Raw genomic sequence first — 115,343 nt, forward strand, 5'->3', positions numbered from 1 at the left:
TACATCACGGAATATTACAGCAAGGTCAGGCCACATCAATATAACGGTGGTTTGACGCCAAATGAGTCAGAACGGTTATTCTGGAATGACTCTAAAACTGTGGCCAATTTTACTTGACCACTACACTTCGACCTCTTCGTCAGTCGCGGCTAAAGAGATAATGTCAACGCTGGGATGGCGTTTTTTAAAGTTCTGGATCAGAGGCGGTAACAGGGAGGTGAAGACTGAGGGGAAGCTGGCAATGCTGACTTTACCCATATGATAGCCTTTGGAGGCATCCACCAGGTTTTGGATGGACTCCAGTTCAGCAATCATCTTTCTGGCTTTGTCGATAATCTGCATACCAATCGCAGTCGTTGTGGTTTTTCTGCGATCACGGATAAAAATTTTCACGCCTAATGCATCTTCTACCTGGCTGATAGCCTGACTCGCGCCAGATTGGGTGAGACCGACTTTATTCGCTGCGCGAGAAACATTTTCGGCATCTGCAACAGCGATGAGCAATTTCCAATGCATTAAGTTCATCATAGTCGGTCGTCTTTCCTCACATTCGCTGTTGGCGTTATTTTAACGATGATGGCAGGTAGACAGAGTCACATCCCTTATCTGCGATATTTATTGTAACCATATGATAAGAAACGCCAACGGCTTTTGTGCATGACCGCTCTGCTAAATGAAGAGCGGTCATGGTCACGTCGCGATCTTTATTGATGTAGACATACCCAGTGTGTCTGTAAACCTTATCGGAAATGTCTCAGGTAAGCACCGATCAGGCAGTTGTATCTTGCGGCGCTGCTTTCGAATCCTGACGTTTGGACCAGTACCCGGCCAGGATCGAGCCGGAAATGTTGTGCCAGATGGAGAAGATCGTGCCGGGCACTGCGGCTGCCGGGGTAAAGAACTTCATCGCCAGTGCCGTAGCCAGGCCTGAGTTTTGCAGTCCCACTTCCAGCGCAATGGTCCGGCAGACTTTTTCTTCAAACTTCAGCAGACGGCAGGCGACATACCCGCAGAGCAGGCCCAACCCGTTATGCAGCATCACAGCCAGAGCGACCAGCGGCCCGATGCGGCTGAGGTTGTCGGCATTGAGCGCAACCACGATGGCAATAATCAGCACAATGGCTGCCATGGAGATCAGTGGCAGCAGGGGCTGGATTTTATCGATTTGTTTACGTGCCAGGGTATTGATCACCAACCCGAGAATGACCGGGGCGAAGACGATTTTAACCAGGCTGATCAACATGGCGCCGGTTGGGACATCGACACTTTGTCCGATGAGCAATGAAACCAGCAGTGGCGTCAGCACCACGCCGAGCAGGGTTGAAATGGCGGTCATGGAGATTGAGAGTGCGACATCGCCTTTGGCAAGAAATGCCATCACGTTGGATGCGGTGCCACCGGCCACACTGCCGACCAGCACCATGCCCACCGTCAGTTCAGTGCTCAAGCCCATGATGGAACTGATCAGCAAAGCGGCTAGCGGCATGATCCCAAACTGGAGGAGCACGCCAACACCAACAGCGACCTTATGCTTGAGTACATTGGAGAAGTCTTTGGGTGACAGTGTCACACCCATGGCCAGCATGATCACCGTTAGTAGGGGCACGATCTGGCTTTTGAGATCGACGAACAAAGCGGGCTGCAAAAAAGCACAAAGTGAAAAGGCAATAGCCCACAGCGGAAATAGCTGCGTGATGCGTTCTATCATGGTTCATCCTTGAATATTGAATTTTAAATGACTATTCCATAAATAAAATCAAAAGCATAGCAACCTATTGCAATAAGCGATGATGTCCTGGAAAGGGCTGATGACGGCGCATAGCACGCCGCATCAGCCGGTGAAGCAGACTAATTTCACTGTTTCTGAATGCCTCGCAGACATGAAGTGTGGTTACAAGGCGTGTTTGACCGTCAGACGTCGTCTTCATCCGAAGGGACGCGCCGAGCGGGATAATTTGAATGACGCCCAATGCCGCCCTGCGTTTGAGTACAGATAATCATGAAAAAATAAGCCAACAGAATGTTGGCTTATGGTTTGGTTTGGAGCAGCGACTGTGTTAGGCGTGTCTATAAGTTGATGTGAAACAGGCATTGTCTCCTGGTTTAATAAGAGAAGTGAGGCTGCTTGGGCGCCATTTTCCAGTAACTTCCCAGCTGATAATCCGATTCGAAATCACTGAAGTTCAAAAAGCCTGACTGCGGGGCGAACGTCAGTTCGCCAAAATAGATTTTTCCGTCCAGGTTATAGAGGTCGACCCGGACATAATCAAAATCAGCGGCCAGCTTTTTGACGACATCCAACATTTCCTCATAGTTATCCAGATGTTCAATGGGTAAGAAATAATTGGCACATTCCCCCGCACTGAATGGGAGCACTTCCAGATCTTCATTATAAAAAGTGCGGCTATGGTTTTTATGTCGGTCGTAATCGACGGAAAAAATCACTTTGCACTCGCCGTCACTATTGAATACATGAAATTTAAAATCATCTGGGCTTTTCCCGTCCGCATTTTTCAGCATTTTTTCAATGAGGACCCTGGGTTTGATATCCGAATACCAATTCTCCAGTGTGTCTGTCCCAAAATCGTTATTCAGTGCTTGTCTGATTTTGCTGACGACGGCGTTTAAATCGGGGTGGTCTTTCTGTTGTACGATGCAAGCGCTTCCGGAGTCATGGGTTGGTTTTACGACATAATCTTCATGCAGAGATTCCAGGACTTCTTTATTGATATCTTCTCCCTCATACAAGAGCGGCACCAGGTACTGGCTGCCGACCTTTTCAGTGACATAGTCTCTGACCGCCAGCTTGTCAGAGCAAATCGGAAACAGGGGATTCTTGTCGTATAGCTTTCTGAGTTGGAGCTTTTCGTTATAACTTCTGGGATTTTTGAATGAAGGAAAATAACCTACGTGGTATCTGAATCTTAACCAGATATGTAGTTTCTGCGGCAGCATTTTGAATATGGCCAGAATAAAGTTTCGTATCATAAATCACCTCGAACAGATATTGTTGATCGTTGAAAAAGCGAAGGAGGCAGAAAGTCCCAGCGTCGCTTGATTTAACCGTTAGATATGAGTGGCTGAATATCTGGTTGAATACTGGTGACGGTGCCCGTCTTTTGTCGGGAGAACGGATCGGACGTCGTCTGATAGACATGTTGGTAGCAGTAGTTTGTTGCGGCGACAAAGCCATCGACCGTACCACAGTCAAATCGTTGCCCTTTAAACTTGTACGCCAGGACACAACCGTTTTGAGCTTGTGTTAACAGGGCGTCGGTGATCTGGATCTCGCCATTCTTGCCGGGGGCGGTTTGCTCCAGGATATTGAAAATATCAGGGGTCAGAATATAGCGGCCGATAATCGCCATATTGCTGGGGGCCGTACCGGGCTCCGGTTTCTCGATCATATTATCGATGCGGAACAAGTCCTGTTGGATTCTCTGGCCAGTGACGATGCCATATTTATGGGCCTCGTCATCCGGGACCTCCTCAATGGCGACTATTGAACAGCGGAACTGCTGATACAGCTCAACCATCTGAGCGAGCACGCTATCGTGTGGGCTCACACAGAGATCGTCTGCCAGAATGACCGCAAAAGGTTCGTTGCCGATCAGCTCTCGCCCGGTGAGAATGGCATGGCCCAGCCCTTTCATTTCACGCTGGCGAATAAAGGTGTAATTTGCCTGATCGATAAGCCGCCGGGTTTCCGTCAGCAAGGTTTCTTTGGATGAACCATGAAGATGATGTTCAATCTCATAGCTTTGATCAAAATGATCCATGATGGCGTGTTTGCCGCGCCCGGTCACGATACAGATATCTTCAATATTGGCGGCGATTGCTTCATTCACGCCGTACTCAATGAGCGGCTTATTTACAATGGGCATCATTTCTTTGGGGATTGACTTCGTTGCAGGCAAAAAGCGTGTACCGTAACCCGCTGCAGGAAATAAACATTTTTTAATCATATCTTGCTCCGTTCAATATCGCTGAAACTACTTTCGGAAATAGATTTGGTGTTGCTCTTGCGTGTTGAATAAAGCCGAAGCATCAGCTTCCATAAGGTGTTCGAATCGTGACTGAAAGATCCTCGTATTCCTGTAAATCATTAAGTGCCGCGTAATAGTGCGAGTAATTCCGCTGTTTTTTGCTGCATGAGGTGGACATCAGCTTTGGACTCCACATTGAGCCTGACCACAGGTTCGGTATTGGAGAGCCGGAGGTTAAAGCGCCAGTTTGAAAACGACAGGCTGATCCCATCGGTAAAATCAGTTTCAATCGCCTGACTCTGGTAGGTATCCAGAACATGTTGAATGGTGGCCTCGGGCTGCGCGAGCTGGCAGTTGATTTCACCGGATGCCGGGTAGGCATCGATTCGGGCGTCCACCATTGCCGACAGTGTTTTGCCTGTTGTACAGAGCAACTCTGCAACGAGCAGCCAGGGGATCATGCCGCTGTCACAGTAGGCAAAATGGCGGAAGTAGTGGTGCGCGCTCATTTCTCCTCCGTAGACGGCGTCCTCAAGGCGCATACGCTCTTTGATAAAAGCGTGACCGGTTTTAGACTGGACGGGCCGTCCGCCATGTGTGTTGACGATGTCGATGGTGTTCCAGGTCAGTCGTGGATCATGGATGATCTTCGCCCCCGGCTGTTTCTTCACAAAGGCTTCGCTCAGTAGTCCGACAATGTAATAGCCTTCGATAAACCGGCCGTTTTCATCGAAGAGGAAACAGCGGTCAAAATCACCGTCCCAGGCGATGCCCATATGAGCTTCGTGTGCTCTGACAGCTTCGGCAGTACACGCGCGGCATTCCGGCAGCAACGGGTTGGGCACGCCATTGGGAAAGTTGCCGTCGGCTTCGTGGTGGATTTTGATAAATTCCACCGGCACCTGATCGGCCTTGAACTGTGCTTCGATGGCATCGATCACATGACCGGCCGCCCCGTTGCCGGCATTCACCACCAGTTTCAGGGGGGTGAGTTGCCGTGTGTCGATATAGCTGAGGATATGCGAGATATAATCCGGCAGAAGGTGATGCCGACGATAGGTGCCGCGCCGACGGACCGGGGAAAAGCGGTTTTCTTGAGCCAGGTGCTGGATTTCACGCAAGCCGGAATCCCCCGAAATGGGTTGGCTGCCCGCCCGAACCAGCTTCATCCCGTTATAGTCTTTGGGATTATGGCTGGCGGTTATTTCGATCCCGCCATCGACATTCAGGAAGAAGGTCGCAAAGTAGACTTCTTCGGTGCCGGTTACACCGAGGTCGAGCACATCGGCACCGGCATCCATCAGCCCATCGGCCAGAGCCTGTTTCAGTGCTTCCGAAGAGAGGCGAATATCCGCCCCGATCACGACGGTTTTCGGCTGTAGATATTCACCATACGCGCGGCCAATGCGATAAGCGATGTCCGGATTGAGCTCTTCGCCCAGCTTTCCCCGGATATCATAGGCTTTAAAACAGTGGAGTGTCTCAGGCATAGTTAACTCCGGCCATATCGGTCTTCAAAGCGAATGATGTCATCTTCTCCCAGATAGGGCCCGGATTGGATTTCAATCAGCTCCAGCGGGATTTTCCCCGGGTTTTCCAGTGCATGGACCACGCCGAGCGGGATATAAGAAGACTGGTTCTCAGTGAGGAGGATTTCTTGATCACCGATGGTGACTTTGGCGGTTCCGGACACCACCACCCAGTGCTCGGCCCGGTGATGATGCATCTGGAGCGAGAGTTTGGCACCGGGTTTGACGGTGATGTGTTTCACCTGATACCGGCCACCATGATCGATGGAATCATAATTCCCCCATGGGCGATACACTTCGCGGTGGTATTCAAACTCGGCCCGGCCACGGGTTTTCAACTGCTCAACCACGGTTTTGACATCCTGAACTTTGTCCTTGCGGGCAATCAGGATGGCGTCTTTGGTATCCACCACCACCATATTGTCCAGCCCGATGGTGGCGATCAAGCGGTGTTGACTGTAAACCAGAGAGTTCTGGCTCTCATGCAGGAGCGCATCCCCAATGACAGCATTGCCGTTTTTGTCCTTGGGATGAATATCCCAAAGTGATGACCAGCTGCCGATATCACTCCAGCCGGCATCCAGCGGAAAGACGACAGTGTCGGTCGTGTGTTCCATCACCGCGTAATCAATGGATTCATCCGGGCACTGACTGAAGATCTCGTCCTGAATCCGGATAAAGTCGAGGTCTTCCCGGCTATTCTGAAAGGCTGCCTGGCAGACCTCGTAGATGGCCGGACGGTGCTGTGCTAATTCTTCCAGATAGCGGCTGGCACGAAACATAAACATGCCGCTGTTCCAGAGGTAACCGCCGGTATTGAGATAATCCTGAGCGGTCGCTTGATCCGGCTTTTCGACAAACTGCGAGACGCTATAACCCTCGTCGAGCGGTTTGCCTTGCTGGATGTAGCCGTAGCCGGTATGCGGGCAGGTGGGAACGATGCCGAAGGTGACCAATTTGCCACTGCTGGCCGCAGGGATTGCAGCGGTCAGAACCTGCTGGAAGGCCTGGGGATCCTGAATGTCATGGTCCGCGGCCAAAACCAGCAGTAAGGGGTCGTTGTGCTCAGCCTGAGCGGCCATCGCAGCCAGGGCAATGGCCGGCGCGGTATTGCGGCTGACGGGCTCGAGAATGATTTGCCCGAGCTGCCCGTATTCAAGCAGCTGTTCAGCGACCAGAAATCGGTTGGCTTCATTACATAGGGTGATCGGTGCGTCGGTGTCCATGTCGGCCAGCCGAGCGATGGTCGCCTGAAGCATGGTTTTTTCCTCGGTCAGCGAAAGAAACTGCTTCGGGTAGCGTGCGCGGGAAAGTGGCCATAGGCGGGTACCGGAGCCGCCTGCAAGAATAACGGGTATCAACATCGTATGACTCCTGCAAAACGCGTATCTTTGCTTGGGCTGAAACAGCAGCGGAAGATACGGCAAGTTAATGTCTGACCAATTGATGATTTTCTGTAAACCATTGGTAGGTTTGGTGCAGCCCTTCTTCCAACGGTGTTGAAGCCGTCCAGCCCAGTTGTTGAAGGCGGGAAATATCCAAGAGTTTGCGTGGCGTCCCGTCCGGTTTGGAAGAATCGAATTTCAGTTCTCCCTGAAAATCAGAAACGCGGGCGATGGTTTCAGCAAGTTGCCGGATGGTGCAGTCTTTGCCGGTACCGATATTGATATGAGATTGCATCGGCGCGGTGAACTGGCGATACCGGCACTGATCGAGCTGCATGATGTGAATACAGGCCGATGCCATATCGTCAACGTATAAGAACTCGCGCATCGGGGTGCCGGTTCCCCAAATGGTGATTTCGGACGCATTCGCTTGTTTGGCCTCGTAAAATCGGCGGATCATGGCCGGGATCACATGACTGTGTTCCGGATGGAAATTGTCGTGCGGACCATACAGATTGGTTGGCATGACACTGCGGTAGTCAACACCGTATTGCCGCGTATAGGACTCGCACAACTTTAACCCGGCAATTTTGGCAATGGCATACGGCTCATTAGTCGGTTCGAGCGGCCCGGTGAGGAGCGCGTGCTCCTGCATCGGCTGCTGCGACAACCTGGGGTAAATGCAGGACGACCCGAGAAACAGCAGTTGGCTGACCCCGTTCTCCCAGGCGGCGTGAATCACATTGGCTTCGATCATCAGGTTTTGATAGATGAACTCTGCGGGTTGGACATGGTTGGCGTGGATCCCGCCGACTTTTGCGGCCGCCAGAAAGACGGCATCGATTGAATGCTGTCGGAAAAAGCGTTGGGTGGCACTTTGGTTGGTCAAATCCAGCTCCGTGGAGTTACGGGTGATAATCTCCTGATAACCTTGGGCCCGAAGCTGGCGGACAATGGCTGAGCCGACCATTCCCTGATGGCCTGCGACAAATATTTTGCTGTGTTTACTCAACGTCATAATTCTGAACCGATGGGTTGAAATGAACGTGGAAAGTGAAACAGGCGTCCGTGTCGCCTGCAGCTCGAAGATCGCTACTTTTCAACGGGGATCGTGACGGTATGACCATGCTGTTTCAGCAGGGCATGGCGTTTTGCCTGATCCAAATCATTGGCAATCATTTCGGCACACATTTGCTGAACCGAAATTTCCGGGGTCCAGCCCAGACGTTTTTTGGCTTTGTTCGGATCCCCTAACAGGGTTTCTACTTCAGCCGGACGGAAATAGCGGGGCTCGACTTTGACAATGACATCGCCCACTTTGAGGGCCGGTGCTTTGTCGCCTTTGACCGCCATGACAATCCCGGTTTCGTGGACGCCTTGGCCTTCAAATGCCAGCTCGATCCCTAACTCAGCAGCAGACAGGCGGATAAAATCACGGACTGAAATCTGGTTTCCGGTCGCAATCACGAAATCTTCAGCGGTTTCCTGTTGCAGCATCATCCACTGCATCCGGACATAGTCTTTCGCATGTCCCCAGTCGCGTAGGGCATTCATATTGCCGAGATACAGGCAGCGCTCCAGGCCCTGGGCAATATTGGCCAGTCCGCGGGTGATCTTCCGGGTCACAAAGGTTTCTCCCCGGCGAGGCGATTCATGGTTAAACAGGATCCCGTTGCAGGCATACATGCCGTACGCTTCGCGGTAATTGACGGTGATCCAGTACGCATAGAGCTTGGCAACCGCGTAAGGGGAGCGGGGATAAAACGGGGTTGTTTCTTTCTGCGGGGTTTCCTGGACAAGGCCATACAGCTCTGACGTGGATGCCTGATAGAAACGGGTCTTTTTCTCGAGCCCGAGAAAGCGAATGGCTTCCAGTAAGCGCAGGGTGCCGAGCGCATCCACGTTGGCGGTATATTCCGGTGATTCAAAAGAAACGGCGACGTGCGATTGGGCCCCCAGGTTATAGACTTCATCCGGCTGCACTTCTTTGATAATGCGTGTCAGGTTCGACGGATCCGTCAGATCGCCATAGTGCAGGAAGAACTGAGGATCGCCTTCATGCCTGTCCTGGTAGATATGATCAACCCGCTCGGTATTGAACAGTGATGAGCGGCGTTTGATCCCATGAACTTCATAGCCTTTGTCGAGTAAAAATTCGGCTAAATAGGAACCATCCTGACCGGTGATCCCGGAAATTAAAGCGACTTTTTTAGACATATTATTCCCTTAAGCTCAGCTAAATTGAAATTTAGAACGAAGGTCGGTAATAAATTGGTCGATAATCGAGTGCTTATTGAGGTATTTCTCCGCGTATTGGCGTGCAATGATGTTGTGTGTTGACAGATCTCGAGACAGTAAAATCTCTAACTGACCGATAAAGGCCGAAGGGTTTTCCGGCTCGGCCAGGGTATAGATCCCCGGATGTTGCTGCTCAATCCTGCCGAGTTCGGTCTGAGGCTCTGCGGTGATCAGCGCGTGACCGCCGGCGGCAAGGATATTGGTTAGTTTGGAAGGCAGGACCGCGTCTGCCGCCCCGCGTTTTTGAACTACCAGATGGACATCGGCCATGGCCATGATTTTGGGAACGTCTTCCCATGGCTGAAGGGGCTTGAACACGACATTCGTCAGTTGCTTCTCCCGAGCCGAATGTTCAAGGGTGTCGCGGTAAGCGCCATTCCCGATAATGACGAATTTGACGTGAGGGTCGGTGGCGAAATACTGGGCGGCATCCAGGACAATCTCCAGTCCTTGTTTGGCGCCGATATTGCCGGAGTACAGCACAATTTTATCGCTGGCTGAAAACCCCCAGTCCTGTCTGAGTTGCTTGCCGCACACATCCGGTGTGACAAATTCGGTATCCGCCCAATTGGGGAAAAAGAACAATTGCTCTTCCTGAACCCCTTTGCTTTTCGCATTCTCCAGCATGCTGTAGGAGATAGACGACACCGCATCGAATTGTTGCAGCAGCCAGGACTCCACGCGGCGGGCAATGCGTTTCAACCGACCTTCCCCCACCATGCCTAAGCCGAACATCGCATCCACTTCAAAGTCCTGGATATGCATGACCGACTTGGCCCCTGTCAGCCGACAGAACAAGAGGGTGAACGGCGCGCAAAACAGCGTCGGCTGTACCAGAAAAATCACATCCGGTTTCTGGGGCCATAACCGGCACAGGGTCACCGCCGAGGACACTGAAAAAGAAGCCAAATGCAGTAATCGCTTCAGGGTGGTGACTTTGGCCGGAATATACAGCGGGCAGCGGTAGACGGTCACGCCCTGATCATCTCGTTTGATGGACCACCAGTTCTTGAAATGCTGATGAATCGTCCATTCGGGATAATAAGGCGGTGCCGTCACGACCTTGGTTTGAATGCCGCGCCGGGCCAGTTCCGGACAAAGCTCCCCGTTGTATTTGCCGATACCGGTCAGCTCGGGAGCGTGGTTGAGGCTGTATAAAATAAAGTTCATTTGAGCTTTCATCCCGTAAATTGCTCTAAACGCGCCAGACGTTCATCGTTCATTGCTGGCCTCCGAATTGCGCACGTTGCTTGATCGCTCTGGCGGGATTCCCGGCATAGACTTGCCAGGCGGTCGCTGTTTTTGTGAGGACGGATCTGGCGCCGATGACTGCGCCTTCGCCCACATGGACACCGGGCCCGATAAAAGCATCCGCACATACCCAGGCATTGGTACTGATGGTGATGGGGGCGAGCACCAGCGGGTGGATCGGGTCATTGTAGTCGTGGGTACTGGCGCAGAGGTGCGAGCCCTGGCTGACGATCGCATCCTTCCCGATTTTGATTGCCCCCTGGTTGTACACATTGACCCTTGGACCCAGCGTGGCACCGCTGGCCATTTCCAGATTGGCCGGCAGCCAAATCTGGGTTGAGGGGTAAATTCTGGCCTGGCTCCCGATCGTCGCGCCGAAAAGGCGCAGCAGTTGACGACGAAAGCCAAACAGCGGAATGGGGCTCCAACGAAAGAGGGTGTAATACACCATGGCCCAGCAGACTCTGGCGAATTTGTTTTGCCAGCCGTAACAGGGTGCATGTAAATGAGTTTTCGGGATCATGATCAGTTACCTGCTGTGATTCAATGAATGCGCATCCCGGACCTCAAGGAGGACAGCTTCCAGATCTTGTGCCGCTGCGTTGAGTGAGAAGTGACGGGCATAGCACTTCAACGCGCGTTTGCCCATGCTGATCTTGTCGTAAGGCGAGAGTTCGAACCATTGGCTGAGCAGGGACTGCACGCCGGAGACCGTATCCGGTGCCACATAGCCGGCCTGGTAGTCGTCGACTTCATGCCAGATGTTGACTTTGTTGGTGGTTAACACCGGGGTGCCGGTCGACAGGGCTTCGGCGATCACCAGGCCGAAATTTTCCTGGTGTGAGGGCAGGATAAACACCTCGGAAGCATAGTAAGCCCCCCATTTTTTGAGGCCCTGGAGCATCCCGGTCCAGACGATGTGCTTTGCGATCCCGAGTTGGTGACTGAGCGCCTCCAGCTCATCTTTTAATCCGACTTGATCCGGCCCGGCAATGACCAGCATGAAGTCTTCGGGCAGCGGGGCAAGGTTCCCCAGCGCCTTGAGCATCAGATCGATGCCTTTCTTCTGATGAATCCGGCCCAGGTACAGCGCAATTCGTTTGCCCTGAAGTTGGGGGGCATGGCTGAAAAACGCTTCTTTTGCCGCAGCAATATCGATATTCGGCTGCGGCGTCCCGTATGCCACAACACGCTCGGCAGGTGAATAAGGGAGAAAGGAGGCTTTCGCGAGTTCTTTCTCTTCCTGCGAGGTGAACAGCACCGCATTGCTGTTGTTCACAGTGAAGCTTTCAAAGAGTTTCCAGTAGATTTTTTTCTTCAGGGCTTTCAGTTGATCCACTTGGTTAAACCAGGGATCAAGCATGCCGTGGGTAAAGAGCACGTAGGGGATATTGTGTTTACGGCACGCTTTTGCGGTCGCATAGGAGTGGTATTGCCAAATTCCATGCGTAATCACCACATCAAACTCTGATACGTGGTGATCCAGCCAGTCGGAGAATTCTTGGCTGAACCGGAATTTTCCGAGCACGCCCCGAAAGCAGGTCAGCGGATAAGCAAACCCGCGGAGCTTGCTGTCATCCGGGTCATTCAGGGACAGCACCTCGATGTGATGTCCCTTTTCGACCAGGAGTTTGGAACTATGGGTCAGGCCATGGATCGGGCCGCCGCTGGCGGGGTCTACTGAGCTGATCACCCTCAAGATTTTTAATCTAGCCATGATTGTATTTCTCCTGTGGTAGGGCACTGCCCGCTAAATAAGCTGAGAATAAAATGCCGTATGCCAGAACCGTCCCCTGCATGGTCATGGCACCATTCAACACAATGGGGCCAATGAACCCAAATGTGATGATCGGGAGGTAGTTATTCACTTTAAAAGCCTGCCATGACAGCTTAAAAAGCCAGTAGACGGTGATGATTCTCAGGAAGATATATAAGCTGCCCAGCAGGTAGCCTAATTCAAGGACAATTCTTGACCATTCATCTTCTGCGAGCATGAAGCCCATCCCTTGCTGGCTGGGCCCTCTTAAAATGACAGATGCGGCATTGGTGCCACTGCCGATGCCATAGCCCCAAAATGGTGTCTCCGTAAAATAGCCCGCAAATGCATACAAGCTGGACAGGGCCCGCGAAACGGGAGAACCCTCTGATTCAACCGCCGACAGGTTTCTTTCCAATAACGTCTGATAGGTGTCGGTGTAGGAGAACACCAAAGCGGAAAGCACTAGGATACACAGGAAGGTGAAGAGTTTTGATGTCGTATACCGGTTGGGATGTATCATACACAGGATGCCCAGAAACAAAGCGGTACAAAACGCATAGGCATAGATTGATCGGGAGCCTGTGGTAAAGAACATGAAGGAAAAACAGAGAATAAATACGCCCATAAAGAGCTGATATTTCCAGTGCGGCTTTTCGAACCGAATTTCACCAAAGTAGTAGGCGAGTGAAAAGGCGAACAGGCTGGCGATAAACAGGACGTGTCCCATGGTGAATGTAAAGACGCCGTAGGGGCGGACAATTCCTTCTGCAATCGTAAATATAAAACCGTCACTTTCGATCCCTTTATTGATATAGGCGGTAGGTGGTGAAGTGAACTGCATGAACACCAAGGCGGAGATAGGGATCGCAAGCCACAGGGAGCATTTGGCCATCTTGATGAAGTCTTGTTTATCTAATACCGCAGCGCCAACGAAGATCAGCGGGAAATAGAACAGATAATTGCGGAACCCGTAAAGATAAACCACCGTGTTGTCTGGATTCAGGCTCGAAAACAGACCGATATGGATAATAAAGATGGTGGCAATCACGAGGTATAAATAGAAGCAATATCCCCGGTGGCACAGCTTGGCCTGAATCGCGTAAAAATAAATCAGCAGCACAAAAGGGTCTTTGATGAAAAAGATGAATGAGCTGAGTGATGGAAAAAACCATTTCCTCAGAATCCCTTCCAGCAGCATCAGCACATAGACGGTGAAGAAAAGCGTCTTGATGATACGGGCTGCTTCTTGTTGGTTATTGACACGAAATACCATTGTGCTCGATCCCTAATGAATTTCGGATACTCGCCGCGTATTGCTGCCAGCTATATTTCCTTGCGGTTTCGATTGCGGCGCACTTCATGGCGCTTAACTGGTCTCGGTCTTGATCCAGTACGGTCAGTTTTTCTGCGATTGCATCTGAGTTACGAACTGGAACGATATAGCCGTTGCCGCCATGCACAATAAGATCGGAGGCGCCACACTGGTCACTCACAATCACGGCGGTACCTTGAGAGAGCGCTTCGAGGACAACCAGTCCAAACGCTTCCGTCAGAGAGGGCAGCACTAACACGTCGGCGGATTTTAGCAGTTGAATAATTTGGCTATTCGGGGCGGATTTATACCATTGGTATTGCTTCAAATGGCCGGCAAGCGCTTTGTTCCTGCCGAGGCTATAGTCTTGGCCGACAATGGTAATATCGAGATTTTGGTGACCACCGGCTTTTATGAAGGCATCAAATAAATACGAAATCCCTTTTTGTTGCGACAGTGAGCCAACATACATGACTTTCAGCGGCGGCCGATGATGGGCCATGCTCACGCTGGGTAGCGGTGAGCCTGAGGCCTGCAGTGAACCTGAGGCCTGTGGCGAGCCCGATACATGCGGTGAAACTGATATCTGTGGTGAACCATAAGGGATCACTGAGATCGTTTTATTGATTTTATGTTTGATTAAGTCGTTCTTGACGATGGAACTGGCAACAATGACATGATCGGCCAGATGAAGCTCTTCTTCGTGCCGCTCAATGGTGGCTGGTTGGATCACCGGAATACTGGTTTGCCAGGCTGGGTTGAGCTCTTTCTCTTCGGCCATCACTCGCGCCACATGGGGGGTATAGCCACAAGCCGCTTCATAATAAAGCCGGATATGCCCCAACTTTCGGGCACGTTTGAATGTCGTTAAGCATTTTCCGTCGAAGCCATAGACGCTGCTGAGTTGCTCGCCGGGTTGGGCTTCAATGTAATTCGCAACATGTGAATCGATGTAATGGTATAGCTTATCAACGCTGAGCCGGCCGCTCGCATTGTGCACGAGTTTCGTGAAGTTCATGCGTTGTGCGGCGATCCGGGCCAGATTGAAGTACGGGTACGTCATGACTTTTTGTTTGGGGATCCCCGGGAAGCTGCGACGTTTGAGTTGCTCAACCACGAAACGAGGCAGAATCTTGCTCTGCAAGCCGTCATGATAAGCAAGAGACGTGTGAAAGGAGTGCAGTGCGTCTGCATCACTCATGGCCTTTACCAGCATTCTGATCGCATTGTTGCCGACGGGGTGTAAGACTAAAAACATGATGCTTCCTCACTTCACTAAGTCTTGACGCACATCGTGTTGCGACGCGCTTGAAAACAGATAGGCAAAATATTCTGCGGCAACACAACGGGCGCGCCTTGATTGTAAATACTTGCTTACCTCGGCTTTCTGTCTGCTTTGCTTACCCTCACAAACCTGGCGCATGGCCGCTGCGAGCGCGTCTGCATCCGGGGCGACAATTCGGCCATGGCCACTCAGGGCTTCCGGCAAGCCCCCTTGCGCAGTGGCGATCACTTCGCACCCTGAGGCCAGGCCTTCCAACGCCACAATGCCGAAGGGTTCGTTCCATCGCGACGGCACAACCAGGCAGGCATTTTGTCTCAGTTGCTCTGCGACCTCCGGTAAAGCCCGTGCGCCAAAAAACGTGACACGGTCGTTCAGGTTGTGTTGATTGACCAGCGATGTCAGATTATCCCGCTCGCATCCGTCGCCGATGATTGCCAGTGAAGCATCAGGATAGGTCTGGTGGACTTTTGCAAAAGCCGAGATCAGTAAGTCGACGCCTTTATCCGGAACAAGTCGGCCACAAAAGATAAATGTTCTTGGGTTTGGCTTGTGTTGGGGGGGAAAGAAGAGATCGTCCCGATAGCCATTTAAGATAACTTTTTGCCTGCCCCCGACTTCTCGGGCGACAAATTTGCTGACACTGATGTTATTCATCGGACGGCATAATAATCTTTTGATCATGCCTTTGATGGAATGGCTCAATCCTTGGTTGTAGATATACACCCCATGGTGGCTGATGACGGCGCGTTTTCCGGCCAGGTAGGCGGCAAGGATATTTTCAATCGTGACGCCAACAAAAAAGATCGTTTCTGAGGCTTTAAATGCTCGGACCTTTTCCGTGAAACTCAGCCCTCTTCGGACGCTGTATGGCTGAGTTGTTGGTTGGTGGCCTTCGTCCTGTGTGTCTGTAATGATATCAACGGCGATACCTTGCTCTGACCAGTACATCGCCATATCTTCGGCATATCGTTCCATGCCGCCAATTCGGGGGCTGTAAACCTCAGATACAATCGTAATTCTCATATCTAACCTTATCGTGCTGATATTCACAAAGGGTCGTTGATCCGAATTCATCGCTGTGCGGGTTGCGAGGTTCGGGCTCTTTAATGCCGTGTTATTGCCGTGATTTCACCGTGATTCCGGTGAACATTTCTTTTTTCAGATCCATCAGCGCTGTAATCAGTAACGTCAGCGGAATACCAAATTGAAAAGCCAGTGCGCCGCTTAAGGTTGAAAGGTCGAAGGCGAGCGGGGCAAGCAAGCACCAGAAAGGAAAAGTAATTAACTGAACATACGAATATTTATTTAAGCCTCTGTTGGCCAGCAACGTCCAAAAGCAATAGCAGGCGGCGTTGAAGGTGACATAGATACATGAGATAAGCAGTTCGTATTTGTAGCTTGCGTAGTTGTCACCGACCAACAGCAGTAACAGGTCCGGGTAAGTGGCCGACAACAGGACTAACATCATGCCGATCAGAAACACCAGTCCGGTCCATAACATCAGATCACGAATCAGCCTCTGATGGCTGACCTGGCAAAAGCGGGGCACGGCGTAGGCGGTAATGAAGGCCGTCACCGGTAAAAACAGTTGTCCGATCCGGGTGAGGGCGCCAAATGCTGCGGTATCGGAATAATCACCGTAGTAGGCGATGACAAAAAGAACCGCTTGCGCTTGTAATACCATAAAAATATCCAGAGACAGTTGCCGGTGGGCAATGCTCTTCACTTCCTGGATATCTCCCTGGGTGACCGGTGCCGCTGCATGCTGCGGCATAATTTGAGCAACGACTTTTCGAATCGGAACAATACGCAGCCCCGCGACCAAAACCCCGACCAGGATCGACAAACTCACATTCAAGAACCCGGTAAACTTGAGCACCAGAATACTGAGCAGGCGAAATAGAGACAGTGCGCCATCAATCAGCTGAACTTTATGGGCGTTGTTATCGAAAAATATGATTTGCTCATGTAACTTGGATTGAAAATCAAAAATATAGTAAGTGACGAGAAACAGGGCCATGATGAGAATCGTCAGGCTGTCGGCACCATTTTCAACAAGCAGCCAGGATGAAAAAACCAGAATCACCGGAAGTAATATCATGGCGATTTTTCTTCTGACGATTAATGACGCTTTCAGGGCTATCTCAGCTTTTTGTTTGTCCGGCCAGACGCGTCCTAAAATCGCGTTCAGGCCTAAGTTGACGCCGCCTTTGGTCAAGACCATGACGGCACCGGTCATCATCGTCATCACGGTATAGATGGCGTAATCATCGACCATCAACCAGTGAGCCAACAGGAGACCGGTAATTGCCGCGGTCGCCTGTGTCACAATGGACGCACTCAAAAACTTCAGTAACCCTTTCAAAGTCGTACAACCTTCTCTGTTTGGCCGGTGTTAGACGTTAGGTGTTGGGTGCTAGGTGTCAGCTGTGCTGCTGTTCGGAAGCGGCGAATTTGTCGTAATAATCGTCATACTCCGTGTGCTGCCGATCGACCTGGTTCAGCACGACGCCACGGACAGGGATATTGTGTTTGGTTATCTTGGCGATGGCGGCTTGGACCTGCTTGAGCTTGGTTCCTGCTTTCACGACCATGACAGCGCTTCCGGTTTGTTGACCAATGATCAGGGCATCACTGACCACCAGAACCGGAGGGGTATCAATCACAATACGGTCATACTTCGTTTCCAGGCTGGCCAGCAGTGCCGTGAACTGCTCAGAGCCAAGCAATTCCTGAGGGCTCCGTGTCGCCCCGCCGGCCGTTAGAATATCGATACCTGACTCGTCGTCATGATAGAGGCATGCCTCAAGGGGGACGCCCATGGCCAGGGTATTGATGAGCCCCGGATGGTCTTTGGACAGTCCGAAATTGGTTCCGATGGCAGGCTTGCGCAGATCACAGTCGATCAGCAGGACTTTTTCCATGGTACCCATCGCGACAGCCAGGTTGATTGAGGTGGTCGTTTTTCCTTCTTCAGGAATGGATGACGTCACGGCAATTCGCTTCCCGGACTGATTAAGCAACTGGAGCCGCAGGGACGTCCGAATCGTCCGGACGGACTCCGTAAAGGCCTGCTGCTCGGCATCAAAGAACAGGTGTGCATCCAGGCCGTTTTTCCGGTATTTCCTGGACTTGATGCGTGGCAGTGCGCCTAAAGCCTGAAGATTGAGTTTGTCTTCAATCTCATCGGGTTTTTCGATGGTGCTGCGAAACGATTCAAGCATCATTGCCAGAATCATCGTCAGGACCATCATGGTCATTGCGGCGATTGCCACCGTTTTCGCTTTTTGCGGTGTGGCGGGTTGTAGCGGCGGTAGCGCATAGTCGGAGAACCGCGCATTGGTGGCTTTAAAGTTGCTGGTGGCGTCAGTTTCTTTCTGGCGGTTGAGGAATAAGTTGTATAGCTGGCGGTTGCTCTCCACATCTCGCTTCAGCGCGTCATATTTTGCTTCCTGGATGATGAGCTGCTGATATTCATCTTTTTTATCGTTTAATGCCTGATTCAGGCTGGCTTCTTGTTGCAGCGCGGCCTGCCGTTCTTTATCCAGACCTTTGGCCAGTTGCGTCAGGAGTTTTTTTGCATGCTGCTGAATCGTCGTTAACTGCGCCTGCGCCTGAATCATTTTGTCGTGCTTGGGACCATAGCGTTTTGAAAGCTCGGAAACCCGTTTCTCCGCATCAATTTCGGCCAGGCGAATATCACGCAATTGTGGGTTGTTGGAGATTTCAGAGACAGATGACAGGCTGGTCACATCGGCACTTTTGTTTTTGTTGAGCAGATATGACAGCGATTCGGCGGCAATTCGACGATCCCGGGCAGCCGACAGTTGATTGGTCAGATCGGTTAATTCAACCGATGCCAGCCCGTTGATACCGCTGAAATCAATCAACCCTTCTTGTTGCATAAAGTTGGAGAGCCGGGCTTCCGATTCAACCAATTGTTGCTTCAGTTCATTCAGGCGCTCGCGCAGCCAGTCAGAGGTCTGAGAGGTAATGGATAGCCGTGATTCCAGGTTTGACTGGATATAGCTGTTGCCGACTTCATTGGCGATGTGCGCGGCCAGGATCGGATCTTCAGACTCGAAACTAATATTCACCAGCTGAGTATTCCGGATGGGCGCGATTGTGAGTTTGTCCTTAAAGGTTGCCAATATTTTGCGTTTCAGCGTTTCTTTCGGGGCCGGTGTTGTTGTGGTCTGGGCTTCCGGATGCGTCGTTTGGATGAATGGCACCGATGGCAGCCAAGCCTTGAGGGGTGTGAGGAACCCTTTGTCTTTGCCTTGGCCGTTAAACTCCGGCAAAGAAGCCAGATCCAGCTTGTCGATGACGTGTTCGGCAATTTGGTTGGATTTCAGGATCTCAAATTGGGTGAGATAGTATTCCTTTTTACTGGTATCAATGCCGACGATTTCCTCGATCGAGACCGCTTTTTGCTGTTGGGCCTCAATGAGAAGCACGGCAGTTGCGCGGTACACGGGCGTGGTCGATTGAACCAGGAAAAAGGCCACGACAGCCGTGAGTGTTGTCAGGAGCAAGATGACCAACCTGTATTTCTTTAAGGTCGACAGATAGCTTCCGAAGCCAACATTTTCTTCTTTGTCCCGAAGGTGGTTTACCGTTGTGTCCATCATATGTGACTCGCTTAGTTTGCACACTCAAACTGAAGAAGGAGACTGATCCTTAAAAGAAACTCTGATCGATGACGATAATATCGCCCGGTTCAACACTGTGTTTCAGGCTGACTTTTTTCCGTTGGGTACCGTTATTGGCAGGGTTGATATTAATCGCATTCCGTGAAGCGCGATCGGTAAACCCACCGGCCAACGCAATGGCTTTATCGACGGTAAGTCCGGGTTTGTATTCGTATCCCCCGGGGCGTTTGACTTCACCATTCACATATATCTGGCGGTAGGAAACGATGTTGATCCGTACTTTCGGCGAAACTAAATAATCGCCTTTCAACCCTTGATAGATTTCATTTTTCAGCTGCTCCGGGGTTTTTCCTTTGGCCGAGATTTGGCCGAGATATGGGTAATCAAAGGTCCCGCTGGAGCTTAACAGGAGTTCATCAACGGAGAGATCTGCTTCGCCGTAGACTTGGATTTGGATTTTATCACCCGGGCCAAGCTGATAAATATCTTCAAAGCTTGCAGAGTACACCGGAAATACGATGAGTAAGCTGAGTAAAATAGCGTTGATGAGCGTCATGTTACACCTCGCTAATATGACCTGAGCGGTTTCGATTAAAGGCTCAAGGTCGCTGTGAGAGACCAAATTTGTTTGTTGGAATCAATGCCAGGCTGGGAGGATGTTCTGTCTGAATAGTCCCAGCCGAGGGTGAACGAAAGCCAGCGGCGCATGTCGTAGCTGGCAGAAATTTGCCAGGTCCGGGTGGTATCGTCTCGATTGACACCGGTATAGCTTTCGTCCGAGTGGGTATAGGTGAGGTCGGTATAAAACCGCTCCCGCCAGAAATGTTGCCAGCCGAAGGTGTAGGCGGTCTCTTTCACATAATCACCGGCCTGATCCGGGTCTTTGGCTTGTTGAAGTGCGCTCAGGCTCAGTGTTGAGTACTGTCTGGGAGACCAGGAGAGCTTGACATCCCAGCTGTTGCCGCGAAAATCGCTACGGTTCCCGTCCCGAAAACGCTTGTCCTGGAGACCGAACTTGGCGATGCCGGATGTTTTGCCGGTGATGTCCCATTCAGCGCCCACGTAATAATAGGTGACATCGTTATCTAAACTGGGTTGCTGTGGTGCAATGGTTTGATACCGGCGATCTTCTCGCCGGATATCCACAAACAATCGGGTACTGGATGCCATCCGGTAGTAGAAGGCGGCGCCATAGTGGTTTTCATCGTAATCCCTGAACTGAGTCACCTCACGGAAATTTTCATATGAACGATCGTAGTAGCCCACGGAGCCGACAATCTGCCCTTTGGCACCTTCAGAGCCGTAAGCATAATTGGCATGAAGATAGTGCGCGCTATATTCTATCGGTTCATCAAATCCGTCGGTCGTGCTGCTGATCCCTTCTGAAATTCCCGTTCCGCGCGCTTCATGCAGGCGATCGAATTCATAGGCAAGATAGAGGCGATTTCGTTGGTTGATATTCAATTCACTGATGAAATCCAACTGATGGTCTAAGTAATTGTCTTCTGAACTACTAAAATAGTTGCCGTTGGTGAGAATGTAATCGGCATAGTAATAATTGTCGCCATGCGTGGCTTTGACGAAAATGGATGGCTCTAATTCGAAGAGCATGGACGAGATTTTATTGTCACTTTCGTTTTCATTGGTAATGTTGTCATCATGCTGAATCGAAGTCGCAATCACCGGCGTAATTTCAATGCCTGACTCTGTCACATACGCAGCCGGCGATATTACAGCCATCGCCAGAGGAGAAATAACTAACAGGGTCAGGGGGAAATAATTCATTGTTTTATCGCGCCGTATGTCTTAGTAAGCCATTTTGTCTGAGAACATTCTGACGGTGGTCATGCAGATGATTTTAAGATCCATCGAGAGTGACCAGCGTTGAATGTATGCGAGATCATATTCCACTCTTTTTTCCATTTTCGAAATTGTATCCGTTTCACCCCGGTAACCATTAATTTGTGCCCAGCCCGTGATCCCGGGTTTCACTTTGTGGCGTAACATGTAGCGTTCGACAATTGTCCGATATTCCTCGTTATGGGCAACGGCGTGAGGGCGGGGGCCCACAATTGACATCGTTCCTTGTAGAACATTGATAAATTGAGGTAATTCATCGAGTGATGTCCGGCGTAGAAATGCCCCGAAGCGAGTCACGCGAAAGTCATTTTTGGTCGCTTGTTTAATGACTTCGCCATTGTCTGTAGTGCTCATGGAGCGAAACTTCCAGACTTTGATTTTCTTCCCATCCAGACCGTATCGGTCTTGTTTGAATAAAACCGGGCCGGGTGAGGATAATTTTACGCCGATAGCAATGGCAATCAGTACCGGGGAACACAGAATGAGAAACAGGGTTGCCAGAATAATGTCTTCGATGCGTTTTGCCCATGCCGTCAGGCCATTAAATGGGGTGTCAAACACACTCAGGATCTGGATGCCACCCACATGTCCCCAACGGGAATATAACAGGTTGTAATTAAAGAAGTCGGGAATTAAATAGGTGTTCGCTGTGGTATCTGAAAAATTCTCTAAAAATTTTGTGATTCGGCCTCTCGCATGAAGCGGCATCGCGATATAAATATGTTTGAGTTCACCTTGTCGGGCTTTTTCTAAAGCGTCAAGCACCGAGCCGCATATAGGGGCATTGAGCTTATCTGGAATCCGGTAGCAGTCTCGCTCATCATAAAATCCCTCTAAAATGATGCCTGAATCCGCGCGTGTGTTCAGCTCTTCAGCCAAAGCAATGCCGTTTTCCGTCACGCCAATAATGGCGGCTTTCTGAGTACAGTAACCCCGCCGATACAGCAGGCGAATCAATTGCAGTAGGGCAAAGCGCCAGACGATGAGCGCACAGGGGGTGAACACGAACCAGCTGCCGATCACGACGCGTGAAAAATCGTTGCTGGTCTTGGAGAAGTAACCTGCGGTCATCAGTATGAATACGGTCAGAACCCAGGGCAGCAAGGTTGCCGTTGCATGTTCGCGAAACGTACTGGTTCTCCATGATCGGTAGAGATGGCAACTCTCCGCAGATAATAAAAAGCCGATCATGCCCAATGCGCCGGGAATATAATAGTTGTTGCTAATTTCCGGAGTATATAGGACGAGTGATAAATAGAGCACCAGGGCAACAATGGATACATCAACCAGTCGGTATAGAAGCCCAAAATCAGGAACATTATGTCGAATTAATTCTCTGTGTTTCATTATTGGATGCCTTATGAATACAACTTAATTGTCAAGGGCATGGTTTTATTTATCATCATTTGATGAATCGTGAGAGTCTTGGATATTCGTGCTCAGGCATGCTACCGCCATTGGGTTACAGCTCCCACTTTGCTCAATAAACCGGATATGCGAATTCTCTATTCGGATTAAATCGAATAGGGTTGTTTTTAATTCCGCTCTTATTTTTTAATGCAGTTGTTTTAATTTCTGCATTGAATTTATCTTCAGAGCGATCTTGTAATTCGTGATGCGTTCTTGCTATTGATATTATTCTTTAAAGTTAGACTAAAGTCTCATATCCGGAGTATGAAAAAAGTATGAATTTGAATACACTGCTTGAAAAATTATTCTGGATGTATCGTAAGTGCGAAAATGAAACATGATCCTCAACAGCATCTGACATTTTCGAGGTAAGGGGTTCTTGGCTGATTATCCTTTTGAGGCAGGGAGGCTTGATGTTCACTGTGATAATCATCAAGTTGAGCCGAGATGTGCGGCGAAAACCAATTTTCACCGCACATGACTGCTTTCACGCCTTTACAAATGACGTCGAATGGGTCGTCAAGATTGAACAATCCGTAGACATTTGGCCATTGCACCAGTTCTTCAATGTCTATAGGAGTGTTGGCGCTGAATAAAGCCAAAGCGGCCGTGCCAAATCTCAGCTGATTCTGCAGCAAACTCTGCGTTTCCGCGCTGAGGTTTGTCAGATCAATCAGAATTAAAGTATCTCTCTGATATTCCAGTTGTTCTGGAAGTTGTTTGAGGTCAAGGCGCGTTAAATTGATTTTTAACTTAGGCGGAATGCAGAGTCCGAGGGCACGGGCATGCGTTCTGTGATTAGAGAGCAGAATCAGTTGCTTGATTGTCGTAGACATACGTTTGCCCTTCCGTGGCCGACACTATGAAATCAGTTGTTAACCTCTGTATTAATAAGATAGTTCAACTTCAGTGCTGTGGAGAAATTTATTCAATTCGCAGGCGATCCATCACTTCAGTGGTATGCTCCTTTATCCAGTTTGCAAGTTGTGTCGTCAGGGCGGTTGGTCAGCCGCTGCTGTGAAAGTGGGTAGCGAAAATAAAGCTTTAGGAAAAAAGATGAAATACTCGTTACGACAGTTGATCCAATCCGTCCCGGAGCTTATGGAAACCGCGCAGGCATGCCGGGACCTTGGTTTGCCAAACTTTTATATCGCCGGTGGGGCCATTACCCAGCTCATTTGGAATCGCCTATCAGGTCGGCCACTGCTTGAGCAGGTGAAGGATTTCGATATTGTCTATTTTGATCGCGAACAGCACCGTTCTGAAGCGTGGTACGAAGATGAAATCAGCACGCGTATGAGCCATACCGTCGAAATTGATGTGAAAAATCAGGCGATTGTTCACCTGTGGTATCCACAGAAATTTGGCTGCGACATTCCAGCTTACGAGCGCGTTGAGCAAGGGATCGATTCCTGGCTTTCTGCTTTCGCCATTGGGTTTACGCTCAATACTGGTGGCTCTGTCACCATCTATGCGCCCTATGGCCTTGAAGATGCGTTCCAGATGAACGTCAAGCCCAATAAAATCGCGATGACCGAAGCCAATTACCGGAAAATGACTCAGAGTTTTAAAAACCGCTGGCCTTCAATTTCAGTGGCACCCTGGGATGAAGCGCCGTTTCAGGGGGGGTCATAATGTTTCACCATAGTTTCTTAATAAACCGTGGATAAACAGACATCGCCAGGTGCCATTTCCGGCACCTGGCTGTGGGTCATGAATCGTATTCCCGTGAATCGACATGTCGATCGTGGAGGATGCCGTAAAGTATTCGACGAACTCGCACAGCATCCCATGAGCTTTGAGAACATCGACGCTTTTAGGTAATTCAGAAAGCGACGGATAAACACCTTTGAAACTAATTGGCCTGCCGACTAAATTTAGGTTTTCGGATGGCGATGGCAATCAGGATGAGAATCAACAGGATATTCACGCCACCGAATATTGCTTCATTCATCAGGGCTGCTTCGAACCCCTGTTCGTCCTTGCCGAGCAGCTCGACGGAGCTTTGAATTGCCGGATAGACGAAGAAAAAGGTGTTGAGCAGGATCCCCACGAAACCGACGAGTTTGAGTTGGACCCAGCGTGCGCGAGGGATACCGCTCAGTAACACGCCGGTAAGTCCAGTGATACACATGGCGATAATCGTCAGATAAGTGGTGCTTTGAAGCACCCATTGGCGGTTCAGTGCGAGTGCCATCTGATTGGAATCCGGTACCAGCTCCCCGAGAAAGATATAGGTTGCAATACTGCCGAGAAAAATACACAGGCTGACGAGGTGAATGGTTTTGAGGATCGATCGCAACATAAGTTCTCCGTAACGTATTAAGTGGTTAGTGCGCTAACCTTTGGGGTAAAAAATTATCGCATGTTCATCAGGATTCTTTTTAAGAATACCTTCAGTAGTTCCGCTTCTTCTGATTCAAATCCCTTCAACGCTTTCTGATTAACCGAAATGGCTAAGTCGGGCAGTTCCAGCATCAGTGCTCGTGCAGAATCCGTTAAATAGATTTTGATCATCCTTTGATCAGCTGCGTCTCGCTCCTTGGTAATCAGGCCTTTATCGTGTAAACGCTTGATCACTCCGGACATGGTTGGCTTATCGAAAAAAAGTGATTTGCCGATATCACTAATCACCTGGCCGTCTTGCTCGGTTAAACGTGCTAGCACGGACCATTGAGCCGGAGTCAGGTTGTATGGGCGGAGTAAATTTTCGAGAGCATATTTCATCTCTCCGGCGGCTTTGTTCAGCAGAAAGCCAATGCTTGCGTCTAGTTTCATGCTTAAAGGTTAGCGCGCTAATTATATCGAGACAACTGATGTAGTTGTTTATGTGATAGAAGTCACCGAAAAATCATCGGGTTGCTAGGAACGGACTCTGTAGCAAACGGCAGGTTGGCACCAGATGTGATGCTACCAAGAATTCAATCCTCTGTGTGTCTCGGAATCCCGATGCTCACTGTCAGCTGTAATGGCTGTGGCTGGTTGAACTGCAAGGTATAGTGATTTTGCCGACAGATGTTGTCGATGATCGACAGCCCGAGTCCGAAGCGCTCGCTACTGGTTCTTGAGGCATCGATCTGAAACAGCGGCCGGGTGATTTTCGAGAGCTGCTCGTCACTGATTGGCTGAGTCAGCTGATTCGTGATGTCTAATTGGTACTGTTGGGAAACCCGTCGCCATCGGATATCGACGACACTGGCGTCTGGGCTGTAGAAAAGGGCGTTGTCGAGTAAGTTGCTCAGAATGGTTTCTAAGCTGAAGCGATCCGCCAGGAAAAACTCATGGGTTTCACATTCGAGGTGCAACCGCCGGGTAATATCGGGATATTTGAACGTTAAATCAAGCTGCGTCTGATCCAGTAAATCGTCAATCGAAAGCGGCTCCAGGTCGACGTTCAATGCCAGTGATGATGTTCGTTGTAACAGCAGTAAATTTTCAACAATGGTCTTCATGCGCTTCGCAATGGTCAGGATGTCGTGCTGGTAGGTTTTGCTGATGCGCTCATCATCCGGATAACGGATATACACCTCACTTAAGGCGATCATCTCCGCCAGCGGCGTTTTGAGCTCGTGGGCAATATCACCGGTGATGCGTTTTTCGTTCTGGATCAACTCGCGATTACTGCGAATGAAGGCATTGAGTTCGCGCCGGATCGGTTCAATTTCTTCGACCCGCGTTTCCGGCTCAGGCAAGGTATCGACGGTCTTCTCGTTGTGTTCCAGATAGCGGAAGCTTTTCAGATCCTGATTCAGTTGCTCAAGGGGCTTGAGGCCACTGTGGATCAACACGATGGTGATATATCGCATCAGGGCCATGGCAAACAGGAAGCAACCAATCAGGAGTCCGTCCACGATCCACAGCAGTCGGTTGAGTCCTTGTGCCGACTCATAAATCGTCAGCGACACCGGGATCAGCTCGCCTTGTTCACTCCTTGGCACAAAGGTGGACAAGGAAGCGCGGCCCAGCTCGCCATTGGGCAGGGTGACTTCAACGACCTTGTCGGTCCCCAACGGTAGTTTGGGGCGAATTAAGTCGCCATCGGGGTAGGGATCCAGTGTTGCTGAACGCTTGATGGCCCGATTGTGCTGCCAGAACTGGAAAAAATGCGGATCTTCATTGCTTTGATATTCCGGCATAAATTGCTCGTCAAAATCAAAGACCACTTGGTGATCTTTAATGATGGCCTGGGATTTCAGATAGTTAGCTTTGTTCAGCATCGACTGTTCGAACTGCTTTTCGACCCAGTCATCGAGCCCCAGATCGACCGAGAGAAATACGATGAATAAGATGGTGCCGAAAACGAGCGAGACAGAATTGACCAGATTGCGCTGAATGGAAGCAAACGGACTGCCTTTGAGCAGCAGGGTGAAGGGGAGCTTGGCGGGTATGGCCTGTTCGCCGGCATTATTGTCTTTGGGCCACATAACCAAACCCCCGTTTGTTTTTTACCGGTAAGATGCCGTTAAAAGCGCGGACTTTTCGACGAATTGCTGAGATGTGCGCCTCAATCGTATTCTTTGATAAAAAGTCGAAGTTGCCGACTACGGCTTCGCTGATCTGCTCAACGTTGACGACCCGATTGGGGGCGCTGAACAGGCATTGCAAGATCCTGAACTCATTCGGGGTCAGCTCAATCTCCCGGGCCCGGTAGGAGAAGGTTTTTTCAGCGACATTGAGGCAGAATTCTCCCACTCTCAGGCACTGGTCGATATGCTCCAAATGACCCCGCCGCATGATGGTCAGCACCCGGGCGTGCAGTTCTTCAAACGAGAAGGGCTTGGTCAGATAATCATCGGCCCCTTGCAGCAACCCTTCCACCCGATCCTGGGTTTCGGTTTTGGCGGATAAAATCAGGACACGGGTTTGCTTCTTTTGCTGTCGCAGCGCGTTGAGGATTTCCATGCCGCTGACATTGGGCAGCATCAAATCAAGAATAATGACGTCATAGTGATTGTTCAGCGCCATGCTTAGCCCGTGCGAGCCATCGCCGGTATCGTCGGTGGTAAATCCCAAATGATTCAGCCCGACCACCAGGCTGCGACGCAGGGGTTCGGAGTCTTCGATAATCAGTAGTTTCATGGCCTCACCCTCTCAAATGTACGCAATGTAAAGCATACGCCAGTTCGTGTTGAACGTTGATGGGTTTGGCCGGGTCAGGAGAGGCGGCGCTTCGACCTCGCGCAATGACGCGTGAGTCAAAAGCGGGCCTCCCTAGGCCCGGCATGGCAACAGCCCATTCACTTATGGCTGATACCAGCCTTTCTCATAAGCCAAACTGCCGAAGTTGGCGTAGGCGTGTGCTTCTTTGGTCAGCCGGGCATCCGTTTGGGTCGGAACCAGGTTTTCACCGTCCAGCAGGAAGGTTTGCGGCGTTTTATGCGGCTGGAAAACGATCGCTTTCCCGGCTTTTAAATAGGCGAAGTTTTTATCATATTGCAACATTGCCCGCGGCTGATCGGCCTTCAGTGGCTGGGTAAAGTCATTGCCCAGCATCGGATGCTCGCCGGAAGCGCCGATGAAAGAGAGCAGCGTCGGTCCTAAATCGATCTGGCTGGCCAGGCGGTTTTCGACCTGATGGGGGACATCCTGGCCAAAAATGACGGCCGGGATGCGAAAATGCCGGACCGGTACCAGGCTTGAGCCATGGACCCGGGAGTCATGGTCGGCAACCACCACGAACACCGTATCTTTCCAGTAATTGGACTGTTTGGCTTTGCGGATAAACTGCCCCAGCGCGTAGTCTGAGTATTTCGCGGCGTTGTTACGCGTCTGCTTCGGACTGTCATAAGGCGTGATTTTGCCATCCGGGTATTCGAACGGAGAGTGGTTCGACGACGTAAAGACTAAGCTAAAGAATGGCTTGCCTTTTTCTTGCAACTGGGTGAACTCCTTATCAGCCTGATCGTACAGGTCTTCATCGGAAGCCCCCCAGGACCCGGTGAAGTCGACTTTGTCAAAGTCAGCCCCTTCGACGATGTCCTGAAACCCATTGCCCAAGAAGAAGCTTTTCATGTTATCGAAATGGCTTTCGCCACCGTACACGAATTGGGTGTGATAGCCTTGCTGGGCAAGAAATCCGGCCAGGGTAAAGAAGTTTTGCTGAGATTTCCCGAGCTTAACCACCGAGCGTGCGGCGGTCGGCGTGAAACCGGTGACCACGGCCTCGATCCCCCGAACAGAACGGGTGCCGGTCGCGTACATCCGGGTAAAGTTCCACCCTTCATCCATCAGCTGATCAAGATTCGGCGTAAGCGGCAGGCCACCCAGTTTTCCGACGTAACGTGCCCCCAGGCTTTCTTGTAAAAGGATAACCAGGTTCTTCTTGCGCTCCGGAAAAGGACTGATATGCATCGTTTTCGTCGGCGCGAGTGGGTCGCCATAGTGAGCCTGCGAATCTTGCAGGGTCCGGCGAACCTCACCCAGCAGGGTTTGCGTGTCCATCGGACCGTAGTAGTCAGCGCTCGACATTTCGTTCTTCAATTGCTTGTAGGCGAATGCGACGGAGTAGGCTGAGTTCAGGCTTAAATCATTCAGTAAGTGGTCATTGGAAAATGCAACCAAGGCCGGGTTGATCGGCCGGTGGCCCAGGGTTCCGCGAGCGCCGAGCACCAACAGGCAAACCAGCAGCAATTGCAGGGTGATCTGCGACCAGAATGTCCCTTTGACCGCCAGGCGCCACAGCCGGTTATAGGCCAGTACCAGGGCTTTGCCGACCAGCACCAAGACGAGCAGCGTGGTGATCATTTCCAGCTTATAGCCGCCGAACAGCATCGAAAACACTTCTTTGGGATAGATTAAGTAATCAATAAACAGTCGGTTAGGGCGTAGGTCGTACTCAAGGATAAATGTGGGGGTGATAAGCTCGAAGAACAGCAGCAGCAAACTGCCGGCGACGAGATAGATCTTCAGTGGCAACCGCAGCAAACGGGTTTGATGCAGCAGGGTTGCGATGATCACCATCAGCAGCGCCGGGGCAAACAAATAGCCCAGGGCTGAGAGATCAATCCGCAAACCTCCGAGAAAGATCTGCTCGTAATCATTGACGGTAAAAACGCGCTCACTCTGCCAAATTGACAGCATGAAACGCGACAGGCTGAGGATAAATAAATCAATCAGTACAAAGCTGAGCAGAGGAACCAGCGGTCCCAATTTGATTTTTACGCGTTGGCTGGTTGGTACGGCGATTACCTGATCCACAGTACAACTCCCCACACCAGGCAAAGGCCGATGAAACTGAACATCACTAACGCAGATCCGATATTTTTGGCGATGCCGGACAGAGGGTGATATTCCAGACTGATGCGATCGACCACCGTTTCAATGGCGGTATTGACCATTTCGGCGAACAGAACAAACAGCATGGAGAGCAGCAGTAACAAGGTATGCAGTGCGGGCAGATCGAGCCAGAAGGCGAACACGGTCAGCGGCAGGAAAAGCAGCAGTTCTTGCTGAAATGCGGTTTCGTGGGTACACAGCCACTTAATACCGTTATAACTATGGACAAAAGTGTACAGGACACGACGAACGCCAGTCCGTTTGACGAGAATTTCTTGTTGCATGTTTCGGGTACTCTGTGGTCAGCGCATTAATAAATGGAGAAAAAAATTGGCGCATCATACCATCAAAAAAATGCTTTGATAGTTCAATCAGATCAAGGGTGACTGAGAAAACTTAAGATTCGCTTAAGAAACCCTGAGCGTTTACTGAGAAGGCCCGTCCGCAGGGCCGGAGGGTCTTGGAATTGTGGGAAATATTGGCAGGCGCGTGTCATGTGTGCTCCGACCTGCCGTGCGGTTCTTGGAAGATAATCGCTCAGCTTCCGCCAGAGTGAAGGTGCCAATACCAAGGTGCTAATACCAAGGTGCCAATACGAAGAGCACTGCGAAGGCCACTTGAGGTGGCCGGTTATACCAGGAAATCCTTTGGCAGGATGTTTTGCTCGACCAGAGCGTTGAGACGCTCGGCACATTTGCGCTGCAAGTGATCTCTGAGCAACCGCATTGCCGGGGTGATCGACTGCCGACTCGGGCAGATCAACCACAGTTCGGTGGTCCGGGATCTGTATGTCGGCATAACACTCACCACACGCCCGGACAGCAAATCATCCGCCATATCGAGGCAGGATTTCACGGCAATGCCTTTTCCTGCGACACACCAACGCCGCACCAAATCGCCGTCATTCGACATCCGATCGCCGCTCATTTTGATTTTGAATTGTTGATCGTCGCGGGTAAATGTCCAGGTATCGTGGGGAATATCCTGCAGTTGATAGAACAGGCCGTTATGCGACACCAGATCCTGGGGATGCTCCGGTTGACCCCGTTGCGCCAGATAAGCCGGCGTGGCGCACAGCAGGGTCGGGACATGGCAGATTTTAAACCCATACAGACCGGCATCGCTCGGCGAGCCGTATCGCAGTGCCATATCGACGGAATCGCGGTAGAAATCAATATTGCTGTCGCTGATATTCACCCGCAGGCTCAGTCCCGGGTGATCTGCCATAAACTCATCGACCCAGGGGAGCAGGCAGTTGCGGCCCAGGTCCGACGAAACGGCAATGCGCAGTTCGCCTTCAATCGCCCCCTGATCGGCACGGATGTTTTGCCGCGCCTGCTCCAGCATCAGCAACGCCTGCTCACATTGTGGGAGATACTTTTCTCCGGCGGTCGATAATCTGAGCTGTCGCGTGGTCCGCACAAATAGCTCGCCCCCCAGGGACTGCTCGACTCGTTTGACTGCGGCACTGGCGGTTGCGATCCGCATCCCCAAGCTGTGCGCTGCGGCGGTAATACTGCGAAACTCGGCCACTTTGAGCACGACTTTCAGGTCTTCAATCATCATATTTTCAAAAAATTATTGATAATGTTTCATGGATTAGGCTGTTTATCGCAGTGTAATAAAAAGCCACACTGGCTGCCAGTTCAACGTCCCTGAGGGGCGTCGCCTCACTGGAGAGACTGGAGAAAATATCATGAAAGCAATTGGATACAGAAAAGCACGCCCGATCACCGACAACGATGCCCTGGTCGATATTGAGCTCCCTCAGCCGATTGCCAGCGGCCGGGATCTGCTGGTGAAAGTGAAGGCCGTGGCGGTCAATCCGGTGGATTACAAAATCCGCCAGAACGTCTCGCCAACGGCAGGGGAGTACAAGGTGATTGGCTGGGATGCCGTGGGTGAAGTGGTTGCGACGGGTGAGGACGTCACCCTGTTTCAACCGGGCGATCAGGTGTATTACGCCGGCGATCTGACTCGCTCCGGCAGCAATGCAGAATATCAGCTGGTGGATGAGCGGGTTGTCGGCCATAAACCGAACAGTCTTTCTGATGCCGAAGCGGCGGCATTGCCGTTGACGACGATCACGGCCTGGGAGTTGTTGTTTGATCACTTCAATCTGCCGCAACGTTCGCCGGAGGCTGAAGCTGCAACGGATGACGTGATTCTGGTGGTTGGTGCCGCAGGTGGTGTGGGCTCGATTCTGATCCAGCTGGCTAAAACCCTGACCGGTGCGACGGTGATTGCGACGGCTTCGCGCGATGCATCCCGGGATTGGGTGAAAAGCCTTGGGGCCGATCAGGTGGTGGATCATACCCAGCCCCTTAAGCCGCAAATTGATGCGCTGATTGCGGCAGGGAAGGTCGGTCCGGTGACGCACATTGCCAGCCTCAATGCCACCCAGCAGTATTTTGACAGCTACGCTGATTTGCTGGTGCCGTTCGGCAAAATTGCCATGATTGATGATCCGGACGCACTCAACGTGATGAAACTGAAATCCAAGAGTTTGTCGCTGCATATCGAGTTCATGTTTGCCCGTGCCATGCATCAGGCGGCGGATCTGGACGCTCAACATCAACTGCTGGAGCGCGTCGCGGCGCTGGTAGATCAGGGGTATATCCGGACCACCGCCGGGAAACATCTCGGTGTGATTAATGCCGAGAATTTGAAAGCAGCACATGCCGAACTGGAGTCCGGTCGTGCCGTTGGAAAGATAGTTCTGGAAGGCTTTTGACTGGCCTGACGAACAGCGACAACTTAACGGCTCGATATTGTCGTCTGTCATGATGCTTTCAGAGTCGGATGGCGGTATCTGTGACACCATGGTTTAGGAACAGCCCGGCGGGCTGTTTCTTGCTCGGGCATCGCGGTCCGTCATACGATACCTCACGTTCAATTCAGGGTGACAGATGACGGAGGTGAGGGTGGTGTGAAAATAACCATCCCTGCAAAATAGTGCGATTAAATTCGACTTTCCTGTACCTTTAAACCATTCATTTCTTGCCATTCAGTGTGTAAATGCATTCAGTGGCTTATTCTTTCTGCTTTCTCTAAATCCATCAGGAATTGGTTCGTCACTGCGAAGGATGTTGGCGTACTGACACCCATGTAGGTTACCCTTTGTACACTTCCAAAAAATCAACCCCATTATTGATGATTTTGTCTATTTGTAAATTTTATGACAGATCAGTTAGTAAGAATCATGCAATTTTCACTTGGTTACACACCTCTCTTTTTTGTGAAACATTTCTGAAATAACAAGCGTTTGAATGTTAAATCCCTTGTCTTTCAATGGTTTTATGTGGCACGGCATTACCATTTTTGGAACGTTAGTTTTCATTTTGCGCTAGTGAGGTGGCTTGGTCTTATCCGGATAATGCGCTACCTGTAACAAATTGTTTCTTTTTGTAACCGTGATGTTTGGGGTGGTAACAGAGATTTGCAAGGGTGCAAATACTGCGACGACCTGTTCATGAATGGCAACAGACAGGATGATTTGTTCCAAGCTCAACAACAAAAATACGTATTAAAACCAATCGCAATGTCCTAAAAGTGCCAACTTTTATGTGGGAATATTGCAAAACAATCGAGAAAGTAAATGGAAGCCTCAAGATATAAGAACATCTTGTCGAGGGTGGGGTTGTTTAGTGCAATTTTAATGCTCTCCGGGTGTGAATCTGCGCTGCTGGATCCCAAGGGGATTATCGGTGTTCAGGAGAAAGAGCTGATCATTACAGCTTTGCTTCTGATGCTGATTGTCGTGATCCCGGTGATCCTGATGACAATCTACTTCGCTTACAAATACCGCTCTGATAATACCCAGGAAGAATATGCGCCTGAATGGGCTCATTCGACCAAGATTGAAGTGGTGGTCTGGACAGTTCCAATCATCATTATTGCCATTCTGGGCGTGATCACCTGGCGTTCAACGCACGCACTGGAGCCGTCGAAGCCGCTGGTGAGTGACGTGAAGCCGGTGGAAATCCAGGTGGTGTCTCTGGACTGGAAATGGCTGTTCATCTATCCGGAGCAAAACATTGCGACCGTGAATTATGTTGCCTTCCCGAAAGATGTGCCGGTGAACTTCAAGATCACCTCGGACAACATCATGAACTCCTTCTTTATTCCCCGTTTAGGCAGCCAGATCTACGCCATGCCGGGCATGGTGACGCGCCTGCACCTGATGGCGAACCACGCCGGTGAGTACAAAGGCATTGCAGCCAGCTACAGCGGCGAAGGTTTCTCGCACATGAAGTTCAAGGCCGTGGCTCTGGACGATCGCGCCAGCTTCAACCAGTGGGTTGAGCAGGTGAAGGCCGCGCCGCAGCAGCTGCATGATTTCAGCGATTATGAAGCCCTGGCGGAGCCGAGCATTGATGTTCCGGTGACGTTCTACTCGAAAGTACCGCACACCCTGTTCTCTGATGTTGTGATGCAGTTCGAAGGCGGAATGCACTCAGAAAAGTCGGAAGAAGGTCACATGGGCAATGGCCATATGAGCAACAACCATCCGAGCAACAACCATTCAGGTCACCACGCGATGGAACAAGCTCAGATGGACAAGGCTGAACACGAAGGTTAATGAGATTATGTTTGGAAGACTAACACTAGAGTCCATTCCTTATCATGAGCCCATCATTATGGTGACGCTTGGGGTGATTGCGCTGGTCGGTCTCGCGGTTGTCGCGATGATCACCCGTGCTGGGAAATGGCAATACCTCTGGAATGAGTGGTTTACTTCGGTCGATCACAAGAAAATTGGTTTTATGTACATCGCTGTGGCGATGATTATGTTGCTGCGTGGCTTTGCCGATGCGGTGATGATGCGAAGCCAGCAGCTGTTTTCTGCTGCGGGTGAAGCCGGTTACCTGCCGCCGCATCACTACGATCAGATCTTCACCGCCCACGGCGTGATTATGATCTTCTTCGTAGCCATGCCGCTGATCATCGGCCTGATGAACATCATCGTCCCGCTGCAAATCGGTGCGCGCGACGTGGCGTTCCCGTTCCTGAACAACCTGAGCTTCTGGCTGTTTGTGGTCGGTGTGATCCTGACCAACATGTCACTGGCGGTAGGTGAGTTCGGTCGTACCGGTTGGCTGGCATACCCGCCGCTGTCCGGGATTGACGCCAGTCCGGGCGTCGGGGTCGACTACTGGATCTGGGCACTGCAGATCTCCGGGGTAGGGACCACGCTGTCGGGTGTGAACTTCTTCACCACCATTCTGCGCATGCGTACCCCGTCGATGCCACTGATGAAGATGCCGGTCTTTACCTGGGCGTCGCTGTGCTCGAACATCCTGATCATTATCTCGTTCCCGATCCTGACCGTGACCATCGCGCTCCTAACGCTGGACCGTTACGTTGGTACCCACTTCTTCACTAATGACATGGGTGGCAACATGATGATGTATGTCAACCTGATTTGGGCTTGGGGTCACCCGGAAGTATACATTCTGGTGCTGCCGGTCTTCGGTGTGTTCTCAGAAGTAACGGCCACGTTCGCGCGCAAGAAGCTGTTCGGTTACACCTCGCTGGTTTGGGCAACGATTGTGATCACCGTGCTGGCCTTCGTCGTTTGGCTGCACCACTTCTTCACCATGGGCGGCGGCGCGAATGTGAACGCCTTCTTTGGCATTGCCACCATGATTATCTCGATCCCGACCGGGGTGAAGATCTTCAACTGGCTGTTCACCATGTACAAAGGCCGCATTACGTTCACCACGCCAATGCTGTGGACCATCGGCTTTTTGATCTCCTTCACGATTGGCGGGATGACCGGCGTTCTGATGGCGGTTCCGGGTGCGGACTTCGTACTGCATAACTCAGTGTTCCTGATTGCGCACTTCCATAACGTCATCATCGGTGGTGTGGTCTTCGGCTGTTTTGCCGGTATGGCTTACTGGTTCCCGAAAATGACCGGTTTCACCCTGAACGAAGCCTGGGGTAAGCGTGCCTTCTGGTGCTGGATCATCGGTTTCATTCTGGCCTTCGTCCCGCTGTACGCGCTGGGCTTCATGGGCATGACCCGTCGTCTGAGCCAGGATATCAACCCTGAGTTCTTCCCGCTGCTGGCCGTTGCGGCTTGTGGTACGGCGATTATTGCTGCAGGTGTGTTGTGTCAGTTCATTCAGATCTTCGTGAGTATCCGTGACCGTCACCAGAATGCTGACCTGAGCGGTGACCCGTGGGATGGCCGTACGCTGGAGTGGGCGACTTCTTCTCCACCGGCGTTCTACAACTTTGCGGTGCTGCCGAAAGGCGATGAGCTGGATGCATTCTGGTATCAGAAAGAGCGCGGCGAGCACAACAAAGATCAGGAAGCGGAATATCAGCCAATTCATATGCCGAAGAACACCCCAACCGGGATGTATGTTTCCGCATGGTCTCTGGTGTTTGGTTTCGCGATGATCTGGTACATCTGGTGGCTGGCGGCGATCGGCTTTGTCGGCATGATCGTGACCTGTATCCGCCACAGCTTCAACGAAGACGTGGACTACTACGTGACCGTTGAAGAAATCAAAGCGATTGAAGCGGAACGTCAAGCCAAGCTGAAACAAGCGAAAGGGCAAGTGACGTCCGGCAATGAAGATAACGATGATGATCTGGAGGTGACCTATGCAAACTAATGCGATTTCGCATGATCATGGTCATGATCACCACGACACAGCAGGCAACAAGCTGTTTGGCTTCTGGATTTACCTGATGAGTGACTGCATCTTGTTTGCAAGCCTGTTTGCAACTTATGCAGTCCTGGTTAACGGCACGGCCGGTGGCCCAAGCGGGAAAGACATTTTCGAGCTGCCGTTCGTCTTCACGGAAACCATGATGCTGCTGTTCAGTAGTATCACCTTCGGCTTCGGCATCATTGCCATGAAACGCAAAGATATTGCCGGTCTGAAACGCTGGATGGGGATCACCTTCCTGCTGGGCCTGGGCTTTATCATCATGGAAGTGTATGAGTTCCATCACCTGATTGAAGAAGGGTACGGCCCGGATCGCAGCGCGTTCCTGTCTGCTTTCTTCGCGCTGGTCGGGACTCACGGCCTGCACGTGACCTTCGGTCTGATCTGGCTGGCCGTGTGCTACTGGCAGCTCAATACCAAAGGCCTGAACGAGATGATGGAAACCCGTTTCCACTGTCTGAGCCTGTTCTGGCACTTCCTGGATATCGTCTGGATCTGTGTTTTCACCATCGTATATCTGCTGGGGGGCATGTAATGAGCCAACAACACGCTGATTCTGGGGTACAGGACTACGTCAAAGGCTTTATCGCCTCGCTGATCCTGACCATTATCCCGTTCTACTTCGTGGCGACGCAGAGCCTGCCGGATACCATCACTTACGTGCTGATGTTTGGTTGTGCCATTGTGCAGTTGCTGGTGCACCTGGTGTACTTCCTGCACATGGAGATCCGCACGGAAGACGGCCAGTGGAATATGATTTCCCTGGTGTTTACCGCGCTGGTGGTGTTTATCGTGATTGCCGGTTCCATCTGGATTATGTGGAACCTCAACGTCAACATGATGATGTAGGGCGTCATGATTAAAAGCTACATTTCCATTACCAAGCCGGGCATCATCATCGGCAACCTGATTTCTGTGGCGGCGGGGTTCTTCCTCGCCGCCAAGACAGAAGCGGCGGATATCGCATTGCTGGCGTTCACCTTGCTGGGTGTGGCCTGTGTGATTGCTTCCGGCTGCGTGGTGAACAATATCTTTGATCGTGATATCGACAGCAAAATGGACCGGACCCGGAATCGGATCCTGGTTCAGGATGGGTTGAATATCGATCATGTGTTTATCTACGCAGTCGCGCTGCTGCTGGTGGGAACCGCGGTGCTCTATCGCATCGCCAACCCGCTTTCAGCGGTGGTGGTGTTGCTGGGCTACGTGTTTTACGTGTTCTTCTACACCATGTGGTACAAGCGCACCTCGGTCTACGGCACCTTGGTCGGTAGCGTTTCCGGCGCGGTGCCGCCGCTGGTCGGTTACCTGGCGGTGACCAACTACATCAGTTTAGATGCCGTGTTGCTGTTTGCGCTGTTCTGCCTGTGGCAGATGCCGCATTCTTATGCCATCGCCATGTTCCGCATGCAGGATTACCGCGACGCGGGCATTCCGGTGTTGCCGGTGGTCGAAGGCATTGAGAAAGCGCGCAAGCACATGCAAGCCTACGTGGTGGCCTTCAGTGCGGTTGCGTTGGGCTTGTTCCTGCTGGGCAATGGCGGTTATGAATACCTGGCGGTGGCCTCGGCAGTCTGCCTGATGTGGACCCGGGTGACCTTCCGCAAAGTGACCGACGACAACTATGTCGACTGGTCCAAAGCGGTGTTCAAAACTTCGCTGCTGGTGGTGATGGGAATTAGCACGGTGTTGGGCGTTGAGCTGATCCCGCTGACGATCTAACCCCATATTTGACTTTACTTGGCTGAATCTAAGGCATCCTTCGGGATGCCTTTTTATGATCGTTGCTGTTCAGGCTGGTTGTTGTGTTGCTTACACCATCAACTGATATAGAAATGAAGTAGAAGGTGACATCATCTTCCCTTCGCTTAACGTCCGGCTCTGGTTGACGGGAAGGAAGTGCAACCTGATTGAAGTTAAGTATCTGAACACTATTGTCGAGCAAAGCCACTGGAAAGTGAAAGGTAAGATGCATCATGGCCTGGGATGGAAATCTGATGAAGGCGCCAAAGCCACCCTCACTGGCATAGAGCTGCGGTCGATGATTCAAAATTTTATCTGTGTGGGATGAATTCTACGTGCTGGCAGCCTAATCGTGTCTGGAAATCCATATTCATGTACTTCTGCATAACTTTGCGACAAAACCATATTTTGCACGCTTGCCATTCGGATTATCATCTTCTTATTCGGAGCGATTCAGGTTTTTTTTCAATCCCAGCTTGCTGGGCAAACAGTAAAAGCCTCAACGCTACACACCACGTTGAGGCTATAGTTTATATGCAAATTTGGTTGGTTTGATTGCAATAATTAGATGATTAGAAAGTAATAGTCACCGTCACCGTTGCAACGTTAGATACAGTGCCATTTTGGTCTTTCACTTTATAGGTGAATGAGTTATCAGCTTTATGGAATGCTCTGTATCGGAAAGTACCGTTGCCGTTGTTAGTTATCTCACCATAAAAAGAGTTGGGTGGGGTAACTACGACAATAGAACTTGGATCCAGTGGTACGGCACCTGCTTCATCATTTTCAATGACATTTATCGTAAATTCCCTGCTGACGGAACCTGACGCTTTATCATCGACGGCTTTCGGAGCTACCGTTGGTGCTGCTATTTTGCCTCCGTTCAGGAATGGTTGAACTGGCGGTAGGTTCTTCGCTGCACGGCCTCTGGCACCAACTGCTGGAAGGCGAGTCCAGTCTTCTATTGCTCGGCCTGTACCATCGTCTTGTACAGTAAATTCATCCCCAATAGCACCACCTGGGACCAGTAACTGTGGGCGGTCAAAGGGAGCTTTTTCCCAGCGAACACGCTCATCTGTCAATGACATCAGGAAAGCAACTAGATCCGCTTTTTCATTTTCATTCAGGTTTAGCTCGGTAATATCGGGATCCAGATTAGAGGTTGTACTGTTACCAGCAAAACCCGTGGAATCATTGGAGTGATCGCCTGAACGGTTGCCGCCACGGTTATAGAAGTTAACCACCTGCCAAAGCGATGACATACCACCGTTATGCATATATGGGCCTGTTAGTTCTACATTACGCAGCCCTGGTACTTTAAAGGAGCCGAATGTTGCATCCCGTTCCCCCGCTAACACAGGTTCACCTGGACGTGCTTCGAAGGTGCTTGGATCGACCTGGAAGCTGTCTGGTACATTCTTGCCATCTGCCATATGTTTGGCTTGCATCGTAAATGAGAGGGGGTTACCCCAAGGGTCCAGCCCACCAAGCCCGAGATCTTCTTTGGTTGGACGTACACCGATATTGTAGAAACCGTTATCATACAGGGCTTCTAGTCCATCACCCATCAGCATCCGCTCTACCAGGCCTTCTTCTTGTGCCTCTCCAATTAAATGAGTGGCAGCTTTGGAAAACCCAGGACCGTTGTGGCAGTTGGCACATTTACCTTTACCAAGGAAAATACCCATTCCGCGAAGTTCGGACGCATTGAGGGCTGTAGTATCACCATCCATATAACGGTCGAACGGCGAATCATCGGAGATTAATGTACTTTCGTACATTTGGATAGCCAGGCCCCAGAATAGGGTAAAGTTATTTTCCATCTGGGTATATCCATCAACCATCTGTGGGGCTTTCCAGTATTCATCGTTAAAGGCATCCATTATCAGCTTATTGTAGTCAGTTATCAGACCTTTTCCGGGATAAGCGCTTAATGAACCGAGTACACTGTCTGTTGGATCAACCTCTTGTAGCTGTAATGGTCTGAGGCGGAGCAATTTTTTCGCTGTTTCTTTAAATGTTTTGTCCCTACATGACATTTCAAATGAACTGCTAACTGGCCCAACGGCCTGAGAAGCCGCGCTTGAGTTGACGAGGGAAACTTTTTTCGGAACAAGTGAAGCGCTGAATTTATCGTAGCGGAGAACGTGGGCATCTTTATTACGCAAACCAAAAGGATCTACACCATTGAAGACGTTATTGGCCCGTCCATCCCAGAAATTTCGGAAGTTGAAAATCGCATTAATGACCGTTGGCGTATTACGTGGCTCGACTTTTCGTGTCGCAATGTGAGTCACGTTGAATATGTCCATGTCCGTGGTACAATTTTCTCTACCGTCACCGAATTCATGAGGATAGTTGTTTCCTGACAGGTCAATAAAGGTCGAGGCAAATACCCCTTGAGATGAGGCGACATCATCACTGTCGAACAGAACATTGGAGTGCCTGTCATCAGGGTTTTCGTACTTCCTGAAGGGAAAGTCCTCAACTTTTAACGTATAATTTGGCCCACCGGCACCACCCGATAGAGTCGGGTTAAATATTTCTTGCAGTGTAACGTCGGTATTGTTTAAACCTGGACTTAACTGATTTTTTACCCTGCTGTCTGCCCCTGCGCTGAAGTGACAACTACCGCAACTTTGTCCTTGGCTACCGACTTGCATGTCCCAGAAGAGGGCTTTACCAAGCTTAATTGCAGCCTTTTTATCCTTAATAAACTCCTCAATTCCTGGAACCGGGGCAGGTTTAACTCCCTTCAAGGAACTAATTGGTGAAGTCGGTACAGCCGGTACGGCTTCCGCAAAAACTAGGCCGCCAGAAAGCCCGAGGCACCCTACGGCTATCAGAACGCCTATGTGATGGCGTTTTAATGTTATTTTATTATTCATTATTCCCCCTATCATCCATTCGCTATGATGAAACTATTTCTTTATATACGAGAAACAGTTTCATGACTTTCAGAATGGCAGTTATTAATTGTCTTGATTATTAAACTTGTGAATTATAAGGTTTGTTTTTTATTTATTTAATAAGAAAGTGGTATGGAGCAACATATAGGTTATTATTGAAAATGATAAAATTATTTAATAAGAAGAAAGTGAAGCAATGCCACTGAAGTGAGACTCGTAAAAATAACTTGTGTATCAATTGATTAACTCGAATGGTTGTGAGGGGTGATTTTGCTCTTATCATAAATTCTTTGTTTTCACGCTCACTTTTTTATTTTCAAGGTATCGTGTTTATGAAAGTGTTTTTTTTTTGATTTTATTTGATGGAAATAGTAATTCATCTAAATCAGATGACTATTTTAGACACAAGCTTGATTTAAAACTCATGTGTCATGAAGGTGGGCGTTGTTGAACAATTCAGCTATGGGAACGCTTAAGTCCGCTGGCTTTGTTACTGCACTGGCCGCGTATGGTGGTTATCGCGTTTTCAACACATGGCGCTGGCAACTTGTGAATCAACCGTATTAAACACTTGAAGGCATAGAAATCAAATGGATATCCCGCAAGAGAACTTTTTGTATCCATGATTTTTTATCTTACGAATGGAAGATAAAGTTCTCAATCATCTCAAAAATTTATTGGGGATGTGGAAGCATATACAGCAGAAGTAACTAAGAACCACTTCCCCAAATAGCATTCACGATGAAATGAGTTTTAACATTCCACCCGTTCTATGCACCACAACAAACATAACAGGTTATCCGCTGCTGTCCTTTTGCCATGCTTCGCTAAAAGGAGCAGAAATGAGAAAATGTATCGCTAATTAGCATTAACAGACTGTGAATGATCTTGAGCACTAACGCAAAATGGAGCAAATGTAAGTTAGAACAAACAATGTGCAAGTAGCGATATCCTTGATAGAAGTGTCATTGATGAGCTGAATCAAATGACGATGTCTGCCGATGCTGCCAGCCACTGTTGGTGATGCCAGAAGTGCGGTGTCTTTCAGGCTACCGGTGAAGGATTTAAGTCAAGCAGCACAAATGCATTGGCGGATTTCCGGGCAACGCCGGGAGAAAAAGTCATCCATATCGGATGCCTTTGGGGGGATGTGATCATGCGATTGAGTCACTCAGGCGAAGCCAGCGTTGAACGCAACAAGCGGCCATTTGCTTAGTAGGCTGTTTCCGTGTTGGTTGTTTTCATGGTTTGATAGCGGGTGATGGCAATAATTGTTAGGCTGGCTGCGATAAAGCCGGGCACCACACCGAACAGGTCGAAAATGCCGCCCTGGTTCTGGTTCCAAATTAGGGCCTGTACGGCCAGGCGAGCAATCTGTAACACCATTTTATCGGCAGCCTGTGGGCGGTTAGGCGGATTCACTACAAACGGTGAGGTAATCATTGATGGCTGCGTTCATACCTCGCTCTATGCACTCAATCATCAGAACATGACCAATCGACACTTCTTTGATGCCCTTGATTTTAAGGAAGTGAGGCAGGTTTTGAAGATCCAGATCGTGCCCGGCATTGACATCCAAGCCTAGTGTCCGGAATTAGTTGAACACATCACAAAGCGTAGAAACACTGTGGCTCTGCTTGAGTTTCTCGACTAGCGAGAATTGTTCAGCGAGTCGGACATCAAGAGAGCTGTAGCCTTTTTTAATATTTCATTATGTTCTTCGAGGCGAGCCAGTTTCTTCTTTAACTCACGGATCTCGATTTGTTCTGGCGTCATCGGGGAAGCTTTAGGTGAAACGCCTTGTCGCTCTTCTTTGAGTTGGCGAACCCACTTATCCATGGTGGATGTACCGACATTCATTGCCTTGGCTGCTTCAACTACCGAGTAGCCCTGATCGAGAACCAACTGCGCGGCTTCAAGTTTAAACTCGGGGCCAAATGTTCTTCTGCTACGTTTTGTCATTGTGTCACCTGTTAACTTCCGAGGTGATGATATCACCTCTAATCAGGTGGCCAAATTAACTATGCCGCTACAGAAGCGTGCATGACCATCCGGCAGGTATGCAATTGGTCTTTCATCTCAACAATACGTGGAGAGACGTTGATGTTGCTCTACAAGCAAAAAAGCTCGGCATTGCTCTGGAACAGCTGTCAAAATCGGCAATGCGTGAACTTGGGTATAATGGTTTCGTTTTAGGGTTCTGCGGTTATTCCGAGGATGAAATGGGTGATGCGCTGAATACTTTGCTAAGCGAACTTGTCAGGGGACAAAGCGGTGTTCATCGCCTCGATGCTGGTAGGGAGGGGAATTAACTCGGTGTTGGGTGTCGCGCTGATTTCGCGGAAGTCCTGAATCCATATTGGAGTTTAAGTGTCTGAATTAAAAGGTATTTATCGAGATTCTTTTTTGAGCGTTACTGTTCAGACTGGCTGTTGTGTTGGTGGCTATTCAGTGGACGTTATGGATAAAAGTGAGTTAGACATTCAGCTCGACGTTGTCCACTTCGGAATAGTGGGGCTTAGTCAAAATGTAGCATTCGACTTTGAGGTTAGAATTCATGGCCTATTTATATTTGGTGTTTGCAAGTGTTCCAAGTAAAGATAGAAATGTCGAGAAAAGCTAATGTGGACATATTAGCGTTACTGTGTAATACAACAATATGACCACAATAAAGTTGAATTCTAGACCTTAAGTTCTAAGGGGTGATGATGCAAAGAGTGCCCGCTGAAGATAGAATGCAAATCAATCACAGCTACTGATATGTATTGATGAAACGTTCTGCGCTCGCGAAGAGGATATCACACTGTTTTTTCTTTTTCGCATATTCGGTCGTGCCTTCCTCCAAAGAATCAAGAACTTCTTTAGCTATATGGTATTCCCCGACCATCTTTTCAAATTTTTCTTCGAAATCGCTTTTTCGCATTTTTTTGCTAACTTTTTTAACTGGTTTACGCATAGTTTCCTCTTTCCATCAAAGGTCTAATAGTTTTTTTTGTTCACGCTCTAGCAGAATATCTTCGATTTTTCGTCTTATTTGATGAATATTATTAGGCTTCTCATCTTTAACATCTTGAACATCATTACTACCTTTACGCGGCCTACCTCTGAGTGCTTTATTTTTCAAGGTTTAACTTCCATTTCTGATTGAATATTAAACGTCCCTAAACTTAAGCCTTGCGAGTCATTAATTTCGCCAGTGTTGGTCAACTCACAAAATGAAAAATTCAAGTCAAAGAAACCTGTGTTCACTCTGGATAAGATATGGCGCTTTAATACATCGCTATTTAGCTGAAGTATGCTGGCAGACCAAGTGGTCTTGATAAAATGAAGATGGTAATTTACGATGAACAAATAGTTTTTGTCCTTTTGATATTTCCGGATCGCGAACGATGTCATACCAATATAACTTGCTATTGGTTCTTCGATTTATATTAATATTCACTAAACATTGGACTAGAAAAGTCTCGCCATAACTAGGCAATAAACGAAACCTCCCTAAATATCGATTAAGCTAAAGAAACGTTCGCAGCTTGTGGGCCTTTACCACCCTGCTCGACATTAAAAGTTACTTTTTGGCCTTCAGCCAACGTTTTAAAACCGTCTGTAGTGATAGCTCTGAAGTGAACAAAAACATCAGCGCTACCATTATCTGGAGTGATAAATCCAAAGCCTTTTGTTTCGTTAAACCATTTTACTGAACCAGTCGTCTTGTTCGACATATATACCTCGATACATTAATAAATAAAAGCTACTAAATCGGGAATAAAGAAAAAGGTATCACAGGATAAATATGACGAATTGAATCGAAAGAAAACTGAGAAGATCTTGAACTAAATATTTCATTAATAGCTCAGCTTTTTGAGCTGCAGCCACTATACACGTTATATACATAATAGATAGTTATTTCTGTCTTATTTTTAATTTCCATTAAAAACAAACACTTAAAGCTGGTCGTTTTTAAGCCACCTAAAGCAGCCTAACTCAATAAATGCATCATTTCTGCTCCCTTAACGTAGCAAAACTAGCGTCATGGGCAATCGATTTTATTTGTCACACCGAGAATTAAAAAAGCAGAATAGTCCTCTGAAAGCCTGAAGCTTGTCCCTCTAATGATTAGAAAAAGTAGCTCTATTCTCATGCAGTAAACGGTGATGGGTCTGTTGCTCTAACCAAATTTGGAGGTAAAAGTGAGTTAGACCAAACAATGTGTAAGACGCGTTTTTCTTGACAGAAGTGCTATTTTTTGACGACATTCGATGATGATGTCTGCTGATGCTGGAAACAACATGTTGGTGATAACTAAAGTGAGGTGTCGTTCTGGCTATCGGTAAGTTATTTCAGTGAAGTGTCACAAGTGCGTTGAACATTGGGCTACAGGCGGGAGAAAAAGGCATCCATATCGGATGCATTTGGGAAAAGTGATGTGATCATGCGATTGAGTCACTCAGGCGAAGCCAGCGTTGGACACTAAAAGTGGCCACTTGCTTAGTCGGCTGTCTCAGGTTTTGTCGTTTTCATTGCCTGACTGGGTGTTGGCGTTCACGCAATCAAAGATCGCTAAAGAAGTGCATGGCTGAGCACGCAATTTCCCCCACGGCTGCCACAATGAAGGAAGCGAACCGGAATGGTTTTGGCAGCAGGAGGGGGAATGAACCGACGAAATTTTCTGGCGTGCTGGTCGCTGGCAATGTGGCCGGCTGTCTGGTTGCCCTCAGCCTGGGGCAGGGGGGCGCTGGCCCGGACACCTTCGCAGACTGAAGGGCCGTATTATCCTGTGGTTGCGATTCCGTTCCGGGAATCCCTGATCCTGGATCAGGAAGCGGTGGACGGCACCCCGATGTGGCTCAGTGGCCGGGTGCTGGATATGAGTGGTCATCCGGTGACGGATTGCCGGGTCGAAATTTGGCAGTGTGACGGCGCCGGGATTTATCATCATCCCCGCCAACCCGGCCGTGCACAGGTCGATCGCCATTTTGCCGGTTTTGGTGCAATGCTGACCGACAGCCAGGGCCATTACCGATTTCATACCCTTTATCCGGTGCCTTATACCGGGCGGCCACCGCATATTCACGTCAAAATCTGGCAGGGCGGGCGCGAGTTATTAACCACCCAGCTCTATTTGCAGGGCCAGACCGGCAACGAGTGGTGGGCCCGCAACCGCGAAGCGCTGCAAATTGACCCGCTGCCGCATTCTGATGGTCTGGCGGCGAATTTTGATTTTGTGGTGTGATTTTGTGATGTATTAGCCGGTTCTGAATACAAAAAACCGGTGCGAGTGCACCGGTTGGCTGGGAAGATGTGGGTCACTGATAATCTTCAATCGGTGTTCTATCGATCGCAATTGGCGCTTCAGTGTGTTGATTACTCCGCCGAACTGTCAATCCGGATCATCACCGCATCCGGGCGCCAGTATTCAAATTCACAGTCCATCAAGGCGCCGTCCTGTTTATAGTTGACCCGGCAGATTTTCAGCACCGATTGGCCTTCGGCCAGGTTCAAGGCTTTGGCGACATGGCTCGGGGCTGCGGTTGGGATCACATCAAAGCGGGAGCGTTGGGTGTGGTAACCATATTTTTCAGCGAACAGGCCGGTGAGTGACAGCGTCAGGTTTTCCTCCAGGATCCCCGGGAACAGGTTGGTCATCAGGCAGTTTTCAACAAACAGTACCGCCCGGCCATCAATGTAGCGCAAGCGCTCAATGATGTGGATGGGGGTAAGCTGACGAATATTCAGCGCGGCGGCATATTCTCCGGCAGCCATTTCGGTCCGGGTGTTGAGCAAACGGGTTTCGGCGATCCGGTGTTGTTCACGGATCATCTGGTGAAAGTGGCTGCGCGAGAGCGGGTTGTAGCAAATCCGCTGCGGGGAAACAAACCAGCCACGGCGCTCCTCCCGATAAATCAGGCCTTCGGTCTCCAGCGCAACCAGCGCGTCCTTAATCGTGATCCGTGTGGTGTCAAACAGCGTGCTCAGCTCGCGCTCGGAAGGTAGTTTCTGCCCGCCGTTCATCATTCCGGATTGGATCTGCTGACGAATGCTGGTCTTGATTTTTCCGAGTTGGGTTGGCGTTTTGGTTGGTGTATTCGTTTGTATAGCCATCACTGAACTAGTCCAAAAACTGTTGATGTGAAAAATGTACGACATCTTTATCACAGAAAAATGACAGTAAAAGTGAGGGATTTCTATGGGTTTTGAAACATGAATGACAAATAAGTGCCTTGAATTTGTCATAATCCTGCACCGAAATCGTCACACTTCATCCATAGGATAAAAAGTGAACTTACTGACCTAGTCCAGAAAGGATGGAGACGATGAATACTTTGTTAACCCGCACGCTAGTCCTCAAAACCACGCTGCTTGCCACCACACTTTCAGCCACCGTTTATGCAAGTGACGCAGACCTGGAATCGCTGGTTGAAGCCGCGAAAAAAGAAGGGGCCGTTTACAGTGTCGGGATGCCGGACAGCTGGGCCAACTGGAAAGATACCTGGGCCGATTTGAAAGTCAATTATGGGCTGCAGCACCAGGATACTGACATGAGCTCGGCGCAGGAAATTGCCAAGTTTGAAGCGGAGAAGAAAAATGCCACCGCGGATATCGGCGATGTCGGTTTTGCCTTTGCCCGTGTTGCGGTGAAAAAAGGTGTGACCCAGCCTTATAAACCAAGCACTTGGGAAGAGATCCCGAACTGGGCGAAAGATAAAGACGGCCACTGGGCCCTGGCGTATACCGGGACGATTTCTTTTATCTCTAACAACAACCTGGTGAAAAACCCGCCGAAATCCTGGGATGATTTGCTCCAAGGCGATTACAAAGTTAGCGTCGGGGATGTAGGCGTCGCGGCTCAGGCCAACAATGCCGTACTGGCGGCGGCGTTTGCGCAGGGCGGAGATGAGTCAAACCTGAAACCCGCGATTCAGTTCTTCTCCAAGTTAGCCAAGCAGGGACGTTTGTCGTTCACTGATCCGGGGCTGGCGAACCTGGAGAAAGGGGAAGTGGAAGTTGCGATTCTGTGGGACTTCAATGCTCTGAGTTATCGTGATCAGATTGACCGCGACCGCTTCACCGTCAGCATTCCGCAAGACGGCTCGGTGATTTCCGGTTACACCACCATTATTAACAAGTTTGCCAAGAACCCAAATGCCGCCAAGCTGGCCCGTGAATATATCTTCAGTGATCAGGGGCAAATCAACCTGGCAGAAGGTTATGCCCGCCCGATCCGCAGTTCTATCACCCTGCCGAAATCAATTCAGGACAAGCTGTTGCCGAACTCGCAATACACCAATGTTCATCCTGTAACGGATTTTAAAGCCTGGGAAAAATCGGCCCGTAAACTGCCGCGTCAATGGCAGGAAAACGTTCTGATCCACCAGCAGTAAGAGGTCTACATGAGCAAGAAGGTGATTCTTGTTGTGCTCGATGGACTCAATTACCAGGTCGCCCATGATTGCATGGGCTACCTGCATGGATTGATTGAGCAGCAACGCGCAACACTCTACAAACTCCAGTGTGAGCTGCCGTCGATGTCACGTCCGTTGTATGAGTGCATCCTCACCGGTGTGCCGCCGGTGGTCAGTGGTATCGTCAATAACCAGATTGTCCGCCGCTCGCACCATGAATCGATTTTCAGCCTGGCCAAGGGGCAGGGCAAAGTGACCGCCGCTGCGGCCTATCACTGGGTCAGCGAGCTGTACAACCGCGCGCCTTATGCCGCAGTGCGGGACCGGTTTACCCACGATGAAACGCTCAATATTCAGCACGGTCGCTTTTATCACTGGGATCAATACCCGGATGAAGCGCTGTTTCTGGACGCGGAAGATCTGCGTCGCCGCTATCAGCCGGACTTTCTGCTGATCCACCCGATGAATATTGATGATGCCGGGCACCAGTTTGGACTCGATTCCCGCCAGTACCGCAACTGCGCGCGTGGCGCTGATATTCATCTGTCCCATTATATCGAGTCCTGGCTGGCCGATGGCTACCAGATCATGGTTACCAGTGATCATGGCATGAACAACGATTTGTCTCACGGCGGCACGCTGGCGGAAGAGCGCGAGGTGCCCCTGTTTGTGATTGGCGAGGGATTCAGCCATCAGCGCGGCGCGATCCGGCAGACCGAGATCTGCGGTACAGCCTGCCAGTTGCTCGGCCTTGAACACGACAAACCTTACGCCCAGGAAATTCTAACCCCATGAGTAGTTCAGTGATGATCCCGGACAAAGCGGGGTCTCCAGCGCAGCGTGGCCGATTTACCGGCCTGAGAAAGCTCAAACCAGCCGTGTGGCTGGTGCCGTTTGCGCTGTTTTTCTATCTGTTCCAGCTGGCCCCGATGGTATGGGTGCTGACGAACAGCTTTATTTACGAGGGTGAGTTTTCCTTTGAGAACTACCTGGAAATTTTAGACTCCAGCTTCATGCTGCAAGGGTTCAGCAATAGCCTGTGGCTGGCCTGCTGGTCGAGCGTTTTCGGGCTGGCGATTGCCACCCTGCTGGTGTCCTCGTTGCGTCGTGTAGATTCTAAGCTGCGCGACGGGGTGATTGCGTTTACCAATATGAGCAGCAACTTCTCCGGTGTGCCGCTGGCTTTCGCCTTTATCATCATCCTGGGCGTCAACGGCGCCATCACCCTGCTGCTCAAACAGTATGGTCTGATTGAAGACTTCAATCTTTACGGCAAGTGGGGGCTGTTGGTGATTTATATCTATTTCCAGATCCCGCTGGCGGTGCTGTTGCTGTATCCGGCCTTTGATGCACTCAGTGACGACTGGCAAGCCGCCGCGGCACTGCTGGGTGCCAACACCCGGCAATACTGGCAGAAGATTGCGTTGCCGGTGTTATCGCCGGCGCTGCTCGGGACTCTGATCATCCTGATCGCCAATGCCATGGGCGCTTATGCCAGCGTCTACGCCCTGACGTCGGGCAACTACAACGTGATCACCGTGCGCATCGCCAGCCTGGTCTCGGGGGATCTGTTCCTGGAGCCGAACTTGGCGGCCGCGATTTCGGTGCTGCTGATCACCCTGCTGGCCCTGATCACCTTCATTAACCAGTGGCTGATTGCCCGCAGTTACGCGGCGAGGGGAACCCATGCAAAACGCTAATGTCACTTTTCACAAAACCGTGGTGTACACCATTGCCGGACTCATGCTGATCCCGTTGATTGCGACGCTGGTGTATTCCCTGTCCTCAAGCTGGGGCGCGACGATTCTGCCGGACGGCTTTACGCTGGACTGGTACGGCAAACTCCTGACCGATGCCCGCTTTCTGGCAGCCTTCGGCCGTTCGCTGTTTATCTGTATTGCTGCGCTGGTGCTCAGTGTGGTGCTGATCATCCCGGCCATTTTCGTGGTGTTCTACTACTTTCCCAAGCTCGATAAGCTGATGAACATCCTGATCCTGTTGCCGTTTGCAGTGCCGCCGGTGGTCTCTTCCGTCGGCTTGCTGCAAATCTATGCCGACAGCAGCGTGCCGCTGGTGGGCACACCGTGGATTTTGATTGGCACTTATTTCACCATCGCACTGCCGTTTATGTACCGGGCGATTGCCAACAGCTTCGAGGCGATCAACCTGCATGACTTAATGGATGCGGCGCATCTGCTCGGTGCCAGCACCGCGAAAGCGTTCCTGCTGATTATTGTGCCGAACCTGAAAAAAGGGCTGATGGCATCGCTGTTCCTGTCGTTTTCATTCCTGCTCGGCGAGTTTGTATTTGCCAATATTCTGGTCGGCACCCGGTTTGAGACGCTGCAGATTTATCTTTACAACATGCGTCAGACCAGCGGGCATTTTACGTCTGCGTTAGTGATGACTTACTTCCTGTTTATATTTTTCCTGACCTGGCTGGCGAGCCGTTTTAGCCGAGGGGCAAATTCATGAGTTACGTAACCGTCAATCAACTGACCAAGCGATTTGGTGACAACACCGTGTTTGAAGACATTGGGTTTCAAATTGAGCAAGGGGAGTTTGTCACCTTGCTGGGTCCGAGCGGCTGCGGCAAATCGACGTTGCTGCGCAGCCTGGCCGGACTCAACCCGGTCGATGGCGGCGAAATTTGGGTCGACGGCGTGAATATTACCCACCAGGTGCCGCAACAGCGGGAAATCGGCATGGTGTTTCAGTCCTATGCGCTGTTCCCCAATATGACAGTGGCAGAGAACATCGCGTTCGGCCTGAAGATGAAAAAGCTCCCGGCCGCGACGATCGCCAAGGAAGTGGCCAAGGTGATCGCGCTGGTCGAGCTGAAAGGCAAAGAGAAACATTATCCGCATGAGCTTTCCGGTGGTCAGCGCCAGCGTGTGGCACTGGCCCGGGCACTGGTGGTTAAGCCGCGAATTTTGCTGCTCGACGAGCCGCTGTCGGCGCTGGATGCCAAAATACGGAAACACCTGCGCCAGCAGATCCGGGATATTCAGCAAGAGCTGAACCTGACGACGGTGTTCGTCACCCATGATCAGGAAGAGGCCATGATTATGTCTGATCGCATTTTCCTGATGAATCAGGGCGAAATCGTCCAGCAGGGCTCGCCGGAAGCGATTTATACCCATCCGGCCAATGAGTTTGTCGCCGGGTTTATGGGCCATTACAATCTGGTCGATGCCGACAAAGCCCGCCAGCTGTTTGCGATTGAAACCGACTGGAAAGTGGCGATCCGCCCGGAGTCAATTTATGTCAAAGAAGCCGGACGCCAGTATGGTTCACATATTTCGGCGCCGCAGCAAGGTACGATTAAGCACCATCAGCTGCTGGGTAATGTGATCCGCTACGGGGTTGAAGTCAGTGGCTGCGAACTGACCGTCGATTTGCTCAATCGCTCCTCGGAGCGGCTGATGGCCCCCGGCAGCCAGCTGGAGCTGCTGTTTAACCTCAATGAAATTCAACCTGTGAGAGCCTGAAATGTCCAAACCGCTGTATGTTTTTGATATGGACGATACCCTGTTTGATGCAGACTGCGCCATGCTGTGGAATGCGTTTCTGGTCGAGGAGGGGATTGTCACGACTCCCGGTTTTCTGGAGCAGGATCGGCAACTGATGGTGCGCTATGCCAAGGGTGACATGAAGATGGAAGATTATCTGACGTTTTCCATGGCGCCTCTGGCGGGGATGCCGAAAGCACAGCTGACCGCGCTGGTGGATCGCTGTGTTGACCAGCATATCCTGCCGAAACTGTTTCCTCAGGCTGAAGCGTTGATCCGCCAACTCAAGCAGGATGGGGTGACGATGGTGATCATTTCCGCTTCGGTGGCATTTCTGGTTGAAGCGATCGCACGGCGGATCGGCATTGAGCACGCCATCGGGATCAATCTGGTCGAGACAGAAGACAGCTATACCGCTGCCATTGAGGGCACACCGAGCTATCGCGAAGGCAAAGTGACGTGCCTGGAGCAGTGGTTACTGGCTCAGCCTGAGGGGTATTCGGAAGTCCATTTCTACACCGATTCCATCAATGATTTGCCGTTGTGCCTGCATGCAGACTATGCCTACCTCGTGAATCCGTGTGCGCAGTTGGTGCAGCACGCAGACCGGGAAAACTGGCAGGTACTGAACTGGGGGTAATGCCTGCTCAGCAGACCAAGCACATCTCGTAAACACCGTCCTTGAGGCGGTGTTTGTCTATCTGTGCACAGCAACACGTGTTTCGTGAGCGCCCGAGCAGGAAAAAAAAATGGCGCCTGACTTTTAACCGCAGACAAACCAGGCGTTGGCGGCGGCGGTGATATAGGCCATCGGGTGGTGCCATTCCATCGGCTCCAGCGCCGGGGCGGTGCGAATGTCCCCTTTCAGTTTGGTCGTCGCAGCGACTTTCACCAGGCCGTTATTCACGCTGTGGACCGTTCCCCGGTAGGTATACCCGACGTTTTCTCCTGCCGGTCGGTTATACAGGCACACCAAGGAGCCGACATTGGTGTAGATATACTGGCTCTCTTCGTTCCAGAATTCGGTTGCGATGGGCTCTTTTTCAGGCTGGAGCAACTGGCCGGTGGTGGGGGCCGGAAGTAGCTGGCGGTGCTGAGAATAGGGTTGATAGCCGAGCACCTTCGCCGCCTGATACCATTCGTTCGGATCCGCTTCCGTGTTTTCAATCACTTTCAGGGTCACGAAAGGCCCGTCCAGGCACAAGTCGGCCCATAACTCGGTGCTGGAAATTCGGGCGTAAAAGATCGGCTGTTCATTAGCCGTGTCCGGATAATTCACACACCAACTGCCGGTATCCTGATGAATGATCTTGCCCTTGTTGACATCACAAACTCGTTTGGCCAACTCATTAAATTCGGCCATGTCCTGCTGGGCTGCCGCCGGGCTGCTGGCGCAATAGCGGTAGGTAAAGGAAAACGCGCTCTTGGGATAGAACAGTCCCTTGTCCACTTCAGCGCCGTTGCTGCGGGTGTCATTCATGCGAATAAAGCTCTCTGCCGAACCCCGGAAACTATATTCGCTGCCACCGGAGAAAAAGGAAGATGTGCTGCTGCAACCCGCAACCAGTAAGGGCAGGAGCGAGATGAGTGACAAGCGGTTAGGGCAGATTTTCATAGACAAGGAGACCTGTGAAGCACGCAAGCGAATACCATTAAGTATATAAGACTCAGCGGCTTAAAAGCGCAACTATCATTGGGGATGCTTCTCAACAATGAAACGCCGAAGTCCTGAAAAGCGTCAAGGTTGTCCCGGTTGGGGACGCGCTGAGTCGGCAGGCTGGCAAGGCGGGGCCTGTAGTCAGCAGGGAAGAGAAGTACTGTGAGCTAACCATGAAAAACGCCCTGCAGTTGCAGGGCGTGAATTGAACGGGCCGAATCAGGCAAAAGGGGAACAGGGTGACGACAGCAATTTATGCCTTGGTCAATGCCTGGTTCAGCCACTGATCAAACTGGCTTTTCGGCAGTGCGCCGTTGATGGTGTCGACCATCTGGCCGTTTTTGAACACCATAATGGTCGGGATACTGCGGATGCGGTACTGTGCCGCCAGCGCTTGCTGGGTTTCGGTATCGATTTTAACGAAGCGGACGTCGCCGTTTCGCTCGGCTGCAACATCTTCAAAAATCGGCGCAAAACCGACACATGGGTTACACCAAGGAGCCCAGAAATCAACCACAACCGGTTTGTCGCCCTGGATCAGGGACAAGAAGTTATCGATGGTGCCTTCAACCGGTTTGCCATCCAGCAATTTGTCTTTACAGGCGCCGCACGTGGCTGCGTCATTGATGCGCTCGGCAGGAATTCGGTTCATTGCCTGGCAGTGTGGGCAACGGGTAGTCAGTGTACTCATAATTGCGTTCCATTTAGCGGGATTGGCAATAATGTAACGACTACCCCAAGATTAGAAAAGCCGGAAAAATAGATTGATGCGATAGAAGCTTTCTATCAGGCTAGCGCGCAGTCCGGAGCAGTGCGCCAGCCTAACGGACAAAGACGGCTCTGTTAGTGTAATAACCCCAGTTCTTTTGCTTCCTCAATGGTTAAGCCGCTTTCACGGATATCACGCAGCATTTCGATTCGGCGTCTGGCTTCAGCTTGTTGGCGCTTGCTGCGCGCAACGTTTGTCGCGGTTTCATCTTTGAAATCCCATTTAGAGGCGACATCTGCAATTTCGTTATGGTCGATAGAATTGATAGACACAATTACCTCCTAAAGTAACCCCTGCGTCAAATTCAACGTATCTTTATCAAACGAATTTTTCCGCGTTAAGCCAATCAAATCGACTTTGTGATATATCGCATAATTGTGCAAATTGCGTGAAATCCTGCTTTGACGGCAGGCGATTCGGGAGTATCTTTGAAGATTCCGCCCCTTGATAAAAGCGGTGTGAGATCAAGAGTTTTGCGTACACCTGTTCGCTGATTAGTGGCGATAATTTGAACGGGTGAACCCATGAAAAAGCAGGACCGGGCGGTCCTGCTTTTTCATTCTTGTGAGCCAACTGTTTTTTGAATCAATTCTTGTGCCGTTGAGACCGACAGTTGTGGTTTAGCCCCACAGACCTTCGGCCGGATGGACGGTACTGCCGTGATAGCCCAGTCCGCCGTCGCGGTCTTTGCTTAGCAGGATCGGCCCGTCGATATCGACCCAACGTGCCTGCTGTGCCAGCAGCAGGGCAGGCGCCATGGCCAGGGAGGTGCCGATCATGCAGCCAATCATGATCTCAAATCCCTGTGCTTTGGCATCTTTCAGTAGAGCCAGGGCTTCGGTCATCCCGCCGGTTTTGTCCAGCTTGATATTGACGATTTGATAGCGCCCGACCAGTTCAGGCAGCGAGCTGCGATCGATACAGGATTCATCGGCAGCGATCGGGATGATCGGATCAATGCCTTCCAGCAGGTGATCCTGTCCCGGCGGCAGCGGTTGCTCGACCATCTCCACCCCCAGTTCCGCCAGCTTCGGCAGATAGTCTTTGAGCTGCGCTAAGCTCCAACCGGTGTTGGCGTCAATGACCAACCGGGTGTCCGGCGCGGCGGCACGAACCGCTGCTACGCGTTCGATGTCGCCTTCCCGGCCCAGCTTGAGTTTCAGTAATGGGCGGTCTTTGTTCTTGGCCGCCATGGCGGCCATGTTAGACGGGGTGTCCAGCGACAGGGTAAAGACCGTGGTCACCGGTTGCGGTGCCTGATCAAACCCGGCCAGCTGCCAGCCTGCGCAGCCTTTTTGCTTGGCTTCAAGCTCAAACAGAGCGCAGTCGACGGCATTACGCGCACAACCCGGGGGCATGAGCGATAGCAACGCTTCGCGGCTGGCCCCTTGCTCGATGGCATCGCGGGCCGCTTCAATCACCGGCAGCACCGGCGGATAATCCGGCTCGAACACGTCGCTGCGTTCACACTCGCCGCGGCCGATCAGGCCATCCTGTTCAATTTCGACCACCACCACTTCGCCATGCAGCATGGGATCCATTCGGGAAATCACAAACGGCTGTTTCAACGGCCATTGTTCGACCGTGACTGTCATCTTGCGCATGGTTAGCCCTCCAGCCCGTCAACGATGGCCGCGACGCCGGTACGCACCGGATCCACCACGGGCACACCATATTTGGCCTGATAGCGGGCAATGGCTTTCATCGCGTCTTCTTCCGACAGGGACGAGGTGTTCAGGGCAATGCCGCCCAGGCGGATATTCGGGTTGGTGACCCGGCCCAGATGCAGGTTGGTTTCGATCAGGGTGTCGAAGTCCGGCACTTCAAAGCCTTCCATTTCGTCCATCTGGATCCGGCCTTCTTCGTGGCACAGAATGATCACATCGGCCTGAGCGCCGTGCAGCAAGCCTAAGCTGACCCCCGCATAGGCAGGGTGCAGCACTGAACCCTGGCCCTCAATGATGTCCCAGTGATCGACGTCATTGGCCGGGCTGAGTTGCTCGATCATGCCGGAGGTAAAGTCGGAGACCACGGCATCGATCGGCACGCCTGAGCCTTCAATCAGAATCCCGGTCTGGCCGGTCGCGCGGAAGGTCGCCTTCAGCTGGCGGTTTTCCATCTCTCTGTGAATGGCCAGAGCGGTAAACATTTTCCCGACGCAGCAGTCACTGCCGACTGTCAGCAGGCGCTTGCCTGAGCGAGGCTTGCCGCTGCCGCAGACCAGCGACAGGTCCGGATGGCGGACGTCGATCAGGCGGCGGCCGGTGCGGTTGGCCACTGCAACCAGATCTTCAATGCCGTTCAGACGAATATGCAGGCCGTTGGCGATGTCCATGCCCGCTTCCATGGCTTCAATCAGCAGGGGGATCCAGCTCTGCGGCAGGGTGCCGCCCATCGGTGCCAGGCCCAGGATCAGGGTTTTGGCACCCGCTTCCGCAGCGGCCTGAATCGACATTTCCGGCAGGCCGAGATCGGCCTTGGCTTCGGGCAGACGGTACTGGGCCAGACATTTCTCCGGACGCCAGTGGGCAACCCCTTTCGCCACTTTGGCCATTAGCAGATCTTTCGCATCACCCAGGAAAACGAGGTATGGGGTTTTCAGTTCAGTCATTGACATGGCATTGTCCTCTCTATAGGCATACATTGGCCCTTCGAACTCAATCGATGCAAAGGGCTCTGTTTGTTTTCGTAAAAAAATGTTCAGGTATAAAGCTGTTTAGGTAAAAAACTGCTTTTGTAAATCAATCGCTTTGGTAAATAAAATCAGTGCATTAGTACTGAGATGATAAAAATCGCTGTAAGTGTTCCGATTGTGGGTTGTGAAACAGCTGTGACGGTGGCCCTTGCTCTTCAATCTGTCCCTGGTGGAGGAAGATGACATGCGAGGAGACATCGCAGGCAAAGCGCATTTCGTGGGTGACCATGATCATGGTGCGGCCTTCCTTCGCCAGCTCGCGGATCACCAGCAGTACCTCATTGACCAGCTCCGGGTCGAGGGCCGAGGTCGGCTCATCGAGCAGGATCACGTCCGGATCCATCGCCAGTGCCCGGGCAATCGCGACCCGTTGTTTCTGGCCGCCGGAGAGCTGATCCGGGTACATGTGGCATTTCTCCAGCATCCCGACCCGATCCAGCAGGGCCTTGGCTTTTTCTTCGACCTCGTCTTTATCCCGCTTCAGCACGGTACACGGGCCCAGCATGACATTCTCCAGCACTGTCATATGGGTCCAGAGGTTGAATTGCTGGAACACCATGCCGAGGTGAGCGCGGGTGCGCTCGATTTGCTGTTGCAGGGCTTTGCCGTGGTGGCCGTTGGCGGCCAGGGATAGATCCAACTCCTCCCCGTGAACTCGCAGGCGGCCGCTGGTCGGGGTTTCCAGCAAATTCAGGCAGCGGAGGAAGGTGCTTTTACCGGAGCCGCTGGCGCCGATGATAGTTATCACATCGTGCTTTTTGGCTGCCAGTGAAACGCCTTTGAGCACTTCAATATTGCCGAAGGACTTGTGCAGATCATCTGCTTCCAGGGCGAACTCGGCGGGTGCATTAACGGACATGGGTCGCCTCCTTGGCTTGAACGGTCAGGGTGCTGCTCGGTGTGGGTTGTTTCTCGGGCGTCTGTCGCGCCGGGGCTTGCGCGGTGGCGCGGACCGGTGTTGACGGACGATTCACCACCACGTGCAGGTGGCGGGACAGGCGGCGCTCGAGTCGACGCCAGATCAGCACGAACACCGTGGTGATCAGCAGGTAGCACAGGGCTGCCCAGACATAGATCGAGATATCAAAGGTCTGCGAGAAGATCCGGCGGGTCTGGCCCATCAGATCCAGTAGGGTGATCACGCTGGCAATCGCACCGCCCTTGAGCATCAGGATGATCTCGTTGCCCAGTGCCGGAAACGCGATCCGGTAGGTGTGCGGCAGAATGATTTTGCGATACAGCAGCGGGCGCGGCATGCCGATCGCGACCCCGGCTTCCACTTCACCCGGCGGGACGGCTTGCAGCGCGCCGCGCAGGATCTCGATCTGGTAGGCGGTCGAGTTCAGGGTAAAGGCGAACAGGGCGCAGTAGTACGGGTCGCGGAAGAACCACCACAGGCCCAGCTCGGTCAGCTCCGGGCGAAACTGGCCGGAACCGTAGTAGACCAGAAACAGCTGTGCCAGCAGCGGGGTGCCGCGGAAAAATGAAATATACAGGCGTACCGGATACCGGCAAAGCGCGACCGGGCTGCGGCGCAGCATCGCCAGCGGCAGCGACAGCACCAGGGCAATGGTCACGGCGATGAAGGTCAGCTTCAGGGTCATGACCGCGCCGTCAAGTAATTTCGGCCCGTAGTTGATGAGCATATCGAACATAGAGGCTTCCTTTTATGAGGCGCGAATGCCGCGGTTGGCACGTTGCTCAATTCTGCCCAGGCACCATTCGAAGCACAGGCAGATGGTCCAGTAGATCAGGCAAACGGCGAGGAAGAAGACAAACGGCTTTTTCGTCGCGCCGACGGCGACGTTGGCCATCCGCATCAAATCGTTGAGCGCAATCACGGAAACCAGCGCGGTGTCTTTGACCAGGTTGATCCAGAGGTTGCCGAGGCCCGGCAGCGCCAGACGGATCAGTTGCGGTAGCTCAATCCGAACAAAGATTTGGCTGCGACACAGGCCAATCGCCAGGCCGGCTTCGATCTGGCCGCGATCCAGCGCTTGCCAGGCACCGCGCAGCACTTCTCCGGCGTAGCCGGCGAACACCAGGCCGAGGGCGATGGTTCCGGCGATAAACGGGCTGAGCTCGAAAAATTCGGCGTCGGGATTGAGGGCCTTCAGCGTGCTGTTGATCAGCATCCCGGCACCATGATAAATCATGAACAGGGTCAGCAGTTCGGGGATCCCCCGAATGGTGGTAGTGAAAAAGGTGGCGATGGCCCGGGCCAGCGGCTTGCCGGAAACCGAAGCTGCCGCAACGGTAAAGCCAAGCACCAGCCCAATCGGCAAAGTCACCAGGGCAAGGCCCAGGGTGATCCCCAGGCCGCTGAGCAGTTCATCGCCCCAACCGTGCTGGCCGAAGCTAAGGTAATCAAACCATTGCATAAAGTTTCCTCTGAGGCTGATATGCAGGTGACATCCGCTCGGTTATTTCAGCGTCAGGATGTTGACAGAGAAATACTTGTCGTTAATGGCTTGATAGGTGCCGTCGGCAACGATGTCGGCCAGCGCTTTGTTCAGCTTCTGGCGCAGGGCATCATCTTCCTGGCGCACGGCAATGCCGACGCCTTCGCCAACATAGGTCGGATCGGTGATCAGATTTCCGGCAAGCTTACAGCACTGGCCGTCCTGGCTGTCTTTGACCCAGCTCATCATCGGAATGATGTCGCCGACCTGTGCGTCCAGGCGACCGGAAACCAGATCGAGGTTCACGGCATCTTGGGTGGGGTACAGGCGGACGTCCGATTCAGGATACAGCGCAGTGAGATAGTCGCCCTGCGTACTGGAGCCCTGGGCACCGATGGTCATGCCGGCCAGCGCTTGCGGTGAAAAGTCGCTGAGCTTGGAGTCTTTGGGGACCACGAAGGTCATGGCTGATTTCTGATACGGGTTCGTGAAGTCAACGCGTTGCTTGCGCTTCTCGGTGATGAACATCGACGCAATCACGGTATCGTATTTCCCGGCGAGCAGCGCCGGGATGATGCCTTCCCAGTCCTGAGCAACAAAGGTGCACTTGACGTTCATTTTCTCGCACAGCGCATTGCCGATATCAATATCAAATCCCGCCAGCTGACCATCGGCAGTGAAGTAGTTGAATGGCGGATACGCGCCTTCCGTACCGATGCGCAGGGTGGTTTCTTTGGCCTGCGCCTGAGTAAACGGCATAGATACAAGCAGGACGGACAGTGCAAGTGAACAAGCTGTTTTTTTCATTATTATTCCCTTTGTGAGGTACTTCCTGTGTGTGTTTGCAGGTTGCCGGTTTTCCTCGGCCCTTGCGGGGCCGGGCTGCACGATCCTCTTCTACGTTATCGCAGCAACCGGACTTCAATCTGAGTGTTATTAAAATGTTAATGTTTTGCAAATGGAGAATCGTTATGCTATCCATAGCCTCACGCTATGTGAAAACTGCACGAACACAGGAAAACGGATTGCATGCTTTCTTCTCATGAACGTTTATTACGCAACTTAGACTGGAACTTGCTGTACACCTTTCTCACCATTGTTGATGAAAAGAGCATTACCGGCGCGGCGCGAAAGCTTTCGCTCAGCCAGCCCAGCGTCAGCAATGCGCTGAAGCGGCTGGAATCGCACCTCGGGGTACAGTTGATCACCCGGCGCAAAGGGGTGTTTACCCTGACCTACCAGGGCCTTCGGGTGTATGAGTTTGCCGCGTCCACCCGCCGGGTACTGACGGACATGGCGGAGCAGTTCTCGCACAATGAAAGCGAGATCCAGGGCGAAATCGATATCCAGATTGCCAGTCATATTCACTGTCCGGCCTTTGATCAGACCCTGGCCCGCTTCCATCAGCTGTATCCGAATGTGCTGATCACCATCAATACCCAGCCGAGTGCGGAAATTGTCCGGGCCGTCGGAAACGGGGAGTTGCATATCGGTTTGAGTAACAAGAAAGTGTCGCAAACCGGGCTCTGTTTTGATTTGCTGGGCTATGAGCGGATGGGATTTTACTGCGGCCGCAGTCATTCGCTGTTTGGCCGCGAGACCCTGGAGCCGGAGGCGCTCAGCGGCTTGTCCTATGTGTCGTTTGAGAGCGATCAGCCGGGGGAGGGGCTCAGTGCCATTGCCCAATTGCGGACCCAGTTGCCGTTCTGGGGCAAGCTGGTGGCGGTTTCTTCCAACGAAGAGGAGATCCGCCGCTTGATCCTGGCCGGGGTCGGGTTTGGCTCGCTGACGGTCGAAGGGGCGAAGCCATTCGTCGAGCTGGGGCATCTGTGGCAACTGCCGCCTTATGACCGCTTGCCGACGGCCGCGGTGTATCTGGTGACGCCGGAAACGACGCCGCTGACCGACGTTGAGAAACGTTTTCTGGCGATGCTGCGCGAAGCCGTCAGCCTGAATGTCGAACAGGTGTACTTTGATGAGCCAGAATCAGGGGCAACAGGCCGTGAAAGCACGTGATCCTGCGCAGAATGTTCTCTATCTAATACTTTTTTCTCACTCATAATATTCGCTGCTTATTCTCTGCGCTGATCGCCGTTTCCGGGTGGCGATTGGCTAAGCTCTCCCCATAGATTGGATCTGATTGAAACGCTCGCAGGTCAAGCGGGCGGTGGCGCTGAGTGTGGTGCCGCAGAGGTGCGTATGTATGGGGCGGCATGTCGTAATCGTCATGGTATTGGTGGGACTTTGCCTGGGAAACGGGGCGAGAGCAGCGGAAGGCGGCGGGCGCTACCAACCCGGGGCCTTGTCCGCGATGGCGCTGTGGGTGCCGGACGAGGAGCATTTTGCCGTGCGGCTGTGGTTTCATCATTACGAAGGGACCATGGCAGACGGAACTATGGCAGAGAATGCCGTGCCGATGAGTGGCGGGCTGGCGTCGGGCGTAGGGACGGACGAGCGGGAATGGGCGGTCGGGTTGCTCTGGCGTCCGTGGTGGGCGCTGGCCGGGGATTGGACTTATGCCGCAGCGTTGAAGTTGCCTTATGTGACGTCTGAAGTGACTGCGCGTTCGAGCGCGAATCTCAGGGATGCGAACCATGCTGCGGAGAGCGGCCTGGGCGATCTGGAGCTGATCCCCCTGATGGTTTCGCGAAGCACCGCAGAGTATTGGCGCCAGCAGTTCCGGCTGAGCCTGATTGTCCCGACCGGCAGCTATGAGCCGGGGCGACTGGCAAATCCCGGCGATAATTACTGGACGCTGCGCCCGGTGTTTTCATTGTCCTATCAGGAGCCGGCGCTAGGGCAAGCCTTCTCATTGCATGCCGGGATCGACATTCATAGTCAAAACCGGGCTACGGATTATTTGTCCGGGATCCAGGCGTCCGTTGAATCGACGCTCAGCCAGTACGTGATATTGCTGGGCGGCTTTACCGGCATTGGGATCAGTGGTTATTGGACCCAACAGTTAACCGCAGACAGCGGTGACGGTGCGCGGTCCGGATCGTTTCAGGGCCGGTCGTTGGGATTGGGACCTGTGCTGAGTTACCGGCGTTTTCAGGCCGGCGGCACCCTGAGCGGGGAGCTGAAGTGGCTTACGACGCTCGATGCCCAACGGCAGTTTGACGGCGAGATGCTGTCTTTCAATCTCAGTTTTTCGTATTAAGGTTGCAGGCGTTTGTCTAAGAAAAACAGTGGCTTTTGTTTGCCTGCAACCTTTCTTTTTCTATCGGCCTAGCTGTCGCTGTAGCTGTAATTGCCGTTGCAGAGGTTAAGGCTTGAGCACAAACGACTCGATCACCTGAGCGACGCCGTCATTGTCGTTGGTGTCGGTGATGTGGTCAGCCAGCGCCTTGGTGGCGTCGCAGGCGTTGCCCATCGCCACACCCAGGCCGGCATAGCGGATCATATGATGGTCATTGCCCGCATCACCCATGCAGATCACCTCATCCGCTGAGATTTTCAGGTGCTCAGCCAGCATGGCAACCCCGGCGCCTTTATTGCTTTGCGGATGCAGCACTTCCAGAAAGAAGGGCGCACTTTGGACCACGGAATACTGCTCGTACAGCATGGCTGGCAGCTTGCTAATGGCGGCGGATAGAATGTCCGGGTCGGCCACCATCATCACTTTGATGATTTCCTCTTGATCGTCCAGTTCCGCGAAATCCAGCTCGGTGATTGGCATGCCATTGAGGGTGGATTCATGCTCGGTATAGCGGCTGTTTTGTGGGGTGATCAGGCCGCGCTCGGGAGAAAAGGCATGCACATGGACGCCCAGATCAGCAGCCAGACTGGCAACATTCTTGGCATCACGGCCCTGAATCACCTGGCGGTGAATGATTTGGCGGCTTGCAACCCGCTGGATCAGGGAGGCGTTGTAGCTCAGAACGAAATCATCGTCGCTGAGCATGTCTAATTCCGTCAGGTAGGCGGTCATTCCTTCAAGAGGCCGGCCGGAGGCCAGGACGACTTTCACCCCTTGTGCGCGGGCATCCGCAATGGCTTGTTTGGTCCGGGGGGACACCTGCTTGTCAGAATTGAGCAGGGTGCCGTCCATATCCAGGGCAATCAGTTTATACATTGTGCTCTCCATCATCATTTTGCCCCCATCATAGTCAATTTGTGTGATCAAATCGATATTTCGAATGGCGGCAAAATGATGGCGCTTCCTGCCGGGGACAGAGAGCAGCACAGCGGAACATGGCAGGTCGTCAGTGGTCCGTGACGTTTCATCCTATGAAATACGGCAGCGGTTCATAATGTCCAGGCTGTCGTTTTTGTCCTGGGTGGTGACACCATAAAATCCGATCAAGGTGTGGAAGAAGTTGTCATGCGACAGTTGCGTCCCGTTGGCCAGGGATTTCAGACAGTCCCGATCAATGTGCTGTTGCGTTGCATATTGATCCGGAATCCAGAGGAGCCAAGGGACGGTGGTCTGGACTTCCGGCGCGATCATATAGGGTGTGCCGTGCAGGTAGAGCCCTTTTTCCCCCAGTGATTCCCCGTGATCTGAAATGTACATCAGGGCCACGTTGTACTGGTCGGTGTAGGTTTTGAGCTGCTTGATGAGCAGCGCCAACACATAATCGGTATAGGCAATCGTATTATCGTAGGTATTGATAATTTGTTGATCAGAGCAATGCTCAATATCACTGCGCTGGCAATCCGGTAAGAATCGGGCCTGTGAGCGCGGATAGCGCTTGTAATACGTAGGGCCGTGGCTGCCCATAATATGGAATGCGATCAGTTGGTTGCCGGTCTTGGCCTGTACCTGCTGATCAAGCATCGGGAGCAGGACTTCGTCATAACAGGCGTCGTCTTTGCACAAGCGGGCATTGGCGTTGGGGTCGACTTCAATGCGCTGAAAGTTTTTTGCGATGCCCTTGTCCCCGCCGTCATTATCAATCCAGGTCAGCGCGACGCCGCTATGACCGATGATATCCATGGCATTGTCCCGATTGGACGCGGTGGCTTTGTGATAGTTGCTGCGGTTCATATTTGAAAACATGCAGGGAACCGACACGGCGGTGGCTGTCCCGCAGGAGGAGACATGCTGCATCGCGATGAGATCCTGGTTTTCTGTAAACGGGTTGGTGTTGCGGCTGTAACCGTTGTAGCGGTAATTCATGGCCCGGGCGGTTTCACCGACAACCAGGACCACCAGATTAGGTTTGCCGTTCGGGACTGGTTTTAGTTTGGCGTCCTGCCCCAGCGGTTGATAGGCCTGAGGGGCTGACAGGTAATTGCGTTGGATATATTTCAGGCTGTTAAAGGCAAACGCCGGGTTAATCATTTTATTCAGATAACTGTTGTTGCGCCCGACCGAGGCATAATCTTTATAGAACAAAAGGGCAATCAAGATGATTCCCAGTACTGAAATCACAATCGCACCAAGCCGACTTGAAACCGCTTTGAACAGGGTGTTTGATTTTTTAACGGTAATCAGGCTAAGGAAGATGGATGGGATGATTCCGAATATCGTAAAAAATAAAATTGCGCTTGGGTTGAGATAGGAATAGGCCTCGCCAACATTCGTTTCAAAAACGTTTTCGACCATGCCGTAGTCAAAAATAACGTTGTATTTGATCGCGGCATAAAAGGTTAATGATGAAATTAACGTTAAAGTGATGGTGAAAGGTTTGAGCAGCAAGGGAAACGAGAATAACGAAAAAATAATGACAAAACAGAAGAGTAGCAGTACCGGGCTACTGGCGACGAAGCTCATTGAACTGGTTGATGCCAGTTGATAGATCTTTTCTAAAACAGGCAGGTTGAGGACAAAGGCAAAATAAGCCGCAACCAATAAAATATAGCGGGTGGCGCTCATTTCCACTTGAGGCGTTTTTAGAATTGCCGTGGTGAGTTTGTTCAAGTTCGAAAGCCCATTTGGAATGAAGTGATTCAAGGCTAGCGGGCCAAGCTTAAGATACACTTAAGAGAAATTGAGGATAAACTGAAACTGTGATGTACTCTGTTATCGAAAAGGTTCTGTTGTGTATTCGTTAAAAAGATAAATAATTTCACCAAGGCTGAAATTATTTCACTGCAGAACGATGCTTATTCAATGACTTTCATGGCGGATCGATTGACCTCTAGTCTTGAAATTGATGCATGGATTTCAGTGTCCCTTAAGAAAATAGTGCAACGCTTACCCTTGAGCAATCGTTAAAAGGGGGATGCATATGCCTGTTTCTATTCCAACCTCAATCTTTGTGACTGCATTACTGACTTTGTTGGCCTCGTCATTCCATTCTGATGATGTGTGCTCGACGCAACCGCAAGAGGCATGGTTGCCGATGGCGCAGGCCAGAGCAGAGCTCCAGCATCAGGGGTACCAGATTCGAACCTTTCAAAAAACGCGCTCGAACTGTTACAAGCTGCATGGGTTTGATCAGGACGGAACCAAAGTGGACGTCTATTTCAGTCCGGTGGATCTGAGTAAAGTGAAAGAGAATCGCTATGGTTAGATCAGAGTAGGTCTGTTTGTCCCTGTCAGCGTCTGTGTGCGGGAAAGACACAAAACTTTGAATACTACCACACGCTACCGACACGGCTGACAGGGACTAAGCAGGGGACTTCTGCTAACTGGAGGCTTGTAAGGGGAGGGCTGGCTTTCTTCGGATCAGCTCACTGGCGGCCAGGGCGCCACAAACGATACAGCCCATGGCCAGGGCGGCGGTGGAAGAAATGGATTCGCCAAATAGAGGCACAGCCAGCAGCGCAGCGACGACCGGGGTGAATGAACCCAGCGCGGCGCTCATTTCTGCGCCAAGCCGGGAAATGGCAAAACCGTAGCAGTAGTTCGACAGAATACCGACCACAATGCCCTGGATCAGAAAATGAGTGAACACTTCGTTCACCGGTGCTGAGAGTAGATTAAACTCCAGCCAGCCGGTAAGGCCGCAAACGGCAAGCAGCAGGCAAGCCGAACCGGCCAGGACTGCGCCGCTGCTGGTGGGGCTCAGGCCGCTGACTCGCATGGCGATGGTGAACCAGGCCCAACTGAAGCTGGCAGCCAGAAGCAAGCCGTGGCCCTGAACGATTTGTAACTGACCGCGGAACAGGGAGTTGGCAACAAAAAGGCCAATGCCCACCACAATCAACCCAATCCCAACCTTACGGGCATCTGAGATTTTCTCCCGATAACAGAAAACAGCAATGGAAGAGACAAACAACGGCAGGATCCCCGGGATCAGCGATGCGCCATCGGCTACCGGGGCCATGCGCAGTCCGTTGGCTGCCAACAGCATAAAGGGAAGCCCGGCGCCAAAGGCGATCGCCAGCAGGTAGCGTTTCGGCGTCGCAGCGACTTGACTGGCTTTGGGGAGGCTGAGTGCGCCGAAAAACAGTGCCGCCGGTAAGAAACGCAGCAGCGCCATATCGCCGACGGTCAGCATCGAACTGCCCGATGCGCGGAGGGAGAGAAAAAAACTTGACCAGATCAGTAAGGTGGCCAGCATCGCCAGTAATCCTGCTCCGAGCTGCTTGGATTGTAAACGTTCCATCGTTCATTTTGCCTGTGGGTTGTGGGAACTATCATTATGGCGAAGGGGGATGGGATATCGTTGGCAAAATAGGTGTCAATAACTATGAATTTTGCCTGAATTAACTAATATGACCTGAAATATTGGTCATTTTTGCCAAGGATGAGATTGTGGGTGATTTCATCGGCAGAACAATGGAGCGAAGGGATATAAATGGATACCAAAGACAAGCAGATCCTCGCGGCACTGCAAAGTGATGTCCGCAAGACAACGGCTGAGATTGCGGATATGGTCGGTTTGTCCGTTTCCCCCTGTGCCCGGCGGATCCGCAAGCTGGAAGCGGATGGGGTGATTTCAGGGTATCAGGTTAAATTGGATCGCCAGAAAATGGGGTTGATGATGACCTTTTTCGTCAATGTCCGACTCAGCCAGCACCGGGACCAGGTGATCAGTGAATTTGAAACGGCGGTTGAAACCATGGATGAAGTGATCAGCTGCCATGTGATTTCCGGCGCTTATGATTACCTGATGGAAGTGGTCAGCAAAGATCTGGCCCATTACGAAGCCTTCATGCGCAAGCTGCAAACCTTAAGTATGGTGCAGGACATCAATACCAACCTCGCGATTCGTCCGGTGAAGCAGGGCACACCACTGCCGATGAGATAAGTGGCGAGTCAGGGTGAAAAAAAGCAGCCCGGAGGCTGCTTCGTCGATTCCTTTTCCTGTTTTCTCGGTGGTGTAAGATTACAGCGCGGTGTTGAGGATCGCGCGGCTCTCAGCCAGCCCGATCTTGCCGTGCTCGCCCAGCGCGGTCATGCCGTGGCTTTCCAGGCTGGCCATGATGACATCGACTGCATCGCTCCCCAGTTCTACATCAGCCAGACGGGTTGGCACCGTCATTTGCTTGAAGAACGCGATGGTTTGAGCGATGGCGGCATCAATGCGCTCCTCTGTGGTGCCTTCAGTGATACCGAAGATACGCTCGCCGTATTGCAGCAATTTCGCTTCTTTGGCGCTGCGTTGTTCTTGCATCACTGCCGGCAGCACGATGCTCAGGGTACGGGCATGGTCGATGCCGTAGTTACCGGTCAGCTCGTGGCCAATCATGTGGGTGGTCCAGTCTTGAGGAACCCCCACGCCAATCAGACCATTCAGTGCTTGGGTGGCGGCCCACATGACGTTAGAGCGCACCGCCATATCGTTCGGGGTTGCCAGCGCTTTCGGGCCTTCTTCGATCAACGTGAGCAGCAAGCCTTCGGCGAAGCGGTCCTGGACTTTGGCCTCAGCCGGGTAGGTCAGGTACTGCTCCATCACGTGGACATAAGCATCGACCACACCATTGGCAACCTGACGTGGCGACAGGCTGAGCGTGGTTTGCGGATCCAAGACGGCAAAGCGCGGCTGAACCAGCGGCGACATAAAGGCCAGCTTGTCTTTCCCGCGGGAGACCACGGAGCCCATGTTGTTTTCTGAGCCGGTGGCCGGTAGCGTCAGGACACAGGCCAGTGGCAGTGCAGCAGTCACCGGTTCATTGTTGGCCAGGATGTGCCAAGGATCGTCACCGGTGTAGCTCGCCGCTGCAGCGACGAATTTGGTGCCGTCAATCACCGAGCCGCCGCCGACGGCCAGCAGGTAGTCATAGCCTTCGGACTGAATTTTGGCAACCGCTTGCATCAGGGTATCGTACTGTGGGTTTGGCTCAATGCCGGAAAACTCTCCCCACTGGTGATCGGCAAGCGCAGCTACGACCTGATCATAAACGCCATTGCTTTTAATCGAGCCGCCGCCGTAAAGCACCAGGACTTTCTTATCTTGAGGGATATCGTTGGCAATTGCCGCGATTTGGCCTTCTCCGAAATGAATGCGTGTCGGGTTGTGATAAGTAAATTTGTTCATCATTTGCTCCGGTGTGTGTATCCAGCGTCGAGGCTGTTTCTGGGGAATGAGTTTAGGTGAGCATCGCCGATTGGTTAATACACAATTCTGTCTGATATTTGCCTGATTCTGCTTATCGGGCAAAAAGCCTTGTACTTTGCGGCGGAAAAGCGATGATGAGCGGGTGGAGGAGCGTGTATGAAAAAGAATGCCACTTTGGCCGAGTCCGTTTGTCAGTATTATGGGCTGGATAGACGGCAAGGGCGTGTCGAAACCCTGATCCCCGGGGTTCGGCTGTTTCGACTGACCCAGTATTGCAAGGTCACCCCGCAAATGTACCAACAGGGCGTGGTGGTCCTTTTTCAGGGCAACAAGATCGGCCACTTGAACGATTACCAGTTTGAATATGATACCGAACATTGTCTGATTGTGGCGACGCCGTATCCGATAGCCTGTGAAACCTTTGCGTCGGAAGATGCCCCGTTGATTGGGGTCGATATTGAATTTGATTTGGCGACGATTCAGCAACTGGTGGAAACGCTGGAGCAGCAGGATCCCCCATTTGTATTCGATTCGGACCTGCATGGCCGGGGGGTTGCGGCTTCTCCGATAACGCCTCAGGTGACCGATTGCATGGCGCGCCTGCTGAGGGCGATGCAACATCCGCTGGATGCCAGGGTGCTGGGGCCGCAGCTTCTCCGGGAGTTTTTCTACTTGTTGTTGCAGGGTAAGCAGGGGCATTTGCTGTCGCAATATTGTAAACAGGACAGTGCCCTGGCGCGGGTTTCGAAGGTGATCAACCACGTGCAGGCCCATTATCCACAGAAGCTGGTGATTGATGAGCTGGCCCAGATGGCCGACATGAGTACCTCGGCATTTCACCGGACCTTTAAGCAAGTGGTGACGGATCCGCCGCTGCAATACATTAAGAAAATCCGTCTGAACAAAGCCCGGACCCTGATTGTTCAGGATGGGATGCCAGCCAATGTGGCAGCGACTCAGGTCGGCTATGAAAGTGCGGCGCAGTTCAGTCGCGAGTTTAAGCGCTATTTCGGTTTGCCGCCGAGCAAAGCGGCAGAGATTGGCGCGATGGCATCTTAGCCGGTGATTGGCTTGTGATGAAAAAAGCCGCTCAGGAGAGCGGCTCTGAATGAGCAGTGGTTGGTTTTCTATTTACTGCGGCTTACTGCGGCAGGGCAGGAACATCGTCGTGCTCAATCACACGATACGCTTCACTCCAGATCTCCCCTTCAGTTTCATCCATGTAGTCAAAGTCAGTGACCCAGTTGGACTGCCAGGTAAAGAGTTTGACACTGAACTCAATCCCGTTGGTGGCGACTATTGTGCTGTGCTCAGTCAAGTCGATGCCATCGATTTCGGCGTTGAGTTCAAGTTGGCCGTTAACGATTTGCCACTCAAAGCTGACTTCCTCGGTGTCATTCGGATCTACGTTTCGGTAGAGCCCGTCAAACCAGCCGTCATTGTCTCCATCTGTATCAAAATACATCAAGTACTCGGTTTCTTCGTCGATGGCCTGCCAGGCCCTGTTTTGTAGTCCTTCATTGGTGAACAACGCCTTTCGGTTGTCAGCTGGGTAAGTCATACACGCTGCAACCGCGGCATTGAAGTTGTCCATGGTTTTCTCATGGCCTTCGAAAGGTACTTCGTTTGCATCGTCGTAGTCGGAATCGTCCAACGTGCAGGTGTTAACGCTGACTTGAGGATTGTGGATCTTGGCGACATAGGACCAGATTTCATCCACCAGTGGCTCGCCGGGATAGGCGTCATGCGTGTAAACCTTAAATGCATAGCTGCTGCTGTCGATATCGACCTGAGTCAGTGCAAGAAGCTCATAACTCGGATCGTTGTCTCCGTAGCTGATGCGGATCAGGCCGTTGTCGAGCTCCCACTGGCGTGGCGTACGTTGCAGGCCATCTTTGAAGTATTCGAGTGTTCCCCCTTCATTGAACTGATAGGCGTGCGTGCCGCCACTCCCATTCACCCGGAGCAGGTTCATGTTATGGAAGAGGCCCACATAGGCATCGGCTGCAAGGTATCCGCAAGTTGCAAGTGACTGAAGGAAGTCTGCTTCAGAGGCCGATGCTGCTTTATCCCCCTCGGTGCAGCGCTCGAATTGCGGCAGGTTGTCGACACTGGCGTTGTTATAGATGGTATCAATTGCGACTTGGTTTAACAGGATTTCATCATCCGTATCCACACTGCTTTTGATTGCACCTTTACGAACATAGCCATTTTGTACGGCGAAGAAGACCTGGCGCTCATCTTCGTCAAAATCATTGTCGGCTCCGGCAAGCTCCTCTGGCACGGTAAACTGATACAGTGTTTGGCCATGAACGGTCGTTGCCTGCCAAGTATCGGTATGGGATTTAACAAAGTTATCGCCGGCAGTCCGATACCACAACACCAGTGTTTTACTTGCGTCATTCACCAACTCAGCCAGGGTGTTCCTGGAAAGCCAGACGCCTTGAATATCGTTTATTTGCTGCCCGTCACTGGCGGTTTCAGTGGTAATCGCAGACAGCTCAGTCGGAGCCTCGGCATCAAGGTTTAACCAAGCCTGGTTACAGTTTCCATTGAGCGGTACGTCGCAGTCGTCGTCATGCCAGAGCTCGTAGCGAGCCTCCGTGCTGGCTTGCTCTTCAATTTTGTAACCTTTGGCCCCTTGGGGAAATTTCAGACCATCGGGTAAATAAGGCAGATATGCCTGAGTGTGAGAATAGCTCAGGAAAGGTGCCACCTTTTTGCCGAAGAGGTCAATTTCTTTGAGGGAGAATTGATGATCCAGGCTTGGATCCTGATGCAGACCAATATCGGCGAAAACGGCTTTGTTTTGATCGGCTGAGCGGAACACGAGCATATCATAGGCAGCTTGCCAGGCTTCATCTGAGTCCTGCGTGAGTACCCAGCTATCGATCTCCATGCCATCTGTATCAATGGCATCCAGGCTTTGGGTAGACGTCATATCAGCTTCAGTCAGTTCGATAGCATCTTCACTGTATGAGTCCCACTCATAAATATTCTCTGTGGTGACACCATTACTGAAACTGATGTTACCGGCTTCCAGCTCAACCAGCGCTGTGTTGTTTCCATCCCACTTGTCGGCCCATAACCACCAGATCCCATTTTCAAGCGCTGTTGCGGTATTGGTGGTCACCATCTGTCGTTCAGTTTGAATACGCTCAACGACATTGGTTGCCAGCTCTTGTATCTCTGGTGTTTGCAGAATCGTGGCGACGGTAAAGTTCAAATCGCCCAGGCTGTTGACAAGACTGTCGACATTTTCGGCTACGTTAGCAATGAGCTTGCTGACCAGATCATCGGCGGACTCAACATCAGTCGGACTGCTGCCAACAGCACCGGCGTAATCCCCCCAGCCATCCACTGAGGTAATTTCCTTCAATATTGCCTGGTAGGCGACACTGCTGTTCAGATCGACCTGAAGCTGATTTGAGGTCGTGGGTGCCAGCAGGACATCTGATGGTAATTGCTCCCCAAGCTGAACAGCCGGTGTCCCGTCATCGAGGGAAACCAGGACGACACAGTCCAGACGCTCACCGCCTGGTAAAGTAATGACATAAGTACCATCGGATTCTTGTTGCCAATTATCGCTGGTGAGTTTGACGGTTTCGATGACGTTACCGTCAGGTCCGATGACGGCGACGGCGAAATTATCCCGGGTTAAGTCATTAACAGCGTCAGCATAAGCAAGGCTAAACAGTCCAAATGATGTGCTGGCTTGACTATTGGCGTTGTTTAAAAGTTGTGACGGGGCATCGACACTGACACTAAAGCTGGTGGTGGGGGTGTCCTCAGTCCCTGTATTGCTGTGGGTTGAACTGCTGTCATCATCACAGGCGGCTAACAGCGTCAGTGTGCTGATGAAACAGGCGATCCTTAATTTATCCATATTGGGTACCTTACTCTCTACGCTTTTTTGAAATCATCCATGTCACCTGGATAGCAATTGACCTGAGCCGGGCAATGGAGCCCGGCAAATGTGAAATATGAATTCAGATCCAACTGCGGAAAATCAAGTGAACTTGTTTCTGGACACTGAAGTCGGAAGTGACTAGCAAAGAATATGAATGCGTAGCCACAAAAGCTGTCCCCATCTGGGGACAAAAATGTTTCAATCTTGAGAAATTTATAATTTAAAGGGGATAGAGCCTTGACCGACTTGCGCGGAATTAACGGATCGGCTGATTTGAAGAAGCATAGTAGGCCGGGCTGGCGACGAGTTTCGCCACGAGTTCACTTTGCCGCGACGTATCGGTCTTTTTCATGATCCGCTTGATATAGGTGCGTACAGTTTCGGGGGAGAGGTAGTGTCGCTCGGCAATTTCTGCGGGTGAGAGTCCGTCCACAAGGCTGCAGCTGACATTGGCTTCATTTCTCGACAGTTGGAACAGGGCCATCAGGGCCTGCGGATCCAATGTGGGCTTGTTATCGGCATTGTAGATAAAGACCGCGGCGCCTGTTTCGGCGTCGGTATCCACCGCCAGCAGCGGAGTGACGGTGACGATCACCGGCATCATCTGGCAGGAGTTCAATTGCAGGGTTTCGACTTGTTCATGCGCAATACTGTGTTGGATGGCCTGGCGGATCTCTGCTGTTTTTTGCGGGTTGTGCCAATGAATACGGCGATTCAGCACTTTCACAGAATGAGTATGGGCCAGGTACTGGCAGGCTTTCGCATTCTGCTGACAGACGTTCCCGAATTGATCCACCAGCAGAACCGGCAACTGAATTTGATCAAACAGCAATTGTGAGAGGAGGTGGGATTTATCTTGATCAACTTTCAGGTGATACAGGTGAAGCGCGTGCTGAATATGGGGAAGCAGTTGGGTCAGGGTGCGCCGCTCATCGGCTGTAAAATCCCCCTGATCAGCCCGGCGTTGAAAGAAAAGCTGGCTGACCCATTCTTCATCTGCGGCCAGAACCGCGCCGGCAGCATACTGAATATCCAATGGACTGAGCCATTGCTGGTAGTAATCCGGGTGGGTGATTTGCAGTTGTTTGGTTGTCTCAACGCCGAGGTAGCAAAAATGCCCCGGCTGTGACTGGGTCAACTGACCGACTAAGGGATCAATGTGTTCGTAGTGAGTCTGAAAAGTGGATAAATCAGTGATCGAGAGACCTTCGCACCAAATGATCCGGGTTTCCCCGGAGATCTGATTTGCCATCAGCACGCCGCCGGAGCGTAAATTAAACTGCCGGATAAATTCGGAGAAAAAAGGCGTGAATCCATCCGGCAAAATTAAGGCGCCGTACAATTGTTTGATCAAATCCTCGAGGGGGCGGGTTGTGGTCATTATATCCTCCGGGTTTGAATGGTGCATCCAGTTGACAGATATGCAGTGAGCGCAAGTTTAGTGTTAACTTTGATATTAATCATAGTGGGAATGATTTCAGGAGAAAAAATAATTTTTCTGATTATTTTAGAAGAAATGACAATGCGTTTTAACACTGGTTTTCTTGCGGGAATAAGGGGTGTGACTGTGACCACAAATTAAATTTTTTCTGGCCTTTTTCAGCATTGGTGTCTGCTTTCCTATTTCGCCGATTATGGCAATCAGGTATGGTTAAGCTGAAAGGTGTCAATAAATTGGCTGTGTTTCACGGTAGCAAGAGAGTGCGAATGTTTATCTCCAAAAGTCGGCATCAGGATGCCCTACAAAAAAAACAAAACCAACATGATGCTGAAGTGCGGGCGCTGCATGAAGAGATTGCGGCGTTGACACAACAGCTCGAACGAAAAGGGGAGAAGCACACCAAGCTGGAGTCGAAAGTGGTCTTGAATGCCGAATTATCCGCGCATCAACAGCAAGGGAATGAGCTACTCAATACGATTCGCACCAGCCTAATTGACAGTGCTGAACAATTACATGCAGAAGAGCACCATTTATCTGAACTGGCAGATATTTTCGGCCAGACCCGGGATGCCGTGAAACGGTTGGGATCCCGCACGCAGATGATTGTCCAGCAGGCGGAGCAGAGTAAATCTCTGGTGGTGCGGCTGGATGAAGCCGCCGCAGGGATTAATAAATTCCTGGAGGTGATTCGTAATATCTCCGATCAAACCAACTTGCTGGCTTTAAATGCGGCGATTGAAGCGGCGCGGGCGGGGGAATCCGGACGGGGATTTGCGGTTGTCGCGGATGAAGTTCGTAGTCTGGCTGCCACCAGTAATGAAGCCAGTAACAATATTGACACCCTGGTGAGCGAAGTTAAATCATTGACTGAAGGGCTGAAAGCGGCCAACGAAGAGAATCTTGCCTGTGTCGAGGAAGTCTCTTGCAGTAATGTCCAGATTGGTGCCGTGATTGAGCAGGTGTTATCCAGCAGTAGTCAGATGAAAGATGTGATTGAATCGACGTCGGTTCGGGCTTTCCTGGAAACGGTTAAATTAGACCATACTGTTTGGAAGAACGACATTTATAACCGCTTAGCGACCAGCAATTATGGTGCCGTCAACGGTCATACAGAATGCCGGTTGGGCCATTGGTATTTTCAGGGGGCGGGCTATGAGCATTATCGCCACCTGGATGTTTTTCAGGCCATTGATCGTCCTCACCAGGCCGTGCATGACATGGGGAAACAGGCTTTGCAGGCTAAACAGGCAGGCGATTATGATTTGCTACTGACGTCGACGGCGGCGATGGAAAGAGCCAGTAAAGAAGTTGTCGAGCTGATTGATGATCTGATTGCTCGGGTCACGCATGCTTAATTGATGAGATAAAATTTAAGGGTTAGAAAAAAGCCTCCAGAATATGGAGGCTTTTTAATTATGATTTTTTCTCTTTAGCATCTTTCAAAATTTCTTTAATACGCTTATTTGATACGCGCTTCGCCATATTAACACTCCTTTTCTTGGTTACTAAACTCAACATTTAATCACGTTTGAACTGGTGTGAAGGGTTGCTTTATGGACCAGGTGACAATTTGTCATGTCGGGTTCATGAAAGCCTGATATTCAATATACCGACTTCATGGAGAATGAAAACCGGCGTACCTGAGAGCTTGTTTAATTTAAATTTGTCAAATGACGTTTTATTTTGTCCGTTCTGTTGTTTATTCATAAAAATACACATTTATTTTTTGGTATCGACGGTGTATGGAAAATATAGGTCTGCACTTGATAATATCCGGGAAATAAAACTTTGATTCCCTTCTTGTGACCGAATTCACAAAAATAGAATTCCCCCTCGTGTGCCGATGGCAATTGCATTGGTCACTCCGGTTTATCCTCCGTGAACGGTTTGAAAATTAAACATCATAGTGAGCTCCATCGCATCCACCTCATCGGATGTCAGAATTTTCTGGAGAACAAATGCATCCTGTTGCATTTTAAGTCGGGTAATAAAAATCAATAGGATAGGTTGGTGAATACAATCAGGAACACGGACAGCGCCCCGCTGGCGCCTGCTAAACCCTTGTCAGTGGGGTTTCATGCTTTATCAGAAGTGATGTTGTCCGCTCGGCCCGAGGCGTTAAGCGTCGCTTTTACAGGCGATGAACAGCTGAGCTGGTCGCAGTTTACCGCCGACGTGGCGGCCTGGACCGAGTGGCTGTGCGGCCAAAAAGCCCGCCGGTGGGCCTTGTGTTTTGATGATAGCTACCACTTTGCTGTGGGATTCATGGCGGCAGCACATGCCGGAAAACATCTGATTTTGCCCGGAAATAGTCAGCCTGAAGCGCTGGCCGAACTTGTTGATCAATTTGACGGGTTGTTACATGACCGCCCGGATCTGGTCGAGATAGCGCATGCGTACTCACTCCCCGGATATCGACCGGTGCCAGTCACCGGCCAGCCACTGACGACGTTGTCGGCTGAGCACGTCTTACTGACGTTATTTACTTCCGGCTCCAGCGGCAAACCGAGGGCGGTGGGGAAATCTTTATCCGGATTGGAAGCGGAAATCGACGCGCTGGAGCGCCAGTGGGGCACTGAACTGGCAGAGACGCAGGTTGTCAGCACGGTATCTCATCAACACATTTATGGCCTGTTGTTCCGGGTGTTGTGGCCGCTGTGCGCAGGTCGGCCATTCAGCCGCCAGGCCCTGGATTACCCAGAGCAGGTGGTTGCTGCTGCCGGTGTGTCGACCACGTTGATCACCAGTCCGGCGTTGTTGAAACGGCTGGGCGATACCACGGCGGCTTCGGTTGCACCATACCGCGCTATTTTCTCGTCCGGCGGCCCGCTGCCATTGGCGGCTGCCCGGCACAGTAAGGCTCTGTTGGGTTCTTTGCCACATGAAGTGTTCGGGAGCACCGAGACCGGCGGGATCGGCTATCGGCAGCAACAGGATGCACAGACTAGCTGGCAGCTGTTTGATCCGATTGAAATGTCGGTCAATGCGCAGCATTGCCTGCAAATCCGCTCGCCATTTATCGATGCAAAGCACTGGTACCAGACTGATGATCTGGGAGAGCTGCGCGGCGACCGGCATTTTTTGTTGAAAGGCCGGGCCGATCGGGTGGTGAAGATTGAAGAGAAGCGCATTTCTCTGGCGGAAGTCGAGCGTCGGCTGATCCAGTTAACCTGGGTCGAAGAGGCTGCGGTGCTGCCGCTACAGCAGGGAGAACGACTGGCCCTCGGCGCCGTACTCAGGCTGACCACCGAAGGCCGGCAATTGCTGAGCCAGGTTGGTAAAGGCCAGTTCTGGATGCAACTGCGTCGGGCGCTTCGAGGATGGCTGGAGCCGGTTGGTATTCCGCGGCGTTTTCGGGTGGTTGAGGAAATGCCCGTGAACCGGCAGGGCAAACGCCAGGTCGGCGTGTTACAGCAGCTTTTTGAAGTGAGTGTCGCAGATCATGAACAAGGTTGAGGAAAGCGCAGCCGTGCTAAAACGAGCTCCCCAGGTGATGTCAACGCAGTGCCAAGCCGATCAGAAGATCCTGACCTTGTGGATTGATCCTGAACTGGCGGATTTTCAGGGGCATTTTGTCAATTATCCGGTGTTACCCGGGGTGACTCAAATCGGCTGGGCGCAGGCGTTCGGCAAAGAATTCTGGCAACCATGGGTCTTTGCCGGGATGGAAAACGTGAAATTTCAACAGCCGGTCCGGCCCGGCGATACCGTGGTTCTGACGCTGAACTGGGCGTCCGACATTTCTAAGCTTTCTTTTCGGTATGCGTCGGCACCGGATATTGAAGGTAAATCAGTCATACATACGTCCGGGCGGATCCGGTTTCTTCCGGCGTAGCAGGAAATTGAGTGGAGTCATCAGCATGAAAGCAACAGATCAAAACATTTCCCGGGCAGCGCCTGTCTATATCCATGCCTGTGCCAGCCATTCTGCGCTGGGGTGTTCGGAGCAGCAAATCCGCCAGCGTCTGGCAGACGGGGTTTCGCCCGATTTGGTTACGGAGACCGGATGGTTAAACCAAGGGATGGCGACCGTGGTCGGGAAAGCCGCTGGCGAGCGCCCGACACTGCCTGAGCGGTTACAGGAAAATGATTCCGGCAATAATCGTCTGGCCCTGTCTGTACTGCAGGCAATTGAAACACAGGTTCAACAGGCCATCACTGCCTATGGCGCTGAGCGGGTCGCCGTGATTGCAGGAACCAGTACTTCAGGGATCGCCGATACGGAAGCCGCGATTTTAACGCAGCAGGAAACCGGTGCGTTTCCGCCCACGTATGGTTATCAGACGCATGAACTCGGAAGCATCGCCGCGTTTGTCGCGGACTATTTCGGGGTGAGCGGTCCGGCCTATACCATTTCCACGGCTTGCTCTTCCAGTGGTCGGGTGTTCCTGGCTGCGCGGCGTCTGTTAACTACCGGCATGGCGGACGCGGTGATTGTGGGCGGCACGGACTCGTTGTGTCAGCTGACTATTAACGGCTTCTATGGCCTGGATGCCATGTCCGACAGCCTGTGTAATCCGTTTAGCGCCAACCGCGAAGGGATCAATATCGGCGAGGCATCCGCCTTTATGTTGCTGTCTCTGGAGCGGCCTGCGACGACGGACAAGCCGATCGCATTGCTGGGTGCCGGGGATAGCTCAGATGCCCACCATATTTCGGCACCGCACCCGGAAGGGAAAGGGGCAGAAGAGGCGATGCGAAGAGCGCTGGCCGATGCCGGGCTGACGCCGGATGCGATTGGTTATGTCAATGCGCACGGCACGTCGACACCGCTGAATGATGCCATGGAGGCGAAAGCGATTTACCGGATATTCGGGGATCAGGTGCCCGTCAGCTCGACCAAACCGCTGACCGGACACACGCTCGGTGCTGCCAGTGCGGTGGAGGCGGCGATTTGCTGGCAGATTTTGCGGGATCAACTGCCATTGCCGGTTCAGGTTCACGATGGCGTCCGGGATCCATCCATGGCCCCGATCAACCTGGTCCAGCAGGGGATGACGCTGAGACAACCGGCGATTTTGAGTAACTCCTTTGCCTTTGGCGGCAATAACATCAGTTTGATTTTTGGCCATCCGCATGACGCATAATGTGCCAAGCGCGGAGATACCGCCGTTATCCCGGCTGTTGCCTCATGATACGCCGATGATCTTGCTCGATACCCTCATCGCGGTGAGTGATTCGAGCGTCCATTGTCAGCTCACGCCGACAGCAACGCATTTTTTCTTCGATGCTGACGCCGGGGAACTGCCGGGTTATGTCGGGATTGAACTGATGGCCCAGGCCGTAGCGGCCTGGGATGGCTATCATGCCTGGCTGGACGGCCGTGCTCCTGCCGTGGGCTTTTTACTCGGCAGCCGCCAGTATCAGGCGTCATGTTCTGCCTTTCCGGTGGACCAACTGCTCGACATCTATGCCGAGCAGGTCACCGTTAGCCATAACATGGTGGTGTTCCGTTGTCGGATTGAACAGTCAGGACAAGTGTTGGCCAGCAGTCAACTCAACGTGTTTGTGCCCTCGCCGACACAGCTGGCAGAGATGGAAGAAGGAGTGAGTCAATGAAGCGACGGGTGTTAGTGACCGGAGCGAATAAAGGGATTGGGCGTGCTGTCGCCTGCCAGTTGGCCCGGGATGGCTTTGAGGTTGTGGTTCATTACCGCGGCGATGTTGCCGGTGCGCAAGAAACGCTGGCAATGATTGAAGTGGCGGGTGGGGTCGGCGGATTACTGCAATTCGATATTCGGGAGCGTCGACAATGCCAGGATGTCATTGAGACCGATATTGCCGCCTATGGCGCTTATTACGGCGTGGTGTGTAATGCCGGGGTTTCCCGGGACATGGCGTTTCCGATGATGAGCGGAGAAGATTGGGACGGGGTGCTCCATACCAACCTGGACGGGTTCTACAATGTGTTGCACCCTTGCGTCATGCCGATGGTGAAGCTGCGCCGGGGAGGACGAATTGTGACGCTTGCTTCGGTGTCCGGATTGGTCGGGAACCGGGGGCAAACCAATTACAGTGCTGCCAAAGCCGGGGTGATCGGTGCGACGAAAGCACTGGCGCTGGAGCTGGCGAAGCGGAAAATCACCGTGAATTGTGTCGCTCCGGGGTTAATTGATACCGGGATGGTGGAAGATCATGTCCGCGAGCAGATCGTGCCGACAATCCCGCTGCAACGCATGGGCGCATCGGAGGAAGTGGCCGGGCTCGTGAGCTATTTGATGTCTGATGTGGCCGGATATATGACGCGTCAGGTTATTTCGCTCAATGGCGGGGTGGCCTGACGCGGTTTTCACAGAGCCGCGTCCGGGCGCGGCTCTGTCTCTTGCTTTGAACAGGCCGGGTTTAATTTTTCTGGATTCATAGAACTGGATTCGGTAGGGCCGGTTTTGTCGTATCGATTCCATCGAATCAGGCTCGACATACAGCGCTAAACCTCATGGATGTGACTCGCCTGACACCGCCCGCCTTCTGCTGTCCTGGCACCGAAGGTCATGTTTTTTGATTCAAAGGTTTATCCTGTCCGCCAGATTCCTTAAACTTGCATTTCATTTGACTGAATCGGGTCAGCAACAGCTGACGGTAAGGTTCGAGTCGTACAGAAGAAGCGGAAGTGAGGAAGAACCATGACCAAAGCTAAAATTGGTATCGTGACGGTCAGCGATCGTGCCAGCGCCGGGGTGTATGAGGATATTTCAGGGAAAGCGATCATCGAGACCCTGAATGCGTACCTGACCTCCGAGTGGGAGCCGGTGTATGAAGTGATCCCGGACGAGCAGGATGTGATTGAAGCGACCTTGATCAAAATGGCAGATGATCTGGAATGCAGCCTGATTGTGACGACCGGTGGCACCGGCCCGGCCAAGCGGGACGTGACCCCGGAAGCGACAGAAGCCGTGTGTGATCGGATGATGCCGGGCTTTGGTGAACTGATGCGTGCAGAATCCCTGAAGTTTGTCCCGACGGCCATTTTGTCGCGTCAGACCGCCGGTTTGCGCGGTGACAGTCTGATTGTCAACTTGCCGGGCAAGCCGAAATCGATCCGCGAATGCCTGGATGCTGTTTTCCCTGCTATACCTTACTGTATTGATCTGATGGAAGGTCCATACCTGGAGTGTGATGAAGCGGTGATCAAGCCGTTCCGTCCGAAGCAAAAGTAACTGGATACCGGCAATCCCCCGTTGCCGGTTTCAAAGGAGCCGGCGATGAAAATGAAAGTCGTAACAAGCCTGGTTGTTGTGTTGATGTGCCTGTCGGTCCCGGCGCATGCCGGCTGGGAAAAACTGAAGGAAACCGCGTCGGACATTGGGGATAAAGTCAGCGAAGGGTCGAAAAAAGCCTGGGATAACATTTCTGAGTTTTCCAAAGAAGCCTGGGATTCGGTCTCAGAATGGGGGCGGGACGCCTTCAACACCGCCGGGGAATGGACGGAGGCTTCCATCGAGAAAGGCAAGGTCTGGCTGAAGGCGGGTGAAGAGAAGCTGGATGACATGCTGGCACCGGAAACGCCGGAAGAGGCCCGGTTGGCACTCGATACCATGTCCGATACCGCGTTGGTGCGGTTGTTTAACGAGCATCCCAGCGCCAAACTGCTGTTTGATCAGGCCTATGGCTACGCCGTGTTCGATTCCCGCCAGTTCTCGCTGGTGTTACATACCAACCAGGGGGCCGGTGTTGCGGTAAACCGCCGGACAGACAAGCGCACCTACATGAAAATGTTCGGAGCGGGGCTGGCCTTGGGGCTTGGCGGCAAGTTTTATCAACAGGTGATTTTCTTTGAGGATCGGCGCACCTTCGAGAACTTTGTGCAGGATGGATGGGAAGCTACGTCAGAAATCGGCGTGGTCGCCGGCACGGAAGGGGCAGAGCTGACAGCCAAGTACAATGGTGGGATGGCGATTTATCAGATTGATGAAAAAGGTCTGTTGCTGGATGCCAATATTGCCGGATCGAAATACTGGATAGACAAGGATTTAAGTCCCTCGCCCTGAGAAGCTATCGGCAGAGCAAAAAAACGCCTGGCAGGTGACTGCCAGGCGAGGAAATAATAAGGAACAACATATTCTTTTGAAGTGCGCGTAGTGTAGTGCCTGGCTACACAATACACAATCTTTATTTGGCTGCTGATGAAACAACCCAAACGGGCCGGTTTTATGCGCAGTGCCTGTCTGAACTTCCCATCTTTGTCCTTTGTCTTTTATTCTTTGTTCAGCAACGTAAGTGATTTCAGCTGAATAGTCGTTTGAGCTGATTCAAAAAACCGGAACCTGTCTGGCGCTTGGATGCCGCGGCCTGACGTCCGGCATAGTAGGCCTGCATTAGTCCGGTGCGGAACACACTTGGGTCATTTTCGCGAACGACCGCAGAGGCGGCCAGAAGGGTGGCAATGTCGTTGGCATGGTCATTGGCGTAGCTAAAATCGATACCGGTATAGCCCTGAGCCATGAACCAGAGCGTTGCGTAGCCGCGGACGTCGCTCGCACTGGTGGTAGTGAACTTCAGAGCCTGGGTAGGACCGATCGTTTCCTCAAAGACCGATTGAACCCGGCTGAGGGTTGCTTGTGTGGCCTGAAAGTTCGCTAGGGATTCCTGATGGCACTTTGTCAGTAAACCCAGCACCAGGTCGTGCCGCGGCTTGTCAGGCTTTTGCTGAACCACTTTGGCAAAAAAACTGGCTTGGTGGTCTATCAGTTGGATAATTTGCTGCTGTTCTGACTCGGTCAGTTCAAGCAATGGCAGTCCCATGGTGCGCAGGGTGTGATGGAAATCAGTCATGTGTCTAATGGTTGCAGGCTTTGGCGCATTATATCGTGATTGATTGGCAGGAAGCCATGGTTGAAGCCGAAACCTCAAAGGGGGGAAACGAATGGTGCAGGCGATCAAAAAAGCCCCGGCGTTACCCGGGGCTACAAAGGGAGCTGATTATGTGTCAGGAGCCGCTTACGCGTTCGAAGGTTTCAGCTCTGCATTTTGCTCTTCGGTGGCGTGTTCTTCGATGAGCAATTGTTTTTCATGTATCTTGAAGAACGGATAGTAGATCAACACACTCACGACGACACAGACGACAACCACAACTGCGGCGGTGCCTGAGTTTGTCGCCATCACGGCACCGATAGGCGCTGGCATGGTCCATGGTGGAAGGGCAATGATTTTCGACAGGAGTTCGGTTTTAAATGCAGCCCAAACAATACAGGTATTGATGATTGGGGACAGCATCCATGGGATGAAGTAGTTCGGGTTCATCACAATCGGGGTACCGAAAATAACAGGCTCATTGATATTGAAGGTACTTGGAATAATCGACATTTTACCAATGGTACGCAGGTGCGTGGCTCGAGAGCGCATCATCAGGACCACAAATCCCCAGGTACCGCCGGCACCGCCGACAAAGATAAAGAAGTCGAGGACCGGGTTGACGAAAATTTTCGGCAGCGGCTCGCCGGCTGCCAGTGCTTCCTGGTTCAAACCCAGGTTGATGATCAGAATCGGGTACAAAATACCGCTGACGACGACTGAAGAACCATGAATACCGGCAAACCACAGCAACTGGATCATGATCACGGCCAGCAAACAGGCAAAGAACGAATCAGAAGCTGAAATTAAAGGTTTAAATATTTCCATGATGGCCGATGGAATACTCAAACCATAACTACCCAAAACCCCATTAATCGCAACGACAATGATGGAAACGATGATCACAGGAATGAGCAGGTCGAATGATGCTGCAATTTTAGGTGGAACTGCTTCCGGCAGCTTCAGACGAATATTTTTATCGCGCAGGAAGCGCTGTAATTCCGGGACAAATAAGCCACATAGAATCGCAGTAAAAGCACCTGTACCACCCATAAATGAAATTGGCATCACGCCGCCAACATTATCGAGAAACTGGACTGGCGCAACAGCAAGCAGGAAAGTAAACATGGATAACAGCCCGGAGTTTTGCGCACGAATATCGTATGCACGCGCCAAGCTGTAGGCAATGCTATATGCTGCATATAAGGCGAAAATACCCATACTGACCTGGAAAGGTGCCAGGATATTTTTCTGGCCAATTATCTCGATCAGCGCATGCCAACCATCAAGGAAGAAGTTTCCTTTCCCTGGTGGGTAGGCCAGAACCAGCAGCAGCGAGCCGACGATGAGGAACGGCATGGTTGCCACGAAGCCATCTTTGATCGCGTTGATATGCCTTTGTGCAGAAACTTTGACTGCCATCGGGGCAACAAACTTCTCGACAAAGACGAGGGTTTTGTCAAATATACTCATAGTGTATTCCTTTAATTCGAATGATGTCATTCGGGATTATATTTAGAGCGAAATGGATCTATTTACGCCGAACAGATATTAAATCGTGTTGAGGTTATATGGTTGAATCCCTTCCTTGAGTTTCTATAACTGAATATTAATATTCAAAATATTGAAAGTAATTGCGGTAACTCACATTCAGCTGTTTTTATGCACTTTGTTTGTTGTTTTGTGAATTAAATTCCAGATGTTGTGTTATGCCTGAAAAAGTTTCCATTTTAATTTGTAATATAAAATGTGGTGTTGGTTGTTGTCGTTGATAAATAAAAGTGGCCACCTTTTTGGGGTGGCCAAATATTTTTATTAATAACTAAATGTTTGGAATAGGATTAGCAGCTACCAACTAATTTCCATGGGCCGCCTTGATCCGGCTGGTTCCCTTGGTTCCACCAGCTGGCTTGATAGACGTTGCCACCGTAAGTGACCTGATCGCCGCCAACATAGACTGAACCGGCATCCCAGGCGACCGGGCAGCTATTTCCGAGCTCAAATGAGACCGTTAAGCTGTGGGCACCACCAACGGACTGGAAGGTGTACGAGTTTGCTGCAGGGTAGCTCACGCCGTCGACAATAATCTCTTTTACCCGATAACCGCTGTCAGGAATAAAGTTGACAGTGAAGTCAGCCCCGCCTTTTGCTTGCAGCAAGCCATCGGCGCCTGGTGCCGGTGAAATAGTACCGCCGGTACCACTGACGGCAACCTGAATGTCGTGCATCACCGGAATATCGATGGTGACCTCACTGAAGTTGCCACTAAAGCCCGCGAAGTTGCTGGCAGAGAGCAGGTTCACATCAGTATTGTTCAGGATTATTTTCTTTTGATCGCCTTTGGCAAATGGTTCCAACAATGTAATCACCACGTTTGCACCTTCCTGACTCAGTTTCAGGGCAGAGAACGGCACCGGCTGGTTGCTCGGCAGGGTGATGACAGTTTTGGCAATGTCAAAGCTGGCAACTTCAAGGGTCATGTTCCAGCCCCAGTTGAGGTGGCTCAGCGGAACAATATAGCCCAGACGATCGTAACCCCCGGTGATGTTGATAAACATATCCGGTTTTAGATCGGCCAGCGTCAGGCCAACCAGTTCGTAAGATGCGTAAATACCGCCGTCTTCAGCCTGAGGACCAATGACCACGGAGGTGCTGGTTTCAAAGGCTTTCAGGTGCTTGAAGCCGATCCCTGCGGTGCCTTCAATCTTGTCAACGGCCGGGTTGAAGTTGTGTACGACTTGCTTGCCGGTATTCCAGGCCAGCGTATAGACATCAGAAACTTCAATGACCGCGTTTGGATTCGCCAGGATATCGCTGGCTGCGACACCGTTCAGGATTATGGTCTGACCTGAGAATTGCAGCTCGCTGCCGCCGTTGCGGTCGGTAACCGTCAGGGAAGCCAGTGGATCTGCAGCTTTCCAGCCACGCAGGATCACTAAGTCTTTGTTCAGTACAAAGTCAGTAATTGTGGTGGTCGTGCCGCTTTGCTCGTGCAATAGAACCTGGTTGCGGCCACCGCCGAGAATGACGGTATCGTTGCCCCAACCGGCAGTCAGCACTTCATCATAGATAGAGCCCTGGCTGACACTGTCTCCCGGGACATCGAACAGGGTGTTGTAGCCGCCAAACTTATGCACGTATTTGGTGATACAGGTGCCGAGTTCGTCACAAGTGATCTGATCTTTGGTGAGCAGTGCCCCGGTTCCCCATGCGCCGCGCAGGTGAGCAGCCGCCAGAATACCAGACATGGTCGCCTGTACCTGAATTGGCTGTCCGTTATCATCTTTATCCGGCCAGCTCTTCGCAAGTGCCTGATCCCAGGTCATATTGGCGTCGGCCAGCAACTTGGAAATGATCTTGTAGTTGAAATGCATGGCATCGCGGATCACCAATTCCTGTTTTTCAGGAATGATTAGATCATTAAAGCTGTTGATGCCGTTCTTGCCGACAAATGTCCCTTCCCAACGGTTGTTATCTGTGACATAGACCTGGTTCCCGCCGGAGCCGGGGATCTCGGCCAGCGCTTCAGTTTTGCAACCAATCCAGGTGGAGTCCGGTACAAACATGTAGAAGCTGTCATACTCTTTGCCGTCGATAGAGACGGTTTTCGGACTATAGTAACCGGCATCGATTAAGACGGCCTCACCCAATTGATAACCAACGAATCCCCAGGCATTCAACGAGTTATACTGCATGTTACGGAACATCTGCGGATCGTGCGGCGTGGCCGGGTTGTAGATGTTGTCGATGCCTAGCTTCTGGAAAAACTGCTTGATGGTGGTTGGTTCCGAGACCATGATCCCGGTCGAACAATCACGGACCAGACGACCCGGTTTGGTGACCTTGGCATAGGTGTAGACCGGGTTATCCAGGTTGTCGTAGTAAAAAGCACTTAACTGGGGGTTAATCCCGGACTCAAAATCTCGCAGGCTGTCTAAAAAGTCCTGCATCCCTCCCTGAGCGGCAAAAGCATGTGGGGAAATTGCCAGTGCAATCGCGATAGAGAGTTTCCGTTTCAGTGTCATTGCATTTTTCCTTTTATGGTTAGGGTAGAGGCAAGTCATTCAATCGATTTCAATTTTTGAATATTCGGTATGTGGTTACTCCGTCGGGTTGAGGTTGAGTGGCTCAAGCAGCGACTGTCCGGACTCCGGTGGCCGGGCTCCGAAAAAGACTGCTGCGCTGGCGCCGACATCGGCGAGGGTGTCCCGGTAGCCCACCTGGACGCCGGTAATTGCCGGGCTGTAAACCATCAGCGGCACTTGTTCACGGGTATGTTTGGTGTGGCCGATAAACGGATCATTGCCGTGATCAGCCATGACGATCAGTACATCGCCGGGGTTCAGGGTGTCGATAACGGCGGCGAGGCCACGATCCGCTTTTTCCAGAATGCTCCAATAGCGCTTGGGATCCTGCTGGTGGCCGGACAGGTCGGTTTCCTGCACATTGGCGCAGAAGAAACCTTCATGTTGTTTCAGGTCTGCCAGAAGCAGGGAAAACACCTGGTCGGTATCGACCACTGAGGTATAGGAGGTGCCGGTCTCGTTCTGGACGATATCGGCGACTTTGCCATACAGGTACGTGTGGATCCCGACTTGATGCAGCTGATGCGGCACCTGGGTCAGGGCATCAACGCCGTAGCCCAGATGGACGACCTGAAAGCCTTCGTCATAGGCACCGGAGTCTGGGGCGTTGACGCCGATATAAGCCAGCTGGCCTTGTTTGTCGGTCTTGGTCTCGATGGCATTGAAGACTTGGTCCATGGTCGGGATAAAACCGCCGAACGCAATATTCCGGCTGACCGAATTTGCCCCGCGGACGATGCGGCCAATTTGTTTCACTTCGTCAAAGCTGATCAGATTGAAGTTGGCAGTCAGGTTGTAGACCTGGCCCAAATCGGCTTCCAGGTTATCACCGATCACCACGCAGCCCTCGACCATCAGCAGTTGCAGGGTATCCCGGGTGATTCGCTCCGTGGTATATCCCGCCTGGATGAGCGCCTGCTCAATGGCATCGATGGATTCCTGGAACGGTTTGACCAACGGCGGTTTCGGTCGGGTGCCCATGATTTCCTGGTGACCCATGAAGGTGTCACAGCCGAAATGAGCCAGTTTGGCGGTGCCCCAGTTGGCGGTGGCAGACGGCTGCATCTTGGAGCGGGTCAGGCCGGTGATATTCATCAGCCCCAGTTTTTCCAGGGTAGGTAGTGTTTTGAGCGGGAAATGGTCGAGCAGTTTCACCGCCGTGTTGGCACCGCGATCCTGTGGCCGAATATCGACCACATCCGGCATTTCGCCGACCCCGAAACCGTCCAGTACCACGACAACAAATTTAGCCATGTTTTACCTCATTACCTTGTGCATCGAATAAACCAAGCAGCGTGGGGGTGTTGCTTGATAACCCTGCGACAAGCGCGACATCACTTCGTGTAACAAAAATTTGAGTCCGAAATGCCATGATGACAGGTGTGCCGACCTGACAGGGTCGGTCGAGTTGTAGGTGATAATCGATACTGGCTTCATCGTCGTTGCGGACGTCGACCAGGTGATCGGTTTCTGTGCCCTGATGGAATTCTCTGATCAGGGCCTGTGTCAAATGGCCGCGGCGATAGTAGCCCCCGCCATAGCAATAACTGGCGTCACCAAATTGGTGAGAGACTTCGGTAACATAGGCCATGGCCACTTTTTCCGGCTGGCTGCCGTCCTGATTCGCCGGCATTGTGCCGGTCAGGGCGTGGCCGGGCTCACCATGAGTGCCGCCAAATTGCCGAATTTGCGGCAGGGTCTGGCTGCTGGTGGCTGAAGGAATATTGAGCTGCGTTATCGGGTAGCCCAACTGACCGGCTTGCTGGTTGGCGGCAAGCAGGGTCTCGAGGTTTCGGGTCGGCTCGGTATCCTGCGACTCCGGGTTATATAAAAAACAGGGGAAGTGGGTCAGTCCGGCAATCTGCAGATTCGGTAACGAGGCAATCTCGCGGCAGATGGCATCCAGGGACTCGATCGGAAAACCGGCTTCCTGATTGGTGTAGAGATAATCGCTGGTTCGGTAAAATTTCAGCAGGACAGGCTGGGTTCGTTTGGCTTCAACGGCCGCGGCGGAGATTTCCCGCGCCTTTTCCAGCGAGTAGACGGTGATCACCTCGGGCTGAATGGTCGAGACAATAAAGGGGACATAGCGGCTCGGCGGCTGGACCAGGTGACCGATGTGACTGATTTTGACGCCTGCTTGATGAAGTTGGCGGGCTTCTTTGAAGTCCACACACACGATCCCATCGTAACCTAATTCGTCGACCAGAATTTTGGCCAGCAGTGGATTGCGGCCGAATTGCTTGGTCATGCCGTACAGCCGGATGCCATATTGATCCGCCGTTGCTTTGATCAGCAGGGCATTTTCCGTGAACTGGTCGACATCTATCACATAGGTGTCAGGCAGGATAACGCCTTCCTTCAGCAGGGTGAAGGCGCCATCTATGAGTGCCGGGTTTTGTTTTTGTAATGCTCTGAGAAACATGTAAACCCCTTTTTAACGACGAGCTGAGCCAGTCCACAAGCGGAACTCGTGGATAACAGTGAGCTTGGTTAAACGTGCAGACTGGCTCTGGAAGCAGTCTGCTAGACAGTAAACAGACCTAGTACATACAGGACATTCAGTAAGATACCGGTCAGAATGGCCGCAACCGCGGGTGCCGCAATTTTCAGAACCGGACGCCCCATGACTTCATTGAGGAAGAACAGCATGGAGAAAATGGTCAAACCGGTTGTCGCGCCCATTTTCATTACCGCCAGGACCCCGCCAATCAGCAGCGCAAACTCCATCAGGGTATTCATTGAGTTGCGAATGTTGTCTGATGCGTTACGAATGGAAGGAAATTGCTCCAGGAAATGACCCACTTTGCGCAGCAGGAAGACTTCAGCACAGATGGTCAGTGCCCCGAGCACAGCGGCAACCGGAATATTCGGTGCCAGATAGCCGACGACAAAGACGAAAGTCATGCCGACCACGCCATAGACACCCGTCGCCAGTGCTGTGGTGGCGATGAGCGGTACAAAGCCCAGGCCCCGCATAAACTCTGAAAGCGCGACTTGTTGCAAGGCGGCGTCTTGTGCTACCGGATCCGTCAGTTTGTAAGCATCGGCCAGGGCATAGATCGAGACTTCCGACCCGGCGAAGATCCCTGCGTTGGCAACAATGGCAATCAGCGAGCCGGTTGCAGCCAGCAGCGGCAGGTTCTTCATGATCCGTTTGGTGCGCTCTTCAAACAGGCTGTGCATGCCGGACATGTCTGGTGGTGAAATCCCATTCTTTTTGTCGTTGATGTCTTTGTGGATCGCAGTGCCGACCAGCATGACCATGCCGACGAAGATCTGGATGGATTCCGGATAAATCGACGTAAACTGGATGGTCAGCAAGCGTGACAGCAGGACAACCCCGGCAGCAATAGCTCCGGCTTTCCAGCCAAATTGATAGAAAATGGCCAACAGCGGGAACAAGGCAAACGCGGTCATCACCGGGGTGCCCAGCTCGCCCAGTGCGCCGAGGGCGTCAATTGGCAGACCGGTCAGGACGGCATTCACACCGGAGAGCGATGTCACCACCAGGACCCCCCAGAGGCCACCGGCCAGGGCTGCCAGCCAGCGACTGGCGATCATTACCCCGAGGATGTCTGTTGGCAGGAACAGCAACCACGGGTTCAGGAGCCCGGTGGATAAGGTAAATGAAATCCCCACCGAGGCGACAAAGCCGATCGACAGGCCGAACGCGACGGAACCGGCATCGCGGCGCGTCATGTGGCCTTCAACCAACTGCGGCAAAATAGGTCGGATTCCGTCATGGAAAACGGAGGCGCTCATATTGGCAACGAGCGCGGTCATTGCACAAAGCAGGGCGACCAGCCCGATATTCATCATATCCATAATATGTTACCTGTTCGCCAGTGTGTTGATCAGCATGGGCACCGCGTGTTCGACGTGTTCGACGGAAAGCCCGAACGCGACTCTGCCCTCATTGACGAACTTCTCGACTTCATCTTGCTTGGCCTGAATGGCAGGTTTGGCAATGGTGCAGCTCTGGGCAAAGCCGATGATGGCGATTGCGAGTGACAGGGCTGCACCTGCACCGGTGTTACAGCAGCCGATGTAGTAGTCGAGCTCGCCGCTCTTTACCTTCATCGCGGCTTCCATGTCGTTGAGGATATGGCACTCGAACAGGCCTGGTTGGGTTTGTTCAATTTGTGCTTTGATTTGCTCACGTTGTAAGCCGGCAATACCGATTTTTTTCATAACAGGACCTTTTTATTCTCTGATTATTATTGGAAGAGTTGGTTGGGTGCGTGTTTTAACATGGTGTCGACTTCTGTCCGGCTGATGCCGTTTTCTTCCAACTGGGGAAGGAACGTGTCAATCAGGTAACAAAAACCGGGACCACCGTTTTCTTTCAAATGCGAACGACGGGTAATATCCATCGAGAGCATGACCCGGTCGAGCAGGCCGCGTTCCGCCAGGGCTTTGAGCATTTCAATGCGGCGGCTGTCGGGGTAATAGGAGTTCTTGCCGATGGTGTCGAACTGGACATAGCAGCCCTGATCCAACAGCCACAGAATGTCTTCCAGATTGTCTTTCAAATCACAGTGGCCGATGGTGACTTTCTCCAGATCGACACCCAGCTGTTTGAACAACTCAATTTGGTACCGTCCCATGGTGCTCATGGACTGGTGGGTGGAAATGGGCCGGCCGGTTTCAAAATGGGCCATGGCCGCTGCTTCAAAGACTTTTTTTTCGGTTTCGGTAAAAGCGTTCTCACTGCTGCCGACTTCACCAATTACGCTGGCTTTGAGTGCGCTGCCGTCGATGCCGTCAACAATCTCCCGGATCATTTCCCGGCTGATCTCTTTTGCTGATTTGGCATACAACTCCGGTGGGAAAAATCCCTCAATGTAATATCCGGTAGAGAGTAAAACATTGATATTTGTATCAGACATTAAACGTTCAATAAATTGAGGATTTCTTCCCATAAAAGAGTTGGTCACTTCGATGATGTTATACACACCGCGATCGACCAGCGCGTCCATCTCCGCTTTGATCAGGTCATACTGATCCAGACGGCAGTCGATATTGCCTTTTTGCGGTGAGAGATCGATATGCAGATGTTCATGGCAATAGGTGTAACCGTTCGGATTGATTAACATGCGGCCTCCTCGGCAGCGCTGGCGCAATAGAGCGAAAATAGATTGCTGAGGAAAAACGAGTTTTCGGTTGCCGGCACCTGTACCAGGCCGACTTGATCAAGAATGCGCTGGTTCAGGCTTTGGATGTGTTCGAAGCCGTCATCCGCCAGGATTTCATCGAAGATATCCGGGTCCAGTCCCTCGTCTACAGGTGCGCCAGTCCGGATGCGGTCAAAAGCCCGGGCAAAGTGGGTCATGGCCATCTGGAATTGCTCATTGTCCGGGGTCACGGCGAGCTGTTCGCCGATCAGACTGACCGCAATTTCCGTTGCCTGACAGGCTTCAGCGCTGATTACGTTAGCTTGCTGCAGCAGATTGAGACGTTCCTTCATTGTGCGCTCCTGATAACGGGTTTAGTAGTTCGGGGTGATCTCGCCCCGGACGACTTGTTGTTGGTGTTCAAGTAAAGCCGGAATGTTGATGAGCTTGCGAAGCAGGGTCGTAATGTGCGGGTTTTCACCGCTGACCAGCATCACGGCCTCGGAAGCAAGTGCGCATTGCTCAATGTGATCAAGCGTTTGTTCGGCCAGACCATATTTTTCCATATCAATAGCTTCCGGCAGCCAGACCACCGCATCAATGTCACCGCTGAGCAGGAGGTTGAGGCTGTCTGCGTAGTTGATTTCGACGATGGTAACGGGTTGATCCCGGAAAGCTGATTGCGTCAGCAATTTTTGGTCCGGCGAGTCCGGGTCCACCCCCACGCGTCGAATTTGCTCATACTCCCCCTGGCGAAAGATTAATCTATGGGGCAGTGAGTAGGAGTGCTGACCCAAATCAATGGCCGTTACAAAACCGCCTGTGTAACTCTGTGCCGCCAGCTTGGACATAATGGCGATGTCATGGGTTCCGGCCTTCAAACATTCGGCCCGGGCACCTGCACCACGCATGTGGGCAAAGTACAGGGGCAGGTCGCCGATTTGTTTTTTCAGTCCGCTGGCCAGCCCTTCATAATGTTTGGTATACGGGAGGGGCATGGCACAAACAACATGAGAAAAGCCGGTCAGTTCGGCCAGCGCGCGATAGTCCAGCTTGGCGATAAACGTGCCATTGCGTCCCTGTTTGGACAGCGCCACAGCACCTTGTTGTTCGATGGTGGTCAGGGCTTTTTGGACAAAGCCGACAGAAACTCCAATATCGTCAGATAAGGCGTCGATTGTCCGCAGCCGATCGTTGACGGACGTTGACATTAAGTAACGGGCGATGCTGATAATCGCGGCCCCTTCTTTACTGATATATTGAGTTTTCATAACACCTGATTTTATCTTCAATATTTTGAATGTTTAAAATAGCACCAAGTTGATGGTTTAAACAGTACTGAAATAGAAAGATGAGAACTCACTCAAACTTTCTTCGTTGGCGCGATCGGATCCCGGATCGACGTGATGTGAAGAAGTGGGCGTTCATTTCTAATTTTCTCTGTTAGGGTAGGCAGGGATACTGAGTGCTCAGGATGAAAAGGAGGCACAGAACAATGACAAGTTTTTATGAGTTATCGGCGAAGAGCATCCGGGGAGAGGATGTCGCGATGCGCGACTTTGCCGGCAAAGTGGTGCTGGTGGTCAACACGGCCAGTGAATGTGGCTTTACTCCCCAATACCAGGGATTGCAGGACTTGTATGCCAAATACAAAGATGACGGGCTGGTGATCCTGGGGTTTCCGTGTAATCAGTTCGGCGGGCAGGAGCCGGGAGAAAATCAGGAAATTGCCCAGGCATGCCAGATCAATTATGGGGTGGAATTTCCGATGTTTGAAAAAGTGGAGGTTAACGGGGCCAACAGCCATCCGGTGTTCCAGTATCTCAAGCGCGCGCAGCCGGGGTTGTTCGGCGACAAGATAAAATGGAATTTTACCAAGTTTCTGATCGGCAGGGATGGTCAGCCGCTGAAGCGGTTTGCACCGACCAAGCGGCCGGAATCGATTGAAAGTGACATTGTCAAAGCATTGCGAAGCTAGGCTCGCAATGGTTGCGCAGCCTAGCTATCGGCATGGTACAGCGACGTATAGCTGTCGATATTGTCGGACGCCGTAAAGTCCTGCAGTTGCTGGAGCACCCGCGCTTTGGCGGCCAGATGATGCCGGCGGGTGATTTCCTTCAATTGCGTCATGGCCTGGTGGCTCGGGCTTGAAGGCTTGTTGTTGCTCAGGTAGCGATCGAAAAAAATCAACTGGGTGGATGTGTCGTTGAAATCGCCCAGTTCATCCTGCAATTGCTTTAAATGCTGAATTTGCGCCTGGATCTTTTTCGGCGGAAAAAGCGGCGTGAAATATTCCAGCAGGTAGCGCAGTTTCTTGCAGCAGATCCGTAACTGATGGACGTTCTCATCCGGACTATCACCATTGAGGGTGTTGCAGATGCTGAGCGCGCGCTGGAAGTGTTTCCAGAGGATAGCCTGAGCAAATGGCTTACTTTTACGGTGTCCCTGGTCAGCTGGGGAAGCTTCCAGCTCTTTGATTAAGCCTTTGACCTGCTGGCATTGCTGCTCATAATTCTCAGTTTTTAACCATTTCTTGGCCGCTTTAAAGGTGGCTTCCCGTTCATGCTGCAGGGTGTCGACGAAACAACTGAGCCCCTGATGATGCTGATGATCGAGTACGGAAAAGTAATCATCGATCTGCGCTAAAAAAACATCGAGATCCCGTAGCTGATTGGTTTTTTGCATCAGGGTTTTGAGGCTGAGGTTTAACATTTTCTGCTGGCGCGGCACAAACAGGTCTTTCATCAGGCTGATGAGCGCGCGGCAGCGGCGCAGAGAGACCCGGTACTGGTGGAGGAACTCGATATCGTCATCGCGGATAATCCCTGGTTCATGCAGCCGGGCATGACGAAATTCATTGCGCAGGAAATGATAGGTCGGCAGGTAAATATCTGCGGAGGCCGACAACGGAACTTCCGGTTTTTTTTTCTTGGGGAGTTTTAGCTTATCTCGCTTATTCACATTCATTTTTCCACCTCACCATCAAGAATAGACCTTCAAAATTGGCCAGTGAATGGTGCGCGCAAGTTTTTCATATCGGGTAATAAAGATAATACAAGGATCCGGTTTCATTCCGGAAGTGAGTAGTGTTGCCCGTGCCGGTGTACAGTTGGACGACGGGCCTGACTGATGCAAGTTGCCACTGGCAATCATGGTTTACAAAGTCTGTTTACATTTGTTTAACATTGATTTCTCTGCAAATGTCTCATCCTCCGACAGGAAATGCTAATCCTATAAGTAATGGCTACAGATCATACAAAGTGAGGAAATAAGGATGAACAAAATGATTGATAATCCAATGGGAACGGATGGCTTTGAATTTGTAGAATATACCGCGCCGACTCCGGAAGGGATTGCCAATTTGAAGAACCTGTTTCGCCTGATGGGGTTTGCCGAAGTGGCTAAGCACAAGCACAAGTCAGTTTGGCTCTATCGCCAGGGGGATATCAATTTTATCGTCAATGGCGAAGCGCACTCGCAAGCGGCAGGATTTGCCGGGGTTCACGGGGCCAGCGTGAACGCGATGGCATTTCGGGTGCAGGATTCCAGCCAGGCGCTGGCCTATGCGGTCGAGAAGGGCGCAACGCCTTGTGCGGCCCAGTCGGGTCCGATGGAGCTGAATATTCCGGCCATTTACGGGATTGGTGAGTCGCTGATTTATCTGGTCGATCGTTACGGCGAGCATGACATTTACGAGATCGATTTTGATTATTATCCGGATTACAAAGCGCGGATGGCAAAACTGGATGCCGGGCTCAAGGTGATCGACCACCTGACGCACAATGTGCAGCGCGGCAACATGGATCTGTGGGCCAGCTTCTATGAGAAGATCGCGAACTTCCGCGAGATCCGCCATTTCGACATCAAAGGGAAAATGACCGGCCTGCTGTCGCGCGCCATGACTTCACCTTGCGGCAAAATCCGGATCCCGATCAATGAGTCCAGCGATGATAAATCCCAAATTGCCGAGTACCTGGAGCAGTACAACGGGGAAGGGATCCAGCATATCGCCCTGAGTACCGATAATATCCTGACCACGGTCAAAACCCTGAAAGACGGTGGGTTGGCCTTTATGGATACGCCGGATACTTACTATGAAGGGATTAATCAGCGGGTACCGCAGCACAAGGAAGATATTGCCAAGTTGAATGAGCTGAAGATCCTGATTGACGGTGATCAGAGCGGGATCCTGTTGCAAATCTTTACCGACACCGTGATTGGCCCGGTCTTTTTTGAAATCATTCAGCGCAAAGGGAACGAGGGATTCGGGGAAGGGAACTTCCAGGCGTTGTTTGAATCGATTGAACTCGATCAGATCCGCCGCGGGGTTCTGGATGTTGAATCCAAATAGCGACGTGTCTGCTCAACATTGAGCCGGATCGGTGAGTCTGTACAGGCTCACCGGACGGCATCGGGTGATCACGGGTGGGGCATATGATGCTGCCCGTTTGGCTCGAACCCCACTTCCAGTACAGGTGCAACCTCCAGATCCTGAGCATTCATCATGGTCGATATCCGCTGCACCGACGATAAGATTAAGGTCTGCTCCCATTCATTCAGCCGCTGAAACTGCTTGATGAAGTTGTCTTGCAGCGGTAGTGGGGCCTGATCCAGCACGATATTGCCTTGGTCTGTTAAGTACGCGTTGACCTTGCGTCTGTCCTTGGTGTTACGACACCGGATCACCATCCCGCGCTTTTCCAGTCGATCGATAATGCTGGTGGCGGTCGCCTGGCTCATATTGGTATTGATTGAAAGCTGGCGAATGGTCACTTCACCTGAGCTACGGATTGCCCGCATGATCAGCAGTTGCGGGCCGGTCAGGCCGAAATCTTTATTCAGTTGCCGGGAGTGTAGATCGACGGCGCGGATGATCTGCCGAATCGCAATGAGCACTTCTTCATGGATATCCAAGATTCCCTCCTTCTGATGTCACTTCGGGGTTCATCGTATTGCGTGAGTCGGAGAGCCGCCGCAGCGGCACTCCGACTCTTGCGATCTGTTCTTGTAGCAGTCTGTTTTTGCAGCGGTCTTGTGATGGAAGCCTTATTGATGCGGGCCTTCAAAGGTGGCTGCCGATATGTGATAGGTCTTGTGGCTAGAGCTGCGCTTTTTTCGCTTCGGCAATCCAGCGGTTGAAGGTGCCCTGATTGGCCTTAATCCAGCCTTTGGCGTGCGCTTCAATATCTTTCTGCGAGTTGCTCCCTTTACTCATCATCATGTTCTGAGCACTGACCGAGTTAATGTCCAGTTTCATAATTTCAAACAGGCGCGCAGCGGCCGGGTTCTCTTGCGTGAATTTTTTGTTGGCAACAATCTTCATAGCATTCATTTCGAAGCCGAAGTTCTTGCCGTTCGGCAGTGTGGTGTCGATGTCTTTCCGCTCACCCGGCAGGGCTGAGAACGGCACTTCCAGCCAGACCACATCTTTGCCCGGCACCATCACGCCACTGACCCAGTATGGAGTCCAGGTGTAGTAGAGCACGGGCTCGCCTTTTTTATAACGAGAGATGGTGTCTGCGATGATTGCCGCGTAATTGCCCTGATCGTGAGTGACAGTGTCACGAAGTCCGTAGGCGGTTAGCTGCTCTTCGACAACCAGCTCACAGCCCCAGCCCGGATTACAACCGGTGAGATCCGCTTTACCGTCACCGTTGGCATCGAACAGTTTGGCAATTGTTGGATCTTTCAACTGAGCAATATTGTTGATGCCGTATTTTTCAGCGGTTTTCTTATCGATCAGATAGCCCTGTGCGGCACCGGAGATATACTCGCCTTTGCGGAAGAACTTATTGTCGCCACCGGCCATGGTGTATTTATCGGCGTGCAGTGGGAACCAGCCAACCGTCAGATAGGTGGCATCACCTTCAGCAATTGAGGTATAAGCGACGTTGTAATCCACTTCTTTGGTTGGTTTCACCTCGTAACCCAGCGCTTCCATGGCCTTGTTCACAATCAGGGTCTGAAACGTTTCCTCAGCCACGGTGGACTGTACCGGTTGTACGGTGACACCTTCGCCCGGCAGTGATTCGGCGTAAGCTGAGATTGAGATAGCCGCCGTCAGGAGCGTGGTTAGTGTGAAACCTTTCTTCCATGAATCGTTCATTATTGCTCTCCTAGTTTTTTCACATGATTTGATGATGAAAAGTGTTTTTTTAGCCGGTAGATCACGGATACCGGCCCGGTTTGGTACCAGCGGGTTTTGCTGTCCCGGCTCTCGGTACCAATGGTTTGGGTGATGCGATCGAGCAAGATCGCCAGGATCACGATGCCGAGCCCGCCGACCGCCGCCATCCCCATGTCCAGACGGCCGATACCGCGCAGCACCATCTGACCTAATCCGCCGACGGCAATCATCGAGGCGATCACCACCATTGAAAGGGACAGCATCAGGGTCTGGTTCACCCCGGCCATAATGGTCGGCATGGCCAGCGGCAGTTGGATGCGATACAGCATTTGTTTTGGATTGGCCCCGAATGCATGACCGGCTTCAATCAGCTCTTCCGGCACTTGCTGGATCCCCAGAATGGTCAGGCGGACGATGGGGGGCAGGGCGAAGATAATGGTGACGACGACCCCCGGCACATTCCCGATCCCGAACAGCATGACTATCGGCACTAAGTAGACAAAGGCCGGGGTCGTCTGCATGGCATCGAGCACGGGCCGGACAAACCGTGCCGCTGTTTCGCTGCGAGAGAGCCAGATCCCCATGGGCAGGCCAATCAAGAGGCAGAAGAATACGGAGGTCATCACCAGAGATAGCGTTACCATGGCTTCCGACCAGGCTCCAATCAGACCGATCGAGAGCAGGGACAGCAGGGAGGCAATGCCCATTCGCGGCCCGGCCAGCTGCCAGGCAATCAGGAACAGGATCAGCAACATCAGCGGCGCGGGTGTGGCCGTCAACGCGGTTTCAAACGAAGTCAGGATGAAATCGATGGGAACTCGAATAGCCTGGAATACCGGTCGGCCATGTTCGACCATCCAATTCAGGGCAGTTTCAACCCATTGATCAAATGGGATCACCGCATCCTGAAACGGGTGAAGCCAGTCAAAGGTGTCCGGCTCCGCGGGTGCAGCCTGGGTTAGCCAGCTGGTATCTCCGCTGCTGGTGGTATCCGTTGCCCAAGGATCGGCTGGTGCGCTGGACGTGGACCAGGGATCGTTGGCTGCCGGGGTCGGGTTGGATTGCGTCTCAGTCGCCATGAATTACTCCCTATCCAGTGTCTGTAGTAGACGCGATTTGGTGATCACGCCGTAGTAAGTGCCGTCTTCATCCACCACGGGCACCGCGTAAGGCACATCAGCAACCTGGCCGATCAGTTCGCCGAGGGGCACATTGGGTTGAATCGAAATGGTGTCTTGCAGCAGGGCACGGCTCAGTGGCGACTGCGCCTGATGCGCTTGCTTGAGGGAGTCGATGGAGACGATGCCGGTATATTTGCCGTCTTTTTCCAACACAATGCCGTACTCTCGGTCATGATCCATCAGCATTTGCATGGCCGCGGCCGGACCATCATTGTCATGTTTCTTGAACACAGCTGCGGGCTTCTTCAGGGCAATGTCCTTGGCTGAGAAAACCGTCGCGACATTCACGCCGCGGAAAAACGAGCTGACATAGTCATTGGCCGGGTGGTGGAGGATCTCGTCCGGGGTGCCGACCTGAACCACGACGCCATCTTGCATAATGGCGATGCGATCACCGATTCGCATGGCTTCGTCCAGATCGTGGGAAATGAATACGATGGTGCGCTTGTCGTCGTTTTGCAGCCGGATCAGCTCATCTTGCATTTCGGTCCGAATGAGGGGGTCAAGTGCCGAAAAAGCCTCATCCATCAACAGAATGTCCGGATCATTGGCCAAGGCGCGGGCCAGGCCGACCCGTTGCTTCATCCCGCCGGAAAGCTCATCGGGGTAGGACTCGCCGTGGCTACCCAGACCGACACGCTTGAGGGCGGCCAGTGCTTTCTGGTTCCGGGCTTCGGTATCCACTCCGGCCAATTCCAGCCCGAAAGCGGCATTTTCCAGCACGGTCATGTGTGGCATCAGCGCAAAGTTCTGAAACACCATCGAGATTTGTTGACGACGCACTTCACGCAGCGCCTCGTCAGAGATGTGGGCGATGTCTTTGCCGTTGAGTAGCACACTGCCGCGGGTGGGTTCAATCAGGCGGTTCAGCAGGCGGACCAACGTGGATTTTCCTGAGCCGGAGAGTCCCATGATCACGAAAATTTCACCTTCATTGATGGATAAAGAAACATCCTGGACCCCAACGGTGAGTCCGGTCTGGTCAAAAATACGATCTTTATCCAGCCCTTTTTCCAGTAAGGGGAAAGCCGCTTGGGGTGTTTCTCCAAACACTTTGTACAGGCTTTGAACTTCTAACATAGTCGACATGATTTGCATCCTTGGCTTTGACTTTGTTTTGCGTTGTAGAGCAAAAAAGTGCAAATTTCTATAGAACTCTAAATATTATTTTAGATGTTTTCAAGGATTTGTTCGGTGTCTAATTGTGTTTGTGTAACTAAATCATTGATTTTAATGGTTTTTAATGGGTGCGCGCCTCTTGATTGGTTAGGTGTGTAAAGGTTTGTGTTGGTCTTTAATGGTGTTGTGATCGCGTATTGATGAGATCACAAAGCCCGCGGCCACTCAGTGTTATGCTGAGTGGCCGCGGGCTTTTGTGAGAAATGTGCGGAATGACGAAGGGGCTAGACTTCGGCGATGCCATGCCACTGGTAGTGGTTATTCGGCTTCTTGCTGACGATTCCTTCGGTCAGTAACTGCTTGAAAATGGCATCGACCTCTTCAGGGCTGATTTTCAGGTAACGGCTGACGGCGCGCTTGGTGCAGTTCACCTGGTTGGTGCGCAGCGCTTCGATCGTCTGTTGATACGGCGTCAGGGCCTGGCTTGGTGTTTCCGCCGCCGGGGTTTCCTGTTCCGGCTGTGATGCCGCTGGTTGCTCGGATTCCGCTTCAGCGTAATCGGCCGGTTGTGGGCCGGATGTCTGATGGGTCAGTAACTCCGGTGCCTGTGTAATGCCACTGTCAAAAGCATCAATGGTGATTGGGTTCAGGCGGCGGAACTGGTTTCGGAATCGCAGTTCTTCACCGATCAGGCCAACGAAAAAGGCAGCAAAGAAATCCAGCAGTACCGACAGGAAGATCACCAGTCCCAACTGAGCCGTCTGGGTCTGAACCTTGAGTGATTTCGCCAGGCTGTCAATCAGGCCGAGCACTGAGCCCTGGCTGACCACGGGCAAGCTGTCGCGCTCAATCGCCAGGGATTGTTGTTGCTCTCGCAGCTTGTTGTTTTCTCGTTGAATTCGGGTCACACCCGTGGCGATACGCTCCATCTGAATGTATTTTTCAGCGGCGATATTATTAAGCTGGATCTGCTTTTCAATCGCTTCAATTTGCATGTTGTAGCTATTGATTTTGCTTTGCTGCACGTTGACATGGCTTTGCGCTTTATTGGTTGCGCTGTTGATCCCCCCGACGGAGCCCCCAATCGAGATTGCGGCCAAAACACTGTAGAAAGCGAAGGCGGAAAAAGCCCCGGCGTAGTTGCGACGCGCGCGACGTTCCCCAAATTCATACCAGGCAAAGAATTTCCCCAGTTCGAAAATCACGGCCAGGCCACCAAACAGCAGCTGCATCACCGGATCTTCATCGATGGACAGGAACAGCAATAAAGAGAAAATAATCGAGGCAAGGATCGATGCGCCGGTAAAACCATATACCGTCCACATCGCGAAAGCTCCCTTGGGGAAGCGTACCGGTAGTGTATCGTTGTAAATCATAAAAACTGGGTCTGTATCGTAAAGCGCGCTGGCTGTACTACGGGGCTTGCCGGAAACGTCCGTCAAGCCGTAATCAGGCGGTCAAAAGGTGACTTAGGATACCCCATTATGAGTCTGGAACCCTTATAAAATAAGGCTTCCGGCGGTTTTACGGCGGAATTTTACACGGCGCTTTCATAACTGTGTGAATCTTCACCAGAGCATGCGATACCTGTATGCGTCTTACCGGCCCGCAGCTTTGTCGCTGTCACTCGGCGGTGCCTGAAAGTGTGCAGCCGCAGACGGGTTTGTTTTCTGATTGTTGTGATTTTGTTGGCTTGGCGTTAGATTAAATGCTCTAGTCGCGGGTCGCTGATCAGGGATTTGCAGGCTCATCGTGGGTTTAACCAAGGCAAGGAGCAAACATGAAAGAGCTTTTACAGGGGTATCCGGTGGTGACAGAAATACCGGTTGCCTGGGGAGAGATGGACGCCTTCAGTCATGTCAATAATGTGGTCTATTTTCGATACTTTGAGACGGCCCGGATCGACTATTTCCGTGATATTGATTTGATGGAAGAAATGAAGCAAACCGGGATTGGGCCGGTACTGGGCGAGACCCAATGCCGCTATAAACTGCCGGTCACTTTCCCCGACACCCTGTATGTCGGCAGCCGGGTTTCGTCGCTGCAAGCGGATCGCTTTACGATGGAATATGCCATCGTCAGTCAAAAGCTGGGCGCGGTGGCCACGACCGGCTCGGCGACGGTGGTGATGTTTAATTTCAAAACCAATAAGAAAGCAACCATGACGCCGGAGCTGATTTCCCGGATTGAAACCCTCGAAGCGCGTGCGCTGCTGGCGCAGCCGGTAGATTAGTCATTTCTTCAATCATTCCTGTCATACGGTAGCCCGACACATTTCCGATGGGCTACTGTCGATTCTTCTCTATTTCTGTACACTTCTGCTTTCTTGATATCTGCACACTTTACGATCCGGTCTGAATGACGGGGTGTTCTCTGGCCTTCGCCGTTGCCGCTGTATGTCAGTGACCCAAGGCATTTCAGTTGCCGATTTGACGGTTTCATCTTCGCCTCTGCCATTCGGTCGATTTTTTCTGCGGTTCGCGACCACAGCACGGCGTTGGTCGCATGCGTCCGCACATTGGTGCTGTTTTCCTTACGCTATGTCGTAATAGCTCGGGGGAAAGATCGATGTGCTCTGGGCCACACCCGATGAAGAAGGAGAAACATCATGAGGCCGCTATCTATTCACTCGTTATCCATGAAACCGCTATCCATGAAACCACGATTGCTCAAGCAAGGGCTGATGAACATTGGCCGTTGGAGCATCCTGAGCCTCAGCCTGCTGTGTGCCGGGATGAGTCAGGCTGAATCCCTCGACACCATGATTGAACAGTACAACCAGGTCGCGCTTGGCCAAGCCGACAATATCGATGAAGTACACACCCAGTTTGAGCAACTAATTGCCGCGCAGGGCGCCTCACCCATTGCGTTGATCTACCTCGGCAGCGCCCAGACGCTCAAAGCCGGAGAAACCTGGCTGCCTTGGAAAGCAATGCGTCTGGTCGAGGAGGGGGTGGCCAAGATTGAAAAAGGGCTGAGTTTACAGGCCGCAAGCCCGGTGCCACTGGCGCAGCAGCGGGTGCTGTCCGGGCTCCCGGAATCCTTTCTCGCTCAGGCGATCGCCGCTTCCACACTGACGAGCTTACCGGAGATGTTCCATCAGTTTGAGCCGGGATTTGAACTGTATTTGTCGCTGTTAGCCTTGCCTGAATTTGAACAGGCGCCTTATGAAGCCACGGCCTGGATCTATCATCGCGCCGTTGAAGCGGCGATTCGCGCCGGGGATCGCGTTCAGGCCAACCAGTGGCTGGCGGTGATGCGTGCTCACAATTCTGAGCATCCGTTGACACAGCAGGCGCAAGCCTTGATAGAGCAACAACAGGAGGCCGCATGATTCGATTTGAAAATCTGCGCAAGTGCTACGCGTTGGGCCATCAATCGGTTGCGGCACTCAAGGGTGTTTCCGGCGTGATTGAGACGGGCGAGATGGTGGCGCTGTGCGGGCCGTCAGGCTCCGGCAAAAGCACCCTCCTCAATATTCTGGGACTGCTGGATCTCGATTATCAGGGAGAGATGGCGTTTGGTGAAAACGCATCGGCACTGTCCCCGGCGCCCAGACATCCGGACGACGCAGCGCGTTTGCGTCGCTGCCAGCTCGGGTTTGTGTTTCAGAAGTTCAACCTAGTACCGGTGATGACGGCATTGGAGAACGTGGCTTATCCGCTGCATCTCAACGGAATGTCGAGAGCAGCGCAACAGCGCCAGGCGCGGCAGATGCTGGAGAAGGTCGGCCTCGGTGAATGCCTCCATCAACGCCCGGATCACCTTTCCGGCGGGCAGCAGCAACGGGTTGCCATCGCCCGGGCCCTCGTTCATCGGCCCTCTCTGGTGATTGCCGATGAGCCGACGGCCAGCCTCGATAGCCAGAGTGCTAATCAGGTGATTGATCTGATGAAGTGTCTGGGCCATGAAGCGGGGACGACGTTCGTGATTGCAACGCATGATCCGCGCATGGCGCAGCGTTGCGATCGGCAGATGAACCTGCTGGACGGACAATGGATGCAGGAGGAAATGCAATGGGCAGTATAACGTTTTCAGGCACGCGAAGTGCGCTGAACATGGCGTCGGTCCGGCTGGCCTGGCTGAACCTCAGACGTAATCGGCGCCGGAGTCTGCTGTCGGCGATGATCATTGCCATTGCGGTATTTGCTTTAACTTCCGCCGGTGGCTACGGGCTGTACACCTATGAGGCGCTGGAAGAGTCGACGGCGCGGGATGTTGGCCATATCACCCTGAGCCAACCCGGGTACTTTGAGCGTGATGAAGACGTGCCACTGAGTAACGGTCTGACGCAGAGCCAACGCTTAATCAGTCAGCTGATGGCACACGATAGGGTGCGAGCGTTACAGCCTCGCATCTATTTCAACGGGTTGGTCTCCAACGGCGCCAAATCGACCATCTTCACCGGCACCGGCGTGAATGCGCGCGAGTTCACCCTGAAGGGACCTTTCCTGACCATGACGACGGGAAAAACGCTCTCGGCGATCACCGCCAGCCGCTATGATCCGGCGTCTCCGGAAGTGATGCTGGGCACAGGACTGGCGACAAACATGGGCGTTGTGGTCGGTGACTGGCTGACCCTGTTGGTGACCACCAGTGAAGGTGTGCTGAATGCGATGGACTTTCGGGTTCGTGGCACGTTTTCAACCGGCGTGCCGGAGCTGGACAAACGCCAGCTGTATATCCATATCCATCCGGCGCAGGAACTGCTGCAATCGGACAAGGTCAGCACGCTGTCGGTATTTCTGACCCATACGGCAGATACCCAGGCAATGCTGACAACCATCCGCCAGCAACTGGACACATTCAGTGGCCTCCCGCCGATTGCACTGACACCTTGGCAGGATCGTGCTTTTTTCTATCAGAATGTCAAAAGCCTCTATGACCTGATCTTCGGCATGATGGGCGGCGTGATGGGATTGGTGGTGTTCGTCGCCCTGTTCAATACCCTGACGATGTCCGTCACTGAGCGGACCCGGGAAATCGGGACGCTGGCAGCGCTCGGCAGTCGCCGGGGCGAAATTATGGCCGGGTTTCTCCGCGAGGCGGGGTTGCTGGCGCTGATGGGTTCGCTGCTGGGGGCCTTGCTGACGGCGGCCGTCAGCCTGTTTCTGCTGTTGATCCCGGTCAACATGCCACCGCCTCCCGGATACAGTGAAGGCTATCCGCTGCATGTGGATTTCTCACCGGGGCTGGTGGCCGGAACATCCATGGTGGTTCTCTTTATTTGTCTGGGCGCAGCCTATTTCTCAGCCCGTAAAGGACTTAGCAAACCGATCACGGAGGCACTGGCTTATGTTTAATCGCGCGATGTTTTGGACCGGTCAGCTCAAACGCTTGGGTTTCGCATTGGCACTGAGTGTGGTTGCCGGTGGGGTGTCGGCACAAACGGGTTTATCTGTGGACGCTGTGGATGCGTTGTTACAGCAGGCCGACCAGTATCGTCAGGGCAGTGATGCGGCGAAAGTCGTGTCGGTGGTCACCTTGTATCAGGATGGCGAGCTGGACAAGCGCCGCCAGTACCACATTTATACCCGTCCGGAACGGGAGTCGCTGGTGCTGTTTCAATCTGCGGCGGAGGCCGGCCAGAAGATGCTGATGCTGGGGGATAACTACTGGCTGTTGATGCCGAAAAGTCGTCGCCCGATCCGGATCACGCCGATGCAGAAATTGCTGGGGGAAGCCTCGGTCGGTGATATCTCCACCCTGACCTGGAGCCAGGATTATCAGGGGCAGTGGGTTGCCGACACCGAAGTGGTGTCGGCAGACGGGACACAGTATGCCGCGCAGCAACTGGTGTTGACGGCAAAAACGTCCGGGGCCAGCTATGCCCGGATTGAACTCTGGCTGGCGCAGGGGAGTGCGTTTCCGCTGAAAGCGAATTTGTATTTGCGCTCCGGCAAGCTGGCCAAGCAAGCCTGGTTTACCCAAGGGGTGCTGGACGGAAAACCCCGGGTGGTGGCCATGACGCTGCTGGATCAAATCCAATCGGGTAAGAAAACTGTGATCGAGTATCAGCAGATCGTGCCCATGACCCTGGCGGATAAGTTCTATAACCCGGCTTATCTGTCCCGTAATCCTGTCTCGGAGCTGTGAGATGAAGCGTGGTTGGATTCGGTCGGCGGGGCTTGCCCTGTCGCTCATGATCGCCGGAGAGGCATCTGCGGTAGCGGTGCAGTGGGATTGGATCACCAGTGTTGAACACCGGGAAACACAAGCCAGTGAATTTTTTCCGCAGGAACCGGTTGGTGATGAACAGTCAATCCATGCCTTGCTGGATGTTGAACTTCGCGATGGCAACTGGATGGGCAGCTTCGCCGTGAAAGGGGATGATCTGTACAACAGCGATCAGCAGGTCGACTCCGAGTCCCAATGGCTCGTTCGGGAACTGTTCTGGCAGGGGCCGATCGCCGACAGTGACTGGGATCTGACCTTAGGAAAAGTGCGGTTGGGTTGGGGGGTGGGTTACGGCTACCGGCCGTTGGATATCATCACACCGTATCCGCGTCACCCGGTCGGGATCCAGGTGGAAGAAGGGGCGGGTGTGGCTTCGGTCTCGATGTTTGATCAGGCCGGGGAATGGACCATGCTGTATGCCGATACTGCCTGGGTGTCGCAGGATCGCAGTGAACTGGCCGAAGATCAGCGTGGGATCGGCCTGCGCCGCTACTGGCTGTCCGGGGATCACGAGTGGCAGGGCATCGCATACTATGACGATGTCCGTCATGGCCTGATGGGCGCGGGTTGGGTCACGGTGTTGGATGAAGCCTGGGCGCTGCATGTGTCTTCGGTGTATCAACGTCGATATGAGGGATTTGAGCTCCCGGCCTCGCCTCTGGACACGGTACAGCAGGTCACGCATCGTGACGGCTGGCAAGCCCTGTTGGGATTCACCTGGGCCAGTGCGGCAGGGCATCAGGTGGTCCTGGAATATTGGTATGACAATCGAAGCTGGCACCATGCCCAGTGGCAAACCGCATTGCATCAGGCAGAGCAGCTACAGCGGGCGCAGCTGAGTACCCAGCAGGCCAGGAATGGATTGAGATCCTCCTACGGCCGGGCGTTTCAGGCGGTGAATCTGGTGCGCCACAATGTCATGTTGCACTGGACAATGGATCCGACGGCCTGGCAGCAGGGGGCGCTGACCCGGAAGATTGGCTGGCTGGCGGATCTGACCCCCACGGTGGATGTGCTGTTCGCCCCTGAAGATCAGGGCGTGATTGCGACGCAATGGCTGGCGTATTCGGTCTATGACTCCGGCGAGGCGACACTCGACTTGGAACTTGCGGCCCGTTTTATGACCGGAGATCGGCAGTCAGTGTTTCAGAATTTACCCGATAAGCGTATGATTTTTTTGAATCTAAAAGGACGGTATTAATATGGATACAATGGTGGAAGATCTCTCCCCCTGGTGGAAAAGCATCGGGATTACAGCGCTGTTCTGTCTGGTGATTGCGATAGCAACCACGCTGGTTTGGCCGGGAAGCTTTTATGATGATCTGATCGTGAGTTTTGGCTACGGGATGAGTGCGGTGATCCCGGCGCGTCTGATGACTTATGGCTTTCCGCAACTGAGTCATCGGTTTGTGACGGTGAGTTCGGTCTTAACGGCCATGTTACTGGGAACGGCGAACGCGTATTTCTGGTTGAATGATCCGGATTCGGCACAGTCCCTGGAAACGATGAAAACGGTCATTTTGCTGGCGCTGATTTTTACGGTGTTGTGCTTTTACTATTTCTACAGTTACGAAAAACGCCTGCTCATGCAGCAAGCGATTGAGGCCGCCCGGCTGAAGCAGGCCGAGCAGGAAAAAGCGCTGGCCCTGAGTCAGTTGGGGCAGCTTCAGAGCCAGATTGAACCGCATTTTTTGTTCAATACGCTTGCCAATGCCATCGCACTGATTGATCAGGACACGGAAACAGCCAAGCACGTGCTGGTGCGGCTGACGGATATGTTTCGCAGCAACCTGAACAAAAGCCGGGCGCAGTACACCACGCTGGCAGAGGAAATTGCTTTTATCTCCGCTTATTTGGATATTCAGAAAATCCGCTTAGGTGAACGGCTGGACTATGAAGTCACGCATCACAATGTTGATCTCCAGCAGCAGATCCCGCCTTTAATGATCCAGCCGTTGGTGGAAAATGCCGTGGATTACGGTATTGAACCCAAAGCGGAAGGGGGCCGGATCGCGCTGGTTTTCTCAAAAGCGGAAGGAGTTTTGTCCGTTGAGGTGATTGATAACGGGAACGGCTTTCAGCCAAACGCAGTGTCCGGGGGCCATGGGCTGGGGATCGAGAATATCCGCAACCGGCTTCAGGCCTTGTACGGTGAACAGGGAAGCCTGAGTATTAAAGAGCCGCCGGAAGGCGGGGTGATTGCGACGTTAAGAGTGCCGAGCGTCCAACAGGTAAAGTGAATCAGGGAGAAAAGATGGTCAACACGTTTGCTACGGCTGTGATCGCCGACGATGAGCCGGTGCTGCGGCATCATTTAAACAAAGCATTGGCGGAGGTCTGGCCGGAGCTGGACATTGTGTCTGCGGCAGGAAACGGGCTCGAGGCGTTAGAAGCGATCAAACAGCATCAGCCGGATGTGGTGTTTCTCGACATTCGGATGCCGGCGTTGGACGGGATGTCGGTGGCCAAGTCGCTGGCTGATCTGGCGCAGGTGCCGCACATTGTTTTTACCACAGCTTATAAAGATTATGCGGTCAACGCGTTTGAGCAGAACGCGATTGATTATCTGCTCAAACCGTTGACGGAAGCGCGGCTGGCTCAGGCCTGTGAAAAGGTGCAGCGTCGCCTGTCTGAACAGGCTGGCCGGGACTCTCCAGACACAGGACTGGCGCCACAGGATCTGGGGCGCTTGATTGATCAGCTCAACCATCTGACGGCACCGGCGCCGGTTTCCTATCTCAATTGGGTCAAAGCTAGCCGGGGGGAAGATATCTATGTCATCTCGGTTGCGGATGTTCTCTACTTCAAAGCCGAAGATAAATACGTCTCGGTGTTTAAACGCAGCGACCACAAACCGGGCGCAGTGGATGAATATGTGCTGAGAATTGCACTCAAGTCATTACTGGAGCAACTGGACCCGGAGCAGTTCTGGCAGGTGCATCGCTCCACCGTCGTCAATGTGGCGGCGATTGAGAAAGTTCACAAGGATTTTACCGGTCGGTTGTTCGCCATTGTCGGCCAGCAGAAGCTGCCGGTCAGCCGTAGTGCCCAGACGCGATTTAAAGGTGTGATTTAAGAGGCTGATGGAAAGGGCTTGATAACAACGACATTTCTCAACTCCCGCTATACTTTGAACAAAGCAAAGGAGCGGGATTATGTTTGTCGCGATTAAGCATGCCATCAAAGATCCGGACGCGTTCTGGCAGAAAGTGGGCGATATGCTGGCCAGTCCCCCCAGTGGGATGCAGCTGCACACCACGATGATCAGTGAGCGTCATTCGCTCTGTCAGTGTATGTGGGAAGCCGAATCCATTGATGCTGTCCGGGATTATCTGGAGCCGGAGTTAGGCGGGACTTCGGTGAATACCTACTATCATATTGATCCGGATACGGCGATCGGATGAGTGAATCGTGTTTATGATCCTGCGGCTGAGTGACTTCCCCGGCCGTTGACATTGCTATGTCTGTGATGGGACGCGATAAACATCCGGCTCGAATAGATTTGAGCATTGGCTTTCGTTGATTGAGCAATTCATTCAATAACAATTCATTCAATAACAATGCGTTCACCCTGTGATAGAGATGTGTTCATGAAAATGGGGCAGCTCTGACTCTTCTTTTTTCATCACCACTAGATCTTCTGCCTAAATATTCGACAAACTGACGGCCTGAGTTTTAGAGACTGCTTCCACCGATAAATTAAAGAATTACAAAAATCATACAAATAAATATGCTCAATGTCGTATTTGTTCATTTTTGAGTAAATACGCTTAAGGTATATTTCCTGTCCAGGGAAAATTTGATTTGAAACAGCATCACATAAGTTTGTAAATTACAGAAGTATTATCCATTGTTGGGAAATATGTATTAATTAATAACGATAACAATATAGCTCATTGATTTACAAAGATTTTAATATGTGAATCTTGTCCGGTGAGGAAATCATTATGTATATTTCAATGGTTAGGATTCTGTTTGTTTATAGCCCTTTATCATATTCATGAGTGTGCGGCGGTATTCTTGATATCTCGCATGGAAATCTTTAGATTCCCCCACGAACATTTTGACTTTTATTTAATGTTGAGTTGCTTTTTAAATCAGTGACTCTGGTTTTTTATTGTCTGAATTTACGGTGATTATCTCTTATTTTATTGAGGGTTTTTCCGTTGGTTGTGTATTTCAAAACGAGAAAATTGTTTATTTTAAGGAGAACAAATGTATAGGCCAATTTTAATGAGTATACCGCTCATTACTTTGCTGACAGCTTGTGGTGGCTCAGATTCTGATACCCCCACGACAAAAACGATTGAACAGAAAAAAATCACGTTCAGCGGGATGGTATATGATGGCCCTATGGCAGACACAAGTGTTTCCATTTATGCCGGTAACACTCTGCTAGCAACCGGTACAACAGATATCAACGGAAAGTACGCTGTTGAAGCGCTAATCCCTGTTGATGAGTACGGGAAAATTGAAACACAACCAATCACTTACCGAGCTCAGCGCGACGACATTATTCTCTACCAATATGGTGGTGCCAGTCTGGCAGAGGCGCTTTCAAGCAATGAAAATTATGCGCTGATCACTAATTTCTCGACGGTCGAATATGTTCTGGCAGATGTCGATGCAAATAACTTTGTCAGCAACGCTGAGTGGGAAGTTTACCAGAAGCGTGATCGCAACATCATCGAACGTAATATTGTTCGTTATGGTGTTGGCCTGAAAGCCGTGATTGATTATTCAGCAACCTTAGCCGGGTTTGAAAATAGTACCGTCTGGCTTCGTGCGTTACTTGCTGATCCGGCGTGGGAAGAATGGTATCGACTCAATAGCATTTCCTATCAAAATGCATGGACAACGCTGTTTAATGACCAATGGTTCCTGGATCAAGAAAGCGGCCGATTTGTTAATATTTCGCAATGGAATGGACAATACGACACAATTGTCACGGATGAGCCGACGGAAGCGGTGATCGAAAATATTATTCTGGGTGGCGTTCCGCAAAAAGTCAGTATCGGCGATCAGCTGAGCCCGGCTGTTTTCGCATTGTGGTCTGATGTGACTTCAAGCGATATTTCTCGTCTTGCGACGTTTGTGGTTCATCCGGAAGGTGCCCTGGTCGTCAACGGCGATTATCTTGAGGTGAAAACGGCGGGACCGATTGTTCTCCAGGCCAATTATCAGGGAGCTTCTGCTGAAATTAAGATTGTTGCAGAAGTGGCGGAAACCGCATTACAAAATATTGTGCTGACCGGTATTGAGCAACAGGTAACCGTCGGGGACAAATTGCAACCGCTGGTCTCTGCGCTGTGGTCTGATGACACTTCCACAGAAGTGACCTCTCTTGCGACATTCACCACCTTGCCGGAGAAGGCTGTGGTTGTGACCAATGGACAGTTGCAAGTTGTGAAGCCCGGTAAGATCACGCTGACCGCTGAATATCAAGGTGCGACCGCAACGGTTCATTTTAATGCGGATCAAGCTGTTCTGGCTTCCCTTCGTTTAGATTATGATCACCGTCAGCAGTACCTGTCAGACGAATTCCAGGTGACTGCCTATGGTGTACACCAGAACGATTACCTGGTCGACTTCAGTGCAGAAGCGGCGTGGGTATCGAACAATCCTGAGCTGTTAGAATCACTCGGAAACGGCCGCTTCCTGCCGAAAGGGACCGGCACGGCAACCGTTACTGCGACTTTGGGTGATCTCACCGCGGTGCAGGAGTTTGATGTGGTGCCGAAATTGGTTCGTTTCTCGCTGAACCTGCCAAATAACAGCATCTCTCGTGCTGAAACCCTGCAAATGTCCCTGAATGGTGAATTTAATGACGGTAGCGTCAGCGCCATTACCGAAGGGATCGTTTGGACCAGCAGCAATACCGACATTCTGACCATTGACGAAAATGGCATTGCAACAGGGGTTGCGGAAGGACAATCTGTGGTCACGGCGACCTATCAGGGAACCACGCTGGAAGAAACCGTGACGGTCATTCAGCCGAAGATTATTACGGCAACACCGAACTTTGTCGATGGTGTGCTGACGATGAAAGAAGGTGACATCTTCGAATACGGATTCAAGTTCATCCGCTCGAATGGTGTAGAGCATGTATTCACGGCCGTTGATGATGGGTTAGATTTTGAATCCTATGGGTTCGTGGCGAAGGTCGATGCATCCGGCATTAAAGTTGCTGAAGTCGATAAAGACAACGATCGTATTCGTGCAGTTCGTGCCGGTGAAACCCAACTGAATATCAACAATACACCGGTTGCGTTGCAGCAGATCTTTGCCGAGATTGGTGCGATCGCGAGCACGGATGTCTACGATTATCCGACCAAGGTAACGTTGCAAGTCAACATTGTGGATAATGCCGATGTTTATCAATGGAATGCTTTCGCCGGGAATGCTCCAGCCGGTGAGACGTCTACTCTGGTCCAGGCCATCCAAAGCGGTGATACCCTGTATCGGTTCTGGCAGGTGAAAGGTGCTGAACAAGATGGTATTTACCTGACCAAGGTCACCGCAGCAGGTGAGTCAACGCCGACTCTTGTGCTGCCAGCGACTCAGGATGAGAATAATATCGCGCATAAGTTCGTCAGTAACGAAATTATCCATGCCAGCAATGGCTACGTATTGTTGCTGACAGACAGTGGCAACCAAGCGTCCAGCCAGCAACAAGTGGTCCATCGTTATCAGCTGACAGATGGCAGCACGACTCAAGTGGCACTGACTGACCTCCCGAATGGTAAGTTTAACTTAACCTATGACAGCTTTGCCTTTACGCCGACAGGCGATCTGGTGGTCAGCCATAGTGACGACGCCGTGACGCTTCACCTGTATCAATTTGAAACGGGGACTTGGGAGCAAAAAGCGCCTATCCCGGGTGTTCGGGTCCAAACGCCAGCCAACAACACGCAGATTGCTGTTCTGGATACCAAAAACATGAATAACTCTGGCTCTTTCAGTGCGCCAGTCTTAAGCATCTTTGATCTGGAAACCCAGCAAATCACCACTCAGGAGTTTGTGGTACCGGGGGATGCTGAGTACTTCTGTCGCAGCGTTGAAACCTTGAGCCTGGCGGTTGCGGATGCCCTGCAGAATTCTGGTGCCGGTTGTATGGTCGCGAAGAAAGGAAGCTGGGATGGCATTGGCTACTGGATCTGGGATTCAATTGCCGACTTGCCGAAACTTCACCTGTTTGCCGACGGGAAAGTTCAGTCGACCGATGACGCATTTGCAACCGCAGCACGCAAACTGGACGGCCATGTGTTGTTCAGCGCCGGTCGTGTGAAAGATGCCCAGCGAAATGACGTGCATGAAGTGGCTGAAATCGTTGATGTTGAAGTCGATGGTATCATTGAACAGCGTGTTCATCACCAGCGTTTTGCCAAGCAAGGCAAAGACCTGAAAGGGCAGTACAGTACGAAGACCCGCCTGCATGACGGTACGCAATTTGTGGTGAACAATGCGGACGTGCCGAATGAAGTGTTTGCTGTACTAAACCATGGTGTGGCTGTTCGTGATAAAGACGGCCAGTGGTCAAGCGATCAGTACATGTATCAATTGCCGGTCACCATTGATACCCAGTGGAAGCTGTACAACCTGGGGAATACCCTGGTCTTGAGCGAGGAAGGGAATACCGATTCCAAGTACTGGTTACTGCAGATGCGCAAGCCGTTGGTTGAGGAAAAGCCAGAAGTTCCTGTCGACCCAACGTTGCCGACTGAGCCAACTGATCCGGTAGAGCCGACGCCAGCACCGTAATCTGGAAATGGCGTAAAAACCACAACGACAAAGGGCTACCTGTGTAGCCCTTTTTCTGTTGGGTCCTGCCCTGAGGATTTGGGTGTCAAGGGGGGCAAGGGTGTCGGGGGCGAGACTGATTTAGTCGAATGTCTTTTGATGTTTGCGTACTTGATGTCTGCGTACCGAATACGGTCTGTGTGATGGGAGCCGATCGGGCGGTATTCCGACATGGGGTTGTTTGTGGCCAAAACAAACGGCGAGCATGATGCTCGCCGTTTTTAGCTTTTCCAAACCCGCCCAGAGACGGTACGGGTCAGGTTGGTTTGTTACTTCCCGGCAATGCTCAGCTTGGCAAAGCGGATCTTCGGCGCAAAAAAATCGCGCTCGTAATCGTTTTGCAGCGTGTCACCGACGGCGTCGACTGCTTTCAGCATCTGGTAGAAGTTTCCGGCAACCGTGATGCCACGGACCGGCTGAATGCGC

General features: G+C 51.9%; 106 protein-coding genes and 2 pseudogenes (1 of these 108 running past the window's edge). 41 read left to right on the top strand and 67 right to left on the bottom strand.

The genetic code is table 11. The features are described 5' to 3' along the window. Nucleotides 1–120 precede the first annotated feature (120 nt). The 20 genes from VV869_RS11690 to VV869_RS11785 form a co-directional block, all read right to left on the bottom strand. Nucleotides 121–528: a LysR family transcriptional regulator gene (locus VV869_RS11690; RefSeq protein ID WP_337735087.1), complete on the bottom strand. Its 408-nt coding sequence runs from the start codon at nt 526–528 to the stop codon at nt 121–123. 241 nt (nt 529–769) lie between these two features. Further along, nucleotides 770–1,708 (bottom strand): bile acid:sodium symporter family protein, encoded by a 939-nt coding sequence (locus VV869_RS11695; protein WP_337735088.1) that lies wholly within the window; start codon nt 1,706–1,708, stop codon nt 770–772. A gap of 395 nt (nt 1,709–2,103) precedes the next feature. Continuing rightward, a complete protein-coding gene (locus VV869_RS11700; protein ID WP_337735089.1) occupies nt 2,104–2,988 on the bottom strand; it encodes an ATP-grasp fold amidoligase family protein in 885 nt (294 codons plus the stop codon). 71 nt (nt 2,989–3,059) lie between these two features. Next, nucleotides 3,060–3,965 (bottom strand): UTP--glucose-1-phosphate uridylyltransferase GalU, encoded by a 906-nt coding sequence (gene galU / locus VV869_RS11705; RefSeq protein WP_337735090.1) that lies wholly within the window; start codon nt 3,963–3,965, stop codon nt 3,060–3,062. Nucleotides 3,966–4,105: 140 nt separating this feature from the next. Then, nucleotides 4,106–5,476 carry a phosphomannomutase CpsG gene (locus VV869_RS11710; protein WP_337735091.1) on the bottom strand — a complete coding sequence of 457 codons (1,371 nt, stop codon included), beginning with the start codon at nt 5,474–5,476 and terminating at the stop codon, nt 4,106–4,108. Between the two features lie 2 nt (nt 5,477–5,478). Beyond that, the gene (locus tag VV869_RS11715) at nt 5,479–6,879 is read right to left on the bottom strand and encodes a mannose-1-phosphate guanylyltransferase/mannose-6-phosphate isomerase (protein ID WP_337735092.1); all 1,401 of its coding nucleotides are present in this window, start codon (nt 6,877–6,879) and stop codon (nt 5,479–5,481) included. Nucleotides 6,880–6,943: 64 nt separating this feature from the next. Continuing rightward, nucleotides 6,944–7,918, bottom strand: a complete 975-nt coding sequence (gene fcl, locus VV869_RS11720) for a GDP-L-fucose synthase (protein ID WP_337735093.1) — start codon at nt 7,916–7,918, stop codon at nt 6,944–6,946. 74 nt (nt 7,919–7,992) lie between these two features. After that, nucleotides 7,993–9,117, bottom strand: coding sequence for a GDP-mannose 4,6-dehydratase (gmd, locus tag VV869_RS11725; protein WP_337735094.1), 1,125 nt, complete (start codon nt 9,115–9,117; stop codon nt 7,993–7,995). A gap of 15 nt (nt 9,118–9,132) precedes the next feature. Next, entirely contained in the window at nt 9,133–10,368 is a 1,236-nt protein-coding gene (locus VV869_RS11730; RefSeq protein WP_337735095.1) for a WcaI family glycosyltransferase, read from the bottom strand. A 49-nt stretch (nt 10,369–10,417) separates the two neighbouring features. After that, entirely contained in the window at nt 10,418–10,972 is a 555-nt protein-coding gene (locus tag VV869_RS11735; protein WP_337735096.1) for a hypothetical protein, read from the bottom strand. 6 nt (nt 10,973–10,978) lie between these two features. Further along, nucleotides 10,979–12,166: a glycosyltransferase gene (locus VV869_RS11740; protein ID WP_337735097.1), complete on the bottom strand. Its 1,188-nt coding sequence runs from the start codon at nt 12,164–12,166 to the stop codon at nt 10,979–10,981. Further along, nucleotides 12,159–13,481, bottom strand: coding sequence for an O-antigen ligase family protein (locus VV869_RS11745; protein ID WP_337735098.1), 1,323 nt, complete (start codon nt 13,479–13,481; stop codon nt 12,159–12,161). The genes VV869_RS11740 and VV869_RS11745 overlap by 8 nt, the downstream gene beginning before the upstream one ends. Then, on the bottom strand, nt 13,462–14,778 hold the full coding sequence (locus VV869_RS11750; protein ID WP_337735099.1) for a glycosyltransferase family 4 protein: 1,317 nt from the start codon (nt 14,776–14,778) through the stop codon (nt 13,462–13,464). The genes VV869_RS11745 and VV869_RS11750 overlap by 20 nt, the downstream gene beginning before the upstream one ends. A 9-nt stretch (nt 14,779–14,787) precedes the next feature. Then, entirely contained in the window at nt 14,788–15,855 is a 1,068-nt protein-coding gene (locus tag VV869_RS11755) for a glycosyltransferase family 4 protein (RefSeq protein WP_337735100.1), read from the bottom strand. A gap of 64 nt (nt 15,856–15,919) precedes the next feature. Then, nucleotides 15,920–17,170 carry a lipopolysaccharide biosynthesis protein gene (locus VV869_RS11760; protein ID WP_337735101.1) on the bottom strand — a complete coding sequence of 417 codons (1,251 nt, stop codon included), beginning with the start codon at nt 17,168–17,170 and terminating at the stop codon, nt 15,920–15,922. 58 nt (nt 17,171–17,228) lie between these two features. Next, complete coding sequence (locus VV869_RS11765; protein ID WP_337735102.1) at nt 17,229–19,436, bottom strand: GumC family protein; 2,208 nt, start codon at nt 19,434–19,436, stop codon at nt 17,229–17,231. Between the two features lie 49 nt (nt 19,437–19,485). Next, nucleotides 19,486–20,013 (bottom strand): polysaccharide biosynthesis/export family protein, encoded by a 528-nt coding sequence (locus VV869_RS11770; RefSeq protein WP_337735103.1) that lies wholly within the window; start codon nt 20,011–20,013, stop codon nt 19,486–19,488. A 35-nt stretch (nt 20,014–20,048) separates the two neighbouring features. Continuing rightward, on the bottom strand, nt 20,049–21,242 hold the full coding sequence (locus tag VV869_RS11775) for an outer membrane beta-barrel protein (RefSeq protein ID WP_337735104.1): 1,194 nt from the start codon (nt 21,240–21,242) through the stop codon (nt 20,049–20,051). 21 nt (nt 21,243–21,263) lie between these two features. Continuing rightward, complete coding sequence (locus tag VV869_RS11780) at nt 21,264–22,664, bottom strand: undecaprenyl-phosphate glucose phosphotransferase (protein WP_337735105.1); 1,401 nt, start codon at nt 22,662–22,664, stop codon at nt 21,264–21,266. A gap of 407 nt (nt 22,665–23,071) precedes the next feature. Further along, nucleotides 23,072–23,563 carry a hypothetical protein gene (locus VV869_RS11785; protein ID WP_337735106.1) on the bottom strand — a complete coding sequence of 164 codons (492 nt, stop codon included), beginning with the start codon at nt 23,561–23,563 and terminating at the stop codon, nt 23,072–23,074. 220 nt (nt 23,564–23,783) lie between these two features. Here VV869_RS11785 and VV869_RS11790 point away from each other — a divergent pair, with 220 nt between their 5' ends. Next, nucleotides 23,784–24,362 (top strand): nucleotidyltransferase family protein, encoded by a 579-nt coding sequence (locus tag VV869_RS11790; protein ID WP_443147313.1) that lies wholly within the window; start codon nt 23,784–23,786, stop codon nt 24,360–24,362. Nucleotides 24,363–24,582: 220 nt separating this feature from the next. On the opposite strand, the gene VV869_RS11795 is transcribed toward VV869_RS11790, so the two are convergent. From VV869_RS11795 to VV869_RS11825, 7 genes are all read right to left on the bottom strand, one after another. Then, a complete protein-coding gene (locus VV869_RS11795; RefSeq protein ID WP_337735108.1) occupies nt 24,583–25,032 on the bottom strand; it encodes a hypothetical protein in 450 nt (149 codons plus the stop codon). A 53-nt stretch (nt 25,033–25,085) separates the two neighbouring features. After that, nucleotides 25,086–25,505 carry a MarR family winged helix-turn-helix transcriptional regulator gene (locus tag VV869_RS11800; protein ID WP_337735109.1) on the bottom strand — a complete coding sequence of 140 codons (420 nt, stop codon included), beginning with the start codon at nt 25,503–25,505 and terminating at the stop codon, nt 25,086–25,088. Nucleotides 25,506–25,648: 143 nt separating this feature from the next. Beyond that, nucleotides 25,649–27,151 carry a sensor histidine kinase gene (locus VV869_RS11805; RefSeq protein WP_337735110.1) on the bottom strand — a complete coding sequence of 501 codons (1,503 nt, stop codon included), beginning with the start codon at nt 27,149–27,151 and terminating at the stop codon, nt 25,649–25,651. Beyond that, the gene (locus VV869_RS11810) at nt 27,132–27,806 is read right to left on the bottom strand and encodes a response regulator transcription factor (protein WP_337735111.1); all 675 of its coding nucleotides are present in this window, start codon (nt 27,804–27,806) and stop codon (nt 27,132–27,134) included. Before VV869_RS11810 ends, VV869_RS11805 begins: the two co-directional genes overlap by 20 nt. Before the next feature lie 162 nt (nt 27,807–27,968). Further along, nucleotides 27,969–29,924 (bottom strand): LTA synthase family protein, encoded by a 1,956-nt coding sequence (locus VV869_RS11815; RefSeq protein WP_337735112.1) that lies wholly within the window; start codon nt 29,922–29,924, stop codon nt 27,969–27,971. After that, nucleotides 29,912–30,286 carry a diacylglycerol kinase gene (locus VV869_RS11820; protein WP_337735113.1) on the bottom strand — a complete coding sequence of 125 codons (375 nt, stop codon included), beginning with the start codon at nt 30,284–30,286 and terminating at the stop codon, nt 29,912–29,914. Before VV869_RS11820 ends, VV869_RS11815 begins: the two co-directional genes overlap by 13 nt. A 346-nt stretch (nt 30,287–30,632) precedes the next feature. Continuing rightward, the gene (locus VV869_RS11825) at nt 30,633–31,568 is read right to left on the bottom strand and encodes a LysR family transcriptional regulator (RefSeq protein WP_337735114.1); all 936 of its coding nucleotides are present in this window, start codon (nt 31,566–31,568) and stop codon (nt 30,633–30,635) included. A 130-nt stretch (nt 31,569–31,698) separates the two neighbouring features. Here VV869_RS11825 and VV869_RS11830 point away from each other — a divergent pair, with 130 nt between their 5' ends. The 7 genes and pseudogenes from VV869_RS11830 to VV869_RS11860 form a co-directional block, all read left to right on the top strand. After that, nucleotides 31,699–32,736 carry a zinc-binding alcohol dehydrogenase family protein gene (locus tag VV869_RS11830; RefSeq protein WP_337735115.1) on the top strand — a complete coding sequence of 346 codons (1,038 nt, stop codon included), beginning with the start codon at nt 31,699–31,701 and terminating at the stop codon, nt 32,734–32,736. Nucleotides 32,737–33,600: 864 nt separating this feature from the next. After that, entirely contained in the window at nt 33,601–34,584 is a 984-nt protein-coding gene (gene cyoA / locus VV869_RS11835; protein WP_337735116.1) for a ubiquinol oxidase subunit II, read from the top strand. Between the two features lie 7 nt (nt 34,585–34,591). Then, entirely contained in the window at nt 34,592–36,631 is a 2,040-nt protein-coding gene (gene cyoB, locus VV869_RS11840) for a cytochrome o ubiquinol oxidase subunit I (protein ID WP_337735117.1), read from the top strand. After that, complete coding sequence (gene cyoC / locus VV869_RS11845; RefSeq protein WP_337735118.1) at nt 36,621–37,223, top strand: cytochrome o ubiquinol oxidase subunit III; 603 nt, start codon at nt 36,621–36,623, stop codon at nt 37,221–37,223. The genes cyoB and cyoC overlap by 11 nt, the downstream gene beginning before the upstream one ends. Further along, on the top strand, nt 37,223–37,537 hold the full coding sequence (gene cyoD, locus VV869_RS11850; protein WP_255391797.1) for a cytochrome o ubiquinol oxidase subunit IV: 315 nt from the start codon (nt 37,223–37,225) through the stop codon (nt 37,535–37,537). The genes cyoC and cyoD overlap by 1 nt, the downstream gene beginning before the upstream one ends. A 6-nt stretch (nt 37,538–37,543) precedes the next feature. Then, the gene (gene cyoE, locus VV869_RS11855) at nt 37,544–38,410 is read left to right on the top strand and encodes a heme o synthase (RefSeq protein ID WP_337735119.1); all 867 of its coding nucleotides are present in this window, start codon (nt 37,544–37,546) and stop codon (nt 38,408–38,410) included. Between the two features lie 142 nt (nt 38,411–38,552). After that, nucleotides 38,553–38,781: pseudogene (locus VV869_RS11860) on the top strand (IS6 family transposase); the annotation flags it as partial. A 222-nt stretch (nt 38,782–39,003) separates the two neighbouring features. On the opposite strand, the gene VV869_RS11865 reads toward VV869_RS11860, so the two are convergent. The 4 genes and pseudogenes from VV869_RS11865 to VV869_RS11875 form a co-directional block, all read right to left on the bottom strand. Continuing rightward, a complete protein-coding gene (locus tag VV869_RS11865; RefSeq protein ID WP_337735120.1) occupies nt 39,004–41,319 on the bottom strand; it encodes a cytochrome c peroxidase in 2,316 nt (771 codons plus the stop codon). A 1,233-nt stretch (nt 41,320–42,552) separates the two neighbouring features. Continuing rightward, the gene (locus VV869_RS11870) at nt 42,553–42,783 is read right to left on the bottom strand and encodes a hypothetical protein (protein WP_337735121.1); all 231 of its coding nucleotides are present in this window, start codon (nt 42,781–42,783) and stop codon (nt 42,553–42,555) included. After that, the gene (locus VV869_RS24440) at nt 42,749–42,919 is read right to left on the bottom strand and encodes a pyridoxine 5'-phosphate synthase (protein ID WP_443147311.1); all 171 of its coding nucleotides are present in this window, start codon (nt 42,917–42,919) and stop codon (nt 42,749–42,751) included. Before VV869_RS24440 ends, VV869_RS11870 begins: the two co-directional genes overlap by 35 nt. A gap of 18 nt (nt 42,920–42,937) precedes the next feature. Then, nucleotides 42,938–43,302: pseudogene (locus tag VV869_RS11875) on the bottom strand (transposase); the annotation flags it as partial. A gap of 98 nt (nt 43,303–43,400) precedes the next feature. Between VV869_RS11875 and VV869_RS11880 the strand changes: the two are divergent. Next, a complete protein-coding gene (locus VV869_RS11880) occupies nt 43,401–43,652 on the top strand; it encodes a hypothetical protein (RefSeq protein ID WP_337735122.1) in 252 nt (83 codons plus the stop codon). 440 nt (nt 43,653–44,092) lie between these two features. On the opposite strand, the gene VV869_RS11885 is transcribed toward VV869_RS11880, so the two are convergent. The 3 genes from VV869_RS11885 to cspE all read right to left on the bottom strand — a co-directional run bounded on the left by VV869_RS11885 (nt 44,093) and on the right by cspE (nt 45,059). Next, entirely contained in the window at nt 44,093–44,296 is a 204-nt protein-coding gene (locus VV869_RS11885) for a hypothetical protein (RefSeq protein WP_337735123.1), read from the bottom strand. A gap of 15 nt (nt 44,297–44,311) precedes the next feature. After that, nucleotides 44,312–44,464, bottom strand: coding sequence for a hypothetical protein (locus tag VV869_RS11890; RefSeq protein WP_337735124.1), 153 nt, complete (start codon nt 44,462–44,464; stop codon nt 44,312–44,314). Nucleotides 44,465–44,846: 382 nt separating this feature from the next. After that, complete coding sequence (gene cspE, locus VV869_RS11895; RefSeq protein WP_337735125.1) at nt 44,847–45,059, bottom strand: transcription antiterminator/RNA stability regulator CspE; 213 nt, start codon at nt 45,057–45,059, stop codon at nt 44,847–44,849. Between the two features lie 929 nt (nt 45,060–45,988). On the opposite strand from cspE, the gene VV869_RS11900 reads away from it, so the two are divergent. Then, a complete protein-coding gene (locus tag VV869_RS11900) occupies nt 45,989–46,570 on the top strand; it encodes a protocatechuate 3,4-dioxygenase (RefSeq protein ID WP_337735126.1) in 582 nt (193 codons plus the stop codon). Nucleotides 46,571–46,701: 131 nt separating this feature from the next. On the opposite strand, the gene VV869_RS11905 is transcribed toward VV869_RS11900, so the two are convergent. Further along, on the bottom strand, nt 46,702–47,439 hold the full coding sequence (locus VV869_RS11905) for a UTRA domain-containing protein (protein ID WP_337735127.1): 738 nt from the start codon (nt 47,437–47,439) through the stop codon (nt 46,702–46,704). Nucleotides 47,440–47,651: 212 nt separating this feature from the next. Between VV869_RS11905 and VV869_RS11910 the strand changes: the two genes are divergently transcribed. From VV869_RS11910 to VV869_RS11935, 6 genes are read left to right on the top strand one after another with little or no spacing between them, the layout of a single operon-like run. Continuing rightward, the gene (locus VV869_RS11910; protein ID WP_337735128.1) at nt 47,652–48,719 is read left to right on the top strand and encodes an ABC transporter substrate-binding protein; all 1,068 of its coding nucleotides are present in this window, start codon (nt 47,652–47,654) and stop codon (nt 48,717–48,719) included. Between the two features lie 9 nt (nt 48,720–48,728). Continuing rightward, nucleotides 48,729–49,535 (top strand): alkaline phosphatase family protein, encoded by an 807-nt coding sequence (locus tag VV869_RS11915; protein ID WP_337735129.1) that lies wholly within the window; start codon nt 48,729–48,731, stop codon nt 49,533–49,535. Then, nucleotides 49,532–50,440 carry an ABC transporter permease gene (locus VV869_RS11920; protein ID WP_337735130.1) on the top strand — a complete coding sequence of 303 codons (909 nt, stop codon included), beginning with the start codon at nt 49,532–49,534 and terminating at the stop codon, nt 50,438–50,440. Before VV869_RS11915 ends, VV869_RS11920 begins: the two co-directional genes overlap by 4 nt. Beyond that, complete coding sequence (locus tag VV869_RS11925) at nt 50,427–51,215, top strand: ABC transporter permease (RefSeq protein WP_337735131.1); 789 nt, start codon at nt 50,427–50,429, stop codon at nt 51,213–51,215. The genes VV869_RS11920 and VV869_RS11925 overlap by 14 nt, the downstream gene beginning before the upstream one ends. After that, nucleotides 51,212–52,231: an ABC transporter ATP-binding protein gene (locus tag VV869_RS11930; RefSeq protein WP_337735132.1), complete on the top strand. Its 1,020-nt coding sequence runs from the start codon at nt 51,212–51,214 to the stop codon at nt 52,229–52,231. Before VV869_RS11925 ends, VV869_RS11930 begins: the two co-directional genes overlap by 4 nt. A 1-nt stretch (nt 52,232) precedes the next feature. Next, a complete protein-coding gene (locus tag VV869_RS11935; RefSeq protein WP_337735133.1) occupies nt 52,233–52,892 on the top strand; it encodes an HAD family hydrolase in 660 nt (219 codons plus the stop codon). A 123-nt stretch (nt 52,893–53,015) separates the two neighbouring features. On the opposite strand, the gene VV869_RS11940 is transcribed toward VV869_RS11935, so the two are convergent. The 9 genes from VV869_RS11940 to VV869_RS11980 form a co-directional block, all read right to left on the bottom strand. Beyond that, nucleotides 53,016–53,867, bottom strand: a complete 852-nt coding sequence (locus VV869_RS11940) for a hypothetical protein (RefSeq protein WP_337735134.1) — start codon at nt 53,865–53,867, stop codon at nt 53,016–53,018. Nucleotides 53,868–54,162: 295 nt separating this feature from the next. Continuing rightward, on the bottom strand, nt 54,163–54,600 hold the full coding sequence (gene trxC / locus VV869_RS11945; protein ID WP_337735135.1) for a thioredoxin TrxC: 438 nt from the start codon (nt 54,598–54,600) through the stop codon (nt 54,163–54,165). 152 nt (nt 54,601–54,752) lie between these two features. After that, on the bottom strand, nt 54,753–54,950 hold the full coding sequence (locus VV869_RS11950) for a hypothetical protein (RefSeq protein ID WP_337735136.1): 198 nt from the start codon (nt 54,948–54,950) through the stop codon (nt 54,753–54,755). 348 nt (nt 54,951–55,298) lie between these two features. After that, nucleotides 55,299–56,282 carry an N-acetyl-D-Glu racemase DgcA gene (dgcA, locus tag VV869_RS11955; protein ID WP_337735137.1) on the bottom strand — a complete coding sequence of 328 codons (984 nt, stop codon included), beginning with the start codon at nt 56,280–56,282 and terminating at the stop codon, nt 55,299–55,301. Between the two features lie 2 nt (nt 56,283–56,284). Further along, nucleotides 56,285–57,295: an N-acetyltransferase DgcN gene (gene dgcN / locus VV869_RS11960; protein WP_337735138.1), complete on the bottom strand. Its 1,011-nt coding sequence runs from the start codon at nt 57,293–57,295 to the stop codon at nt 56,285–56,287. Nucleotides 57,296–57,449: 154 nt separating this feature from the next. After that, entirely contained in the window at nt 57,450–58,232 is a 783-nt protein-coding gene (locus tag VV869_RS11965; protein WP_337735139.1) for an ABC transporter ATP-binding protein, read from the bottom strand. Beyond that, a complete protein-coding gene (locus VV869_RS11970; RefSeq protein WP_337735140.1) occupies nt 58,222–59,028 on the bottom strand; it encodes an ABC transporter permease in 807 nt (268 codons plus the stop codon). Before VV869_RS11970 ends, VV869_RS11965 begins: the two co-directional genes overlap by 11 nt. A 12-nt stretch (nt 59,029–59,040) precedes the next feature. Continuing rightward, complete coding sequence (locus VV869_RS11975; protein ID WP_337735141.1) at nt 59,041–59,754, bottom strand: ABC transporter permease; 714 nt, start codon at nt 59,752–59,754, stop codon at nt 59,041–59,043. A 42-nt stretch (nt 59,755–59,796) separates the two neighbouring features. Next, nucleotides 59,797–60,582: an ABC transporter substrate-binding protein gene (locus VV869_RS11980; protein WP_337735142.1), complete on the bottom strand. Its 786-nt coding sequence runs from the start codon at nt 60,580–60,582 to the stop codon at nt 59,797–59,799. Nucleotides 60,583–60,804: 222 nt separating this feature from the next. Between VV869_RS11980 and VV869_RS11985 the strand changes: the two genes are divergently transcribed. Next, on the top strand, nt 60,805–61,791 hold the full coding sequence (locus VV869_RS11985; RefSeq protein ID WP_337735143.1) for a LysR family transcriptional regulator: 987 nt from the start codon (nt 60,805–60,807) through the stop codon (nt 61,789–61,791). 187 nt (nt 61,792–61,978) lie between these two features. After that, nucleotides 61,979–62,935 (top strand): SphA family protein, encoded by a 957-nt coding sequence (locus tag VV869_RS11990; protein ID WP_337735144.1) that lies wholly within the window; start codon nt 61,979–61,981, stop codon nt 62,933–62,935. Nucleotides 62,936–63,040: 105 nt separating this feature from the next. Here VV869_RS11990 and yidA read toward each other — a convergent pair whose 3' ends face one another. Together yidA and VV869_RS12000 are read right to left on the bottom strand one after the other, a co-directional pair. After that, nucleotides 63,041–63,850 carry a sugar-phosphatase gene (gene yidA / locus VV869_RS11995; protein ID WP_337735145.1) on the bottom strand — a complete coding sequence of 270 codons (810 nt, stop codon included), beginning with the start codon at nt 63,848–63,850 and terminating at the stop codon, nt 63,041–63,043. 153 nt (nt 63,851–64,003) lie between these two features. Beyond that, nucleotides 64,004–65,596 carry a phosphoethanolamine transferase gene (locus tag VV869_RS12000; RefSeq protein WP_443147314.1) on the bottom strand — a complete coding sequence of 531 codons (1,593 nt, stop codon included), beginning with the start codon at nt 65,594–65,596 and terminating at the stop codon, nt 64,004–64,006. 355 nt (nt 65,597–65,951) lie between these two features. On the opposite strand from VV869_RS12000, the gene VV869_RS12005 reads away from it, so the two are divergent. Further along, nucleotides 65,952–66,236, top strand: a complete 285-nt coding sequence (locus VV869_RS12005; protein WP_337735147.1) for a PepSY domain-containing protein — start codon at nt 65,952–65,954, stop codon at nt 66,234–66,236. Nucleotides 66,237–66,350: 114 nt separating this feature from the next. On the opposite strand, the gene VV869_RS12010 is transcribed toward VV869_RS12005, so the two are convergent. Continuing rightward, the gene (locus VV869_RS12010; RefSeq protein ID WP_337735148.1) at nt 66,351–67,274 is read right to left on the bottom strand and encodes a DMT family transporter; all 924 of its coding nucleotides are present in this window, start codon (nt 67,272–67,274) and stop codon (nt 66,351–66,353) included. A 192-nt stretch (nt 67,275–67,466) separates the two neighbouring features. Between VV869_RS12010 and VV869_RS12015 the strand changes: the two genes are divergently transcribed. Beyond that, nucleotides 67,467–67,919 (top strand): Lrp/AsnC family transcriptional regulator, encoded by a 453-nt coding sequence (locus VV869_RS12015; RefSeq protein WP_261603724.1) that lies wholly within the window; start codon nt 67,467–67,469, stop codon nt 67,917–67,919. 78 nt (nt 67,920–67,997) lie between these two features. Here the strand turns inward: VV869_RS12015 and VV869_RS12020 are convergent, their stop codons facing one another. Then, a complete protein-coding gene (locus VV869_RS12020) occupies nt 67,998–69,149 on the bottom strand; it encodes an iron-containing alcohol dehydrogenase (protein WP_337735301.1) in 1,152 nt (383 codons plus the stop codon). A 177-nt stretch (nt 69,150–69,326) separates the two neighbouring features. Here VV869_RS12020 and VV869_RS12025 point away from each other — a divergent pair, with 177 nt between their 5' ends. Continuing rightward, nucleotides 69,327–70,229: an AraC family transcriptional regulator gene (locus VV869_RS12025; RefSeq protein WP_337735149.1), complete on the top strand. Its 903-nt coding sequence runs from the start codon at nt 69,327–69,329 to the stop codon at nt 70,227–70,229. Between the two features lie 82 nt (nt 70,230–70,311). Here VV869_RS12025 and VV869_RS12030 read toward each other — a convergent pair whose 3' ends face one another. Both VV869_RS12030 and VV869_RS12035 read right to left on the bottom strand, forming a co-directional pair. Next, on the bottom strand, nt 70,312–73,056 hold the full coding sequence (locus VV869_RS12030; protein ID WP_337735150.1) for a hypothetical protein: 2,745 nt from the start codon (nt 73,054–73,056) through the stop codon (nt 70,312–70,314). Between the two features lie 280 nt (nt 73,057–73,336). Further along, on the bottom strand, nt 73,337–74,461 hold the full coding sequence (locus VV869_RS12035) for a helix-turn-helix transcriptional regulator (protein ID WP_337735151.1): 1,125 nt from the start codon (nt 74,459–74,461) through the stop codon (nt 73,337–73,339). A gap of 326 nt (nt 74,462–74,787) precedes the next feature. Between VV869_RS12035 and VV869_RS12040 the strand changes: the two genes are divergently transcribed. The 8 genes from VV869_RS12040 (at nt 74,788) to VV869_RS12075 (ending at nt 82,509) form a co-directional block, all read left to right on the top strand. Beyond that, nucleotides 74,788–75,876, top strand: coding sequence for a methyl-accepting chemotaxis protein (locus tag VV869_RS12040; protein ID WP_337735152.1), 1,089 nt, complete (start codon nt 74,788–74,790; stop codon nt 75,874–75,876). A 655-nt stretch (nt 75,877–76,531) separates the two neighbouring features. Further along, nucleotides 76,532–77,977 carry an AMP-binding protein gene (locus VV869_RS12045; RefSeq protein WP_337735153.1) on the top strand — a complete coding sequence of 482 codons (1,446 nt, stop codon included), beginning with the start codon at nt 76,532–76,534 and terminating at the stop codon, nt 77,975–77,977. Nucleotides 77,978–77,990: 13 nt separating this feature from the next. Further along, nucleotides 77,991–78,356, top strand: a complete 366-nt coding sequence (locus VV869_RS12050; RefSeq protein ID WP_337735154.1) for a 3-hydroxyacyl-ACP dehydratase FabZ family protein — start codon at nt 77,991–77,993, stop codon at nt 78,354–78,356. Between the two features lie 25 nt (nt 78,357–78,381). Continuing rightward, a complete protein-coding gene (locus tag VV869_RS12055; RefSeq protein ID WP_337735155.1) occupies nt 78,382–79,608 on the top strand; it encodes a beta-ketoacyl-[acyl-carrier-protein] synthase family protein in 1,227 nt (408 codons plus the stop codon). Continuing rightward, on the top strand, nt 79,598–80,080 hold the full coding sequence (locus VV869_RS12060) for a hotdog family protein (RefSeq protein ID WP_337735156.1): 483 nt from the start codon (nt 79,598–79,600) through the stop codon (nt 80,078–80,080). Before VV869_RS12055 ends, VV869_RS12060 begins: the two co-directional genes overlap by 11 nt. Next, nucleotides 80,077–80,802: a 3-ketoacyl-ACP reductase FabG2 gene (locus VV869_RS12065; RefSeq protein ID WP_337735157.1), complete on the top strand. Its 726-nt coding sequence runs from the start codon at nt 80,077–80,079 to the stop codon at nt 80,800–80,802. Before VV869_RS12060 ends, VV869_RS12065 begins: the two co-directional genes overlap by 4 nt. Before the next feature lie 342 nt (nt 80,803–81,144). Continuing rightward, the gene (gene mog / locus VV869_RS12070) at nt 81,145–81,678 is read left to right on the top strand and encodes a molybdopterin adenylyltransferase (protein ID WP_337735158.1); all 534 of its coding nucleotides are present in this window, start codon (nt 81,145–81,147) and stop codon (nt 81,676–81,678) included. A gap of 51 nt (nt 81,679–81,729) precedes the next feature. Further along, nucleotides 81,730–82,509 carry a hypothetical protein gene (locus VV869_RS12075; RefSeq protein ID WP_337735159.1) on the top strand — a complete coding sequence of 260 codons (780 nt, stop codon included), beginning with the start codon at nt 81,730–81,732 and terminating at the stop codon, nt 82,507–82,509. Between the two features lie 235 nt (nt 82,510–82,744). Here VV869_RS12075 and VV869_RS12080 read toward each other — a convergent pair whose 3' ends face one another. The 10 genes from VV869_RS12080 to yhfZ form a co-directional block, all read right to left on the bottom strand. After that, nucleotides 82,745–83,293 carry a hypothetical protein gene (locus VV869_RS12080; RefSeq protein ID WP_337735160.1) on the bottom strand — a complete coding sequence of 183 codons (549 nt, stop codon included), beginning with the start codon at nt 83,291–83,293 and terminating at the stop codon, nt 82,745–82,747. A gap of 165 nt (nt 83,294–83,458) precedes the next feature. Further along, nucleotides 83,459–84,784: a PTS sugar transporter subunit IIC gene (locus VV869_RS12085; RefSeq protein ID WP_337735161.1), complete on the bottom strand. Its 1,326-nt coding sequence runs from the start codon at nt 84,782–84,784 to the stop codon at nt 83,459–83,461. A gap of 368 nt (nt 84,785–85,152) precedes the next feature. Then, nucleotides 85,153–87,336, bottom strand: a complete 2,184-nt coding sequence (locus VV869_RS12090; protein ID WP_443147312.1) for a carbohydrate-binding protein — start codon at nt 87,334–87,336, stop codon at nt 85,153–85,155. 75 nt (nt 87,337–87,411) lie between these two features. Beyond that, nucleotides 87,412–88,650 (bottom strand): phosphopentomutase, encoded by a 1,239-nt coding sequence (locus tag VV869_RS12095; protein ID WP_337735162.1) that lies wholly within the window; start codon nt 88,648–88,650, stop codon nt 87,412–87,414. Further along, nucleotides 88,643–89,821: a YhfX family PLP-dependent enzyme gene (locus VV869_RS12100; RefSeq protein ID WP_337735163.1), complete on the bottom strand. Its 1,179-nt coding sequence runs from the start codon at nt 89,819–89,821 to the stop codon at nt 88,643–88,645. Before VV869_RS12100 ends, VV869_RS12095 begins: the two co-directional genes overlap by 8 nt. 101 nt (nt 89,822–89,922) lie before the next feature. After that, a complete protein-coding gene (locus VV869_RS12105; protein WP_337735164.1) occupies nt 89,923–91,224 on the bottom strand; it encodes a YhfT family protein in 1,302 nt (433 codons plus the stop codon). A gap of 6 nt (nt 91,225–91,230) precedes the next feature. Then, nucleotides 91,231–91,590 carry a DUF2620 domain-containing protein gene (locus VV869_RS12110; RefSeq protein WP_337735165.1) on the bottom strand — a complete coding sequence of 120 codons (360 nt, stop codon included), beginning with the start codon at nt 91,588–91,590 and terminating at the stop codon, nt 91,231–91,233. Between the two features lie 26 nt (nt 91,591–91,616). Continuing rightward, complete coding sequence (locus VV869_RS12115; RefSeq protein WP_337735166.1) at nt 91,617–92,495, bottom strand: phosphotriesterase-related protein; 879 nt, start codon at nt 92,493–92,495, stop codon at nt 91,617–91,619. Then, nucleotides 92,489–92,866, bottom strand: a complete 378-nt coding sequence (locus VV869_RS12120; protein ID WP_337735167.1) for a hypothetical protein — start codon at nt 92,864–92,866, stop codon at nt 92,489–92,491. Before VV869_RS12120 ends, VV869_RS12115 begins: the two co-directional genes overlap by 7 nt. A gap of 21 nt (nt 92,867–92,887) precedes the next feature. Then, a complete protein-coding gene (gene yhfZ / locus VV869_RS12125) occupies nt 92,888–93,784 on the bottom strand; it encodes a GntR family transcriptional regulator YhfZ (RefSeq protein WP_337735168.1) in 897 nt (298 codons plus the stop codon). A gap of 224 nt (nt 93,785–94,008) precedes the next feature. Here yhfZ and VV869_RS12130 point away from each other — a divergent pair, with 224 nt between their 5' ends. Beyond that, nucleotides 94,009–94,491 (top strand): glutathione peroxidase, encoded by a 483-nt coding sequence (locus VV869_RS12130; RefSeq protein ID WP_337735169.1) that lies wholly within the window; start codon nt 94,009–94,011, stop codon nt 94,489–94,491. 20 nt (nt 94,492–94,511) lie between these two features. Here the strand turns inward: VV869_RS12130 and VV869_RS12135 are convergent, their stop codons facing one another. Next, nucleotides 94,512–95,480: a CHAD domain-containing protein gene (locus VV869_RS12135; protein ID WP_337735170.1), complete on the bottom strand. Its 969-nt coding sequence runs from the start codon at nt 95,478–95,480 to the stop codon at nt 94,512–94,514. 307 nt (nt 95,481–95,787) lie between these two features. Here VV869_RS12135 and hppD point away from each other — a divergent pair, with 307 nt between their 5' ends. After that, nucleotides 95,788–96,864 carry a 4-hydroxyphenylpyruvate dioxygenase gene (hppD, locus tag VV869_RS12140; RefSeq protein ID WP_337735171.1) on the top strand — a complete coding sequence of 359 codons (1,077 nt, stop codon included), beginning with the start codon at nt 95,788–95,790 and terminating at the stop codon, nt 96,862–96,864. Nucleotides 96,865–96,932: 68 nt separating this feature from the next. Here the strand turns inward: hppD and VV869_RS12145 are convergent, their stop codons facing one another. The 5 genes from VV869_RS12145 to VV869_RS12165 all read right to left on the bottom strand — a co-directional run bounded on the left by VV869_RS12145 (nt 96,933) and on the right by VV869_RS12165 (nt 102,265). Then, nucleotides 96,933–97,427, bottom strand: coding sequence for a MarR family winged helix-turn-helix transcriptional regulator (locus tag VV869_RS12145; protein WP_337735172.1), 495 nt, complete (start codon nt 97,425–97,427; stop codon nt 96,933–96,935). Nucleotides 97,428–97,611: 184 nt separating this feature from the next. Further along, entirely contained in the window at nt 97,612–98,619 is a 1,008-nt protein-coding gene (gene proX, locus VV869_RS12150) for a glycine betaine/L-proline ABC transporter substrate-binding protein ProX (protein WP_337735173.1), read from the bottom strand. Next, complete coding sequence (gene proW / locus VV869_RS12155; protein WP_337735174.1) at nt 98,619–99,719, bottom strand: glycine betaine/L-proline ABC transporter permease ProW; 1,101 nt, start codon at nt 99,717–99,719, stop codon at nt 98,619–98,621. Before proW ends, proX begins: the two co-directional genes overlap by 1 nt. 3 nt (nt 99,720–99,722) lie before the next feature. Further along, nucleotides 99,723–100,910 (bottom strand): glycine betaine/L-proline ABC transporter ATP-binding protein ProV, encoded by a 1,188-nt coding sequence (gene proV, locus VV869_RS12160; RefSeq protein ID WP_337735175.1) that lies wholly within the window; start codon nt 100,908–100,910, stop codon nt 99,723–99,725. Between the two features lie 314 nt (nt 100,911–101,224). Then, nucleotides 101,225–102,265 carry a Preprotein translocase subunit SecY gene (locus VV869_RS12165; protein ID WP_337735176.1) on the bottom strand — a complete coding sequence of 347 codons (1,041 nt, stop codon included), beginning with the start codon at nt 102,263–102,265 and terminating at the stop codon, nt 101,225–101,227. A gap of 455 nt (nt 102,266–102,720) precedes the next feature. On the opposite strand from VV869_RS12165, the gene VV869_RS12170 reads away from it, so the two are divergent. The 10 genes from VV869_RS12170 (at nt 102,721) to VV869_RS12215 (ending at nt 114,878) form a co-directional block, all read left to right on the top strand. Next, nucleotides 102,721–103,173 carry an acyl-CoA thioesterase gene (locus tag VV869_RS12170; protein WP_337735177.1) on the top strand — a complete coding sequence of 151 codons (453 nt, stop codon included), beginning with the start codon at nt 102,721–102,723 and terminating at the stop codon, nt 103,171–103,173. A 375-nt stretch (nt 103,174–103,548) separates the two neighbouring features. Beyond that, on the top strand, nt 103,549–104,274 hold the full coding sequence (locus tag VV869_RS12175) for a hypothetical protein (protein ID WP_337735178.1): 726 nt from the start codon (nt 103,549–103,551) through the stop codon (nt 104,272–104,274). Further along, nucleotides 104,271–104,969, top strand: coding sequence for an ABC transporter ATP-binding protein (locus tag VV869_RS12180; RefSeq protein WP_337735179.1), 699 nt, complete (start codon nt 104,271–104,273; stop codon nt 104,967–104,969). The genes VV869_RS12175 and VV869_RS12180 overlap by 4 nt, the downstream gene beginning before the upstream one ends. After that, on the top strand, nt 104,957–106,243 hold the full coding sequence (locus VV869_RS12185; RefSeq protein ID WP_337735180.1) for an ABC transporter permease: 1,287 nt from the start codon (nt 104,957–104,959) through the stop codon (nt 106,241–106,243). Before VV869_RS12180 ends, VV869_RS12185 begins: the two co-directional genes overlap by 13 nt. After that, the gene (locus tag VV869_RS12190; RefSeq protein ID WP_337735181.1) at nt 106,236–107,036 is read left to right on the top strand and encodes an outer membrane lipoprotein-sorting protein; all 801 of its coding nucleotides are present in this window, start codon (nt 106,236–106,238) and stop codon (nt 107,034–107,036) included. Before VV869_RS12185 ends, VV869_RS12190 begins: the two co-directional genes overlap by 8 nt. Before the next feature lies 1 nt (nt 107,037). After that, complete coding sequence (locus VV869_RS12195) at nt 107,038–108,318, top strand: hypothetical protein (protein ID WP_337735182.1); 1,281 nt, start codon at nt 107,038–107,040, stop codon at nt 108,316–108,318. 1 nt (nt 108,319) lies between these two features. Continuing rightward, nucleotides 108,320–109,357 carry a sensor histidine kinase gene (locus VV869_RS12200; RefSeq protein ID WP_337735183.1) on the top strand — a complete coding sequence of 346 codons (1,038 nt, stop codon included), beginning with the start codon at nt 108,320–108,322 and terminating at the stop codon, nt 109,355–109,357. A gap of 14 nt (nt 109,358–109,371) precedes the next feature. Beyond that, a complete protein-coding gene (locus VV869_RS12205; protein ID WP_337735184.1) occupies nt 109,372–110,193 on the top strand; it encodes a LytR/AlgR family response regulator transcription factor in 822 nt (273 codons plus the stop codon). 79 nt (nt 110,194–110,272) lie between these two features. Next, the gene (locus tag VV869_RS12210) at nt 110,273–110,521 is read left to right on the top strand and encodes a hypothetical protein (RefSeq protein ID WP_261603759.1); all 249 of its coding nucleotides are present in this window, start codon (nt 110,273–110,275) and stop codon (nt 110,519–110,521) included. A 949-nt stretch (nt 110,522–111,470) separates the two neighbouring features. Further along, the gene (locus tag VV869_RS12215) at nt 111,471–114,878 is read left to right on the top strand and encodes an Ig-like domain-containing protein (protein WP_337735185.1); all 3,408 of its coding nucleotides are present in this window, start codon (nt 111,471–111,473) and stop codon (nt 114,876–114,878) included. A gap of 308 nt (nt 114,879–115,186) precedes the next feature. Here the strand turns inward: VV869_RS12215 and VV869_RS12220 are convergent, their stop codons facing one another. Beyond that, nucleotides 115,187–115,343: the 3' portion of a TldD/PmbA family protein gene (locus VV869_RS12220; RefSeq protein ID WP_337735186.1), read on the bottom strand. 1,187 nt of this gene lie beyond the right edge of the window; only the last 157 of its 1,344 coding nucleotides appear in the window; the start codon falls outside the window, past its right edge; the stop codon is at nt 115,187–115,189.

This window comes from Photobacterium sp. MCCC 1A19761 (assembly GCF_037389125.1).
Classification (GTDB): Bacteria; Pseudomonadota; Gammaproteobacteria; order Enterobacterales; family Vibrionaceae; genus Photobacterium.

Coding starts and splice junctions, on each gene's coding strand:
- VV869_RS12190 (WP_337735181.1), top strand. CDS start 106,236: ATGTTTAATCGCGCGATGTTTTGGACCGGTCAGCTCAAACGCTTGGGT.
- VV869_RS12025 (WP_337735149.1), top strand. CDS start 69,327: ATGAAAAAGAATGCCACTTTGGCCGAGTCCGTTTGTCAGTATTATGGG.
- VV869_RS11990 (WP_337735144.1), top strand. CDS start 61,979: ATGGGGCGGCATGTCGTAATCGTCATGGTATTGGTGGGACTTTGCCTG.
- VV869_RS11790 (WP_443147313.1), top strand. CDS start 23,784: ATGAAATACTCGTTACGACAGTTGATCCAATCCGTCCCGGAGCTTATG.
- VV869_RS11830 (WP_337735115.1), top strand. CDS start 31,699: ATGAAAGCAATTGGATACAGAAAAGCACGCCCGATCACCGACAACGAT.
- VV869_RS11775 (WP_337735104.1), bottom strand. CDS start 21,242: ATGAATTATTTCCCCCTGACCCTGTTAGTTATTTCTCCTCTGGCGATG.
- VV869_RS11935 (WP_337735133.1), top strand. CDS start 52,233: ATGTCCAAACCGCTGTATGTTTTTGATATGGACGATACCCTGTTTGAT.
- VV869_RS11700 (WP_337735089.1), bottom strand. CDS start 2,988: ATGATACGAAACTTTATTCTGGCCATATTCAAAATGCTGCCGCAGAAA.
- VV869_RS12180 (WP_337735179.1), top strand. CDS start 104,271: ATGATTCGATTTGAAAATCTGCGCAAGTGCTACGCGTTGGGCCATCAA.
- VV869_RS11735 (WP_337735096.1), bottom strand. CDS start 10,972: ATGATCCCGAAAACTCATTTACATGCACCCTGTTACGGCTGGCAAAAC.
- VV869_RS12135 (WP_337735170.1), bottom strand. CDS start 95,480: ATGAATGTGAATAAGCGAGATAAGCTAAAACTCCCCAAGAAAAAAAAA.
- VV869_RS11970 (WP_337735140.1), bottom strand. CDS start 59,028: ATGTTCGATATGCTCATCAACTACGGGCCGAAATTACTTGACGGCGCG.
- VV869_RS11770 (WP_337735103.1), bottom strand. CDS start 20,013: ATGACGCTCATCAACGCTATTTTACTCAGCTTACTCATCGTATTTCCG.
- galU (WP_337735090.1), bottom strand. CDS start 3,965: ATGATTAAAAAATGTTTATTTCCTGCAGCGGGTTACGGTACACGCTTT.
- VV869_RS11795 (WP_337735108.1), bottom strand. CDS start 25,032: ATGTTGCGATCGATCCTCAAAACCATTCACCTCGTCAGCCTGTGTATT.
- VV869_RS11730 (WP_337735095.1), bottom strand. CDS start 10,368: ATGAACTTTATTTTATACAGCCTCAACCACGCTCCCGAGCTGACCGGT.
- VV869_RS11825 (WP_337735114.1), bottom strand. CDS start 31,568: ATGATGATTGAAGACCTGAAAGTCGTGCTCAAAGTGGCCGAGTTTCGC.
- VV869_RS11780 (WP_337735105.1), bottom strand. CDS start 22,664: ATGAAACACAGAGAATTAATTCGACATAATGTTCCTGATTTTGGGCTT.
- VV869_RS12065 (WP_337735157.1), top strand. CDS start 80,077: ATGAAGCGACGGGTGTTAGTGACCGGAGCGAATAAAGGGATTGGGCGT.
- VV869_RS12105 (WP_337735164.1), bottom strand. CDS start 91,224: ATGGATATGATGAATATCGGGCTGGTCGCCCTGCTTTGTGCAATGACC.
- VV869_RS11965 (WP_337735139.1), bottom strand. CDS start 58,232: ATGTCCGTTAATGCACCCGCCGAGTTCGCCCTGGAAGCAGATGATCTG.
- VV869_RS12130 (WP_337735169.1), top strand. CDS start 94,009: ATGACAAGTTTTTATGAGTTATCGGCGAAGAGCATCCGGGGAGAGGAT.
- VV869_RS12110 (WP_337735165.1), bottom strand. CDS start 91,590: ATGAAAAAAATCGGTATTGCCGGCTTACAACGTGAGCAAATCAAAGCA.
- VV869_RS11870 (WP_337735121.1), bottom strand. CDS start 42,783: ATGATTACCTCACCGTTTGTAGTGAATCCGCCTAACCGCCCACAGGCT.
- VV869_RS12055 (WP_337735155.1), top strand. CDS start 78,382: ATGAAAGCAACAGATCAAAACATTTCCCGGGCAGCGCCTGTCTATATC.
- VV869_RS11910 (WP_337735128.1), top strand. CDS start 47,652: ATGAATACTTTGTTAACCCGCACGCTAGTCCTCAAAACCACGCTGCTT.
- VV869_RS11785 (WP_337735106.1), bottom strand. CDS start 23,563: ATGTCTACGACAATCAAGCAACTGATTCTGCTCTCTAATCACAGAACG.
- VV869_RS11915 (WP_337735129.1), top strand. CDS start 48,729: ATGAGCAAGAAGGTGATTCTTGTTGTGCTCGATGGACTCAATTACCAG.
- VV869_RS12210 (WP_261603759.1), top strand. CDS start 110,273: ATGTTTGTCGCGATTAAGCATGCCATCAAAGATCCGGACGCGTTCTGG.
- dgcN (WP_337735138.1), bottom strand. CDS start 57,295: ATGTCAATGACTGAACTGAAAACCCCATACCTCGTTTTCCTGGGTGAT.
- VV869_RS11745 (WP_337735098.1), bottom strand. CDS start 13,481: ATGGTATTTCGTGTCAATAACCAACAAGAAGCAGCCCGTATCATCAAG.
- VV869_RS12015 (WP_261603724.1), top strand. CDS start 67,467: ATGGATACCAAAGACAAGCAGATCCTCGCGGCACTGCAAAGTGATGTC.
- cyoD (WP_255391797.1), top strand. CDS start 37,223: ATGAGCCAACAACACGCTGATTCTGGGGTACAGGACTACGTCAAAGGC.
- VV869_RS12040 (WP_337735152.1), top strand. CDS start 74,788: ATGTTTATCTCCAAAAGTCGGCATCAGGATGCCCTACAAAAAAAACAA.
- VV869_RS11940 (WP_337735134.1), bottom strand. CDS start 53,867: ATGAAAATCTGCCCTAACCGCTTGTCACTCATCTCGCTCCTGCCCTTA.
- VV869_RS12095 (WP_337735162.1), bottom strand. CDS start 88,650: ATGGCTAAATTTGTTGTCGTGGTACTGGACGGTTTCGGGGTCGGCGAA.
- VV869_RS12195 (WP_337735182.1), top strand. CDS start 107,038: ATGAAGCGTGGTTGGATTCGGTCGGCGGGGCTTGCCCTGTCGCTCATG.
- cyoA (WP_337735116.1), top strand. CDS start 33,601: ATGGAAGCCTCAAGATATAAGAACATCTTGTCGAGGGTGGGGTTGTTT.
- VV869_RS11920 (WP_337735130.1), top strand. CDS start 49,532: ATGAGTAGTTCAGTGATGATCCCGGACAAAGCGGGGTCTCCAGCGCAG.
- cyoE (WP_337735119.1), top strand. CDS start 37,544: ATGATTAAAAGCTACATTTCCATTACCAAGCCGGGCATCATCATCGGC.
- gmd (WP_337735094.1), bottom strand. CDS start 9,117: ATGTCTAAAAAAGTCGCTTTAATTTCCGGGATCACCGGTCAGGATGGT.
- VV869_RS11690 (WP_337735087.1), bottom strand. CDS start 528: ATGATGAACTTAATGCATTGGAAATTGCTCATCGCTGTTGCAGATGCC.
- VV869_RS12200 (WP_337735183.1), top strand. CDS start 108,320: ATGGATACAATGGTGGAAGATCTCTCCCCCTGGTGGAAAAGCATCGGG.
- yhfZ (WP_337735168.1), bottom strand. CDS start 93,784: ATGAAAACTCAATATATCAGTAAAGAAGGGGCCGCGATTATCAGCATC.
- proV (WP_337735175.1), bottom strand. CDS start 100,910: ATGTCGACTATGTTAGAAGTTCAAAGCCTGTACAAAGTGTTTGGAGAA.
- cyoC (WP_337735118.1), top strand. CDS start 36,621: ATGCAAACTAATGCGATTTCGCATGATCATGGTCATGATCACCACGAC.
- VV869_RS11715 (WP_337735092.1), bottom strand. CDS start 6,879: ATGTTGATACCCGTTATTCTTGCAGGCGGCTCCGGTACCCGCCTATGG.
- cyoB (WP_337735117.1), top strand. CDS start 34,592: ATGTTTGGAAGACTAACACTAGAGTCCATTCCTTATCATGAGCCCATC.
- VV869_RS12115 (WP_337735166.1), bottom strand. CDS start 92,495: ATGTTAATCAATCCGAACGGTTACACCTATTGCCATGAACATCTGCAT.
- VV869_RS12165 (WP_337735176.1), bottom strand. CDS start 102,265: ATGTGGACGGTATATGGTTTTACCGGCGCATCGATCCTTGCCTCGATT.
- VV869_RS11750 (WP_337735099.1), bottom strand. CDS start 14,778: ATGTTTTTAGTCTTACACCCCGTCGGCAACAATGCGATCAGAATGCTG.
- VV869_RS12000 (WP_443147314.1), bottom strand. CDS start 65,596: ATGAGCGCCACCCGCTATATTTTATTGGTTGCGGCTTATTTTGCCTTT.
- VV869_RS12090 (WP_443147312.1), bottom strand. CDS start 87,336: ATGACACTGAAACGGAAACTCTCTATCGCGATTGCACTGGCAATTTCC.
- VV869_RS11710 (WP_337735091.1), bottom strand. CDS start 5,476: ATGCCTGAGACACTCCACTGTTTTAAAGCCTATGATATCCGGGGAAAG.
- VV869_RS11985 (WP_337735143.1), top strand. CDS start 60,805: ATGCTTTCTTCTCATGAACGTTTATTACGCAACTTAGACTGGAACTTG.
- VV869_RS12060 (WP_337735156.1), top strand. CDS start 79,598: ATGACGCATAATGTGCCAAGCGCGGAGATACCGCCGTTATCCCGGCTG.
- mog (WP_337735158.1), top strand. CDS start 81,145: ATGACCAAAGCTAAAATTGGTATCGTGACGGTCAGCGATCGTGCCAGC.
- VV869_RS12205 (WP_337735184.1), top strand. CDS start 109,372: ATGGTCAACACGTTTGCTACGGCTGTGATCGCCGACGATGAGCCGGTG.
- VV869_RS11765 (WP_337735102.1), bottom strand. CDS start 19,436: ATGATGGACACAACGGTAAACCACCTTCGGGACAAAGAAGAAAATGTT.
- proX (WP_337735173.1), bottom strand. CDS start 98,619: ATGAACGATTCATGGAAGAAAGGTTTCACACTAACCACGCTCCTGACG.
- dgcA (WP_337735137.1), bottom strand. CDS start 56,282: ATGCGCAAGATGACAGTCACGGTCGAACAATGGCCGTTGAAACAGCCG.
- VV869_RS12120 (WP_337735167.1), bottom strand. CDS start 92,866: ATGAAGGAACGTCTCAATCTGCTGCAGCAAGCTAACGTAATCAGCGCT.
- VV869_RS11980 (WP_337735142.1), bottom strand. CDS start 60,582: ATGAAAAAAACAGCTTGTTCACTTGCACTGTCCGTCCTGCTTGTATCT.
- proW (WP_337735174.1), bottom strand. CDS start 99,719: ATGGCGACTGAGACGCAATCCAACCCGACCCCGGCAGCCAACGATCCC.
- hppD (WP_337735171.1), top strand. CDS start 95,788: ATGAACAAAATGATTGATAATCCAATGGGAACGGATGGCTTTGAATTT.
- VV869_RS11885 (WP_337735123.1), bottom strand. CDS start 44,296: ATGCGTAAACCAGTTAAAAAAGTTAGCAAAAAAATGCGAAAAAGCGAT.
- VV869_RS12035 (WP_337735151.1), bottom strand. CDS start 74,461: ATGACCACAACCCGCCCCCTCGAGGATTTGATCAAACAATTGTACGGC.
- VV869_RS11905 (WP_337735127.1), bottom strand. CDS start 47,439: ATGGCTATACAAACGAATACACCAACCAAAACGCCAACCCAACTCGGA.
- VV869_RS11810 (WP_337735111.1), bottom strand. CDS start 27,806: ATGAAACTACTGATTATCGAAGACTCCGAACCCCTGCGTCGCAGCCTG.
- VV869_RS12030 (WP_337735150.1), bottom strand. CDS start 73,056: ATGGATAAATTAAGGATCGCCTGTTTCATCAGCACACTGACGCTGTTA.
- VV869_RS12010 (WP_337735148.1), bottom strand. CDS start 67,274: ATGGAACGTTTACAATCCAAGCAGCTCGGAGCAGGATTACTGGCGATG.
- VV869_RS11930 (WP_337735132.1), top strand. CDS start 51,212: ATGAGTTACGTAACCGTCAATCAACTGACCAAGCGATTTGGTGACAAC.
- VV869_RS11805 (WP_337735110.1), bottom strand. CDS start 27,151: ATGTGGCCCAAAGACAATAATGCCGGCGAACAGGCCATACCCGCCAAG.
- trxC (WP_337735135.1), bottom strand. CDS start 54,600: ATGAGTACACTGACTACCCGTTGCCCACACTGCCAGGCAATGAACCGA.
- VV869_RS12170 (WP_337735177.1), top strand. CDS start 102,721: ATGAAAGAGCTTTTACAGGGGTATCCGGTGGTGACAGAAATACCGGTT.
- VV869_RS11820 (WP_337735113.1), bottom strand. CDS start 30,286: ATGCAACAAGAAATTCTCGTCAAACGGACTGGCGTTCGTCGTGTCCTG.
- VV869_RS12215 (WP_337735185.1), top strand. CDS start 111,471: ATGGCAGACACAAGTGTTTCCATTTATGCCGGTAACACTCTGCTAGCA.
- VV869_RS11880 (WP_337735122.1), top strand. CDS start 43,401: ATGCAATTGGTCTTTCATCTCAACAATACGTGGAGAGACGTTGATGTT.
- yidA (WP_337735145.1), bottom strand. CDS start 63,850: ATGTATAAACTGATTGCCCTGGATATGGACGGCACCCTGCTCAATTCT.
- VV869_RS11695 (WP_337735088.1), bottom strand. CDS start 1,708: ATGATAGAACGCATCACGCAGCTATTTCCGCTGTGGGCTATTGCCTTT.
- VV869_RS12080 (WP_337735160.1), bottom strand. CDS start 83,293: ATGACTGATTTCCATCACACCCTGCGCACCATGGGACTGCCATTGCTT.
- VV869_RS11900 (WP_337735126.1), top strand. CDS start 45,989: ATGAACCGACGAAATTTTCTGGCGTGCTGGTCGCTGGCAATGTGGCCG.
- VV869_RS12005 (WP_337735147.1), top strand. CDS start 65,952: ATGCCTGTTTCTATTCCAACCTCAATCTTTGTGACTGCATTACTGACT.
- VV869_RS11925 (WP_337735131.1), top strand. CDS start 50,427: ATGCAAAACGCTAATGTCACTTTTCACAAAACCGTGGTGTACACCATT.
- VV869_RS12100 (WP_337735163.1), bottom strand. CDS start 89,821: ATGTTTCTCAGAGCATTACAAAAACAAAACCCGGCACTCATAGATGGC.
- VV869_RS12075 (WP_337735159.1), top strand. CDS start 81,730: ATGAAAGTCGTAACAAGCCTGGTTGTTGTGTTGATGTGCCTGTCGGTC.
- VV869_RS12020 (WP_337735301.1), bottom strand. CDS start 69,149: ATGAACAAATTTACTTATCACAACCCGACACGCATTCATTTCGGAGAA.
- VV869_RS11800 (WP_337735109.1), bottom strand. CDS start 25,505: ATGAAACTAGACGCAAGCATTGGCTTTCTGCTGAACAAAGCCGCCGGA.
- VV869_RS11740 (WP_337735097.1), bottom strand. CDS start 12,166: ATGGCTAGATTAAAAATCTTGAGGGTGATCAGCTCAGTAGACCCCGCC.
- fcl (WP_337735093.1), bottom strand. CDS start 7,918: ATGACGTTGAGTAAACACAGCAAAATATTTGTCGCAGGCCATCAGGGA.
- VV869_RS12085 (WP_337735161.1), bottom strand. CDS start 84,784: ATGAGTATATTTGACAAAACCCTCGTCTTTGTCGAGAAGTTTGTTGCC.
- VV869_RS12175 (WP_337735178.1), top strand. CDS start 103,549: ATGAGGCCGCTATCTATTCACTCGTTATCCATGAAACCGCTATCCATG.
- cspE (WP_337735125.1), bottom strand. CDS start 45,059: ATGTCGAACAAGACGACTGGTTCAGTAAAATGGTTTAACGAAACAAAA.
- VV869_RS11975 (WP_337735141.1), bottom strand. CDS start 59,754: ATGCAATGGTTTGATTACCTTAGCTTCGGCCAGCACGGTTGGGGCGAT.
- VV869_RS12185 (WP_337735180.1), top strand. CDS start 104,957: ATGGGCAGTATAACGTTTTCAGGCACGCGAAGTGCGCTGAACATGGCG.
- VV869_RS11865 (WP_337735120.1), bottom strand. CDS start 41,319: ATGAATAATAAAATAACATTAAAACGCCATCACATAGGCGTTCTGATA.